We start from the raw sequence: 115,343 nt of genomic DNA, 5'->3' as shown, positions 1-115,343 counted from the left end.
TGAAACTTGGTTATTAAAAAAATTCACCCATTTAATAAGCGGTCAATATCTTCTATATTTAGTTGTTCGCCGAAAAGTTCTATTTGATTATATTGAATCACTGGAATCATTAATTGATATTTTTCGAGTAGTTCATCAGAAGAGTATATATTTTTTTTTATAATTGGAATGTCTTTTTTATTTAGCATTATTAATAACTCTTCCGCTTCCACACATAGTGGACAATTTTCCTTTGTATAGAAAAATATGTATTTATTTTTCATTATTGTTAGCTCCTTTTCGTTTAACAGACGAAGGAATTTGCAGCTCGTCCCGGTATTTCATAATCGTTCTACGTGCAATTTTAATCTGATAACGTTCTTCCATCAATTGTTTTATTTTTTCATCTGATAGCGGTCTACTCTTATCTTCAAGATTTATTAATTCTTTAAGTATATGCTTAATCACTATAGAAGCAACTCCAGCTCCTTTTTGTACCTCACGTTGTAGAAAATATTTTAACGGTATTACACCATGAACTGTTTGAACATACTTCTGACGAATAGCACGACTAATCGTTGATATGTGAAGATCCAATTGTGCAGAGAGCTCACTCAATGTTAATGGTTTTAACATTTTGGGACCAGTTTCAAAAAATGGTAGCTGTTTCTCTACTATTATCCGTATCACTTTCTCCAAAGTAGAGCTACGATAATCTAACGCCTGTTGCAGCATCTCTACCTCTTTTCGTTTTTTCTTCACAAATGAAGCAGCCTCTCCTTTTAAATCTTGATTATTATACTGATTATTTATTTGTATTGCAGGTGAGGACCAGTTAAAAAAAGATATTTTCCACTCTGTATCTTCCTTATAAATAGAGGCTTCGGGTATAATAAATTCTGTTTTAGTCGGTGTTAAAAGTTTTCCTGGTTTTGGATGACATAATTTAATCGATTCAATTAATTTTTGTGCTTTTTCTTCGGTAATCTCATAATTTAAGGAAATTTGATATGAATTTTCTTCTGCAAGTAATGCGATATCTTCACTCATTAGCGTTGATATATAAGGAGCATCAATATTCATTTGCTTTAATTGAAGTTGAATACATTCTGTAAGATCCCGAGCACCAATCCCTGCTGGCTCTAATAATTGAATATATGATAATGCTCGTTTAACTGTAGTTAATTCTACTTTACAGTAATCTGCCCAATCTTCCATAGCTATATCTAAATAACCGTCCTCATTTAATGAATCAATCCCAAAAATAATTAATGGTAATAAAGATTTATCCTTTATATCTAATACATAAAGATTGGACTTTAATTGATCATATAATGTTAGTTCGGCTGTATTCATTTCATCAATAGAATAATCTGTTTTCCTAAATTGGGAGATGAGCTCTTTATCTATAGGTTGGACCTCTTCAATAAGTGGATTCTCTTCAGCAACTTGTTTCATATAATCATAAAGTTCCATCCCAGTTAGTTGTAAAATTTCAATTGATTGATATAAAGACTGATTCATCTTCCACTGTAATGATTGATTTAATACAAGTCTTTGCTTCAACTCATCTCCCCCCTTTTTTCTACTTCTATTTTGCCACTGCTTATCGTTTCTGTCACGTTCATTGCTGATTCTAAACAACTGTTCGAGTTGTATAAGTCTAATAAAATGAAAAGGCTTACATTATATTCTACACCTGATTAATAAAAAAACCAATCTACTCTTGATTGTTAAATCATAGAGTAAATCGGTTTTAAAAACTGCTTTAGAATAAAATTTCGCTTTACCATGCATCGAAAAACAGCTATACACCATAGAGAAAGAAAATGGTCTATATCTCTAATTAGTTTCATAGACAATTAATTTCCGCGATAACCTGTGTTCGCTCGAACCTTAACTTCTGCATATCTCGCTGAATCCAATTCTTTTGAAAGAATGGTTCCAAGGAATCCACCTAAGAAACCGACAGGAACAGATATTAATGCAGGATTTGTTAATGGAAATATTGGTTCTCCAACAAAAATTGCACTTCCGTCTAAAGCAAATACATTCGGGCTCATAGAAACTAAAATTATCGCCGTTAATAATCCTGATAACATTGCAGTAACTGCACCAGTCGTATTAAAGCGTCTCCAATATATGGTATAAAGTATTACTGGTAAGTTTGCACTTGCGGCTACACAAAAAGCTAAAGATACGAGAAATGCCACATTTAGTGATTGGGCAAATAGTGAAAGTAGTATCGAAAAAACTGATACACCTAAAGATGCCCATTTCGCTGCTAACATCTGCTGTCTATCCGAAGCTTTCCCTTTTTTAATTATTTGACCATAGATATCATGAGCAAATGCAGAAGCACCTGACAGTACTAAACCTGCTACAACAGCTAATATAGTAGCGAACGCTACTGCTGCAACAAATGACATTAATAGATCTCCACCTAAAGCTTCTGCGAGAAGAGGTGCTGCCATGTTTCCAGCAGGATTTGCCTGAAGTATATTGCTTTCTCCAACAAATGCTGCTGCACCAAACCCTAAGAATATTGTAAGAATATAAAATATCCCAACCACCCAGGTAGCTGTCACTACGGATGAACGTGCTGTTTTTGCATCTTTCACGGTAAAAAATCTCATTAAAATATGAGGTAACCCCGCCGTCCCTAGAACCAAAGCCAACATTAATGATATCGTATCTAATGGAACGGTATATTGTAAGCCTGGTTGTAGATAGGCTTCACCATGACTAGTTACTGTTTTCACCTCTGAGAACATCTGAAAAATATCAAAGTTAAATTTCATTAACACTAAAAATGCAATAATCACCGTTCCTAACATTAATAGTACTGCTTTTATAATTTGAACCCAACTAGTTGCAGTCATGCCACCAAATAGTACATAGATAGTCATCATGACTCCGACTATTAAAACTGCTATCCAATAATCAATACCAAATAATAATTGAATAAGTGCACCAGCACCTACTAATTGTGCAATCATATAAAAGATAACAATGGTAATCGAACTAATCGCTGCGACAGCTCGTACTTTTTTAGCATCGAACCTTGAATTAATCATATCTGCCAATGTGTACTTGCCTAGATTACGTAAAGGCTCTGCCACTAGGAACATAACTACTAAATATGCAATTAAAAATCCAATACTATAAAAAAAACCATCAAAACCGTATAAAGCGATAGCCCCTGCAATACCTAGAAAAGATGCTGCGGATAAATAATCTCCGGCTATTGCTAGTCCATTTTGCCACCCTGTTAAACCACCGCCAGCTGTGTAAAAATCACCAGTTGATTGGGTCCGCTTTGCCGCGAAATATGTAATCACTAATGTCAGTGATACAATTGCTAGAAATAAAATGACCACAATTAAGTTCATTTAACTACCTCTCCCCTTCTATTTCTTCTTGGATGATTTCATCAGCTTGTTTATCAAATTTTGCAGATTTTTTCACATAAACGATACAAAGCATCCACGTCATTACAAATTGTGCAAAAGCAAAAATCCACGCCCATGAAATATCGCCTATAGCGGATCGATTAAGTATCGTGCTATAAGAAGTCATAATGGGTAAGGCAAAATAAAATACTAAGAAAAAAATAGTAAGTGGGATAATAAATTTCTTTCGTTGATTAATTAATTCTCTAAACTTTTTACTCTCAGCAACCCTTTTAAAATCAGTATTCTTTTTGTAATCGCTTTCAACTTTTGTCGGCAAACGTGTTCCCCTCCTTTATAAATGGATATAAATGCAAGAAATTTCTTTAAATACATAATAAAATAATAAGAACAAAAATTCAATCTATTAAATAAAAGTATTCTAAAATTAAGAATATAGTCTTTAAATTTATTAACGTTAATAGTACATTATTAGGCATTTATTACCTAATAACGTAGACTTATTACTACTCATTGTCCTTAACATATAAAAATCCGAACTATGTTCTTAGAACATAGTTCGGATATAAACTACATAATACATAACATTCAATTTTATATACAAAATATCATTATAATGAAGCTGATTCACCTATAAAACTTTTTTAACTACGTTTTCCATCATACCTATTCCTTCTATCACTAATTTTATCTTATCCTTGTCTTTTACATATCCTGGAGGATTCATTGCAAATCCTACACCATCCGGGGTACCTGTCATAATTATATCTCCCGGTTTTAATGTGATTAAATTAGAAATAAATGACACAAGATAAGGTACTGAAAAAATTAAATGTTTGGTATTTGAATATTGACGTTTTTCATTATTAACATAGGATGCAATAGTCAGATTACCAGGATCTAGAATTTCATTTTTCGTGACAATCCACGGTCCAATTGGAGTTGTATGATCTAAACTCTTACCTTGTAGCCATTGAGGTGTACGCTTTTGTAAATCCCTAGCAGACGTATCGTTTCCTATCGTATAACCAGCGACATAATCCAAAGCATTCTCTTCATGTACATGGGAAGCTTCTTTTCCAATTACAATCGTTAATTCAACCTCATAATCCAATTTCTCAGTTGCTGAAGAAAAATGTATCTCATCTTCTGGCCCAATAATCGCATTGTCAAATTTAGCAAATAGCACTGGAAATTCCGGGATATCACTTTTCATTTCAGCGACATGATCCGCATAATTTTTACCGACACAAATTACTTTCTTAGCAGTCCCTAATGGCATACCTAATTGAATATCATTCATAGAAAAAGTAAACTCACTATCTTTAATCTTGCCAACTAATTTTGTTGCTTCATCAATAAAAAATTGCCCTTCTTGATAAAATAGCTCAGGTTGATAAGGTAATTCTACCGTTGTATTTCCAGCTTGAAATGCCTTTTGTGACGCAAGATGTATATCCACTATCTGTTCATTTTCAGTGATATACCCCATACGAAATTTAGAGCCGGATTCTTTTTTTCGATAACTTACAAGTCTCATTAACCATTCCCCCTATTCTAATTCATAGTATTATAGTATAAAACAATTTTTACTATAAATCGACGTCATTTATGATTAACTTGCTGACTTTGTTGAAGATATAGTTTCCTGCTTATATTGAATGGTTTTCCACCCAAAAATAAGGATCACAATAATAATTCCAATTATATCTGTATAACTCTCCGGTATAATCAAGAGTAGAGAACCAATTCCTAATATGAGGCGAATCAACCACTGTAATTCCATTTTATAAAACCCTTCTAAAGCGGCGCCAAACCCTATTATACCTATAATAGCCGTAACGGTAATTAAGGCTACTTCAATTATTGGAGGGAATGGAAACTCCGTTGCATTTACTGCTAATCCTGATGGATCGATGAATAACATGGCTGGATTGTATACAAACATATAGGGAATCAAGAACCCAGCTAAAGAAAGACGTAGCGATGTAAAACCTGTACGCATAGGATCCCCACCAGATATACCGGCACCCGCAAATGCTGCTAATGCTACAGGCGGTGTGATATTTGCAAAAATACCAAAGTAAAAAACAAACAAATGAGCTACTAGTACTGGTATCCCAAATTCAGCTAGAGCAGGTGCAGTCATTGTAGCAGTAATAATATACGCTGGAATAGATGGTAATCCCATTCCCAAAATAATTGAAGCGATCATCGTTAAAAATAGTGTAAAGAATAAAGATCCTGCACCGAAACTAGTAATAGCTGAAGTCATTACGGTACCAAAACTTGTTAAGTTCACAACTCCAATAATAATTCCTACAACCGCACAAGCAACCATTACAGCTAGTGATTGTCTCGCACCGTCTTCTAGTGCCTTAAAAATATCTTTTATCCCCATTCTACTTTTTTTTCGTAGTGCTGCGATAATAATCGTTAACCCAATTGTATAAAGAGCAGCGAATCCAACGGGCACACCCATATAAAGAAAAATGATCAAACCTACAATTGGTAATAGAAGGTGCCCTCTTTCTTTTAATACGTCTTTCACTCTTGGTAAGTCTGCTTTTGGTATCCCTTTAAGGTTTCTTCTTCCCGCTCGAAAATGCACTTGCATGATTACTCCTAAAAAATATAAAATTGCTGGTATCAATGCAGCAAGTGCAATTGTTCCATATGCAATCCCTGTCGTTTCCGCCATAATAAACGCACTTGCACCCATAATCGGAGGCAAAATTTGCCCACCTATTGATGCGCTTGCTTCAACTGCTCCAGAAAAGTTTTTAGAGTAGCCAATTCTCTTCATTAGTGGAATCGTAAATGCTCCAGTTCCAACTACATTTGCTACTGCAGCGCCATTTATACTCCCCATAAATCCACTTGAAATTACAGCTACTTTAGCAGGCCCGCCCTGTTTACTACCAGCTAAGGCCATTGCTAAATCATTGAATAGTTGTCCCATACCAGACTTTGCTAAAAAAGCACCAAAAAGAATAAAAAGGAAGATAAACTGAACAGATGCACCAATCGCTGTTGAAAATAGTCCTTCCGTTTTTAAATATAATTGTCCAAAAATATCTCCTAAATCGAATGGTCTTGTCATTAACATATCAGGCATCCATAGATTATGGCTAAGGAAAGGATATGCTAGAAAGATTAAAGCAAGAATAGGAAGAATCCATCCTGTAACACGCCTAGCAGCTTCTAATACCAAGATGACCGTCAGTATTGCAAATAGTATATCTGCCATATTCGGTATTCCTCCACGTGTGGTCATCAATGCATTGTATTCCATAATTAGATACAGTGCCGAAGCAATACTTAATGTGAACAATATCCAATCATAATATGGTATTTTACCTCGATATTGTTTCTTAAAACTAGGATAGATTAAAAATATTAATGCTATCCCAAATGACATATGGATAGATCGTTGTAATAATGCTGGAATTGGATTTACGGTAACATATACGTGATAAAGTGAATATAGAATCGCAAGCAATGTAATTATTAAAGCAATTTTCTTATTAGTGATGTTGCGGACTCTGGATTCACTATCAAATTTCTCTAATATATGTTGTGTGGAAGTACTACGCCCATCCTTTATTGTTTCCTGTTGTATCTCACTCATAAAATTTCCCCTTCCCAAACTTTCCATATAAACAGTTCTTTTACAGTCAACACTACATTATTATAATTTTCTGTTAATTTGTATAAATGAACATCCTTTTTATCAGTGGATAAAGTCGTTTTCACATTTTCGGAAACTGCTATATTTAGTTCTTTATAGCTTACATCCATTTTCATATGTATATAACCATCTGAAGATGGTATAACTTCCCCTTGTGCAGGCACGCCAGCACCAAAAGTCTTAAAATATGTTTCTATTAAACTTAATTTATTTTCATTAATTTTGTATACTTCAACCCATTCTTCTTTTTCTACAGAATGAATCCATTTCAATTCAAACTCTCTATCATGAATATAATAACTTCTCCCATCAATTTCTACTTCAACCACAGTAACTTTGTTGAAGAGGAAAAATAGGAGTACAACCGTAATTGCACCCCCTACAATCCACTTATTTTTGCTCTTCATAATAACGCTCAGCACCAGGGTGTAAAGGAGCAACATGTCCTTCTTGCGCAGCTTCTAATGAAATCTCTGTTGCAGCTTGATGTGAATTACCTAATGTCTCTAAACTTTCAAAGAATGTTTTGGTTAATTGGTATACATCGTCTTCACTCATATCCGCATGAACAACTAAAGCATTCATAATTGCGGCTGTAGGAACTGGTTCCGCATTACCATATGTATCCGCAGGAATTTCTAAAGATACAAAATAAGAAGCATCTTGTGCGATCGACTCTACATCTTCAGGATTTATTTTCACTAGACGAATATCTAATGTTTCCGATAATTCCATTAACGAAGCATTAGGAAGTCCACTTGTTAAAAACGCAGCATCTAATTGACCTGCACGTAAACCATCAGCCGCTTCTGCATAACCCAGATAATCTACTTCAATATCATCATATGTGATACCGTGCCCATTTAGTAAAGTTCGCGCATTAACTTCTACACCAGAATTTTGGTCACCAACAGCGATTCGCTTCCCTTTTAAATCTTCAAATGTTTCAATTCCTGAATCAGCAGTTGTCACAATTTGAACATAATTAGGATATAACGATGCAATTTGATTTACTTTTTCAACGGGTTGCTCAAAACTTACTTCTCCTGCAATAGCTTGACTCACAACATCACTCATGGTAAATGCCATTTCTATCTTATCTTGTTCCATCAGGTTTACATTTTCAACGGATGCTCCTGTTGTTTGAGTTCTCGAGTTGATACCATAAACACTACTATATTCTTCAGCTAGTGTGGTACCTATAATATTATAAGGACCAGATGAACCACCTGTAGCTATTGTGACGATATTTGTTTCTAAACTTTCTCCTGATTCACCTTCTGCATCTTCACTATCTCCTCCACATGCAGTAATAATAGGTATCAATAATAATAGTAATAATATTGCCCAATTTCTTTTCATTTCCCTTCCCCCTTATTTCTTTTATTAATTAAGCGTTTTCATTAGTTATATTAATTTAATTTTTCAGTAAAGTCAATATAGTGACATTTTTACTGAAAATAGGTTATACAAAAGTAAAAGTATATATGTTGTCATGAAACGTTCAAAATACAATAATAAATATATGCTATACTCAATAATAGAATTTATTGTTTGAAATAATTTATTGGAGGTAAAGTTATGATGAAATACAAAGCACTAATTTTTGTATCCGTTTTATTTATCTTCCTCACAGCATGTTCTCAAAATGAGGAAGATACGAATACAAACGTTGAGAATTTAGATGATGTTGTTCCCGAACTTACAGTTGACTTTGATATCCCTGAACATGTAGAAAAAGGAGAAACAATTGATTTAACTGCTCATGTTACTTATGGCGATTCCCCTGTTGAAGATGCTGATGAAGTACTTTTCGAAGTGTGGACTCAAGGCAATAATGACCAAAGTGTTGAATTGGAGGGAAAGCATCAGGAAAACGGTACTTATACTGCGACTTTTACATTTGAAGAAGAAGAGGTATATGAAATGTATGCACATACTACTGCAGAAGCCATACATAGTATGCCGTTTAAGACAGTGATTGTAGGAAATGCAACCCCATCAGAAGAAGACAAGCATAACGAAATGGACCACGAACACCATCAAGAGGGACACGAATCGGAGAATCATGACGATCATGAATAATAGGTGAGGAATTGAAAAATAGCTTTATCACATAAAGAAATATACAACACTTTCACGGGCTGAATGATTATATGAGATATGAGATATTAGAAGTTAGAACTCTAAAACGCTCATCAACCGCCCGGGGAAAGTGGAGTATATTTTTTTGTTTACCCATAACTTAAATCGGTTCGTCTACCTCCAATGAAATTCATGCGTGGAATTGTCTCAATTTGCTTCAATTGATTATCAGTTCTATCAGGATATTTTATTTTACTGATTTAAATTCATAATACGATAGTTTATGTGAGATCCGAATGTTCACTGTTTTGATTTTCAATACAGATGGACGCTTTATAGCAGGCACCGGTTTTTAGCTAATTTGAAAAGAAGGACCCTTTTCAGTGGATCTTAAAGTTCCTTAATCTGAGCAGGAGTCGCCGTCTTCATTACAATCATAGCCAAGTAGGAACATTATTATTTGACTATCACCAAAATATTCGTTTTTTAAATGGAAATTGACTCTAATATTTCATCTTCGGATCTAGTGCATCTCGTAAGCCATCTCCAATTAGATTAAAGGCTAAAACAACTAACATTATACAAAGACCTGGTGCAATTAATGTCCACGGTGCTAACTGAAGAAATGCTCTACCGTCAGCAAGCATTCTTCCCCATTCCGGAGTAGGGTGTTGTGCCCCTAACCCAAGAAATCCTAAAGCAGCAGCTTCTATAATGGCAGTCCCAAAACTCAACGTAGCTTGTACGATAATAGGAGCTGTGCTGTTCGGTAGAATATGTTGAAAAATAATTCTACCATTCTTCATTCCCTGAGCACGTGCAGCCATAATATATTCTTCCTCACGTAAACTAATTACTTTTGATCTTACTAATCTACCGAAAATAGGAATGTTGACGATGGCAATAGCCACTAAAGCATTTTCTAGCGATGGACCCAAAATCGCTACAATCGCTATTGCTAATAGAATACTAGGAAACGCAAGTAAAATATCAAAAATACGAGATATAATCATATCAATCCATTTCCCAAAAAATCCCGCTACAATACCAAGTAAAGTTCCAAAAAAAAGCGCACCCGTAACAGCATAAAAACCTACCTGTAGTGAAACAGAAGCCCCGTATATAATTCGTGTAGCTATATCTCGACCAATATGATCCGTACCGAGTATGTGTTCATTTGATGGAGGCTGAAGTCTATTCGTAAGGTCTTGTTCTGCATAATCATACGGCGTTAACAAGGGACCTATAATTGCAATTACTAAAAATAGAAACAATATAATAATACCGATCATTGCTAACCGACTTCTAAATAAACTAGAAAGTGTCTCCTTCCAAGGGCTAATTTCTTCTATATGATCTTGTTGTAATTGTCCTACAAGAGATGGATTAGCAGTTTGCTGTTCTGCATGTGAATTTTTGCTCGCCATTATATTCCATCCCCCTTAATAATTAATCCTTGGATCGATTTTCTTATACAGAATATCTACAATTAGATTAATGATGACAAACAAAAATGCAATTACTAAAATACCCGATTGTATAACAGGATAATCTCGGAAACTAATTGCTTCATACACATATCTTCCTATTCCAGGCCAACTAAATATAGTTTCTGTTAATATTGCTCCACCTAATAACACTCCGGTTTGTAGTCCAATAACAGTAATTACAGGGATAATCGCATTTTTTAATGCATGTTTATAAACGACTAAAAATTGTCCTGAACCTTTTGCTCTTACTGTTCTAATATAATCCGATTTCATTACTTCTAACATACTCGATCTGGTCATTCGAGCAATAATTGCCATTGGTATAGTTCCTAAAGCAATACTAGGTAACACTAAATGCTTTAAAATAGTTAATGTACGTTGAAAATCAAGGTGTATTAATGAATCAAGAACATAGAAATGAGTTATGGCGGCTATTGGATCTCTTGGGTTCTGCCTACTATTTGCAGGTAACCATCCGAGTTCTTGTGCAAATACCCATTGTTCCATAAGCGCTAGCCAAAATACTGGCATTGATACCCCTATTAATGCAAACAACATTGCAAGAAAATCAAACCAGGAGTTTTGCTTCCAAGCACTAATAATTCCTGCATTTACTCCGATTACAATCGCAAAAAGCATGGCAAAAAGAGTCAGTTCAAATGTAGCAGCGATATATGGCCAAATTTCGTTTGAAATATCTGCCTTAGTACGTAATGACGTACCTAAATCTCCTTGTACCAAATCACCAAGATAGCGAGTATACTGTACAAGATAAGGTTCATTTAATCCCATAGATTCTTCTAGACTCTTAATTGATTGTTCCGTAGCTGTTTCTCCTAGAATAACCTTAGCTGGATTACCAGGAATTAAATGAACAATGGAAAAGGTTATAATCGTCATCCCGAGCAAAACTGGTATGAGCATTAATAATCTACGACCTATGTATGCTAGCATTTCATCACCTCAGACTATAATGGTTTTCAGTTTGTTCTAAGTATTAAAGGTCCATAGATAATCAAAATAGATGGATATTATTTTTTCTCCCTTATTCCTGCAGTTATTTAGCAAACACAAAACCCCATATGTCTACTTCCTATATCTCCAACTAAATGAAAATGGTAGAGTGCTTGTTCGAATCTAAACATTTTACGTTTATATAGTAAGGAAAAGAGATTGAGACAAAAGTATATACCCAAATAAATACCGAATGAATTTGTTTATAATCCGCCTCAGTAATATACTTTGCTTATCCAACGGCAGCTGGTGAGCGCCCGGATGCTTATGCATCGGGGTCTCGCCTTTGCCTCACTCCCATAGGACAAGGAAGACCTCGACAGCATTGCATCGCACGTAGAAAATCGATTTTTGATTTTCAAGGAGTCTCCGTATATTTCTTACGGTTAATTTAATGATCATTCGTCTTTTTGACCAAAACTTATCGTTGTGTCCCAACCTCTTTCCTTTATTCTCCTAACTGTACTTCTGCTAACGATTCACTCGTTGATGGGTGAGGTACATAATTTTGTACATTTGATGAAATAGCCATGACTGGTGTTGAGTGTACAAGTGTCACCATTGGTGCATCTTCAGATATTAGTTCTTGTGCCTGCATGTATAAATCAGCACGTTCTTCTTGATCAACAGCACGTTTAGCCTGATTCAGTAAATCATCCACTTCAGTGTTTTCATAGAACGTATTATTACTACTTCCTATATTTGTACTATGCAATAAGCTACTTAGGAAGTAATCTGGATCACCATTTGTACCAGACCACCCTAAAATGTACATTTGGTGTTCTCCTTGTTCTGTTAACTCTAAATACGGAGCCCATTCGTGTGAGGTAATTGTTAATTCAATACCTACTTCAGATAAATTTTCTTGTACAATTTGAGCCACTGTTTCAGGATCTGGCATGTAAGGACGAGCAGTTGGAGAAATCATTAATTCAATTTCAAGACCATCTGCATATCCCGCTTCTTCTAACAATTCTCTCGCCCGATCTGGATTATATTCATACCCCTCTACCCCATCGTTATATCCCAGATAACTTGGTGGCAGTGGATTCTTTGCTGTAGTTGCATAACCTGCATATAATGCATCAGCGATTGCTTGTTTATCGATCGCATAGCTAATCGCTTGTCTCACTTCTTTTTGATCAACTGGTTCTTTTTGGGTATGGAATCCTACATATCCAAAGTTATTTTCTCCACGAGTTAATAATTCAATTCCTTCTTCCCCTTCTAGACCAGCAGCATCATCTGGATTTAATCCATCCATCATATCAATTTCACCTGACTGTAAAGCAATTAAACGTGCTGAATTATCAGGTATCACTTGGAAAATAACTTGATCTAGCTTAGGTTGATCCTCAACTCGATAATCTTCAAACTTGTCTAATACTATGGAGTCATTTTTACTCCAACTATTAAATTTAAACGGTCCCGTACCCACTGGGTTTTCAGTAATATCTGGGCCATATTCCTCTAATGCAGCAGGAGAAGTTATCGCAAAATAAGACATCGCTAGATTTTGTAAGAAGAATCCTAATGGTTCTTTTAATACGAACTCAATTTCATGATCACTTACAGCATTAATTTCGTCTATTACATGTCCTTCATCACCTTCAAACCCACCAAACATTGTTCCGTAAATATTGTACACAAATCCTTCATCAGTAAATGCATACTCATGATTTGGGTCTGCCCAGCGTTCAAAATTCGTTTTTACAGCTTCAGCATTAAAATCTGTTCCATCATGGAAAGTAACCCCCTCTTCTAAATAGAAGGTGTATGTGAGACCATCTTCTGATATATCCCAATCATGTGCTAAACCTGGTTTTATCTCGAACGAATCTTTATCAAAATCAAGTAAACTTTCTAGAATTTGTCTGGTTACTCTTGAGGATTCTCCATCGGTTGTACTTCCAGGATCTAAGCTCTCGGAATCTCCACCTCTGGCAAATACAAGCACTTGATCTTCAGAAGCTGAAGCATCAGATCCATTATCTTCTGTCCCTGCACTATCATCTGCAGCATCTTCCGGATTTGCTCCACCATCACCAGAACATGCAGCCATTATCAATACCACAAGCGTAAGTATTAACAAAATCAGATATTTCTTTTTCATACTAGTTCCCCCTCTTTTTGTTTTGATAAATGTTGTTGCTCATCATTATATAAATGACATGCTACAACATGATTATCCTCAACTGGTAAAAACTCTGGTAATTCTTTTTTACAGATGTCCATTGCCACGGGACATCTTGTATGGAATGGACAGCCACTAGGTGGATCTTGTGGACTTGGAACGTCTCCTTCTAAAATGATCCTCTCTCGCTGAATATCGGGATCAGGATCTGGCACAGCAGATAACAACGCTTGAGTGTACGGGTGTTTCGCATTATCGTATAATTGGTCTTTAGGTGCAATCTCTACCATTTTCCCTAAATACATCACACCTACACGATCACTAATATGCTTTACTACACTTAAATCATGGGCTATAAATATGTACGTCAGCTGGAATTCATCACGAAGATTCTCCATTAAATTTAATACTTGAGATTGTACGGAAACATCCAGTGCAGATACAGGTTCATCACATATTATTAGTTTTGGATTATTAGCAAGTGCTCGTGCAATCCCGATACGCTGCCTCTGTCCACCGCTAAATTGGTGCGGGTAACGTGAAGCATGATAGGAACTAAGCCCAACAACTTCTAATAATTCTTTTATCCTTTCTTTTCTTTCCGCTTTTTTTGCATCGGTATGAATCATTAATGGTTCATTAATGATTTTCTCCACAGTATGTCTAGGATTTAATGATGCATAAGGATCTTGAAAAATAATCTGCATATCCTTCCTCAATAACCTCATTTGCTCAGCGTTCAGTTTCGTAATATCATTTCCTTGAAAAAGAACTTCTCCTTCAGTCGGTTCGATTAATCGTAAAATTGATTTCCCGGTTGTTGATTTACCACAACCTGACTCACCAACTATTCCTAAAATCTCCCCAGGATATACTTCAAAGCTTACATTATCAACTGCTTTCACTTCTCCTACCGAGCGTCCCAAGACGCCACCTTTAACAGGAAAGTATTTCTTAAGATTTCTAACCTCCAAGAGGGGTTGATTGTCTTGAATCATTTGGCAGAGCTCCCCCTTCTTTTTCATCTTGAAGAAAACATCTACTAGTTCTACCTTCACCAATATCATATAAATCTGGGTTCTCTTTAAAGCAACGCTCATAAGCAAATTCACATCTAGGTGCGAACCTGCATCCAACATGATTAAGATTTGGTTTAGCAACTGTTCCTGGTATAGAATATAATTGCTGTTCTTTTTTCCGTAGATATGGTAGAGAGCGGATAAGTCCTTTAGTATAAGGATGCTTCGGATCTTTTAATACTTCGCGCTTTGTTCCTTGTTCAACGACTTGTCCAGAATACATCACTACTACACGATCACATATATCAGCTACTACCCCTAAATCATGCGTAATTAATAAAATTGCTGTACCTTGTTCATCATTCAAGCTTTTCATTAAGTCTAGAATTTGTGCTTGAATCGTTACATCCAATGCTGTTGTTGGTTCATCCGCTATCAATAAATCTGGATTACAAGCCATTGACATGGCAATCATAACTCTTTGTCTCATACCTCCAGAAAGTTGATGCGGATATTCATTAACAATAGATTCTGCTCTTGCTATACCTACTAATTTAAGCATTTCTACAGATTTCTCAATTGCCTTTTTCTTTTTCATCTTATGGTGTAAACGAATTGCTTCACACATCTGATTACCAATCGTAAATAATGGATTCAAAGAAGTCATCGGCTCTTGAAATATCATCGAAATTTCATTACCACGTATTTTCTTCATTTTTTTCTCTGTTGTCTTTGTTAAATCTACCCCTTTAAACATAATCTCCCCTTCCACAATTTCTCCTGGAGGGTTAGGTACTAATTTCATTATTGATAGCGATGTTACACTTTTCCCGGAACCAGATTCACCTACAATGCCAACTACCTCTCCTTTTTTTATTTGCAAACTCACACGATCGACAGCGGGAACCTTTTCCTTCTTCGTCGTAAAGTGTGTACTGAGATTCTTTAATTCAAGAATAACTTCAGACAAAGATTCTCCCCCTTTTTAATTTTCTATATTGAACAGAGTTTCTTATAATATACTGAAAATTATTTAAAATTGCAACATATATATTATTTAGTATGTTACTAAAATTTTGTACTATTTTATTTTTATTAGAAATTCTTATATACTGAGATAGTGTTTTTAAGTTTACAATTTGAGGTGTTCATATTGATTGAGGTATATACAGATGGAGCAACATTAGGAAATCCCGGCGTTGGCGGGGCGGGAATTTATATAAAAGTTGGTAAACAAAGTTATCAATATTCCATTCCACTTCCAACCATGTCAAATCATGAAGCAGAATTCCATGCGATTATTCATGGATTAGAAATATGTAAGAAACATTTTCCTAATGAGATATTGTCGTTTCGTACAGATTCCAAAGTTGCAGCGGACTCAATTGAAAAAGGATATACTAAAAATAAAATGTTTCAATCTTTCTTACGTACAATAAATCAAATTTCATCAGAGTTTCCATTCTTCTTCATCAAATGGATTCCAGAAAAGCAAAATTATCATGCGGATAAACTCGCAAAAAAAGCCATTCAGGATCACTCATAAAATTCGTGCAAACTATCATATATTCCATTATACTAGCGTAAAGATCGTATGTAGGAGGAACAACATGGGGAAGTTTCCATTAAGAGAACAAAGTATAGTTTTAATAGGTTTTATGGGAGTTGGAAAAACTACTATCGGTAAAACCGTAGCAAAGAAATTATTCCGTGATTTTATAGACATAGATGAAAAAATCGAAAAAAGATTTGAGATGCCAGCCAAAGATATTTTTCGACTATATGGAGAAGAAACATTCCGTAAAGCGGAAAAAGATATTATATCTGAAATATGTCAACAGCGACTCAAAGTTGTATCTTTAGGCGGAGGGGCATTTTTACAAAAAGAAATACAAGATATATGTCTAAATTCTAGTATTATATTTTATCTGGATTTATCTTGGGAACGTTGGAAAGACCGTATCGAACTATTAATGGAAAGTCGACCTGTACTTCAAGGTAAGACGATGAAGGAAATGAAACAATTATATGAAGACAGAAGACCAATATATGAGCAACATCATTCAAGAATAGATACCGACTACCATGAGATAGAAGAAGTTGCCGATTATATCGTCGAATCTTTAAAATTAGCATGGGATATATATGAACCTACTTCATGAGAAAAAAGAAGAGCTAATGCCAAATAAAGCGGTTATTGCTCTTTTTTATATTGCATGAATCTTATCGCAAAAGCGCTATATACCTGAATAATAGTGAAGGTTCAATCCTACTATCAGTCCACTTGGATTTATGAAGCAAATGAAAAATACTTATGTAATTTCAAATAAAATCGAGATTAATAGAGCGAATCCTCCACTAACCATTAAGGGAACGTTAGTAGAGAGATGACAGTACATCTCTCTCTATATATTCTTATAAAACACATTATGAAAATGATATCTATCACTATTCTGCAGCTAACCAAGGTGTTAATTGTAGTGACACATCACTCGTATTAATTACTTGACCTACATTAAAATTGGTTAAATTTTGAGACCTGAAGTTAATTGGTGCTACTTCTTGAACACTCCCAAATCCAGCTACTTTTCCGGCTATCGCTGAACCATTGACTTGATTATATATTGCTAAATAATAGCTTGAATCATCATTTAAGACAATTGATGAAAGTAATGGTAATGTTATTAACCCACTTGACACGGTTGTAACTACATCCGTGATAGCTATGACAGTAGTCGTAATATTCGTATCCGGCTCCAAAATGGCCATTTGAAAATCTCCAGTTGCAGCTCCATTTTGAATTATATACACCGTCATTTCCGTGACTGTTATTTCTTCTTGTATAAATACTAATGCTCCTAAAGCTTGATTATTTCCTCCACCTTGGTCAAACGATATCTCTGAGTCAACGGTCCCTAGTGTTGTAGTTTGAACAAAAAAAGGAGTTGCCCCCGTTGGACCTGCTTCTCCCGTTGCTCCTGCTGGACCTGCTTCTCCTGTTGCTCCCGTTGGGCCTGCTTCTCCCGTTGCTCCCGTTGGACCTGCTTCTCCTGTTGCTCCCGTTGGACCTGCTTCTCCTGTTGCTCCCGTTGGGCCTGCTTCTCCCTTTGCTCCCGTTGGACCTGCTTCTCCTGTTGCTCCTGCTGGACCTGCTTCTCCTGTTGCTCCCGTTGGGCCTGCTTCTCCCTTTGCTCCCGTTGGACCTGCTTCTCCCGTTGCTCCCGTTTGGCCTGCTTCTCCTGTTGCTCCTGTTGGGCCTGCTTCTCCCGTTGCTCCTGCTGGGCCTGCTTCTCCCGTTGGGCCTGCTTCTCCCGTTGCTCCCGTTGGGCCTGCTTCTCCCGTTGCTCCCGTGGGACCTGCTTCTCCTGTTGCTCCCGTTGGGCCTGCTTCTCCCGTTGCTCCCGTTGGGCCTGCTTCTCCCGTTGCTCCCGTTGGGCCTGCTTCTCCCGTTGCTCCCGTTGGGCCTGCTTCTCCCGTTGCTCCGGTTGGGCCTGCTTCTCCTGTAGAGCCAGTTACTCCATTTGCTTCATTACCACAATTAATGATAATTTGTGGATTACAATAATCTTTTACACAAGTACATTTTTTACAATACTTATCTTTATTGTGACAAATAAATTGCGAATCATTATTAACCGGATATTTACATCTTTTACTAAAGTATCTACTCATAACACATTAGCACACCTTCCATTCCCAAAAATCTATATATATTAATTAATAGTATTAAGAATAGTAATTCTCGTATAAACAGATGTCATATATTTTTATAAGTTTATAAAATAAAAAATCAAAAAATCCCTCAGTTGAGAAATTATCTTGACGGAAATATTGTTTATTTACTAGGTAGTTTCTCTCTCATCGTTTCGGCCTTTGCTGAAAATACTAAGAAAAACTTGGATTTACAGAAGAAATAAGGAAACGATTGATTAAAGGGAAATTTATTGTGTATAAAATTCAAATAGTAAGAGATAAAGTCGAAGCATTTCATTTCATTCAGAGGATACAGATGAAATGACATTTGAATCTTACCAAGAAGCGGAAGTCTATAAACTTAAAGCTGAGAAAAATTGCTCGTTATCAGATAAATTCAAATTACAAATTGAAAAGGATAAATTAATATAGTCCTTTTGTTAAAGTAAAATAAAGCCCTCACTGGGAGGGCTCTGTTTTAGTAATATCTGTTACAACAATAACAGAATTTCTTCTTACTACACTTTCTATGATAGTTATCATCTCGATATCTATCATGAAATCGATTATCATAGTTGTCATTTTCTCTAAAACAACCACAATGATTCTCTTTTTTCTTGTAGCAGTGACATTTACAACATTTTTTGTGTTTCTTTCTACACTTATCATCATAATAACACATAGTTTTATCACTCCTTTCATAATCAACATACGCAATTAATAAAAAGGAGATTGGACAAATCTAATAGTAGATAACACATTTTATTTAAAGCCCTCGCTAGGAAGGCTTTTTTAATTTTAAATTCCCTGCATTAAGCCTACGTTAATTTTCCTTCTTCTATTTGCCTAACCTGTTAATTTCGCAAAAGAAAAGGCCTCCTTTAAGAGACCAATAAATCAATATTTTTAGTAGTACCTGTTCTTTATCTAACATTAAAGCTAATAGTACCACTAGATGTTACCGTTCCGGTAACTACATCTCCATAGTATGTCCCAGGTAACATGTTGGTAAAAGTTCTGGTCAAGCTTGGCTGCCTTAATGGACCAAACCCAGTACAATTTCCGGATGCTGCATTGCATAAACGAACCATTGGGTCTCCAGTAAAGTTCAACTTCCTTACAGTCACCTTAACGTCTGCACCTCCAGATGGAACTACTAATTGTCCATCCCACTGCCCATCTTTTGTTTTAAATTTGTATGGTCTGAATGTTTTCAAAAGAGTCGGATCATCTATAGCGGTGACTTCAGAAGCATATGATGTGTTTCCAAATAAAAAAGCGGACATAGCAATTACTAGAACTAAAGACGTTTACGATAACGGCTCTATCATCCCAGTATTAGCAGTATTGTACCCACACAATGAATGGGCAATAATTTCTACATACGCTTGACCTTTACTCCCTCCAAACTTTTTCTTTAATCCAAAGTGTGATGCAATAGCTTTTGCTAAGTCTTTTCTGTTTTAATACGCTACTACAACGCATCTTTTAATGTCAGTCGTTGACTCCATAAATCCATCCTCAATAAGAATCGCAGACATTGCTAATTCAAGTAACATATGAAAAATTAAATTTCGAAATATTATTTCGAAACACGAAGGTTCGCAATTCGTTTGCATCAAGTATTTTTCAAATAAAAAAGACAAGGGAAGTATTTTCTTACTCCCTTGTCATTATTGCTTTTGAGTGATGCGCCCGGAGGGATTCGAACCCCCGGCAAACCTGGTACCGGAAACCAGTGCTCTATCCAACTGAGCTACGGGCGCAAATATAAAATTTTGAAGACACATCCATTATTATACAAGCGTTCTTAGAGAGAAACAAGGATTTTTTAATGCTTTTATAAAAAAAGGAATACGTTTATAATTAAATAAATGGGGAATCATGGAAATGGTTATTAATTAGTTAAACTTTTCGTTTGACCTTTATTGACCAATGAGCTATGATAAGTTTATACACATTCCATGGAAGAACTATTTCACTTGGAAATTAAAGGAGGATGTATGATGAATTTAGTACCTACAGTTATTGAACAAACTAACCGTGGAGAGCGCGCATATGATATTTACTCTCGTTTACTTAAAGATCGTATTATCTTATTAGGAAGCGGCATTGATGATAATGTCTCGAATTCTATTGTAGCACAGCTACTTTTCTTAGAAGCCGAAGACCCAGATAAAGATATCTCCTTATATATTAATTCACCTGGTGGATCAATTACGGCTGGGATGGCAATTTATGATACAATGAATTTCATTAAACCTAACGTATCCACTATTTGTATCGGTATGGCAGCATCTATGGGTGCTTTCCTACTTACAGCTGGTGAAAAAGGTAAACGATTTGCTTTACCAAATAGTGAAATCATGATTCACCAACCATTAGGTGGTACACAAGGTCAAGCAACTGATATTGAAATTCATGCAAAACGTATTATTGATATTAAACGTCGTATGAATGAAATCATGGCTGAGAAGACAGGTCAACCTCTTGAGGTTATTGAGCGTGATACAGAACGTGATAATTTCATGACAGCTGATCAGTCTGTTGAATATGGCTTGATAGATAAAATTCTAGAACGTAAATAGTCATAAAAAATGTTGAGCTTACTCAAGCTCAACATTTTTTATGTCCTTTAAAATTAATATTCTTTGCAGCCGCCCACGGTTATATCGTTGAAGAATAATTATAGGGAAATTAAACAAACAAGCATATAATACCATTTAATAAAAGTAACTAATTATATCTATATCCAAATTTATGTGTATAAATCTCTTTCTAAATGTTGCTTTGTTAGCATTAAAAATATAATTAATATTACTTCAAATCCATTTGTGATTGCTCCACTATCAATAGGAAATGATACGATACTACCAATTGTCATTAAACTAGCCCCAACTAACAACCATACCCATTTGTCAAATATCCATAAAAGCACACCTGTCAATAGAAGTATAAGGGTAACAATTAAAATCATTATAGGTGGTCCAGAAGAAGTTTCTATAGGTACATAACGTAAAACACCAAATTCCCACTGTGGTTGTAACATTAAATTTATTAGTTCGGTTTGTACTTCAACTGCAATTAACAAAACTGTGATTAATGTAGCTCCATATAGAGCAGTTTTTCTTATGGAAATATATTTAGACCCTTCTAAAGCTCCAATACAGTATAAAACTAATGTTGGTGTTAAAAATGCATGACTCCAGTAACGAAGGTAATTTAGGTTTTCTAATAAAGCTCCTTCTCCTATGAATCTACCTATTGCAACAATTGCATTATCTACTATAAGTCCAACAATAACTAAATAAATAAATGACCGACGTGAAAAATAGGAATCGATCTTTTTTTGATTTAAAGAAAAGATTAATATACCAATATAAATTAGTGTATAGATAAAGTATAAATAACTATCCATTTATTTCCCTCCTTACATTGGTTTATAGATTATGTAACTATTCATTATTTACCCAATCTAAAATAGACTCTATGACGATGTGTTGCTGCTCAACTACCGAAATTGTCGCCTCACCATCACCCTTTTGTTTACCATAAACACCAAATTGAGAGTGATTTCCTCCCCTTATCTCTTTCATTACCGTGTTATCAGATAGTAAATTACCCGTTTCATCTATTTTATCGAGTGTAGTAAGGCCATCTTTATCTGCAAACAAAGATAAGGTTGATATGGAAGAGTTACTGAAATCATTATTATCACTTGGAAAAGAACCCAAGAAAAAAACACCTGTGATTATATCTGAATGTTCTTTTGCATAGCTTGATGCAGCAACGCCGCCTAATGAATGACCTCCAATAAACCAATCTTCCACAGTAGCATATTTATCAATGATTTCTTCCGCTTTATCAACTTCTAAAATCGGTAAATTTAATCGAACATTAGGTATTGCTACTAAATATCCACGTTTAGATAATTCTTGACCGTAATAGCTGTATGCTTCTGGCTCTACTTTAGCTCCTGGATATATTATGATTCCACCTTTAGTTTGTCCTTCTCCCTTTGAGTCAAAGACTAGCCAATCTTCGAAATATGTTATCTCATCTTCATCCACTAATTTAGTTAATGTACTAGATGGCGAATAGGTTTGTTGAGTCCAATAATAAAAGGCTAAACCGCTTACGATAATTAATAAAAGCAATACTAGTAAAATAATTTTTGATACTTTTTTCATATAAATCTCTCTTTCACTGTTATTAAAAGCTAATTTCTTTATAACACAATGAGGTTTACTTATCAATTGATAAGTAAACCTCATAAAAAAAGAGATTAAGGCAAAAGTTATTAACTAGATGAATTCAAATTTGAAATCTAAAAGCTCTCTTCTAAATTAAATATTTGGTCTGCCTTAACCTCTTAAGATTTATATACTATGAATTTACAGTACCGTGAAGGATAAAATCAACAAGCAAATCATACTGAGTGGATAATGAATGAGTGTTATTAGTCCAAGTTGATATTGTTTGTCCCATCGTTAACAAACAAAATCTTGCAGCTTCTTCGGGGGCAATATGTTTTCTTAGTTTACCTCTCTCTTTCAATTCTTCAAATACGTTAATAAAAGGTTCTAAGTATGCTCCTCTCCACAATAAATAAATTTTATGTTTGTTCTCATGTTTAAATTCAACGGAAATATCATGAACCATTATCATAATACTAGTAGGATGTTCATCCGCTAAGATTTCCAGCATTAATCGCAGTCGTTGTTCCAAAGGTTCATCAGATATCACATTTAATTTAGATTTAATTCTCTTTACAAATCTTGTTAACATTGCAATATATAATGATTCCTTATCTGGGTAATGATAATATAATGCAGGCTGAGATATCTTACATTTAGCTGAGATTTCACGAGTAGTAACAGAGCGATACCCTTTCTTCATAAACAATTCTTCAGCAAACTGTAAAATTCGTTCTTTTGAATCTTCATCTTTATTGCGAGGCATTTTTAATCTTACTCCTTTAAAATTGATATACTTTATTTTATCTAGAACGTTTGTGTATTTTAAAGGAGACTGTATATCATATACATAAAATCAGCTACCATTAACCTTTCATATTGGTAATATAGTAGCCTTTTAAAGATATAGTAACTATCTACAAAATTGATATTTTAATCTTCTTCGTTATATACATATTTTTCTAAATGTTTTATTGCTGTATCCTCATCAGGTCCCTCAGCAATCAATTTTATTTTTTCTCCTTTTGTAATCGCTAAACTCATTAATCCCATTATACTTTTAGCATTTATTTTCTTATCATCTTTTTCCAAAAAGATATGGGATGAAAAACGATTTGCTTCTTGAACAAATTGTGCTGCCGGTCTAGCTTGTAATCCGGTTTCTAATTCAACCGTTACAAATTTTTCTACCAATACTCTCATCCTCCCCTAAAATTCGAAAACGCTATCATATGTTTTCTGATAGAGAATCCTCTATCAGAAAATCACTTAATTAAATTATAAATATTATGAAATTAATCGTATTATATCATAATACTCTATTTACCGCATTACTTGTCTAAGATAAGGTTTCTCCTCGTTTAATCTTTTCAGCGAACTCATCGATTTTTTTCAGTCGGTGGTTCACACCAGATTTTGAGATCGTACCACTGGTCACCAGTTCACCTAGTTCTTTTAATGAAACATCTTCATACTGAATCCGAAGTTTTGCTATTTCTTGTAATTTATCAGGCAATTGATCCAGTCCAACGGTTCGCTCTATTAATTTTATGTTTTCAATCTGTCGAAAGGCCGCTCCTATTGTTTTATTCAAGTTAGCTGTTTCACAATTCACAAGTCGATTAACAGAATTTCTCATATCTCTAACAATTCGTACGTCTTCAAATTTAAATAATGCTTTATGTGCTCCAATTATACTTAGGAATTCCGTAATCTTTTCCGCTTCCTTCATATATACGATGTAGCCATTTTTTCGTTCTAATAATCGCGCATGAAGGCCATACGAGTTCAGTAATTTCTGTAAGGATTCAGCATGCTCCTCATAATAATTAAAGATTTCTAAATGATAGGAAGATGTTTCAGGATTATTCATCGATCCTCCTGCTAAAAAAGCCCCTCTTAAATAAGACTTTTGACAGCATTCTTTTTCCAAGTACTTATTTGAGATTGTCCGAACAATTGTATATTGGTTTTCAATTAAATCTAGATCTTCTAAAAGTAATTGTACTTCCTCTTTTAATCGTACAATATAAACATTATTCTTTTTTAATTTCATTTTTTTACGGACGAGTAATTCCACTGCTATCGAATAGTTCTCCTTAATCAATGTATAGATGCGTCTCGCTATTGCTGCATTCTCAGTCTGAACATCTAGAGAATAGCCTTGGCGTGAAATAGAAATTGCTCCGTTCATCCTGACCAAGGCTGCAAGTTCTGCTAGTTGACAACACTTGTCTGATTCTATCGCTGTCAATTCTTTTTTAATTTCCGATGCGAAAGACATGTTACTCCCCCCTTTTTCTATCATATTCAAATCAACTAAACAAAATCAAATAGTAAAGATGCTATCTTTTCATTATCATGTCGTAAAGTTCCATTTGATTCAGCTAAAATATTCCCAGCAATTACATGTAAGCCCATCTTGTTTAATCTTTTTTCATCAAACGTTACTGGTGTTGCGTTCTCACTTTTGTACAGAGCCTGAATTTTATCTGGAATTATCTTATTATGAACAACTATTGCATCTATACATGGTTCACCAATATGATCATGAATAGCTTTTACATGGTCAGCAGCTGAGTAATTCGTTGTTTCACCGTCCTGTGTCATTGCATTACATACGTAGACTACTTTTGCTTTTGAAGAAGCGATTGCTTCTTTTACTTGTGGAACAATTAAATTAGGCATTATCGAAGTGTATAAACTACCAGGAGAAATCACTATAAGATCCGCGGATTTAATTGCTCTAACAGCATTTGGCAATGGCTTAACAGGCTGAGGTTCAAGAAATACTCTCTTTATTTTCTTTTGAGCTAGTGGAATATTTGACTCTCCTGATACAATTTCTCCGTCTACCATTTCTGCGTGTAAAGACATATTTTCATTGGATATTGGATAGATTTTTCCTTTTACGTTTAAAACTCGGGAAATTTCTTTAATTCCATTGTTAAAGTTGCCAGTAACTGAAGTCATTGCCGCTAACAAAAGATTCCCCATAGAATGCCCGGACAATCCATTTCCTTGTGTAAAACGATGTTGGAATAACTCTAATAGCATTGGTTCAGCATCAGAAAGTGCAGCAATCACATTCCGAATATCTCCTGGTGCAGGTATTTCCATTTCGTTACGAATTCTACCAGTGCTACCACCGTCATCCGCTACAGTAACAATTGCTGTTAAATCAATAGGTAGTTTTTTCAAACCTCTTAATAATACAGGCATTCCTGTTCCTCCACCAATTGCTACTACTTTTGGATTGCTTACTGTCCCCATATTATAAAACCTTCCTTTTATCTATATCACGATGGCTAACATGAGTTGTATAATCATTACTTAACATCTTAGAGAAATGCTCTGATAATGCTACAGAACGATGCTGTCCACCTGTACAACCAATTGCTACTACAAGTTGTGATTTTCCTTCTTTTTTATATTGAGGGAGCATAAATTTAAGTAAATCTGTGACTTTATCAATAAATGTTTGTGTGTCCGTCCATTTGAATACATATGAAGATACATCTGGATTTAATCCCGTTAGCGGCTGTAAGTTCGCGACATAATGAGGGTTTGGTAAGAATCTCACATCAAATACGAGGTCGGCATCAATAGGAAGCCCATACTTAAAACCAAAAGATAAAAAGTGTACGGAAAATACTTCTTGCTTTTCTTCTTTATACACTTTCAATATTTTCTCTCGTAAATTTCTCGGCTTTAAATTTGTTGTATCAATAATTCGTTGAGCTCTTCCTCTAAGTTCGTCCAAGATTTCTCTTTCCTGTTTTATTCCATCTAATGGCAAACCATCGGTAGCTAACGGGTGAGAACGTCTTGTCTCTTTGTAGCGTGTTACTAAAGCTTCGTCTTTTGCATCTAAAAATAAAATGTGACCTTCAAGCCAATTCTCTTTCGCTAAAACATCTAGGGCTTCAAAAAGTGAATCAAAAAATTCTCTGCCACGTAGATCCATGACTAATGCAACCTTTTGAATATTATTTGTTGCATCTCTCATCAATTCTAAAAATTTTGGAAGTAATGCAGGAGGTAAATTATCAACGCAATAATATCCTAAATCCTCAAAGCTCTGGATAGCCACTGTTTTCCCTGCACCTGACATTCCAGTAATGATTACGAGCTTCGTTTCTTGTTCTTGACTCAATATCCTCGCCCCTTTATTACTTTCGTTTATATAGATTAGGTATTTAAATTTTTAACTCTACTTATATTATACAATGAAGCAATTCACCACAACAAGCAATTAAAAGAACTTCGAATACACGACAAAACAGGACAAGTTATAGCAAAAAAAAGCACAGGTTATAACAACCTGTGCAAAATAACTAATCTATCTATTAAAAGGGGGTCAATTAGTTATTTATAGTGTACCCCATAAATGTTTCGTGCGTATTACAACAGGATTAAAAAGTAGTTACTATTGGTAAATTTTTCTATAAATTACTTTAAGATTGCTTACTTTTTAACTTTTCTTCTAAATCTTCGACATATTTTATTGCAGCCTCTGCAGCAATGCTTCCATCTCCAGTTGCTGTAACAATTTGTCGAAGTTCTTTGTCTCGAATATCCCCAGCAGCAAAAATTCCAGGAATTGATGTTTCCATATTTTCATTCGTTGCAATATATCCCTCATCATTGGTAATTCCTAATGAAAGAAATGCTTCATTTAATGGAACCATTCCGATATAAATGAAAACACCATCTGCATCAAAATCATTTACTTCATTTGTTTTTGTGTTTTTTAATGTGACACTACTTACTTTTCCATCAGTGCCATTAATGGTTTCTGCAACAGTATCCCAAATAAAATCAATTTTTTCATTATCAAAGGCACGATCTTGTATTATTTTTTGCGCACGAAGGTTATCTCTGCGATGCACTATAGTCACTTTATTGGCAAACCGTGTAAGATAAATACCTTCTTCAACTGCTGAATCGCCTCCACCAATTACTACAAGATTACGATTCTTAAAGAATGCACCATCACATACTGCACAATATGATACACCTCTACCGCTAAGTGATTCTTCACCTTCGATACCTAGCTTTTTATATTGAGCTCCAGTTGCAATAATTAAAGCACGAGTATGATACTCTTTATTCCCTGCTTTTATTAACTTATAATCACCGTGATCTTCTACTTCTTTGATATCACCATATGCATATTCAGCACCAAATTTTTTGGCATGTTCAAACATTTTATTAGATAAATCCGGACCTAATATATTATCAAAACCTGGGTAGTTCTCTACGTCTTCTGTATTAGCCATTTGACCACCAGGTATTCCTCTTTCTAACATTAATGTCTCTAGATTTGCACGTGATGCATATACTGCTGCTGTCATTCCTGCTGGACCTGCTCCAGCAATAATAACATCATACATTTTTTGTTCGGACATATAAATCGCCCCCGTATTCTATTTAATTCCAACATCTAGTTTAATTAATCGATTGTTTTACGTCTATCTTTTTGCTCATTACTTATTTATTATTCCAAGGACCTTCTTCATCAGATAATCGTGGATGTTTTTTGCAGCCTTCTTCCCAAATATCCAGGGCTTTTCCTGGATCTCCACAATTATATGCACAAATGCTATACCATTTATAATATGATAGATGAGTTTTCACTGGTTCTTTTGCAAGTTGTTTAAATCTATTATACGCTTCTTCTGAATTCCCCGTTCGTGCCAATGTTACTGCAACACGCAGTTTTTGCTGCACATGTATTGGATATATATTTAGTAATGCCTGAATATGCTTTTCATATGCAGGGTTCTTTTGTTCATAATAAAATAAAGCTAAATTCATATGGCTGTACAAAGAATTTGGATCTTCTTCCAAAATATCCTTCTCAATCTTAATAGCTTCATTTTGCTTTCCTGTATAAAAAATCGCTTGTGCGTAATCATGTTTTGCTAAAATATGATCTGGGAACAAATCAATCATTTCTTCAATAATGGGAATAGCTTTTGTCCATTCACTATTTTCCATATGATAAAATGCGGTTTCTTGATAAATGAGTAATTCATCTTCATCCTCTAAATCCAAGTCATCAATATCTTCATCGATTTGAATTAATTCAAGTAATCTATTCGCATCCTCACTAAAATCTCCGTCTGGTTCTTTATCTAAATAGAACTGAGCATATTTTCTTGCATCATACAACAGACCAAGATGGGCGTAATTATTTGCAATCAAATAATAGCAATCTATATAATCACTAGATTGCAAGACTTCGGTTAATAATTGATTCGCTTTATGATAAGATCCTACTTCGGTATATATAATAGATAATTGGCATTTATATAAAGGTTCTTTAGGTTTTTGTTCCATGGCTTTCTTCATCCATTTAATAGCGATGTCGAATTTACGTTTTTTAAACGCTTCAACACCTTTTGTATAATAAAAATCTCCTTCAGGGATAAAAGGGATCACCTTATTATATTCAGCTTTTTTACCTTTAGATTGCATGTGTATCCCCCTATTTTCTAAACATTCGTCCAAAGTATATCACACTATATATGATATCACCATAGTGTCTACTCACATTGCAAAATTTGTTCGAATTTTAGAAGCTAAATCATTAAACTCTCAAGTAAAGAGATTGAGATAAAAGCATTCCCACAAAAGATAATCCCAATGATTGGCTTTTGAATACCCGCTTCAGCAATATACTCCGATTATCCTTAGGCAACTGGTGAGCCTCCGGATGCTCTGCGTTCCGGGGTCTCGCCTAGACCTAATCTCCGTATATTTCTTAGGCTTATTCTAGCTATTATCCATCTTTTGAATGCTAATTTTTGTTATATTCCAACCCGTTACCTCTATTATATGATAAAAAGCACCTCCTAATCGCCGTTACAGCTTCACGACTTTGGAGATGCTTTCTTTACTCTATTTAATAGGTAGAAACTTAAACAGAAGTCTTCAACTGCATCAGTAATTAATGTGCAGTTATACCATTTACTTTAAGAAGCATTATTTAGCAGGATGAGTTGTTTCGTATAACAATTCTTTTAGTTGCGTTGTATATTCATTATACTGCTCATCTGTATATTGTAATTTCTCTTTCATATATGGAATTACTTTATCCATATGTGCTTCTACCCAAGGGCGCTGGAAGAATAATGCACCAGTTCGACGTATAAAGAAGTCTACAGGTTTGTATGCAAGTTCGTACTCTATTGCATATACCAATTCAGTAAATACGGTATGGTCAATATTATACTTGTTTGCTTCTTCTTTTTGGTTTTTATAGATATCTAATACAATTTCTATATTTGAACCATAACGTTGGATCAATTGAAGCGCTTCTTCTTCTGAAAGACCTAATTGAACAGCTTCTTTTAGTTTATCTTTTTTGTAAGCTTCAAATCCTTTAGATCCTCCAACATCTCCACCAGATATTGGTAAGTGCTTTGTTTGACTATCGGTATAAAGAATATTTTCTTCTTCTTTTAACTGTTTAGTTACTAAATCCACTGCGTGTTGAGCCATTTTTCGATATCCAGTTAATTTTCCACCTGCCATTGATAATAATCCAGAATCAGATTGGAATATCTCATCTTTACGTGAAATTTCACTTGGACTTGTCGCACCCTCTTGAGCAATTAATGGACGTAATCCTGCCCAACTTGATTCTACATCTTCTGGTTTTAACTGTAGAGAAGGGAACATATAAGCAATAGCTTTTAATAAATACTCACGATCATCCTCAGTCACAACTGGATGAGCAATATCACCTTCATAGGTTGTATCAGTTGTACCAACATACGTTTTTCCGTCGCGTGGAATGGCGAAAATCATACGCCCATCAGGTGAATCAAAGTATACTGCTTGTTGTAAAGGAAATGTTGTATGATCGAAAACAAGATGGACACCTTTTGTTAAGTGAAGCGTCTTACCTTTTTTAGAACCATCTAATTCACGTACATCATCAACCCATGGTCCACCAGCATTTATTATTTTTTTCGCATAAATTTTGTGTTGTTCACCTGTAATTAAATCTTCTGCAATAACACCAACCACTTTACTGTCTTCATAGATAAAGTTAACGGCTTTGGTGTAGTTTATAGCATGTATACCTTCTTCTACAGCTTTCTTCATAACTTCAATCGTTAAACGGGCGTCATCTGTTTTATATTCAACATAGTATCCGCCGCCGCGTAATTCATCTTGTTTTATTAATGGTTCACGTTCAATTACTTCTTTTGGTTTGAACATTACTCTACGTTCGTCTTTTTTAACACCTGCTAAAAAGTCATATACTCTTAATCCAATATTTGAAGTCAATGGTCCTAGTGTACTTCCTTTGTGGAATGGAAGTAGCATCCATTCAGGTGTCGTTACATGTGGACCATTTTCATAGACGATCGCTCTTTCTTTACCAACTTCAGCAACCATCTTCACTTCAAATTGTTGTAAATAACGCAGTCCACCGTGAACCAACTTAGTAGATCGACTTGACGTACCAGCTGCAAAGTCTTGCATTTCAATTAAGCCTGTATTTAACCCACGTGTTGTAGCGTCTAAGGAAATACCTGCTCCAGTAATACCTCCGCCAATCACTAGTAAGTCTAACTTTTCCTTTTGTAAAGCATCTAATGTATCTTTTCTTTTATAGCTTGAAAATTGATTCATTCTTATAACACTCCCCGTTTAATAGTTATTCTTATAATCACTTTACCCGTTTTTAATATAATCATGTAGAGAAAAAGAAAAAACCGCAAAATCACTGGTGTATACACTACCAGTAAATTGCGGTTTTCTCCTAAATTCTCCGTCCATCATTATTAACTTAATCTAAGCTTAACATACCTCTCGGGCAATGTACAGAGATTAATTCCGTTCTTTTGAAAAAGATTGAGTTACAGCTTCCATAATTGCCTGTTTTTCTTTCCCCATCCCAGCTTCAACTGCTGCCACATAGGCACCCTCGACTATTGGTGCCTCAATAAGTTCCACATTATCTACTTCGGTCATTTCTATTGCCATTTCTGCATTCATTTTTGCGCTACCAATATCATATAAAAGGAGAACTCCATCATCGTTGTTCGCCTTGTTAATTGCTCTGAGGATTTTATCAATACTTGTTCCAATCTCTCCCTCATCGGTCCCGCCTGCTACCTCAATAGAAACATCTTTCATTACTTGCTGTACTAACTCTTTTGTACCTTCTGCTATTTTTGCACTGTGCGAAATAAGCACAATCCCAACTTGTCCCATGTTATCTACGCTCCTTGTAAAGAAGTTGATAGTGCTGAGAATATATAATAAGAAGAGGCTGATCCAGGATCAATATTACCGATTGATTTTTCTTTAAAATAGGATGCTCTCCCTTTTGTAGCTTTTAAATCCTTGGTATTATTCATTGCTTGCTTTGCTGTTTCTTCAATTAAAGAAGGGTCAGTAATATCATTTTCACTAAATAACTGTACAACAGGATCCCAAACATCAATCATCGTTTTCTCACCTGAAGTTGCTTTTCCTCGCTGTTTAATCCCATCTAGGCCAGCTTGTAATCCATCTTTAATATCATTTACCTGAATTTCGCTTTTATTTTTCCAAGCCATCGATAATTTAAGGAAAGCAGTACCATAAAGTGGTCCAGCTGCCCCTCCCACCTTAGACATTAATGTCATCGCAACATCTTTTAACATATCTGATGGTGTCGAGTAGGATTGATCTTGAATCTTTGTTATAACTTCTTGAAAACCTCTTGCCATATTTATTCCATGATCGCTGTCACCAATAGCTTGGTCCAATTCTGTGAGATAGGACTTATTCTCTTGAATAAGTTGGTTTGATAAATTCATCCAATTTCTTATATCGTTTACCTGTAATTTCAATGAATATTCTCCTTTCTTTAGACGCGAAATGCTGTAGCTTCACTTTTTGCTTCTAAAAGTGATTTTAATTGATTGTCCACTTTTAATAGTGTAACCGAACACCCTGTCATTTCTAGGGATGTCATAAATTCACCTACATACGTACGAAAAACAGATAAATTATTGTCCTTAAGCAATTGATTCACATGTTGCTGTAGAATAAATAGCTCCATTTCTGGAGTTGCACCTAACCCATTAATCATCACTGCAACCTCATCACCTGATTGCAATTGAAGATCATCAAGTACTTTTTGGGTAAGCTCATTGGCAATATTTTCAGCTGATGTTATCGGTTTTCTCTCAATACCTGCTTCTCCATGAATTCCAATACCAATTTCCATTTCATTATCTTCTAATTGAAAACTTGGTTTACCTGCAGCAGGTACTGTACATGGAGTAAGTGCCATTCCCATCGATCTTACATGTGTAATTGTTTTTTCAGCAACTTCCTTTACTTCATTTAATGTCGCTCCTGTTTCAGCCATTGCTCCAGCAATTTTGTGCACAAACACTGTACCAGCTATTCCTCTACGACCGGTAGTAAAATCACTATCTTCTACAGCTACATCGTCATTAACAATAACTTGTTCTACCTTTATTCCCTCAGACTCGGCCAATTCACTCGCCATATCGAAGTTCATAACATCTCCTGTATAGTTTTTTACGATTAAAAGAACTCCATGCCCAGTGTCAACGGCTTTTATTGCTTCCAAGATTTGATCAGGAGTAGGTGAAGTAAATACTTCTCCTGCAACTGCTGCATCTAACATTCCTTTACCAACATATCCAGCATGGGCAGGTTCGTGGCCACTTCCTCCACCACTAACAAGACCAACTTTATTTGAAGATAATTCCTTACGTTTAATTACCATTGTTCCATCTATTTGTTCTAGTTTTTCTGGAAAAGCTTGTATCATCCCAGAGACCATATCCGATACAACATCATTTGGATTATTAATGATTTTTTTCATAAGTATTATCTCTCCTTTTTCATAATTTAGGAATAAAATTATAGCAACGGAATAGAAACTCGTGAGTTGGAGTATTCAGCAAGTCTTCTATATCGTAGGTCGCTTTCATGAAATCTCCTAGTATCTGTAGCCTACACTGGACAATTCTATCTACAAACGATATCAAGTCCATATTTATATACTTCTTTAATCTTTGTACAAGAAAACTGCCTCTTAATCGAGACAGTTCTCTTTTTTATTATGATTCAAATTTAAATGAACGAGTAGCTTCAACGGCCTTTTGCCATCCTTTATAAAGATGTGCACTTTCTTCTTCATCCATTTTATTTTCAAATGTCTTTTCATTTAACCATTGTTTTGCAATTTCATCTTTATCTTTCCAGAATCCTACTGCTAATCCTGCTAAATAAGCCGAACCAAGTGCAGTGGTTTCTTGAACGACAGGTCTTTCAACAGTTACACCTAGAATATCACTCTGGAACTGCATCAGTAAATTATTTTTAACTGCTCCGCCATCGACGCGCAATGTCTTCAAATCAATATCAGAATCCGCTAACATTGCATCCATGACATCTTTTGTTTGATATGCCAAAGATTCTAATGTTGCACGAACAAAATGTTCCTTCTTTGTCCCGCGAGTTAAGCCAAATACAGCTCCACGAGCATCACTATCCCAGTAAGGTGTGCCAAGACCAACAAACGCCGGTACCAAATACACACCATCTGTAGTCTCAACTTGCGATGCTAATTTTTCACTTTGTGGACTTGATTCAATAAGTCTTAATCCATCCCGAAGCCATTGGATTGCAGATCCAGCAACAAAAATACTACCTTCCAGTGCATACTCAACCTTACCATCTACTCCCCAAGCAAGCGTAGTAAGTAGCCCATGTTTAGAGCGTACCGGTTCTTCTCCTGTATTCATTAATAAGAAACAGCCAGTACCATACGTATTTTTAGCCATACCTTTATCGAAACAAGCTTGACCGAATAATGCAGCTTGCTGGTCACCAGCTACACCTGCAATAGGTATTTCTTCACCAAAGAAATGATAGGAAACAGTATGCGCATATACTTCAGAAGATGGTTTTACTTCAGGAAGCATACTTTTCGGCACATCCAATATTTCTAATAACTCATCATCCCATTTTAAATCATAAATATTAAACATTAATGTACGAGAGGCGTTGGAATAATCTGTTACGTGTGTTTTACCACCAGATAATCGATATATTAACCAACTATCAATTGTTCCAAATGATAAATCTCCAGCTTCTGCTTTTTCTCTAGCTCCATCTACATTGTCTAAAATCCATTTTACTTTTGTGCCAGAGAAATAAGGGTCAATTAACAATCCTGTCTTATGACGGATTGTATCTTCATATCCTTGTTCTTTTAATTCCTTACAAATGCTTTCCGTTTGACGAGATTGCCAAACAATGGCCTTATATATTGGTCTACCCGTATTCTTATCCCAAACTACCGTTGTTTCACGTTGATTGGTAATTCCAATTCCTTCAATTTGATTTGCTTCTATATCTGCTTTTCTTAATACATCAGCAATACAAGCTAATACAGACGTCCATATCTCATTTGCATCGTGTTCCACCCAACCTGGTTTTGGGAAGAATTGCTCAAATTCCTTTTGAGCAGATTCAACGATTTCACCCTTATGATTAAAAAGTATTGCGCGAGAGCTTGTTGTTCCTTGGTCAATGGACAAAATAAATTTTTCTGACATGACAAACTCCTCCTATCTTAATTTTTGATTCAATTTTTCAGCAGGATTTGAACCCGTTTTCAACTCACTCACTGCTGCTCCTATAAATAATATTAATACAAAAATAGTCATTACCCAAAACGGGAAGGTGTAATTAGCTAGAAAAACACTGTCATAAAACATTGCACCATAAACTCCACCAATAATTGGTCCTACTATTGGGATCCATGCATAACCCCAATCAGAACTACCTTTTCCTGGAATTGGTAAGATTGCATGTGCAATACGTGGTCCAAGGTCACGTGCCGGGTTAATTGCATAACCAGTTGTACCACCTAAAGACATACCGATAGCTGCAATAAGTGCACCGACAATTAACGGATTTAGACCTTCTGTAAAATCATTCGATCCAATAAACATTAATCCTAAAAGTAATGCAAATGTCCCAATCATTTCACTTATTAAATTTGAAAATGGACTACGAATTGCTGCTCCAGTTGCAAATACACCTAGTTTATCTTCTTTGCTCTCTGTTACTTTCCAATGCGGTAAGTAATTCAGGAAAACAATAATTGCACCGATAATTGCACCGATTACTTGGGCAAGAATATAAAGAGGAACTTTACTCCAAGGAAAATCTCCTACAGCCGCGAATCCAATAGTTACCGCTGGATTAATATGTGCTCCTGTAAAATTACCTACAGCATATACACCAAGGGCAACTGCTAATCCCCAACCAAGAGTAATAAGTACCCATCCTGTGCCTTCTGCTTTCGATTTTTTTAATACAACGCCTGCTACAACGCCGCCACCGAAGATGATAAGTATCATTGTACCTACTAACTCTGCCATGAACTCAGTCATACATACTACCTCCCTTTTAATCAAGTACCCTTTGTAGTAATAAAAAAACCCACACTTCAATAACATACCCTAAATATTTGAGTACGATTGAAATGCAGGTCTCCTAGTCTCCACCACAAATTAACTTGTACCTAAATAGTACAAAATACTGAAAGCGTTGTCAACACTTTTTCCTATAAGAAATTCTTTCCAGTTCATCATTATTCGACAAAAGGCCCAACCGCATCAAAAGATAGTTGGACCTTTCCTTTTATTTCCATAATGTTGTATTTGAAGTAGATACCGCTATTGCTCCAGCTTCTATAGCGTTATTCACTTCTTCATTTTTTCGAATAAGGCCACCTGCAATAATTGGTATTTTTGTCTGTGTCCCTACTTGTTGAATTATATTCGGTATCAACCCCGGAAGTAATTCAATACAATGGGGTTGAAATTTACGAACTAATTTCATGTTTTGATCTAATGCAAGACTATCTAAAAGAAATATTCGCTGAATAGCGAGTAACTTATATTTTTTTGCTAAAGCAATAACATTCCCCCGAGTAGATAAAACACCATCTGGCTTCATTTCTCTATTTAAAAATTCCATTCCATATTCATCTGCTTTTAATCCCTGAATTAGATCAAAATGTACTAATACTTTCTTTCCGTTACGATGACTATATTCAATCAAGCTTTTTAACTGTACGAGTCTAGATTCTAGTATAACAATATACTCATGGTCTGTTTCTAACGCCTTATCGAAATCTTTCATCTGACGAACGGCTGGTAAAACTCCTTTAGGAAGTTCCATTATATACCACCTATTCTTCGTTAATAATATTATTATTTCTTTCTATCTCATCTTTCGTATATATAATCTTCATAGGATTTCCTCCAACAAAAGCTCCTGCTGGTACATCTTTATGTACTAATGTTGCCGCAGAGATAATTGCTCCATCGCCAATAGTTACACCAGGGAGAATGGTAGAATTCGCACCGATCATTACTTCATCACCAATGTGAACATCACCGAGGCGATATTCTTTTATAAGATACTCATGAGCTAGAATTGTTGTATTATACCCGATCACACAATTATTACCCACTTTTATTTTCTCGGGAAACATAATATCAGGCATTACCATTACAGCGAAGGAAGTGGTTTCTCCAATTTTCATATTTAATATATTTCTATATAACCAGTTTTTCACTTCCAGGAAAGGAGTATACCGCGCTATTTGAATCACTATAAAATTTCTTATGACCTTCCAAAACGGCACAGTATCATATATTTGCCATAACGAATTCGCACGTTTTACAGCATAACGCTCTGTTTTACGCACATGAATCACCTACTATTGATAAGATATCATTCATATCATTAATAAAATAATCTGGATGAAAACTTTTTAGATAGTTCGTATCTTTTAATGACCATTCTACTGCTACTGTTTGTACATTCGCTCTTTGACCCGATACAATATCATGATGATTGTCACCTACCATAAGCGTTTGCTCAGGGTTAGCATTTAGCTTTTGCATTGCCATCTGTACTGGTTCTGGATGCGGCTTAGCATGAGTTACATCATCATATGTTATGACCGTAGAGAAGAACTTAGATATACCTGTTAAATCAAGCCCCATTTGTACCGTATGACGCATTTTTGTACTTACTATCCCTAGAGATATATTTCTTCTCTTCAGTTCTTCTAAAGTTTCATATACATGAGGAAATGCTGTGACAAACTTATCATGTTCACGAATGTTATGCTCACGATAAGTTGAAATCATCTCGTCGGCTCTTGTTACATCAATTTTATTAAACGTATCTATAAGAGGTGGGCCATTAAACTTCAGTATTTCTTCATTACTAAAATTTAGATTATATTGTCTAAATGTATGCTCGAAGGAAGCAGTTATTAATGCATTTGTATCAATAAGCGTTCCATCAAGATCAAAGAGTATGGTACGAATGCTCATGAATCATTTCCTTTCTTTTCTTGTTGTCTCGTTTATTCCAGAAATAAGCAATGGTTATTGTTAGAATAATTGCTGTTAACAACCGAATAATGAGTAACGGCCATACAGGTATCCCCAGTGGAATAAATACCAGTGTATCTTCCACGACAGCATGACAAGACACGAGAAAAATTAATGCGAGAGACATATCCTTTTTAGATACATTATCTTCTTTCACAGCTTGAATCATTAATCCAGCTCCATACGCTAGACCAATGGTTAAACCTGCAACCATGGTCATGGAAGCACTCTTATCTATACCTAGCAAACGCATAAAAGGAGCCATCTTATTCGACATAGCATCTAACCAGCCGCGGTCACGCATCAATTGCATCACGATCATTAGGGGAATTACAATGCACGCTAACTGCACAATTGCAATTATTGCCGTTTGTGCACCATGCAATATAATTTCTCCCCACCCATTTGGAGCAGATTCAGAACCTGACACAAATCCATATTGCGCCATTTCTGATCCACCATTCCATACCAGGTTAATAATAAATGCAGAAAACAATGCTAAACCCACACGTACACCAACGATTATCCACCACTTTACACCCACACTTGTCGCAACCGCAGATTCAACAAATAAATTATGAGAGAAGGATAACATGATTGCTATAATAAATACTTCTTTAACTGTAAAGTCAAACGAAATAATGGCAGCAATACCTGCATAAAGATTTAATGCATTCCCTAAAACTAACGGCACCGCAGCTTCTCCTGACAAACCTAATAATCCCATCATTGGAGAAATAAGCTTTATAAACCAAGGTAAAACTGGAGTAAATTGAAGTATCGTAACAATTAATGTTATCGGGAAAATAATCTTCCCTAATTTCCATGTAGTATTAAGTCCTTCCCAAAACCCTCTTTGTAGCGTACCAGACATGTTATTCATCCCCTGACTAGTCGTGTTGGACTTTATTTTTTCTTTTTCTTATTTGTTTTTTTATTCTTCTTTTTGTTTTTTGGTGGTGCATCTAAATAACGCTCGCTAACGGTTTTACGGCGATAAATAATAAAAACAATAGACACAATGATAGTTAAGATTGAAATAAATTGTGCTGTACGAATTATATCGAACATATACAGACTATCGGTACGTAATCCTTCAATAAAGAATCTTCCAATTGAATACGTAATTGCATAGGTTAAGAATACTTCCCCTCGCACAGGATTGTACTTTCGTAAAAGCAATAATCCCACAAAAATTAATATATTCCATACCGATTCATATAAGAATGTCGGATGATACATTACACCATTAATAGTCATTTGGTTCATAATAAAATCAGGCAAATATTGATGAAAACTTTCATATGTAGCTTGTGAAATCGGTCCACCATGAGCTTCTTGGTTTACAAAGTTCCCCCATCTTCCAATCGCCTGTCCTAATATTAGACTTGGAGCAACAATATCAGCTATTTGCCAAAAAGAAACTTTTCTTACTCTAGCAAAAACAATCGCCGTTAGTACTCCTCCAATTATTGCTCCATGGATAGCAATTCCGCCTTCCCAAATTGCAAATACTTTCCACCAAGGACCATTAACATACTGATTAAACTCAAAAAATACATAGTAAATTCTTGCAAAGATTATTGCAATTGGAACGGCAAACATGACAAAATCTAACATTAAGTCTTTTGTTAACCCAAGACGATCTGCCTCTTTTGAAGCAAGGTAAATTGCTAATATCGCACCAAATGCAATAATTATGCCATACCAATATATCGAAATGGGGCCAATTTCAATGAATACTCTATCGATTGGTGCTGCAGTATGTAGCATATTTTAATCCTCCTTTATTCAAGTTCTCCTTTTTCAATCATTGTAGACAATCTTTCTGAAAATTCTTCTGCTGTATTCACTCCCATTCGTTTTAATCGGAAGTTCATTGCAGCTACTTCTATTATTACTGCAAGGTTTCTTCCAGGACGAACAGGTATGGTTGCTTTTGGTAAATGCACATCCATGATTTTCATCATATCTTCATCCAAACCAAGACGATCATATTGTTTTTTCTCATCCCAATTCTCGAGATTAATAACTAAAGAAATTCGCTTCTTACTGCGTACAGATCCAGCTCCAAATAGGGTCATTACGTTAATAATACCAAGACCTCTGATCTCTAATAAATGCTCAATTAAGGGAGGAGCATTTCCAATTAGGCTATCATAATCTTCTTGCCGAATCTCTACATTGTCATCTGCGACTAATCGATGGCCTCTTTTAACTAGTTCTAAAGCTGTTTCACTTTTACCTACTCCACTTTGACCAATAATTAACACACCAACTCCATAGATATCTACGAGAACTCCATGTATAGCAGTAAATGGAGCAAACTTTGATTCTAAATAGTTGGTTAATCGGCTAATAACACGAGTAGTTTTTCTAGGAGATTGAAGAATAGGTACACCAGATTTCTCAGATGCTTCTTTCAATTCTTCAGGGATATCCATTCCTCTAGAAACAACTATCCCCGGAGTGATATCAGTACATAACCGTTCAGCACGATCTCTTCTTTGAGCCGAACTTAAATCTAGAAAATAAGCCATTTCTGTTTTACCAATAAGTTGCAAGCGTTCTTTAGGGTAATATCTAAAATAGCCAGTCATCTCTATTCCTGGTCTAGAAATATCACTTGTTATAATTTCACGTTGTATTCCATCTTCTCCTGATACTAAAGTCAGGTTAAAATTATTCAATAAATCTTGTGTACGGACCACCGCTACCATAATTGCAGCTCCTTCCATTGCTTGTTAACTGAATACCATTTTAGCATAGTCAAACAAAAAAACGTAGACAAGAGTCTACGTTTCCAATAGTTTATATGAATTATTTCATCTAAGTAAAGAAAACCCGCTTATTCTGCCCACAGAAAGTTAATATTTCTTCAAGGAACTGAGACAAACAAAAGGAAGATAGCTAAATTAGCGTAAGAAATATACGGAGACTCCTTGAAAATCAAAAATCGATTTTCTGCTTGCGATGCAATGGTGTCGATGCCTCCCATGTCCTGTGGGAGTGAGGCATAGTTGAGACCCCCAATGCATAAGCATCCGGAGGCTCACCAGCCACCGATGGATAAGCGGAGTATATTTCTGAAGCGGGATTTCAAACCCTATTGCGTAAATACTTTTGTCTCTCCATCGTCCCAAAATTATCGAACGGAGTCTCTTACTAAACTATTTAAAATCATTGTAATTAAGGAAATAATAATCGAAGCAATAATAGCAATTCCAAAACCATCAATCACAAATGAAGAACCTATCAACGCTTGAGTTATCATTAACGTAATCGCATTAATCACTATTAAAAACAATCCAAAGGTAACTATTGTTATAGGTAACGTTAAAATCACTAAAATTGGCTTCACAATTATATTTAAAATAGCTAATATAAAACTTGCTAAAACAGCTGTGCCAAATCCTTCTAAATGAAACGAGTCAAATAATTGAGCAACAGCTATTAATGCAACAGCATTTAAAATTAACGAAACAATCCATCTAATAATCATTAATAGATATCCTCTTTAGGCATAATCATCGCAACAGCGATATAAATTAGCGAAAGTGTAAAGAAACTAGGAATAAGTAAAATAATAAAGCCAATACGTAAAATCGTGGAATCAATATTAAAATAATTTCCTAATCCTCCAAATACACCCGCTACATACTTATCTGAATCTGAACGAAATATCTTTTTCATGTTATACCTCCTACTCACTTATATTTATACATATACCCGTTTTTTCTATTTATATATACGTAAAAAGAGGTATAAAGTTTCATTTTTGATTATTAATAAATTTCATAATAAGATATTTTATATAAAATCCAAATGTTGATCTCTTTGATTTCCATTTAAATCGGTTTTTCCCAACAGGACTGGTTTCCAACTAACCAGGGAAAGAAAAATTCTTTCCGTTTTTAAAATGGAATTTTGCAATTATGAAATTGACTTATTTATCAAATTGCCAAATATAGAATCTTTCCTTACCAAAGTTTGCTACAATTTCTCTACGCTCTTGCTCATCTAATTCATCCAACATTTTAAATTTGCCAAACATCCCTGCTACTTGAGTGTCATGAGATAAAATAGCTTCTAACTTTTTCCCAAAAAATTCATTAACATCTGTTATCACATCTGGACTCCCTAGATCCAACTCATAATCATTGGAAATAGCTTGAGCCCATACAGTTGGACGTTCATTAGGATCCATTAAACGAACTGCCTCTATGGCCGCTGCCCCGAGCGCATTATGATCAGGATGAACAGCATAATCAGGATAATGCGTGATCACAAGTGTTGGACGAATATCTTCTAATATTCCTTTTAAACGTTCGGCTACTTCTGTTCGATCTTCGAATTCGATTGTTTTATCACGATATCCTAGCATTTGTAAATCTACATCTAAAGCATCACATGCCTTGATTAATTCACTTTTTCTTATTTCTGGTAATGTTTCTCGATTTGCAAATGTAGGATTTCCCATATTTCTTCCCATTTGGCCTAATGTTCCACAAAGATACGTAACTGGAATACCTTCAGAACGGAACTTAGCCATTGAACCAGCCGCTCCAAATGACTCATCATCTGGATGTGGATAAATTACAACAACATGCTTCTCCATTATTTTCACCTATCTTTCTTTAATTATGAAATGGATTTTCACTAATTTCTAATGCAACCATCAATCTACCTTCTCGATCATGGCCAGCTAATAGTAATTGTTCTTCGTGAATGGTCCAATCGGTAAGCCCTTCGGCATATACCCAGCCAATTCTTGTTTTTAATCCTACACGATACGACTTTCCATCCCCAACAATTTTAGCTTGCTCATATATAACTTTAGCATTTCGTATGTATGCCCCAACATTATATGCTTTATCGTCAAAATGACTTGCATAAGCTCCATTTGTTGTTTCAAGGTGAATATATACTTCTTTGTTTACATACTGATCCAGTAAACCCTGAATATGATTTATTTCAATTGGTTTCATATTTCTAGCCTCCAATTCATCTCAACATTTACTCTATCGAAATGATCATTTTACGTCAATCAGATAGCTTAGCATCTTTATCATGATAAGAAAAGAAAACAGGTAGCAATTTAATACTACCTGTCTTTTCAAGACTTATGATTTTGATACAGTCTTTGCTTCAAGAATTTCTTTCATCCTCTGTCTATCCCTATCTAAAACTGGACTTAGATATTTTCCTGTGTACGAAACATCTTGTTGCTCAGCAATTTGTTCAGGTGTACCAGTAGCAATAATTTGCCCACCACGATCGCCACCTTCTGGCCCCAAATCAATGATATGATCAGCACTTTTAATAACATCTAAATTATGTTCTATGATAAGTACTGAGTCACCATTATCTGCTATTCGTTGTAAGACAGTGAGCAATCTACGAATATCATCTACATGTAGTCCAGTTGTTGGTTCATCTAAAATATAAAAGGACTTACCACTAGAACGTTTGTGCAATTCACTTGCTAATTTAACACGTTGCGCTTCTCCCCCTGAAAGGGTAGTTGCTGGTTGACCAAGTTTTACATATCCTAAACCAACATCATATATCGTTTGTAACTTACGTTTAATCTTTGGAATTGCCGTAAAGAATTCCAATGCTTCTTCAATTCGTAAATCGAGAACTTCAGAGATATTTTTTCCTTTGTACTTAACTTCTAAGGTTTCACGGTTATAGCGAGCCCCACCACAAACTTCACAAGGAACATAAACGTCCGGCAAGAAGTGCATCTCAATTTTTAAAATACCGTCACCTCGACAAGCTTCACATCTTCCGCCTTTCACATTGAAACTGAATCTACCTTTTTTATATCCTCTTACTTTTGCTTCGTTGGTCTGTGCAAAAACATCACGAATATCATCAAACACTCCAGTATAGGTAGCAGGATTAGAACGAGGTGTACGTCCAATTGGTGATTGATCAATATCAATCACTTTATCTATATGTTCAATTCCTTTTATTTTCTTATGCTTACCCGGTTTTACTTTCCCTTTATATAATGACTTTGCTAAAGATTTATAGACAATTTCATTGACCAACGTACTCTTCCCTGATCCAGAGACCCCAGTCACTACTGTCATTAATCCAATCGGAATTTTTGCTGATACATTTTTTAGATTATTCTCAGAAGCTCCCATTACTTCTATCTTGCGTTTATCTGCTTTTCTTCGTTTTGTAGGTAATGGAATATATTCTTTTCCAGATAAATATTTACCAGTTAGAGACTGTTCATTATTCATCACGTTTTTGGGTGTATCACTTGCTACAATTTCTCCACCATGCTCGCCTGCTCCAGGTCCTATATCTACTAGCCAGTCTGCTGCAAGCATAGTATCTTCATCATGCTCGACTACAATTAATGTATTATCTAAATCTCTCATTCGTTTTAATGTATCAATTAATCGGTCATTATCACGTTGATGCAAACCAATCGACGGTTCATCAAGCACATAGAGCACACCCGTTAATGCAGAGCCAATTTGTGTTGCTAATCGAATACGTTGTGCTTCACCACCAGATAAAGTTCCCGCCGTTCTTGATAATGTTAAATAATCAAGTCCTACGTTATTAAGAAATTCCAAACGATTATCAATTTCCTTCAAAATTAATCTAGCTATCTGTTGTTCTTTTTCAGTAAGATTGAGTTGTTGGAAAAGTTGTATTGATTCTGCTATAGAAAAGTCGGTTACATTACTGATATGTTTTCCATTAATTAATACTGCTAAGGCTTCCTTCTTCAAGCGGTGTCCTTTACAAGTAGGACAGTTTTTTTGAGCCATATACTTTTCTAATGTCTCTCGTATAAAATCAGAACTCGTTTCTCTATAACGTCTTGCTACATTCTTTAAAACACCTTCGAATGGTGATTCTGATCTCCTTATACTTCCAAAATCATTTTCATATTCAAATTTTATCTTTTCTTTGCCACTTCCTTGTAAAATGATATCCATTTGTTGCTGTGGAATTTCCTTTACTGGGATATCCATATCAATACCAAAATGATTACAAACACTTTTTAATAATTGTGGGTAATATTGAGAACTAATTGGTTCCCACGGTGCAATTGCATTTTCATTTAATGTTTTATCCCAATCTGGAATGACAAGGTCGATATCAACTTCTAATTTTGTACCTAAGCCATCACAACTTGGACAAGCACCAAATGGGCTATTAAAAGAAAACAGTCTTGGCTCTAGTTCGCCAATGGAAAAACCACAAATGGGGCATGCGTGATTCTCACTGAAGGTCAATTCTTCCTCACCAATGACATCGACTATAATATTACCTTCTCCAAGCTTTAATGCAGTTTCAATAGAATCACTTAATCTCGAAGCCACACCGTCTTTTACTACAATACGATCAATTACTACTTCAATCGAATGCTTCTTATTTTTTTCCAATTGAATATCATCTGTTACTTCTCTCATTTCATTATCTACACGAATTCGTACATAACCTTCTTGTTTTAAGTTTTCTAAGATTTTTACATGCTCACCTTTTCTTCCTGATACAACTGGCGCAAGAATTTGAAGTTTTGTACGATCCGGATACTCTAATATCCGATCAACCATTTGTTGGACAGTCTGTGAACTGATTTCAATACCATGATTGGGACATGTCGGCCTACCAATTCTTGCATATAACAGACGTAAATAATCATAAATTTCTGTAACTGTCCCAACCGTTGATCTTGGATTTTTACTTGTTGTTTTTTGATCAATAGATATTGCTGGAGATAGTCCTTCAATAACATCTACATCCGGTTTATCCATTTGTCCTAAAAATTGACGTGCATAGGAAGATAAGGATTCTACATATCTACGTTGACCTTCTGCATATATGGTATCAAATGCAAGAGAAGACTTACCTGAACCCGATAACCCTGTTAATACCACTAATTTATTTTTAGGAATATTGATATCGATATCCTTTAAATTATGTGTTCGTGCTCCTTGAATTTTTATAGACTTACTTGGCATTCCTAAATCATCCTTCCGCTTTTAGTTCCAAAATGACATCTCGTAATTCTGCTGCTTTCTCGAAGTCAAGATCTTTTGCTGCTTGCTTCATCTCTTTCTCCATTTGTTCAATTACTTTTTCTTTCTCTTTTTTCGTCATTTTGTTAATCTGTTTCGTTTTCGGTTCATATGATTCTGTTTCTTCTGCTGCGGTCGTTGCTTTAATAACATCTCGAACATCTTTTCGAATCGTTTTAGGAGTAATGCCATGTTGTTCATTATATTCTGTTTGTATTGCTCGACGTCGATTTGTCTCATCAATTGCTTTTTTCATTGAGTCCGTTATTTTGTCAGCATACATAATTACTTTTCCATTTTCATTACGTGCAGCACGACCCATGGTTTGAATCAGAGATCGTTCTGAACGTAAAAATCCTTCTTTATCAGCATCTAAGATGGTAACAAGAGAAACTTCAGGTATATCTAGTCCTTCTCTTAACAAATTAATACCTACTAAAACATCAAATTTCCCGACTCGTAAATCACGTATTACTTCTATACGTTCTAATGTTTTAATCTCGGAGTGCAAGTAAGCAACTTTCATACCTATTTCTTTTAAATAATCGGTTAAATCCTCCGACATTTTCTTTGTTAATGTCGTGATTAATACACGTTCATTTTTTTCCATTCGGATCCGTATTTCCTCTATAAGATCATCAATTTGACCTTCAATTGGACGCACCTCAACTACTGGATCTAATAATCCTGTAGGTCGAATAATTTGTTCTGTCATTTCAGGAGTATGTTCAAGTTCATATGGTCCAGGAGTCGCAGACACATAAACCAACTGTTTTGTTTTATCTTCAAACTCTTGAAATCGAAGTGGGCGATTATCCATCGCAGACGGTAATCGAAAACCATGATCTACAAGCACTTGTTTACGCGCTTGATCCCCATTGAACATTCCACGAATCTGTGGAAGAGTTACGTGCGATTCATCAATAATTACTAAGAAATCCTCTGGAAAGAAATCCAATAATGTATATGGAATCGCTCCAGGTCCACGGAGTGTTAGGTGACGTGAATAATTCTCAATTCCTGAACAGAACCCCATTTCTCGCATCATTTCTAAATCATAATTGGTTCGTTGCTCTAATCGTTGTGCTTCTAATAATTTTCCTTTATCACGCATTTCTTTTAGTTGTTCTTCAAGTTCTTTTTCTATATTTTGAATAGCGATTTTCATTTTTTCTTCTCTCGTAACAAAGTGAGAAGCTGGAAAAATAGCTACATGTTCTCGATCACCGATTATTTCACCGGTTAGCGCATCAACTTCACGTATACGATCAATTTCATCACCAAAGAATTCTACACGAATACAATACTCTTCATGAGAAGCTGGAATGATCTCGACTGAATCACCGCGAACTCGAAATGTACCCCGTTGGAAATTAATATCATTTCTCGCATATTGAACTTCTACTAAATCACGAAGTAATTGGTCACGATCTTTCTCCATTCCCATCCTTAATGACAACACTTGACTTTTATATTCTTCCGGATTACCTAAACCGTAAATACAAGAAACACTTGCTACAATTAATACATCTTCTCTTTCAAATAATGCAGACGTTGCAGAATGTCGTAATTTATCAATTTCATCATTGATACTCGCATCTTTTTCAATAAATGTATCTGTAGACGGTACATATGCCTCTGGCTGATAATAATCATAGTAGCTAACAAAGTATTCTACAGCATTATTTGGAAAAAACTCTTTAAACTCACTGTACAACTGTCCAGCTAATGTTTTGTTATGCGCAATTACTAGTGTCGGACGGTTTATCTCTTTTACAACATTGGACATGGTAAATGTCTTCCCAGTACCTGTAGCACCAAGCAATGTTTGATGACGTTGACCAGCCAGTACTTTTTCCGTTATCTCTTTTATAGCATTTGGTTGATCACCAGCTGGGTCATAAGCAGATACTAATTCAAATTTCTCCTTCACAACAATGCCTCCGTTCTTTTCGAGCTAATATCTATTATATCTCTTTATAAAAAAACGAACAAGTATTCGTTTTTTTATATTATCTTATCTTTTATTCTACCCATTTAAGCATAATGGAAATCATATCATACCAATTGAGTTGTATGAATTCTTAAGCTTGAACAAGGAAGTGTATTGTTATATAAAATTAAAACGAACAATACTTCAGATATATTTACATATACCTTCCAATTATTGTTCGTCATACTAGTCATATTTTTATTGCTCTACTTTCCTCAGTTAGCCAGTTTGCTTTTGTTTCTGTTTAAAAGGTTCCTTAGGAAATAATAACCCTAAAGCATGATGCTCTCCTTCATATAGAGATCCTTGAACAAGTCTAATTTCTTTATGATAATCAATAATTTCTAGTTTAATAAATGCACCATTACCTTGAAGTGCTTCATAAAAACTCTGACTATTTGTTACCTTTCGGCCGTTTACCCGATAGATAGATTCACCAGGAGATATTTCAAGTCTATTTGCTGGACTGTTAGGTAAAACCCCCACCACACGTAGTCCTTGATCATGTGGCTGATAATAAGGACGACGAAGTCTATCTCCCTCTCTATAGCGATAATTTAAATATTCTTTACCTATAATAGCTAAAATGACTGAAGTCAGTGATAAATAAGGCACAAATATACCTGCTACAGCAACCATTAATATAACAATAGCTAACATATAATTAGCTTTTGAAACTTTCTTTATCGCATCCAAATGATAATGACCTTTTGCAGTATAATCAAATCCAATTATAAAGGGAACAAAAGCTAGTCCTAGTGATGTTTCACCAATAGATAAATAAGGCCACCAGGGTGCAAAAGAAGTAATAAGTCCTTCTGGAACTAATACAAGTAGCGGAATCAAAGCTAATCTTTTTACTTGATGTTGGCCTACCCATATTCCCCTGTCACTAAGGGAAATCCGCGGAAATGTTGATTGTTTTTGAATTCGTTGGATTATGATCGATTCTACAATTAGTAGCAAAGCACCTATTACTGCTAATGATTTAAAACTTAACCCATAATCAAAATTATAATTAACCTGACTTTGCATTTCTAATAGAGGGGGAATAACTAATAACAGTAAAAATGTCAATCCAATAATATAACTGGGTGACAATAGTGTGAATTTTGTACTAATACTAAGTATAATTGTAACTATTGCTAATAATACTAATACCTCATAAGAAAATACCATACCTGTGCCAACTGCAATTACTGATAGAACTAATCCTGTGATTAAAGAAACAACGAACGTTCCCTTCCACTCGATAAATTTCTGGTATACTTTTATTCCAAAGTCCTGTCTCTCCCTTTTTATGCGGAAATAACTAGCTACTGTCAAAATAAACATAAACCAATACAATGTCGGATTTAGAAAAAATCTGCCGACTGCTTTCGCTCCTTCTAACAACCAAGACTCAACCATTCTGTCACCTACTTTACTATGCCTAATCAAAATGTCTATATAAAAATATTCGATTCTTCTATCGTTTTTCCTGCTTTTTTGTAAAAGAAATAGGAAAAGAGATTGGGACAAGTATTTACTCAAAAGATAAATCCGAATGAATCGCTTTTAATTACCCGCTTCAGAAATATACTCGTGTTCTCGTAGGAGACTAATGGGCGCCTTGGATTTCTCATGCATCAGGGACTACCCTTTGACTTTCTTCCCAAAGAACTATCGAAATATGTCTTACGCTCATTCTACTTATCATCCGTCTCTAGATAAATACTTTTTATTATGTCCCAACCTCTTTATCCTAAGAATCTATCAGAGTGAGTAGTTGTATGTTTACTTCACTCAAAGACTTAAATCTTTTACTGATGAAAATCTCTGTTTATTGATACAATTCTTCTAATGATGTATCCAGTTGTTGATCATCTTCACCGTTTCTTATTTTTTCAACGAGTTGTGATTCAATTAAGCCTCCTGTTTCGGTATCTACTTCCCCAGTAGCTTCTAAATCATTATCTGCTTGAAAATCTTTCACTGCTTTCTCTGTCTGGTCATCAAAATATCCATCGGTGCGTCCAGTATCATAACCTAATCCAGAAAGCATTACTTGCATATTAGCAATTTCCTCACTAGTCTCATCCATAGAAAATGGTTCTTCTACTTGAATTGGAATAGAATAGTAATATTCTGGTTGTTTTTCTTCAATAGTAGGCTCTACTCCTTCTTCATTTATCCATTCACCTTTAGGTGAAAGCCATTTTAACGTTGTTAACTTAATAGAACTTCCATCTCCCATTGGCACGGCTTGTTGAACTGTACCTTTACCATAGCTTGATTCACCAACAATATCATATCCAAGATCCTTCATTGCAACCGCAAGAATCTCAGAAGCTGACGCACTTCCTTCATCAATCAGAACACTAATTGGATAATCTTTTTTCGCTTCTAATTCAGAATAAACTTCCTCAACTTGCCCTTCTCCATCCTCAATTTGTAGAATCGGGAGATCTTTTGGCACTAAATGTTTAAGAATATCTTCTGCTACATTTAAAAGTCCACCTGGATTACCACGAACATCAATAACTAATCCTTCTACTTCTTGATTCTCTAATTCATTTAATTGTTGATCAAATTCTTCTCCCGTTTTCTCAGAAAAATTAGTGATCTCGATTATTCCAGTTAATTTTCCATCTACTTCTTTTGTTTCACTATATACCGTTTCTACTGGAATCGTATCTCGAACGATTGTTACTTCAAATGGTTCTGTTACACCTGCCCTTTGTATCTCTAATACAACTTCTGAACCCTTTTCACCTCTAATTTGCGCTACAGCTTCATTTAAATTTAACCCATCTAAACTTTCACCATCTACCGTTAATACTTGATCATTTGGTCGCAGGCCAGCCTCTTCTGCTGGGGAACCTTTCATCGGTGATACAATAGTAACATTTCCGTTCACCATACTTACTTCTGCTCCAATTCCTTCAAATGAAGATTCGATTTGTTCATTAAATTGTTGCATCATCTCAACATCTAAGTAAGATGTATGCTGATCGTCTAAGGTTGCTAACATCCCTTCAATAGCACCTTCGACTAATTGTTTATCTTCTACATCCTCTAAGTAATTTTCTTTAATAATATCGTATGCTTGAGAAACTTTGTTTAAATCCCCCGTCAATTCAGACTGTTCATTACTTTCATCTTCATTCGATGATGAATTCTCAACAGTCGATTGTAGTGTTTGTTGATTATTATCTTGTGCTAATTGAATTCCTGCATATGCACCAATGAATCCTAATAATAATGCACCTACAAATATAAGCACTATTTGTTTTTTATTAAGCTTCATGTCTCCACCTCTTAGTTATTAGTACAAGCCATTGCTTGCTTCTATATTTAATAATTATTCAGATATGAAAATACTTCAATAAGAAAAGGATACCATGTTAAGAATTGAATGACTATGGATTTGTTCATAAAAATTCTAATGTATTCTTAATGCTAAATTTAAAATTATGTTCCAACTTCTTTTTTAAGATTAATTCTATAATCAAGAGACCGAATTATAATCCGTTATTTGCGAATTATAATTCGGTCTCTTATTTGCATATTTTAATATACTACTAATTAATATAATTAAATGGATCTACTGGATTTTTATAGCCACCTGGATGAATTTCAAAATGAAGATGTACACCAGTTGAGTTACCAGTATTCCCCATTACTCCAATCTTGTCACCTTGTGATACAGTTTGTCCTGTTGAAACTGACATACTGTTTAAATGTGCATAAAGTGTAGTAAAGGTTTGGCCATTCACATGATGTGTAATCATTACTGTATTACCATAACCACTTAATACGCCAGCTTGATATACAACTCCATCAGCAGAAGCCATAATATTACGGTCTCCAGCATTAGAAGCTCCAAAATCTGTACCAGTATGCGGTCTTAATTCATTAAAGATTGGATGCATCCGGTTTGGGTTAAATCCAGAGGTAACCGGTCCAGTAGTTGGACGGATAAAATCTCCGCTAGGAACAGAACTGCTTCCTCCTGCTGATGCTGTTGAATTACTACCTTGATTCGATGTATTTTGTTTTTCTTTCTCTTTTTTCTGCATGTTAGCTTTTTTTTCTTGAGCTAATTTAATAGCTTGTTCTTTAGCAGCAGCTTCATCAGAAATTAGTTGTTGTTCCTCTTCAGCTGAAAGCTTAATCTCTTCTAGCTCTTCGTGTTCATCAACTAGCTCTGCCATTAGTGTTTCTTTTTCAGCAATTTGATTATTTAATTGATCTTTTAACGCTAGTAATTCATCGTGCTGTCCTTCAAGAGATTTCTTCTTATCTTCAACCGCCAGCTTTTTCTCTTCTATCTCACCTTTACTAGCTACAACTTCTTTTTTATTTTCTTCTAGAGCTTGTTTATCTCTTTCTTGTTCTTCCATTATTTCTTTATCTTGATCCATAATAGTATTTACTGCAGTACTTCGAGAAATAAAGTCTCCAAAACTAGATGCACCAAAAATCACTTCTAAATATTTAATATCTCCACCATTTTGTTGAATAGAAAGTAGGCGATTCTTTAATAACTCGTCCCGCTTCTCAATCCGTTCTTTTAAGAGTTTAATTTCTTCCTCTAGTTCTTTAATTCGTTCTTTTAATTCTTCAACTTTTTCTGTAAGACTATTAATCTCATCATTTGTTTCATCAATTTCTGTTTGTTTCGTTTCAATTTGTTTTTGCGTGTCCTCTAATTCAGAGTCAATGTTATTGATTTCAGACTCTACTGAGTTTTGCTCTTGTTTATTTTCTTCCATTTTACTCTCGGTATCTTTCTTAGAGTCCTCAATATTCTTTCGTTCTTTCTCTAAATTCGATTTTTCTTTTTCAAGATCTTCAATTTGTTTTTGAACATCATCTGCAGATTCAGCAGAAACTTTTAAATTAGGTCCAAACACCGTTAATGTTAATAAAGTAATAACTAGAATGGAAGTTATCTTTTTCAATCATATTTCCCCCTCTGCATGGATTCCTTAACCTTTTATTATACTTTTAAGAACTTACGAACACTCATTACGCTACCCCATACACCAATTACCGCACCAATTAGTAGTACCATTCCAGCTAGTTGCCAAGCAAATGGATTAAATGGTAGTAACTCAACAAATGGAATTGTTATAGCGTCATTAAAATTACTATATATATAATAGTAACCACTTAATATGACCGTGATTGGTATTACTGAACCAAGTATCCCAAGTAAAGCTCCCTCAATAAAGAAAGGCCAACGAATAAAGCTATTCTTAGCACCTACTAGTTTTTGAATACCGATTTCGGTACTACGTGCAATAATCGTGATTTTAATAGTATTTGAGATTAGGAAGATTGCAGTAAATACAAGAGCTATAATCAACCCTAATCCAATTGTTCTAGCATAATTATTAAACTCGAATAATTTTTGTATTACATCTTGTCCATAAAGAACATCATCTACATAGTTTAAAGATTTAATTTGAGAAGCAATTTGTTCTGTTTGTTCGGGATTTGTTGGATCAACATAGTATGTATGATGCAGTGGGTTATCTTGTTCAAACATTCCCCAAGCTTGGCCTTCTTCTCCCATACTATCCATCAACTTCGTTAGTTCATCATCTCTTGAGGAAAATTGAACTTTTTCAATACCTTCTATTTGTTCTAATTCTTCCCCTAACTCAACTATCTGTTCTTCATCCGCAGTACGGTCTATAATAGTACTAATTTGAACATCTTCTTCGATGTTGGTTGCCATTTGATTTAAATTTAACACTAGTGCTAAAAATACAGCTACAAGTATTAGCGTTGTGGTAACAGCTGCTACTGATGCAAAAGTCATCCAGCCATTTCTGAATATATTTTTTATTCCTTCACGAATATGTCTCATTAAAGTTCTAAACTTCATAGCCGTAATCACCTCGTTGCTCGTCTCTCGCAATGACACCATCCTCAAACGCAATAACTCGTTTTTTCTTCCTGTCTACGATATCTTTACTATGCGTCGCCATGATGATAGTAGTGCCTCTATCATTTATTTCTTCAAAGAGTTCCATAATTCCCCATGAAGTTTCGGGATCTAAATTACCTGTAGGTTCATCGGCAATAACAATTCTAGGTTTATTCACAATTGCTCTCGCTATAGAAACACGTTGTTGTTCTCCACCAGAGAGTTCTGACGGTATCATTCTAGCTTTATTCTTTAAACCTACCATTTCTAGAACATCCATAACCTGCTTTCGAATCACTTTAGGCGATTCTTCAATTACCTCCAATGCAAAAGCAACATTCTCATACGCAGTCAATTTTGGTAGTAATTTAAAATCTTGGAAAATTACTCCAATATCTCTTCGCAAAAAAGGAACATGCTTTTCTTTCAAATCACTTAAATCTTTTTCACCTATTATAATTTTCCCTTTGGAGGGTTTCTCTTCTCGATACATTAACTTAATAAATGTTGACTTACCTGCCCCACTGGGACCAACTATGTATACAAATTCACCTTGATCGATATTTATATTAATACCATTTAACGCAGTTACACCATTTTTGTATGTTTTATATATATCTTGCATTAATATCATTGGAATACTCACCTTTATCGTTTTTGTTAAGCAAAAGCTAGTTCATTTGTAACTAATAACTAGCAGAATACTAATTAATTATAACATTTATCTACAAAATTTTTAGGACAATAATATTACATTTTCATTTCAATTCGACATATTATGTAACAATTATACAAAAAAACAGACCACTTTCCCGATAATGATCGGTTGAATGATCTGAAATACCTATTACTTATATTTATAGTTATTGTTTATTGTTCAGAAAGCCAGTTTGTTAATTCTTCTAAGTTCTGACCTTCGACATTCATAGGCGGCATACTTCCCTTACCTTCTGTAACGATTTTAGCTATCTCATCTTGAGAATATTTCGAACCAACATCAACTAGAGCTGGGCCTCCTCTACCCGACAAATCATTTGCATGACAAGACGCACAATTATTCCGGTAGACTTCTTCACCAGGATCTAGATTCTCAGTAGCAGTATCATTATCTGCATTACCACATGCTCCTAAAGCAATTACAACTCCTAACAGCATTGTAACTAGCCACTTCTTCATATAACTCCCTCTTTTCAACAATTATGTATAGTTTCATTATAGCCTTTTTGTAATATAAAAAAACTAGTTAATTCTTATTAGAACACCTATACATATTGTTATATAAAGGTTTTATGGAATTTATGGCAAATTTATGAAAAAGATTGGATAACTTAAAGCGCGTGTGTATAAAAAATTTTTAAGAGAATGAATAGGTTTTGAAAACCGGCTTCAGAAATACTCTCCGCTTACCCTAAGGCGGCTGGTGAGCCTTCGTATGTTCCGCATTCGGGGTCTCACCTATTCCTTGCTTCCACAGAAGTCCCCGTATATTTCTTACGCTTATTTTAGAGCATCCGGCCTTCGACAAAAACTTTTTTCTCAATTATTTTCCTAAAAACCTCCGTTTAACTTTAATCCATTTGCGAACGTAGATAAGCATCAATGAAAGGATTTATATCTCCATCCATAACTGCTTGTGTATTACCAGTCTCTGTATCTGTTCGATGGTCTTTAACCATAGAATACGGGTGGAATACATACGATCTAATTTGACTTCCCCAGCCAATCTCTTTTTGTTCTCCACGTATATCGTCTAATTCTTGTCTTTGCTTTTCTACTTCTAATTGATATAGTTTTGATTTTAACATTTTCATTGCTGCTTCTCTGTTTTTTATTTGAGAACGTTCATTTTGACACGTAACAATGATGTTTGTTGGTAAGTGGGTAATTCGAACAGCAGAATCAGTAGTATTGACATGCTGCCCACCAGCACCACTTGCACGATACGTATCCACTTTAATATCCTCTGTTCTAATATCTACATCGACATCGTCTGACATTTCTGGAGTAATGTCACATGAAACAAATGAAGTATGTCTTCTACCAGAAGAATCAAATGGTGAGATACGTACGAGACGGTGTACTCCTTTTTCAGCTTTTAAATATCCATATGCATTATGGCCTTTAATTAGTAGCGTTACACTCTTTAGACCAGCTTCATCGCCTGGTAAATAATCTAAAGTCTCCACCTTAAAACTACGTTCTTCCGCCCAGCGCTGATACATTCTAAGTAACATACTAGCCCAATCCTGAGATTCTGTACCTCCTGCACCTGGGTGCAATTCCAGAATAGCATTATTCGCGTCATATGGTTCACTTAATAATAGCTGTAACTCAAATTGATTTATATCTTTTATAAACTGTTGAAGTTCAGCATGTAGATCTTCAAATAGTTCTTGGTCGTTCTCTTCTTTTACTAACTCATAAGATACTTCAAGATTTTCGAGATTTTCTTCAATTTCTTCAAATCCATTTACATATTCTTTTAGACCATTTGTCTCTTGTATCACACTTTGGGCTTTATTTTGGTCATCCCAGAAAGAAGGATCTGCCATTTCTGCCTCTAATTCAGCAATTCTGGCCTTTTTCACATCTAGGTCAAAGAGACCCCCTAAAATCTTCAACGCGTGAAGCTATTTTATTCAACTCTTGTCTTATCTCTGTTAATTCCACTTATATCTCTCCTTAAACATTATAATCATAGAATAGCCTCCTAGTGCATTTTTGATTACACCGGAGGCTTTACAGTTATATTTTAGGTCATCTTTATTGACCGTGGCAATTTTTATACTTTTTACCACTACCACAAGGGCAAGGATCGTTTCTTTTTACCGTGTTGGATTTTACAATCGGTTTTTTCGATTTTTTCTTACCACTATCTTCTCCACCAGAAACTGCTTGTGTATTTTTCACAACTTCTTGCCTTTGTAAGTTTTCACGGATCTGTGCCTTCATAATGTACTTAGCAACTTCATCTTCAATGTTTGCTACCATTTCTTCAAACATCGAGAAACCTTCCATCTGATACTCACGTAAAGGATCATTTTGTCCATAAGCTCGTAAATGAATACCTTGTCTTAATTGATCCATTTGATCAATATGGTCCATCCACTTGGAATCTACAGTACGTAACAGAATAACTTTTTCAAATTCACGGAATTGTTCTGGTGTTAATTCCTCCTCTTTAGCATCATATCTCTCTTTTACCTTTGTCATAAGGAGTTCTGTAATTTCACTTGCTTCTTTATCTTTTAGATTATCCACATGAATGGTATCTGGATCAAATAAGTTACCATTGGAATATTCAACAATCGCTTCTAGATTCCAATTTTCTTCATCATTGTCTTGTGTATGCGTATCTACCACACGTTCAATCGATGATTGAATCATATTTTCAATGATCTCTCTTAGGTCGCTATCAGCATCAATAACTTCAAATCGTTGTTTATAAATAATCTCACGTTGTTCACGTAATACGTCATCATACGAAAGAATCGTTTTACGAGCATCGAAGTTATTTCCTTCTACTCGTTTTTGAGCTGATTCCACCGCTCTTGAAACCATTTTACTTTCGATTGGTTGAGAGTCATCCATTCCCAAACGTTCCATCATTGATTTTAAATTATCTGAGCCAAATCGACGCATTAATTCATCTTCCATGGAAAGGAAAAATTGAGATATACCTGGGTCACCTTGTCGACCGGAACGTCCACGAAGCTGATTATCGATTCGTCGAGATTCATGTCGTTCTGTACCGATAACGGCTAAACCTCCCAAATCTTTAACACCTTCACCTAGTTTAATATCTGTACCACGTCCAGCCATGTTGGTAGCAATCGTTACTGCCCCTCTTTGACCAGCATGTTCAATGATATCTGCTTCTCTAAAGTGGTTTTTCGCATTAAGCACCTCATGCTTTACTCCTGCACGTTTTAACATCTTAGAGATTAACTCAGAGGTTTCTACTGCAACAGTACCTACTAGTACTGGTTGTCCATTTTCATAGCGTTCTTTAATATTTCCCACAACAGCCCGGAACTTACCTTCCATAGACTTATAAATCAAATCTGCTTTATCGTCACGAGCAATAGGTACATTAGTAGGAATTGCGATAACATCCATATTATAGATATTCCTAAACTCTTCTTCTTCTGTTTTAGCAGTACCAGTCATACCTGATAATTTATTGTACATACGGAAGTAGTTTTGGAAAGTAATTGATGCTAATGTCATACTTTCATTTTGAATTTGCAATCCTTCTTTTGCTTCTATTGCTTGATGAAGTCCATCACTATAACGACGACCTTTCATTTTTCTTCCTGTGAACTGGTCAATAATTACCACTTCACCTTCTTCAACCATATAATCAGTATCACGATGCATCGAGACATGTGCTTTCATCGCTTGATTTATATGATGTGTCAAAGAAACATGATCTAGATCAAATAAATTCTCAATTGAAAAGTATTTTTCAGCCTTATTTATACCTTCCTCTGTTAGCTGAACTCCTTTTGTTTTCTCGTCATAGGTATAATCATTTTCTTTATTTAATGTTCTTACAAATCCATCTGCCTGCTGATAGAGTGCTGCTGATTTTTTCGCGGAACCAGAAATAATCAATGGTGTACGAGCCTCATCAATGAGAATAGAATCCACCTCATCAATAATTGCATAGTTTAAAGGTCTCTGCACCATTTGCTCTTTATATAAGACCATATTATCACGCAAATAATCAAAGCCAAATTCATTATTTGTTCCGTAAGTGATATCTGCTTGATAAGCTTCTCGTTTGTCATCTTTTGAAAGGCCATTATGATTTAACCCTACTGTTATACCAAGAAAATCAAATAATTTCCCATTCTCTTTCGCATCACGTTCTGCTAAATAATCATTAACAGTGATAATGTGAACACCCTCATCTGTTAATGCATTCAAGTATGCAGGCATCGTGGAAGCAAGTGTTTTACCTTCCCCTGTTTTCATTTCAGAAATATTTCCCTCATGAAGGGCAATTGCACCTACCAACTGTGTACGGAAAGGGCGCATTCCAAGCACACGCTTAGAAGCTTCTCTAACTACTGCATAAGCTTCTGCTAATAAGTCATTCAGAGATTCCCCGTTTTTATAACGGATTTTAAACTCCTCTGTTTTATTTTTAAAATCTATATCCTCGAGCTTTTCCATCTCAGGTTCTAGCTGTTCAATTAAATCTACTTGTTTTTCTAATCGTTTTAATTCTTTTTGGTTACCATCACCAAATATTTTGGTTAAAATGCCTGCCATATCTAACGCTCCTCAATAATTTCAATCATTGAATTTTCTATATGATACCATTATTATCATAACACTTTATAAACTGATGTGACAACTAAGCAAGTAGTTAAATAGTACGTAAATGATATTATGCATAAAAAAATAGAGCGATAGGATTCTATCAACTCTATAAAAGAGGAAAGTATTGCGAGGTAGTTGAAAAGGGGAACCAATTTTAAGTAGGAAGTTTCTCTTTTTCATGAGGGGAGATTTCGGAAACTTTTTTGTTTGTAGTGGCAATGATTCGAAGTAATTGAATAACTTTTTCTTCTTGTTTATCTAGTCGTTGAGCTAATTCATGAAGTAATTGGCGTTCATTTTCACTCAACTTCTCACCCCCTTTCAACGTTTAGCTCATTTATATCATGTATCTAGTTTGTTTCCAAACTGGTATTTTTCTATTTAATATATTAGAAATGCAATGATCTGGCCATAAGTATGTAAAAACACTACTTGATTAATTTCAAATATTGGATTCCTATAAAATTCTACCTTTAAAACCGTATTTTCATTTTTTATTCGACATTTTTTGACAAAGTGTTCTCGTATAATTACATACAAAATGAGCTTGGGACAAAATAAATACTTTGTCCCAAGCTCATTATTATCTATATAATTAAAAGTTTTAAACATGTGGTTCTATTAAACCATATTTTCCATCTCTTCGTTTGTAAACTACATTTGTTTCACCAGAATCATCATTTGTAAATACGAAGAACTCATGTCCTAACATATCCATCTGTAAGATAGCCTCTTCGGAATCCATCGGTTTTAAATTAAATCTTTTTGTACGTACGATTTCTAATTGATTTTCATCTTCAGCTAATCTAGCTTCTTTTTCCATTTCTGCAAAAGCATGTTTAGGAGAACCATTTTGTCTGAACTTACGATTTATTTTTGTTTTATGCTTACGAATTTGTCTTTCTAACTTATCAACGACTAAATCCACTGCGGCATAGAGATCAACATGCTGTACCTCTCCACGGAGGAGCAAATTGGTCATTGGAATCGTAACTTCGATTCGTTGCTCATCATTGTAGACACTTAAATTGACATGTACATCCGTATTTGGAGCTGAATCAAAATATCTCTCTAGCTTGCTAATCTTTTTCTCAACATATTCTTTGATTGCTCCAGTAACTTCAATATTTTCGCCTCGAATATTAAACTTCATACAAGTGTCCTCCTTTTGTACTTTATATATTTATTATATCACTATATCACAAACATCTCTTCTCTAAACTTGTATTTCATCACAAAATCGCAAATTACTGGTTTATGATTGTAAATAATTATGATATTAAAAATACAACACACAAGATAAAAGAATGCCAATTAACTCTATTTTTATTCGAGACGGTTAATATTTATGATAGTAAAATATTGTCGGATTTAATTATGAATAGTAAATTACTTCTGTCCCTGCTAAAAAGCGTCCTTTTGCAATGGTAAGCAAAGACCAGCAATACTCGGTTTTTATACAGGATATATTATTATGAAATTTTTCATTATAGCTATGCTTCACCGCTACTCTATAAGATTATTTTTTATTATCCATAAAATATCCATCGCTGGATTGTACATGTTGATAAGGGTTCGTATAGGAGTGATTCGATTTCTTTTTCTTCTTCATTAGTTTTAATTCTACTTTAATTTGATCAAATATTACATTCATTTTAATTTCAATTTGCTGATTAAGTTTAACAACTTCAGTACCTAAAGTTTCCTCTTTAATACTATATGGTTCAGTTAAATCTTGTAGTAATTGACCACGTTCTTCTATTTTCTGTTGCAACATTTCAATAACTTGTTCACGATTCTTAACTGTTATTTCTTCATCCAACAATAGTTGCATACTTTTTGTTATATTAAATATTGGCTCTACACGATTCATTATACAGAAGCACCTTCATTATATTGCTGTTGGCGATTTTTAATTATCACTTGCTTCCATGTATCACGAAATTCAGTAACAAACCCTAGGACTTCGTCTAATTTAGAAGTATCATTATGAACATTAGCTTCTTTTAATTGGTACTGCATATATTCATACAAAGGAAGAATTTGTTTAGAAATAGCAATTTTCGAATCTAAAGTAATCATCAACTCATGAATAATATCTTGCGCTTTCTGGATGTTCTTATTTTTACCTGCGAAGTTATCTGCTTGTATATCCTTTTTCGCCTGCTTAATAAATTTCATACACCCATTATAAAGCATTAAAGTTAGCTCTCCGCTTGATGCTGTATTCACTGAATTATTTTGATAGGTTTGATATGCTTTGTTCGCTACCATAAGCCTCTCCTCCTTATCTATCCTTGTGCCATTCCAGAACCAAAGTTAGACATTAACATAGACGACTGCTGATTCATCATGGAAATTGCTCTTTCCATCTCGGAGAATTGTCTCCAGTATCTTGCTTCTGTTAGCTCTAGACGACGCTCAAAATTTGTTATTCTACTATCAATATCTTTCATACGCTTACCTAAAGTATAGTTATCCAAAGATGTATCGGTTGCTTTACCTGCACGCTGACTGATTTGTGCCATGGTGGTATCTACAGCATCTTCTAAACGATTAATTAATCCTCTATCTTCTCCATCACTACTGTTAGAAAATAGCTTTTGCACACTTTCAGGATCTTCTGTAAGTGCTTCTCTTAATTTAGATTCATCAACAACTAACTTACCACCGTCCAAATAATTGTTTGAGGTAGTAATACCAATTTCGGTTAAACTTGAAAATGCTCCCTCACCATTTACAGAGCTATACCAACTCTGTCGCATATTATACAATCCGTTAGTTAACGAAGATTCCCCTTTGAGAAGCCCACTTTTGGCTTTTTCTTCCCATAGTTCAATTTCTCTTTCTGTCATTTCTTTTTTCTGTTCTTCTGTTAAAGGAGGAAAATCACGATATTTTTCTTCCTGTTGAGAACCATTTATTGTTTCAACAATTTCATTGTATTTATCAACAAATTTCATGATATTTTCAACAGAAGCATCCACATCATTATTGACGGTTAAGGTTGCATTACCATCAGTTGTATCATAGAACTGAAATGTCACTCCATTTAAGGAATATTGATTATCACGAGATTCAGTTTCATACGCATTATTGTACGTAAATTTTGCATTTTCTCCGCCTTTTTCCTCACTCATGGAAAGATGTAAACTATCCGTAAGAAAACTATCGGTAAAGACAATCTCATTATCTATACCATTTTCCGCTTTCGTATTGTATTTACCTGTACGTGTTGTCTCCATAATGACTTTATTCGCATTTTCATCAAATGTCATTCGGACCGGACTATCTTTGTCATCATTAATTTTTTTAAATAGATCACTTAATTTATCGCCTTCATTAATTTGATACGTATGCGTTTGAGCATTTCCTTCTTTATCAAAAGTAGTAAATACTACATCTTCTGTAATTCCTTGTTCATGTAACGTTTGATCTTGATTTAATGTTAATTCATTCTCACTTACGTTAATCGCCGACGTAGCTAATTGACTTACATTTATCGAATACGTTCCATTAGATGCCCCTGCGTTTGCAGTAGCTTTCACCGCATCACTTTGCGTAGAGGAAATCATTTTGGAATTATACGTAGAACTCAATTTCATATCGAGCATCATATTATCTAATTCGGATAATAGTTTATTTACATCACGAAATGCATCACGTTGCCATTCAAGTTTTGTTTTATCCTGTTCTAATTTATTTAAAGGTATTCTTTCTGCTTGCATTAGATCTTTAATAATCGATTCTGTATCAATTCCACTGGCTAATCCGCCAATTCGCATACCATCACATCCTTAGATTTTTTCGTCAATTAAGAATCCCATAAATTCTGCTAACTCTGCGTACATATCTAGCATTTTCTTTGGAGGTATTTCCTTAATAATCTCACTTGTTTCTGAATCTACTACTGTTACATAGTATCGTTCTAACTTTTCATGCATCTCAAATTTAAGATTTCTTCTTATTGGTTTTAACAGTTCATTCATCTGATCTACTGCAACTTCTAAATCTACTTTGTTTACAAGTTTTTCGGCATATCCACCCTGTATTTGATGACTGTTTTCGTTTGTTATACTTTTTGTTTGGGATAATGCAACTTCTTTCGTTGGTATACCAACAACAGCTGGTTTACTAGTTCCAATATTATTCACTGTCATTGTAGTTACACTCCTCATTGATTTATTTATATATCGGTCAATTTAGGTTTTGTTTTAAGATGCATTTATGGTTTATTACTTTTATCTTTCTGACCATTAATAAAAATCTATCTTAAACATTCGTTTAACTATGAAGTTGAATCACTTTTTAAAAACTGAAGTAAATTTCTATCTAACTTGGCAGCTTCATTGTTTTGATTCGTAATGTCCACATATATTTCTTTTCGATAAATATCTACAGACTTTGGAGCACGGATTCCTAATTTTACTTGGTCTCCTTCAATCGCAATGACTTCAATTTCTATATCTTCCCCAATTTGAATAGCTTCACTTTGTTTTCGCGATAATACAAGCATCATTCTCCCTCCTTTAATGGAGGTATATGTATAGGTGCTTGTGATGAATAATCTTCAGAATTTATTACATATTGCTTCGCTAATTGTTTCTCCATATTTATTACAATCGGCGCCTTTAAGTTAATCGTACTTTTTTGAAATGGATCTTTTAATGTCATAATCGTAAAGACAGCAACATCTTCTTGTGATGTGATTTGTAAAGATTCAATCGTATAATCATCCAGTTCGAATGTATAAGAAGTATAGATTTGATATGGATCGGTAATTACAAAAGCAAGGTTCGGATTATGTATGGATTGTAAAATATGGAATAATTGATTTTCTGGAATTTCTAATACGACAAACTCTCTTTCTTCTGCAAATCCTGGTAATCCTGCTTGAAATTGGAGTATTTTTTCTTCATCAATAACAATATTCCCTAAATAACTAGACTCAATTTGCATGATATATCACCTCTTAATTTTCTAGGCTTCTAGCCAAATGTCTAATTCTGGTTGCTGTTTTAAAGAAATCTCCACATCACCCGGTTGGTAGGAAATTTGTGGTTGATTCACCTTTGCGCGTATAATGGGTTCATTTCTTATAACGGTTATATCTATTTCTGACGGTTGATAATTTGTCTGTACAGCAAAAGTAGAAGGAATAAACTTAATCCCTAATGACTTGTAAGGCTCGTACGCATTCGCAATACTTTGTTGTTGAATTGGATTCGATTGATGTTCGATTTTCATTAATTGATTTCCTTGCCGGGCTCTTCTAGCAATTCCGTTCATCACTTCTTGTTTACCTTGCGCAGCTATTTTTTCCGTCCGACGCAATATCCCCATTAGATTCATATCTTCCCAAGCTTTTGATTGATCAATAGTCAGTTTGCTTGGTTTTGTTTGAATTTTTAATTCTGCTTGAGGTTGTTGTATCGTTAAATCTGCTTGGCGTTGTGAAATAAATTGCTTTGCATTATTTGTATTTATTGCAATTTGTCCTAGTTGAGAACGCATCTGCAATTGTGGAATTTGCATGTAGTTCACCCCTTCAAATCATCTCATTTACACTCATTATTCGATAAAAGACCCTGAACCTTTTGGCCAGGGCCTTTTCATTATCTTAAGAAATCAATTAAAGATGGTTGAATAATGCGTGAACCAGCTGATAATGCTGCTCGATGGAGACTTTCCTGTGTAATTAGTTTTGTGATTGCTTCTGCAAAATCCACATCTTCATTATCAGACATCGTTTGTGTCGCCACAATTTCTTGCTCTGATAAACGATTTTCAATTAGTTCTAATCGATTCATTCGCGCACCTAGTTCAGCCCGTGAATTAATTATTTGGTTGATGCCTGCATCGATTTCTCCGATACTTTCATCGATGTTCTCTCCATTTTCCAGATTTGTAATAAAATTATCTACTGCTGTAAATAAATCTGGTTCTCCACCAAACACATCTCCACCATTTACATTTGCTTTAAGTTTTGTTCCAGCAGATACTTCGATAACGACATCATTATCTTGAAAAGCAGTCGTTATATTTCCATCTTCATCCACAGTAACTGGTGGTGTATTCGTATTGGTGCCATTAAAAATATATTTACCATTTACATTTGTATTGGCAATATCCGTAAGATGTCCTTTTAATTCATTGGCTTCTTGAAGAATACTTTGCAACTCATCTTCACTGTTCGTACCATTATTTGCTTTTACGGCTAATTCTCTAAGACGTTGCATTGCTGAAGTAGCCTGGTTTAGGGCAGAATCAGTATTGTCCATCCAATTATTTACTTCAGATGTATTACGTTGATATTGTTCTACACGCACTAACTCTGATCGATAACCAATACCTTTCATTGCAACTACGGGATCATCAGAAGGTTTGGTGATTTTTTTTCCTGTATAGAGCTGCTCCATATATTTGTTCATTTGAGCATTACTATTGGTTAAATTTCGCAACATATTATTCGATAACATTGACTGTGTAACACGCATTTAAATCACTACCTTCCTACTAATCCCATACGATTAATAATCGTATCTATCATTTCATCCATTGTCGTCATTCCTCTTGCCGCAGCATTGTAAGCATGCTGGAATTTAATCATATTCGACATTTCTTCATCAAGTGATACTGCACTTATTGAATGACGCTGATTTTGCACTTGATGTTGTAATGTCATTGTATTTTCTTGCATTGTATTCGCTTGTTCAGCTTTTACTCCAAGATCCCCAATAATTGATCCAAAATAGTCATTAATTGAAGCCCCATCTAGAAGGTCATTCGCATTCGTAAAAATGTCCGCTAGTGCACTCGCGCGATCTCCATTTCCAGCTTCACCGTCAGCACTGGCATTAATATCTTCATAGTCTTCAAGTATGACCGATATTGCTCCTGCTGCACCTTTTTCATCTGTTAAATCAGCAAAGAAAAGTGCCCCTCCATCTTGGGAGTGAATCTCATTAAAAGAAGTAGCAATAGCATATGCTAATTCATCTAACCGATTCATCATTTCCGGATAATCTCCAACTCTCTCTTCACCATCCAAGTAACCATAGGACTCAACAAGTCCGCTCAAACTACCTTTTGATGATAGGATGCTTTCGCCGTTCACTTGAATATTCTCAATAACTGTTAAATCATTTTCTTCCCCTTCATTATATAGAGGAGCTTCAATATGATTGACTGTGCCCTCTACTCCATCAACTAACGTTGCAATCGGATCACCGCTATCATTGAGAACTTCTACTGTAGCTACGCCATCTGCTCTATTTTTTGCATGACTATTATCATAGGTAACTTTTATATTTACAATTCCAGAAAGCTCATCTAATAGAACGTCCCTTTTATCATATAAATCATTCGCATCATAACCATGTGTTTCCAAATTCTTGATTTGTGCGTTAAGATTATCAATACTGTCTATTAGAGAATTGGCATCTTTTACCGTCGTATCAATTTGGTTACTTAAGTCCGAACGGATGGTACTCATGGATGAAGATAAATAATTAAATGTATCTGCTAATGCATGACCGCGTTCTAATACAACAGAACGCGCACCCGCATTATCTGGATTTACTGCTAAGTCTTGTAAAGATTGCCAGAACTGATTCATCGTTTTTGATAGCCCCGAATCACTTGGTTCATTCATTACATTTTCCATTCTGCTTAACGCATTTGCTCGTTCTGTCCAATATCCAGAACTGTTGTTTTCACTACGAAACTGGTTATCTAAAAATTGGTTGCGAATTCGTTGGACAGAACCAGCTTCCACTCCTGTTCCCATTTGTCCTGGAATATTTGGACGATTTCTAGAGGCATACGGAAATCCATTCATCGCTTCTAAGTTAACCCTTTGTCTTGAATAGCCTTCCGTATTTGCATTCGATATATTATGTCCGGTTGTATACAGTGCACTCTGTTGTACGGCTAATGCTTGTCTTGACATTTCTAATCCATAAAAAGTACCCATTTCTTTAGCTCCTTTTTCTCACTAAGCTTTTGAATCAAAGACAGATCTGCTAGTATCCTTCGTTTCTTTTCCAGACCCATAGTTCATCGTTTTAATAGTTGGACTCATTAAATCTAATGATAATTGAACAAATTTCATCGATTCATTTAATAACACTTGATTCAATTGTTCTTGTCTTTTAAATTCCTTAATTGTATCGGTTAAAGATGTTGCAATTGTTAAAAGCTCTTCTTGCTTATCTTCATCTATATAATCAATGATTTCTGAAATAGTAGGGGTTGGGTTTGATAATTTAACTTCTAAAGCCCACTCTTGAACAACCTGCATTCTTTCTTCTTCACAATGTTGCAATTTCCGAGCAAGTTTTCTTTCTTTTACTAGTAAAGACTGAAGATCATCAATATGACCATCTTTGATTTCGACTGTTTTTTCCTTCGATAGCTCTAAAATTTCTTGATGCATCACTAACAACTTATTTATTGCAGAAATTATTTTTTCCGACAATCTCTATCCCCCCTAACTTTATTTTTTCCAGAAGTTCATCAACTTTTGAGCAGTTTGATCATAATCAACTTTATATTCACCAGCATTGACTTTCTTTTTTAATTCTTCTAGGAAAGCTGCTCGCTTCGGATCACTTGCGCTTTCTTGTAATTGTTTTGCTTTAGAAGAAATCTCAATTTGGTCTTTTTTATAAGCATCACTTTTTTGTTCTGGTTTTGGTTGGATGGATTGTTTATATGGATTAAAATTGGTTGGATTTGGTCCATTTATTTTCATTTTCCGTCACCTCTTCCACTAAAAATAATATCGGTAATAAATTACTTATTCTGTAATTGTATTATTTTCCATGTTTATCTATAGCATAATATGTATCTACTTTCTTTCCTTCAGACTGTTCATTAATTAATTTTCTTTCTTCAATTTGCTCAAAAGCAGATAATTCTTCTTTTAATTTATCTAAACAATTATCACAGAATTTTCCACTCGTAATTGTTGTATTACAATTTTCACAAGGATACCCTAAGTTTGGAAAGTTTTTCACTTGTAATCTGCGTTCTTTTATAAACTTTGTTATTAAAACTTCTTTCACTTCTGTAGCATCTACAATTTCAGATAATGTTGCTTGTCTATTTTTTCTTACTCTTAGAAACGCATAGACTTTTTGAAATGCCTGTTCTTCCTTTTGAAAACAATCTGTACAAATATCACGAGTTGTCTTCACATAAACAGTGTCGCAACGTACACAATTTGCTAATTCCCCCACTGTTATCTCTCCTCTTTCAATGATAACAAAATAAGTCTACTCATACTTGATTAATTGGTAACGTTTTATAGTTAGGTTATTCTTGATTATATCATCGTCACAAATAGGCATTATGTTAATAGTTATATTAAAAATAAGCATATTGACCTAACCAGTCTCACTTTCATTGGAAAGAACGAATAAGTATATACCTTTATACCTATATCATTCACTAATTTATTCCAGGTATAAAAGTGTTAGTAAAAAATCCAACCGTTCATTATATTATTTTGTTGATGAAGCTCATTTGCCGTATATACATTAATTACTAACAAGGGGGAGGTATAATGAAATACCCTTATCTTATTACCGTTCATCTTATCCATTTACTCTTGTTTCGCTATTGTAACCTGGTAGAATCCAAATTTTGAACCAATAAAGTTTACTATTTTTCCTTCTATCCCTTTTGATGGTTAATTACTTAGTTACAATCAGGAGTAAAAGATGGATTGTACTGCTAGTTTTAATCATATTTTACGCTGTCATTACTTTACTTACGCTCACAGTGGCAACGCCATATCTGTATAAAGTTTTTATTTTTAAATGTTTGTACAAATCATTATCCTCTTATAAGTGTAAAAGTATAAACTTCCGGACAGCCATTTTTTAATAAAATCGAAGCTGCCTGTCGAATAGTAGTTCCTGTTGTATAAATATCATCAATAAGAACAACTCTTTTTCGAATTGGCTTCAAAAGATAATATGGATTAGAAGACCTCAATCTGTCTATTCTTGATTTCTTTGACTGTTTTTCACTTGCCTTTCTTCCAAGTGCTTCTTGAATGGGCATATCTAACATTTCAGCTAGCGCAAGAGCTTGATTAAAACCTCTCTCATTCATACGTTTAACACTAAGAGGAACAGGTACTAAAATTAATTCTTTGTTTTGAGATAAAAAAATACTCTCAAACGAATACTTCAACTCCTCGCGGAATATTTCACGTAATACATAGTCACCTCGAAACTTCCACAATGAAATAATATTTTTCATCCATTCATTATAATGAAATAAGGAATAATTAAATTGAATTACCTCGCCAAGTTGATCCCATTCAATACAATCATGACATATTGATAATTGACTTGGACGGCTACAAACCGAACACCTACTTCCTGTTATCTTTTCCATGTTAGAAGCACAAACAGTACAAATAACATGTTCTCTTTTAAATGTTAACCAACTTTCCCAAGAAACTATTGTATCTAAAGATTGACCGCAACTTAGACATTGACTCATAATTTTTTTCCTTTTTTGTTCATATTAATAATCAATTGCTTACTTTTTTCCATTGCCTCTGTTCTCCCGTTATGAAAGTATACAACTTCTCCAGCAGGATCGTCAGCACTTCTCCCAGCCCGGCCCGCAATTTGCACAAGCGCAGCTTCATCAAAGACTTCATGTCCTGCATCTAGAACTGCAACATCTACGGATGGGAATGTTACTCCTCTTTCCAATATTGTGGTTGTAAGTAATACTTGTAATTTCTTTTCGCGAAATGTATTAACCTTTTCTTCCCTACGCTGATCTTCCGCATATACCTCTTGGAATTCTGATTGATGCTTGATAGTACGATGGTGAAGTAATTCTATACATAAGTCTTCTTTTAAATCTTTTGCTAATTGAACTGTTGGAACAAAAATTAATAGTTGTCTTTCTGGTTTTTTTCGCATGGATAGCCATTTTAAAAAATTTGGAGGAATTTGTTTTTTAGACAAGTATTGTTGAAGTCGAAAAGTCATCTTCATTGTTGGTTCTGGTAATGGGTAACCGTGATAACGTAAAGGAACAAAGACATGTGGAAGTTTTCGTTGTCGAATTCTTTTTTGTAAATCTTTACGAGGCGTTGCAGTTAGATAAACCGTAGTTGCATTGGGCTTTTTTGCATGAACTGCAGCATAAGCTAATGTATCATCATAATAAAAAGGAAAAGCATCTACTTCATCAATTACTAATACATCAAAGGCTTTTTTAAATCGCATTAATTGATGTGTAGTAGCCAATATAATTTGAGTCATTCCTTTCTTATTTACACTACTTCCATATAAAGCTTCTACAGGAACTTTCTCAAATGCTGACTGTATTCTCGGATACAATTCACGAATAACATCCACCCTTGGCGAAACAATCGCAATACGTTTTCCTTGTTGCAGACAGTAATTGATAGCGTGGAAAAGCATTTCCGTTTTACCAGATCCACAAACCGCCCAGATTAGAAATTCTTTTTCTTTTCTTTGGATGGCTTTTACTAAACCAGTGGAAGCAACCTGTTGAGCCTGCGTTAATTCGCCATCCCACGTTAAAGGATTCTTATGATATATGTGTTTCATTTGTATCCCATTCCATCGATATAAAGGTTTACATTCACTTATCCTTCCCATTTGAATACAATTTCGACAGTAGTAATGTTTTTGATTACAAAGGCTACAAGGATAAGTAGAAAAAAGGGTTCGTTTTTTATTGCCACATCGCATACATTGAATAGATAAACCTTTTTGGATAATCGCTTTTACGGGAATAAGTTGATGGGTCGATATGAGGGTTTGGTGACATTTCATGGGGAAAGGAATTTCTTCTTCCAATAACAATTTATTAGATAAATAATACGAGATTAATAATGGTGAGGATGTAATACGTTTACTATCTTTTTCTTTCATATATGCACCTCCATATATTATCATCGTGCTGTATATTAGCATACATACAGCACGAATTCAGTATTATTTTTTATACCATCCAACGCCTACTGCACCTTCTCCAAGGTGAGTACCGATTACAGGACCAAAATAACTAATTGAAGTTTCTGCATTTGGATATTTTTCTTTAAATTGTCGTTCTAATTGTATTGCAGACGCTTCATCATTTCCATGGATAAACACAACTCGTAAATCATTGCTTTCAGCATCATCATCTAGCATTCCCATAATACGATGAATAGCTTTCTTTCTAGTTCGAATTTTTTCAAAAGGAACAATTAGCTTGTCCTGGAAATGAAGAACTGGCTTTACTTGCAACAGACTTCCAATTAACGCTTGTGCACCTGATAGCCTTCCTCCACGTTGTAAATTTGTTAAATCATCTACCATAAAGTAAGCACGTACAGATTGCTTCATTTCATATAAACGATCTATAATTTCATTCACTGATTTTCCTTCTTTTGCTAATTTAGCAGCCTCTATGGCATAAAATCCTTGAACCATACAACTTATTTCTGAATCAAAGGTAATTACTTTGATCCCTTCAACCATTTCCCCTGCACTTGTGACAGTTTGATAAGTGCCACTAATTCCACTAGATAAATGAATAGAAATAACTGCATCGAAATCCTCTGCTAATGATTCAAGCTTCTTGGTTACATAGCCAATGGAAGGTTGGGAAGTACTTGGAAGTTCTTTTGTTATTTTCATTTTTTTATAGAATTCTTCTGTCGTTATATCAATTTCTTCTTGATATGAAGCGTCATCAAAAATAACGCTTAGTGGTACCATATGTATATTATATTTTTCTCTATCTTCCCTCGAGATATAAGCCGTACTATCTGACATGACAGCTATCTTCATGACTATCCTTCTCCTTAATAGGTTTTAACTGTAGTTATTTTATTTTACATGAATTCCTACAAAAAATCGACCTTTCAACAACAGAAATAATGCCTTGGTGATGTACACCAAGGCATTTTTATTTCCCTTGTTAAATTACTTCTACCCATCCTTTACGGATAGCAGATACTACAGCTTGTGTTCGATCATTAACGTTCATTTTTTGTAGAATATTACTTACATGGTTTTTTACTGTTTTTTCACTAATATATAGTGTCTCTGCTACTGCTCGATTACTCTTTCCGTCAGCTAGCAATTGCAGTACTTGACATTCTCTTTTTGTAAGTAAGTGTAACGGCTTTCGATATTCAATTCCTTTATCCGCAATACTGGAAGAATTTTCTTTAGCCAAGCGTCGATATTCTTTTACTAAATTATGTGTAACACGCGGATGTAAGTATGATCCACCCTCGCTTACTACTTTAATTGCATCAATTAAAGCATCTGAATCCATCTCTTTCAATAAGTATCCTTGAGCTCCAGTTTTTAATGCGTGCGTAACATAACTTTCGTCATCATGAATCGATAAAATAATAACCTTTGAATTCGGAAAGTATCTTACTAAATCTGCAGTAGCCTGAACCCCATTAATCTCAGGCATATTAATATCCATAAGTACAACATCTGGCGCGTTTTCTTTTACAAGCTTAGATGCCATAGAACCATCATCACCCTCAGCTACTACTTCAAATGACGGTTCAAAATCTAGTATTCTTTTTACACCTTCTCGAAACAACTTATGATCATCAATTAATACAATTCTTACTTCTTTCTCTGTAATCATTTGGAAAAACTCCCTCCCGATGATAGTAATTCTTTTTATAGTTCCCTACACGAAATGACAGTAAATAATAATTCTATTTCTTCTATCTATTCTTCTATTATATACTTAACTTGGCGAATATGGAACTTTAATTATTATAGATGTTCCTTTTCCTATTGTAGATTTTATATTTAATTCTCCCTCAAGCATCTCTACTCTTTCTCTCATCCCAATAAGACCAAAGGATTTGTCATTTTTTTCATTTTGATCAAAACCTTTTCCTTCATCTTTCACTATCAATGTTAAATCTTCTCTACGAATCTCTAATTTAACTTGAATTAATGCAGCTTCACTATGTTTAATCGCATTTTGAATCGATTCTTGCATCAATCGAAACAGAGCAATTTCATACTTTTGGTTCAATCGTTTTTCTTCGCCAATAACATTAAAGTTTATTGTGATTGAATGATATTCTGAAATACTTTCTACATATTTTCTAATCGTAGGTATAAGTCCTAAATCGTCTAGTGCCATTGGACGAAGGTCGTAAATGATTCTTCTAACTTCATATAATGAAGATCGAACCATTGTACGAACACTACGAATCTCCTCAATTGCTTGCTCATGTGTTCCTTTTTTTATTGTTCTCTCTAGTATTTCTGATCGAAGTAACATATTCGCTAGCATTTGTGCAGGACCATCATGAATCTCTCTTGATAGCTTCCTTCGCTCTTCTTCTTGTGCTTCAATTATCTTCAAGCCAAATTCTTGCTTTTCTTTGGCGTTTTCGATCATTTCATTAACTTGACGAAAATCATCCTGTAAATAATTTAAAATAACAGCAATTTTACCTGCTAAATTTTCAGCTCGGTTGATAGTATGTGATAACCCAATTAACCTTCGTTCAAGTTCATCTCTTTTTTCCCTCAGCGATTTCTCTTCTTGTCTAAGAATAGCAAGCTTCGTTTGCATTAAATGTGTATTTTCATAAACTTCTCGAATTTCATCTTCGGAATATTTTTCAAAATATTTACTGACTTCAGCTAATCGCTTACGAGAAAATCGAACTCTTTCTTCCAGTTGGTCACCATTTTGAATATGGCGTAAAACTTTTTCTTTGGTTAATTTAAGCTCTCGAACTAAATGTTCATGCTCTTTTCTGGCTTCTTCACTTATATTAAAAATTTCATCTTTACTGTTTTCAACTACATCAACCATTTCATTAACCACATAATCCAAAGCTTTATCACTTATTTTTATTGCCATAATACATCCACCAACCTATGTTATAATTATTCGTAACGTCTCTCTGTTTGTAAGGGTCAGATTAAGAATATTTCAAAAGATATTATTTATCCCATCCTTATACTCATAAAGTGATCTATCTACTATAATGTAAGTTTGAGGTGAGAAAATCAAGATGTTAAATACTTATTATACCGTAAAACAACAAGGAATGGATGAAATAACTATTCAAAAATCTCGATTTATTGGATATGTCAAACGTGTGGAAACAGAAGAGGAAGCGCAAGAATTTATTCAAGAAATTAAAAAAAAACATTATAATGCAACACATAACTGTTCGGCATATATGATTGGAGAAAATGATCACATTCAAAAAGCAAATGATGATGGTGAGCCTAGTGGAACAGCTGGAGTCCCGATATTAGAGGTATTAAAGAAAAAGGGCTTAAAAGACACCGCAGTAGTAATAACTCGTTATTTTGGAGGGATAAAATTAGGAGCTGGTGGTCTAATTCGTGCTTATGGAAGTACTACTTCTCAAGCAATCAAAACTACCGGAATTGTAAAACGTCAACTAATGCAAGGTATCTCTGTAAAGGTTGAATATACTTTACTCGGTAAATTAGAGAATGAATTAAGACAGTCTACCGAATTTATATTGGATGATATTCGTTATCTGGAAAATGTGGAGTTTATTGTATTTGTTAAACAAGGAGAAGAATCTCAACTTCTTTCTTGGATTACTGATATAACAAATGACCAAGCAATAATTGAATTACGAGATACAAAATATATGGAGATTGATGTGGAAGATACTGCTTCCTGACTATGAGAAAAGCCTACGAACGTAAATCAAAATACGTTTGTAGGCTTTTTTACTATCTTGCAGTGTGTATATACTTTTTTAAGTTTGGATTCATTGATAACTCTTCAACAAGCTGCTTAATTAACTCTTCAGAAGAGCCTATCTTTTGATTTTCGGTATCATGAATCATTCGTTGAAGAATATTCTGATACTGTTCTTGCTCTTTCATTTAACTCTACCGCCTTTTACTAGAATATAATTTTATATTCCGTTAATCATGTAGTCGGATTTTGTCTTATGATGAAATTTATTGTAGCTAATCGTAATTTTATACAATTTTTTCAAACATGTCTATACTTTTTTTGTAATCTGAAAAATCATAGCAATTACAATTAATGCTAGACTTCCTCCCAATATATCTAAGATTACATCTCCGACATATGGAGTTCGATTTGGAGTAATTCCCTGATGAAGTTCATCAGCAACAGCATATAGAGCAGTAAGAGTAATAGACCAAATATATATTTTACTTCTCTTCCATTGCGTGTTCTTTATAAAAGATATGAAAAATAAACATGTTAATACAAAAAATACGCCGACATGAGCACTCTTTCTTATAAAGAATTCAATAAAACCCTCTATTCCCAATGTTTTTACACTTACAATAGATGAATGATACGTAAATTCAATCCAAGATAAATATGGAGATAAAAATCGTAAGTCTAACCCACTTAATAAAGGTTTTACATCTTGGTTCTCATATGGCGTAGCAGATGAAATAAAAATTACTACCATCCACATAATTGGTAATAGCCAATATAATAATTTTAAGCGCATTACAAATACTTCCTTTTTGTGTGTTCAAAAAAGAGGATGGAAAGGACCGAGAAGATCGAGGCGGCATAGCTTTGAGTACCTGAAAATACGTGAAGAACGGAAAAGCAAGCCAACGAACTTCCACAGGATGTGGTGATTGCTGCGTTGCCCACAGGACATGGGCGATTTTGGCAGAAGGTCCCTCTGAGATGTGTCATTTTCCGGACATTTTGAACAACCCTTTAGATAAACTTCTACAGAAATATTACTCGTATCTAGTATATACAATTTCAATATAATTGCCACATCATATGTACATCGTATCTAAAAATCATTAGCCTGTTAAGATTGTAAAACTTAACATACTAATGATTTTTTTTTTGACGCCATTTATTAAATTCAAGGTATTCTTTAAATTGCTCTTTTGATACCCCAGATTTCATCGCTTCTTGAACTATTTGCATCCATTCTTCATCAAGGTCAACTTCCTCATTATTATCTTCTAAGATTATTTCATTTACACTAACGCCTAACACATTACTGATTTTTTCAATAAATTGAATAGAAGGATTAGATTGAAGGTTACGCTCAATCGAACTTAGATATGATTTAGCGACTCCTGCTCTTTCTGCTAATTCGGAAATGGACATTCTTCTTTCTTGGCGAAGTTGTTTTATTTTCTTGCCGATCAAGCTCATCACCTACTTTCACTGCAAATTATAACATAACTGCAGCGAATAGTTCTATATTGCGTACGTTGTTGATACAAATTATAACTTTTGTCCCGTAATCATTATGAACTGTCTTATTTCTTCAATTGTAAGTCCCAATTCTTTCGCTTGTTTAATTAAACGTACCCACTCTTGATCAACCTTAACAGAATGTAATGTTTTATCCACAATTCAGTCCCCTACCTTACATCCAGATAGTCCAGCCATCTTAGTAAAAACACCTTAGATCTGTGACTTTGCGTCCCTACTTTTCAATAGGTTTGCCTTTTTCTGAGGATTTCGTTTGATTATAAGACTATCATACTATAATATCTTGCTTGTTTGTTTGACTTGTTTTGTCATATAAACACTAGTTTTGCAAGGGAAAATCATATTTATGATAAATGAATTTATTTAGGAATAGACTTGTATTTTTGCCAAATTACTACGAACAATCCAACAGATACAATCAAAAGTCCTAATAGTAATATTGAGAATATGGAAGTAGCCGTGTTTGGGAGCAATTGATTATTGGAATCTCCATTATCGTTATCAACTAAGCCCGAAACTTCAGCCACATCGTTGTCTTTATTTCCTTGAATGGTGTCTCCTTCTGCATAGAAGATAAATGAAAAAGAGCTAGATACACCTTGAAACTCATTACCTAAATGTTCAGGAAAAGTTACTGTGATGTGTAAATCTTCATGATTTTCTGCATCTAAATATCTTGAAGGTATTGAAGAAAACTCAGAAATCTTTCCATCATATAATTTGTTCTGATCAACATCTTCAATTAATAACAAAAGCTCATTAAACAACTTATCATTACCATTATTTTCGACAGACATTTGATATTCAAATTCGCTACTCCCTGAGTTATTAATCGTTAGCGTTCTTGGTGCCCAATCACCAGGTTTCATATTTTCAATATTAAATAGGAAGTCATCAGGTGTTATGGATAATTCAATTTCGTGCGCATTTGAATTATCAGTATCAGCATGAGAATGATAGGGAAATATTAACGATACGGTAATACCAAGACAGACAATAAGCAGTAAAATTTTCTTCATTTCTTCACCTCTACTTATATGTTCATACAATCATGTGGCGATTTGTTTATCTTCTTTATTATCGTGCAATGCTTTCTGATGTCTTTCTAATTCACGTAATCCCTGCCAAATGGTAATCACAGCATACCCCAAAAGCAATACACCTGGTATTAGCAACAGAAAAGCTCCATTTTGCGTTTGTGCGAAGCTTACGAGATATCCTAAATACGGTATTGTAAAACCTGTATATTCAGCGATAACATTTTCTGCAAAAACAGGATTAACATCTGCTGCGTTATTGTTATCTCCTTTTGTTTGGTACATGATGTGTTCTCCATTGTTCAATACTTCTGTAACCCGGTGAGTGACAAGTTTTGAATCCTCTTCCATAAATGTGATGACATCACCTTCTTGAAAACGAGTCGTATCCCCACCAGTTTCTACAGCAATGACAGATCCTGTTTGAATATCCGGCTCCATGGAACCAGATAATACAGTCTTGAACTGATAACCAAATAATTCTGGTTCTCCGCCACTTGCTTTCGTTGTAATAACAATAGTTGCCATCGCAACTAATCCAAAGAAAAGTACAAATGATATTAGATTACTTCCCCATTTTAGTAGCTTTTTTTTTGTTATTCTCATTGATTGCTCTCCTCGCTTTCACCCGTTTTTTCAGCTTCTGATTGTTCTACTTTTTCTTCATCCTCTATATTCGTTTCAGGTACAGTTTCTATATCTTCAATTTCAGCTTGATCATTATTATTTGAATTTTCTTCTAACTTTTGTTCTTCTGTATTATCAACATTACCCTTCGTATTCTTTTCCACATTATTGTTCTCTTTGCTACCGTTCTCTACTTTCTCTTCTTTTTGATTTTCATTCTCAGCTGTATCTTCTTTTTCTTGCTTGTTGGATTTACACTTAATCAAAATCTTTTTACTCCATTCATCATGCTGTTTTCCGTCATTTTTAAATTCAGGATGTTGGAGTACTCGAAATTGATAAGAACCATTTTTAGCAACATCAAATTTTAATGTAGCTTGTTTTCCAGATTTAAGAGGGGCTAATTCTTTTGTACTTATTTTTTCTCCCTTTGCTGGATCACCGTTTTTACTAAAATACACTTCATAAGTAGTTGACTGTTTCATATCTTTTCCAATATTTTTCACTTTCGCCTGGAGAGTTTGCACACCACAACTAGTAATTGGATCAGTTCCTTTTTCAGTGAATACAAGTTCACTTCCATCCCACCAAACTCCCGCTCGCACATACCCATCTTGATTTCTCTCTGAAAAAAACGAGGCTGTTCCAGTTGTAGTAATCATAGATAAACAGGCAATTGCTACGTATAATATGCCAACTAATTTAAGTATAAATATACTTTTCTTCTTTGATTTAAACTTACGAACTCGCTTCATACGCAAGTTAACCCCTCCCCTGATTAGCTATTACTTTGGTTTATTAATTATTAACCGGAATAATTAGTAAATCAAAGTATACTAAACAACAAATATGTATTAGAAACTGATATATAAATCAATTTTAAAATAAGATATTTTGTGTGAGATGCGAATTTCGCTGTTTTGATTTTCATTACAGGCGAACATTTTTTAGGTTTTTTAGCTATTTTGAAAAGAAGAACTCTTTTCAAGTGGATCCTCAACTCGTTATTCTGAGCAGGAGTCGCCGTCTTTCATTACAACCAAAGACAAGTTTTACTATAATTCGAACGTAATTATATATATCACTTAATTAATTAAAAGAAAACTTAGCTATTATGAATTGACTCATATATAGATAAAGAAGCAAAAATAACCTTTTTACCACGGTTAGAGATGAGATCCCGTGTACTAATGCACTGGGAGTCTCATCTTATTTATACACCCTGGTTTATTACTTATCTAAATAAATACCACTTTACTCTGCTTCCTCTTGACTTGCATGGAAGATTAGGTCGAATTTCAATTCATCACCTTGAAACATATTTTGATCGCCACCATTGTCTTTAAACCAGAAATCAAATTGTAGTTGTGTTGTAGATTCAGACACTTGGCCTTCGGTGAGAATCACATCTTTTAATTCACTTATTGGAATATACTCAGATAAAACTTCATCTGAGTCTTTATTAGTTATTTTGACTAAAATATGATCTGCAAAATTAGCTTTATTATTATCTTTATTTTTATCATTAATAGAATAAGAAGAAGTTAGAAGCACATCTCTAAACGTAAGCGATCCTGCATTATGCAGATTAATAAAATATGTTTCCTTATCCCCAGGTTTTATATCTTCTAAGGATATATCGAGTTCACCTGATTTATCTGGTGATTGTAATTCTAAATCCAGTGTTCCTGAGACAAATGAATTTTGAGTGGTTTCCGTATCACTAAAAAAGGCAAACGTCCCACCACCTACAAATCCCATTCCAATCATTCCTGCAGTGACACCAATTAAAAGTTTTTGCTTGTATTGCTTCATTGTCAAACCTCCCTAATCTATAAATTAAAAGAGAAGGGAGGTTAGCCCTCCCCTAGATGTATTAACGTCGTTCCCCTTCAGTTTGTTTTGCATTAAACAACCATTTAAGCTGTAGAGAATCGCCTTGGAATTCATTTTGGTCTTCTCCGTTATCTTCAAAAGTAAATTTGACTACAAAATTGTGTGTCTTGCCAACTTCTAAACCAGGTTTAGTCCAAAATAGTAGTCTTAATTCTTTGATTGCTTCTGGCGACATTGTTTCTAGATCCTTAAGTGTGGTGGAATAAATAACATTATCAAGTTGGTTTGCATTATATAAGAAATCAACTTTTATATGCTCACCAAAATCCCCAGTATTGTTACCATCTGCATCAATTACTTCATATTCTGTATCTAGCAACACTTCTTTTATAGGTAATGAACCATCGTTTTTTAGTTTAAAAGTTTCTATCATGTAATCGCCTGGTTTTAAGTTATCTACATCAACAATTACTTCCGGGTGAACGCTTAAATCTAAGGTACCAGCTGTAAAGTTTGCTGTTGCTTCTGCTGTATCACTAAAATATGCAAACGTTCCTCCACCAATTAGTCCTAAACCTAATATTGCAGTTGCAACACCCATACCTAATTTTTTCTTTAATTTCATGTTCTTTTCCTCCAATTCATCATTTAATTTCGCTGTTTTCTTTTTTCCTTTTACTACGATTGCTATAATTAAAATAAGTCCTTTTTAACGGGTCCATGCTAACATGACCACAGCGATTTGCCCCCTCCCTATGTAATTTTACCTAATTCGTTCGCAATAAGATTTTTTAAGTTCTTTATAAAGAACGATTAACCTAAGTATATTCACTTCCCTTGAATAAGAAAAGGAGTAAATTCTGCCATTTATTCTATATAAAGAACAATTATCTTTTGTTTACTTCTTTTTACTCAATTTTATGTAGTTTATTAAACTTTAAATTCTTTATAAAGAACAACATTCAAACACTAATATTGACTATATTTTGTTTAATTAATATAGCTAATATTAAAATAAATTGACTTTTCCTATAGACGCTCTCTTTTATTTCCGATATAATTTATGCAAGATTTGATATTCTTTTAGGTTTAATATCATACGAAAGTCTTAAATTGTCGAAATATACGATAAAGATAGCGGGGAATAATAGTGGCTTCTAGAACTGAGAGAAAGCACCATAAAAAACGTAAAAAATGGCCGTTTTGGGTTGGAGGAATTTTATTAGTACTTTTGTTATTAATTAGCGGTGGAATCTTCTTAATTTATAATCAAGTTGGTGCAGTTGTCGACACTATGCATAGTCCATTAACACGTGATAGTGATCCTGACAGACAAAAAGAAATTAATCAATTATATAAAGAAAAAGATGCGGTTAATATTCTATTGTTAGGTGTAGATGAAAGAGATGGAGATTTGGGTAGATCAGACACAATGATACTACTCTCCATTAATCCAAATACCGATAAAATGATAATGCTCAGTATACCGCGTGATACTTATGTGAATATTCCAGGAAGAGGAATGGACAAAATTAATCATGCATATCCGTTCGGTATTATAGATGATATCGGTGGACCTGACTTATCTGTGCAAACAGTGGAAGAAACTTTTAATCTATCCATTCATTCCTATATCCGTGTTAATATGGAAGGTTTCCAACAAGGAATTGATGCAGTTGGTGGTGTAACAGTTAATAATGCTCAAGCATTTAGTAGCAGTGGTTATAGCTTCCAAGAAGGGCAAATCACACTTGACGGTCAAGAAGCATTAGAATATATTCGTATGCGAAAGCAGGATAATCGTGGTGATTTAGGAAGAAATGATCGTCAACGCCAAGTAATTCAAGCTGCTATGAATGAAGCAGCAAGCTTCTCTAGCATTACGAAGGCCGGAGAAATCTTAGATATTTTAGGAAATAATGTACAAACAGATCTTGATATGGATAAATTACAAACGCTATTAACCAATTACGCAGGAGCACGTAATAATATCACTACAATGGAAATAGAAGGACATGGTGAAACTATAAACGGCATTTGGTATTATATTGTCAGCGATGAAGAGATTAATCGAATTAATTCTGAAATCACTGGGCATATGCAGCAACAATAACATAAAAGGTCACCTGTTCAGCGAGCAGTGTGACTTTTTCTATTCGTAAGAGAGAGATTCATATACTTACTTTAAAAAAATGCTATACTTAAAAACGAACAGATTTTATGGGGGTCTAATTATGTTTAAGAGATTATTAATGTTTGGGGTAATGGTCATTTTATTAGCAGCATGTTCCGATGATCAAGTTGCTCCAAATGATAGGCTAGAAGATTTTACAAGTAAGATGGAAGAAGAAAATTATGAAGGCTTGTATGATTATTTAACACCTGAAGCTAAAGATACTTATTCAGAGGAGGATTCAACGTTACGTACAAAAAATATATATGCTGATTTAAATGTAACCGATTTATCATTTGAAGTAGAATCATTAAGTGAAGATGCTTTAGACACTGCTTTTGAAGAAAAATCAGCTTCTGTACCTTTTCATGTTTCAATGGAAACACTAGCTGGACCGATTGAATTTGATTATGAAGCAAATTTAAAACTCCTTGGTGAAGAAGACGAGGAAAATTGGTATATCGATTGGAATCCTGGTTTTATTTTTTCTGAATTAGCGGATGGTGGAGATCTGGGTATTTCTTCAACTCCTCCTAAGCGCGGGGAGATATTAGATCGCAACAATATCCCATTAGCAATGAATGGAGAATTATATCAAATTGGGGTTGTTCCTGGTGAACTTGGAGAAAACGCTGAAGCAAACAAAGAGAAAGTAGCTGATTTACTTGGTCTTTCTGTTGAGAGTGTTAATGAAACATTGAATGCCTCCTGGGTAACGGAGGATGTGTTCGTTCCATTGGCAAGTATTATGACAGACAAAAATGAGCTATTCCAAGACTTAATGGCTATTGATGGTGTAACTTATCGAGAAATCACTGGAAGAATTTATCCAGGGGAAGAAGCTAGCGCACATCTAGTTGGGTATATACGAAATGTAAATGCAGAAGATCTTGAAGAATTAGATCCGGGTGAATACAGTGCAAATGATAAGATTGGATCACGCGGCCTGGAAAGTCTTTATGAAGAAAAATTGCGTGGTAAAAAAGGTGCTACTATTTATGTAGAACAAGAAGGACAGGATGATGTTCTAATAGCAGAAAAACCTGTAGAACATGGAGAAAATGTTCAACTCACGATTGATATCAATATACAAGAAAAAATATTTGATCAATTTGATGGTAACCCTGGTAATGCTACAGCAATAAATCCGTCCACTGGAGAGACAATGGCATTAGTAAGTAGCCCATCCTTTGATCCTAATGAAGCGTTATATGGAACTTCTGAAAATTTCTGGGGTGCTTTGGAAGAAAACGAGCTTAATCCTGTATTAAATCGATTTTCTGCGACTTTCGCTCCTGGGTCTGTGATTAAACCCGTAACTGCTGCTATAGGATTAGATAATGGATCCATCGCTTACGGTGAAGGAATGGAGATTAACGGATTGACTTGGAGTAATGGCGAAAACTGGGGTGATTATGAAGTTACTCGTGTATCTACCTCTAACGGTCCTGTAGATATAGATGATGCATTAATTAGATCTGATAATATTTTCTTCGCGATGAAAGCAGTAGAAATGGGTTCAGATGCTTATGTTGATGGGCTTCAATCATTTGGAGTTGGTGAAGAATTTCCTTATGAATATCCCGTTCCTGATTCAACAATATCGTCAAGCGGCGATTTAAATGATGAAGTTTTATTAGCGAACTCAAGTTATGGTCAAGGTGAACTTGAAATGAGTGCTATTCATCTTGCATCTACGTATACAACATTTCTTAATAAAGGTAATATGCTCAAACCTACCTTATTAGTCAATGAAGAAAAAAGTCAGGTATGGAAAGAAAACTTAATAACAGAAGAACAAGCTAATAACATTACAGATTCTCTTCGTAAAGTGGTAACAGAAGGTACCGGTAAAGCTGCCCAAGAAGCTGATTTCCCTATTTCAGGTAAAACAGGCACAGCTGAGCTTAAGCTTACTAGCGAAGATAGCGGTGACGAGAATAGTTGGTTTGTTGGATATCCAACTGAAGAACAAGATATTTTACTATCTATAATGATGGAAGGAACCAAAAACCATGACAGACCACCTGCTGTAGAAGTAGCTACTGATATCTTTATCAAGCTATATGAATAACGATCTAAAAGAACTCCACCAAAACAATGGTGGAGTTCTTTTTACAGTAGACTAGTTAATTTTATAAACATGTCATAATCATGTTGATCTAACGCTTTGTCAATTAATCGTTTAATATTATTTATTTCCAATTCTTTTATAATACGATGGACTTCTTTTTGATGATCGGTTATAGAGGTTGATTCTTCGGTTAAGTAATAGGATTCCGCAATTCCGTGTAACTGCTCTAAAAATTCAGGAATAGATATCAGTTGAGACATAGAAATAGTAATAATATCTTTTCCATTTTGGAAGGCAAAGACAGCATCCGTATTGACGATCCGCTTTGTTTTCCGGTCTATTCTAATCTCATTTGCCTCAACAGGAATGAATTGATACACTTTCTTATTCATCATTACCGAGAAATATTGATACGCCAAGATAATTCGGACAAACTTTTCTTCTGTCTTTACATAGTATGGCTTTAACATTTTAACTGTAACCACCTGTTCCACCTCCCATAGTATCTTATCATCAATCTAAATTTTCAGTTAATTCATTTTACACGACTTTAAGTTGAATTTCAAGGGTATTTCTAACTAACAATTATTTCAGAAGTCGTCAAATCACAATAGAAATTTGACGACTTCTGACTATATTTGAAGTTCAGATTTCTCTTCTTCTGTAAAAACTCTGGATCTAGTTAAAAATCTCTTTCCTTCCGGACCCTCTAAAGAAAACATACCGCCTCTTCCATCTATTACATCTATAATTAACTGTGTATGCTTCCAATACTCATATTGGTCTAAGGAAATATAGAAAGGTATATCACCTAGTAAGTGTCCAAGTAAAATATCCGATTCACCCGTACGCAATTCTCCCTTGGGGTAACACATCGGAGAACTTCCATCACAGCATCCTCCAGATTGATGAAACATTAATGGTCCATGTATATCCATCAGTTTTTTCATTAGCTGTTCGGCTTCTTTCGTCGTAGTTACACGTTCAACCATTATGCACACTCCTTCTAGAATAATCCAGCTGTTCCTTCACCATAACTAATGAGTAAATTTTTTGTTTGTTGGTAATGACCAAGCATCATGAGATGATTTTCGCGACCAATTCCTGATTTTTTATATCCGCCAAAAGCAGCGTGTGCAGGATATTGGTGATAACAATTGGTCCAAACACGTCCAGCTTCAATACCTCTCCCGAATCTGTAAGCAGTATTAATATCCCTTGTCCATATACCTGCACCTAAACCGTATAAAGTGTCGTTAGCAACTTCCATTGCTTCATCTTTATCCTTAAATGTCGTAACAGATAAAACTGGACCAAATATCTCTTCTTGGAAAACACGCATCTGATTATTGCCTTTAAATATAGTGGGTTCCACATAGTAACCTGCAGCTAGTTCACCTTCTAAAGCATTCACATTGCCACCAGTCAGAACTTCTGCTCCTTCTTGTTTTCCAATATCAAGATAAGATTTTATTTTCTCCATTTGTTCCTGAGATGCTTGTGCTCCCATCATCGTATCCGTATCTAATGGATGACCTATCTTTATTTTATTTACTCGTTCGATTGCTTTTTCCATAAATCGCTCATAAATAGATTCATGTACCAAAGCGCGAGATGGACAGGTACATACTTCCCCTTGGTTCAAGGCAAACATCACCAATCCTTCAATTGCCTTATCTACAAATGCATCATCTTTATCCATCACATCTTCAAAGAAAATGTTTGGTGACTTGCCCCCCAATTCTAATGTAACAGGAATTATATTTTCAGAGGCATATTGCATAATTAATCTTCCCGTGGTTGTTTCACCAGTAAATGCGATTTTTGAAATACGACTATTCGATGCCAATGGTTTACCCGCCTCTACACCAAATCCATTGACCACATTTACTACTCCATCTGGAAGTAGATCCCTAATTAAATCAAGCAATACATGAATAGAAGCAGGTGTTTGTTCTGCTGGTTTTAGTACTACACAATTTCCTGCAGCGAGCGCAGGTGCTAACTTCCACGTTGCCATTAAGATAGGAAAGTTCCACGGTATAATCTGACCAACAACTCCTAATGGTTCATGAAAATGGTAAGCTACCGTGTCATCGTCGATTTGACTTAAAGTACCTTCTTGCGCTCTTATAACACCCGCAAAGTATCTAAAATGATCAACAGCTAAGGGAATATCTGCAGCAAGTGTTTCACGTACCGCTTTCCCATTATCCCAGGTTTCGGCAACTGCAAGCTTCTCTAAATTATCTTCTATTCTGTCTGCAATCTTATTTAGTATTACAGCTCTTTCTGCAACCGATGTTTTCCCCCAAGAGTCTTTAGCCGCATGAGCTGCATTCACTGCAGCATCTACATCTTCTTTTGTTGAGCGTGCTATTTCACAGAACACTTCACCAGTTACAGGACTAACATTTTCGAAGTAATTACCGTTTATTGGAGGTTGATACTTACCACCAATAAAGTTATCATACCTTTTTTCAAAATTTACGATTGCATCTTGTGTATTTGGATTTGCATACCTCAAAATAGTTTCCTCCTTTTAATGTAAGCGATTACATTTATTGTGTGATTATCTTTGTTGTTTTACTAAGAAAAGTATATCAGATATCCACACACTTTTCCAATAATTCAATATATTATCAATAAATACATCTCCAGAACGTAAAAAAGACCCTTCTCCTTCCAAGGAGGGGGTCCTTACTAATAAAATTATAAAGATGTGTGTACTTAATAGAGATACTACTTTTTCATTTCAGGAATTACACGAACTTCTTTTTCCATTGATGAATTACATAGCGGACATGTCGGTTCTTCTTCAAAACTAAACGACTCTCTCATCCAACCTTGACAATCCCCACTCATACATGACCACACATTCGTTTCAACCTCTTGCACCGGTTCTTTCGGTCCTCTTGAAAAAGACATTAAAGCATCTCCTTTCTTCTCCATCTTCTATTATACGCTTTATTTTGCATAAAGGTAAGGGCATTAATGAGAAGAAAATTTAATTACTAAAAACTATAACAATGCAGATAGTAGAAGGTCTTTATTATAGTCTATGTAACAATGGAAATAATATACATAACTAGATACAATTATCATTATGATAACCCCAACTAACCCTATCATTTTCTATATTTTTTTATTTCTTAAAAGAAAATTTAGCAATTATGAAATTTACTCACTTATTATTAATATATGAATAAAGGAATCCGGCTCTAACAATGAGACGAAATTCCTTTTCATTTACTTATTAATTTTTTTAATTACATCTTTTATTCCAGTTCATCTTTTCCTATAACGCATATTTTTCGATCGCTTTTCCTACACCATCTTCTTCATTCGTATCTGTTGTATAGTTAGCAACTTTCTTTATAGCTACCTGGGCATTTCCCATAGCTACTCCAACACCTGATTCTTGAATCATCTTAATATCATTTAAGCTATCGCCAACTGCCATCACATTATCCATCGTAATTCCTATCTTCTCACATAAGAATTTTAATGCTTGTGCTTTACTAACACCTTTTGGATTTATCTCTATATTTGTAGGTAATGAATTGGTTAATTCCAATTCTTCATTATAGGATAATTCTTTTATCATTTGATCCAATTTATTCTTATCTTCAGAAGCACATCCGAATTTTAACCATTGGTGGTCATACAAGTTATCTGGAGCATGCCCTCTAAAAACTTTTTCAGTCGAAATCATCCAACAATGCATATTTTTTTCTCTAGCAAGCAAATACATTTTTTCAACTGTTTCCGTTTTAAGTAAATGTTCTTGTAATAATTCTTTTTCTACAGTCCAAATCTGTCCCCCATTTGCAGTAATAAGGTAAGAAGTCAATCCTAATTCTTCTGCAAATGGAAAACACGTATCCCAACTTCTTCCCGTACTTAATATTACATCGATTCCTTGCTCCATTGCATTCTGAATTGCTTTTTTATTTCGTTCAGAGACTTCATGTTCCGGGGTTAATAATGTTCCATCCATATCTAATGCAATTAGTTTCACTCGTTGTTTATCTGACATTCATACAAACTCCTTTATGCTTCAACTTCATCTATATTCTATAGTATACGGTAATTGTTATATGGAATTCCAATACAATACTTTACTTTAATCTAGTTTATGCTTGCGTATTCTTATGAAAAAATAAATAATATGAATGAGTATGCCGATCATTAATCCTTTAATTAGCCATGGTGTCTCAGATACAATTTGTTCATGTTGCGCGTCATTTATAGTTTGCCATACAGTTGAACTCATAAACAGAACTAAAAATAAACCTAATGTAGCTAACATTAATCTTCCTTCTTTATAAACAGGTTCTGCATTTTCCTCTGTTACTTTTACTGGATAGTTACTCATGTATGGTATCTTACACATAAAAGAAAAAACGAAAGAAAAGATAGTAGTGATTATTGGAAATATCCATTCCTCCTTTTGACATTGTTCTTGTAATTTCTCCGTTAAAATTATAATGTGCAGGAATCTGATCTGGTAGAGAACTATATTGTAAAGTAACAAAAAGATATAGTAGTCCTAGAAACGTATAAGTGATGATATGTATTCCTCTTTCTAATCGTGTTGCAGGTACTTCTATAATAGGATTTGTTTTCATTTAATTCTCTCCTATATCCTAGTATAGTTTACTTCTTAATCCAGTTTATGTCTCCTCATACGGATAATGAAATAAAAAAGGTGGATAAAAATAGAAATTAGAAGTATGTTTATCCACAGATTAGACATTTGATTACCTGGATTCAAAGCATCATAAATTATATTTATCTCCAATACAAAAAACAAAATAACGATGAGCACATTCATAGTACACACCATTAATCTTCCTTCTTTGTACACCCCTTCTGCATTTTTTTCTGTAACCTTAAGTGGATAATTAAACATATAAGGTACTTTACATATGAAAGAAATAGGAATAATTATTAGAGCTGAAATTACTGGTAGGAGCCATATTAATACTTTTGAATCCATTCGTGTAATCTCCCCGCTAGAATTATAATGAGCAGGTATTTCTCCAGGTAGTCTAGAATATTGTGTTCCAATATAAATAAACATCACCAAAAGTCCAAGGTAGGTTATGATATGCATAATAACTTCAAATTTCGTAGGAGGAATTTTAATAATTGGATTAGTTTGCATAATCTAAACATCCAATACATATTTCTACAGCACGCTGAAGATCCTTTTGCGCAAAACTCGGGACAGCATTTGTTAGTGCTAGCTTATGAGATGCAGGTATGTGAATAAATCCTGAAGGAATATCTAGCTTTTTTTGCTGAATTTCATGTAATGCACGATACATCACATGATTACATACATAAGCTCCTGCGGTATTAGATATTTTTGCAGGTATACCGTTATTTTCTAGTTCTTTCACCATCGTTTTAATCGGTAACGTACTAAAATAACCATCTGGCCCATCATCTATGATCTTTTCTCCATCGGGTTTATACCCTTGATTATCTTTAGGACCTTCATTACAATTAATTGCTATTCTCTCTGGAGTTATTCGATTACGTCCAGCAGCTAATCCTAATGATATTATTGCACTGGGTTGTACTTTATGTATATTCTCCACCAAATGTTCTCCAGCTAAATGAAAATCTACAGGGATTACTTCGCCTATAATTTCCCACCCATTTAAATTTTCTTGATGTAAAGCTTGAACAATATCTTCGGTTGGATTAATTAGATTATCTAAAAAAGGTTCAAATCCAGTTAACAATACTTTTTTCATGACATCGTCCCTTCCCCACTTTCTATTATTCTATCAAAATAATGGATTAATTTCGACAATTTAAAGTATAATTATGACGGTAATTTGAACTTATCTAGGATGTAAACGCAACCAATTTTTGTTGTGTGTTTTTTTATATGCATGTATAATTTGAATAAGTCTGAAAAAAGGGGGAGTTTTTATGTTACAGCTGACGTGGCATTGGATGTGGGAGAAACACGATCAAGTAAAAGATCTTTTTCGTTTATTTGTTAAACCAAGCGAAGTTATCGAGAAGAATAAAAAAAATGGGACTACTCCATCATCCACAACGAATAATAATAACGGGGATGATGGGGGAAATAAACGTCAATATAACAAGGCACAATTAATCGGATTATTTCTTGGACCGATTTCATTTATATTAACGCTATTATTCTTTTCGCCAGAAGGGCTAAGCAGTGAAGGGCAAGCAGTACTTGCAAGTACCATATGGATAGCAATTTGGTGGATGACAGAAGCTATTCCAATTCCTGCAACCGCATTGTTACCAATAATCCTTTTTCCACTCACAAATGGATTAGACATTGGTGCAACAACATCTGCATATGGAAGCGATACAATTTTCTTATTCATGGGAGGATTTGTCATTGCACTTGCAATGGAACGTTGGAATTTACATAGAAGAATCGCCATTAGTATTATATCCGTTATTGGAACGAATACAGATCGAATTATTTTAGGATTCATGGTAGCTACAGGATTTTTATCGATGTTTATTTCCAATACAGCTACTGCCATGATGATGGTACCTATCGGATTAGCAATAATTTATCAGGTTTCTGATACATTAAAGGAACAAGGTGGATTTGATACAAGTCCAGAGAACTTTTCATTTGGTAAATCTCTCATGTTAGGTATTGCGTATTCAGCTTCGATCGGTGGAATGGCTACATTAATTGGTACTCCACCAAATGTTATTTTTGCAGGTACAATTAATACGATGTATGGTATAGAGATTTCTTTTGCATCTTGGATGATGTTCGGTGTGCCTTTTGCATGGATATTTATATTTCTGACATGGTTCTACCTATCAAAAATAGCTTTCAAAATGGAAGTTACTCAAATTCCTGGTGGCGCAAAGATAATCAAAGAAGAAAAGAAAAAGCTTGGAAATGCTTCATATGAAGAAAAAGCCGTATTTGTCGTATTTATCTTAGCTGCTATAGCATGGATTTCTCGTGAATTTTTATTAGGTCCTTATGTGAGCGAGAATATTAATGACGCAATTATCGCAGTCACGGCAGCTTTAGTTCTATTCTTAATACCTGCCAAGAATAAAAAAGGTGATTTTCTTATGAATTGGGAAAGCGCTATAAAACTACCATGGGGGATCCTCTTACTATTTGGCGGGGGTTTAGCTATTGCTGCAGGCTTTACAGCTTCGGGACTATCTGATTGGATTGGTGAACAACTTGCTGGCTTAGAAAATGTCGCTCCAATTATTATTATTCTATCTATTGCAGCGCTTGTAGTCTTCTTAACTGAAATTACGTCTAATACAGCAACAGCTACAATGATGTTTCCAATTATGGCAGCGCTAGCAGTCGCAGTTGGGGTTCATCCGTTTATTCTTATGATTGCTGCAGCTCTAGCAGCATCTTGTGCATTTATGTTGCCAGTTGCCACACCACCAAATGCAGTTGTATTTGGATCTGGGTATTTACGAATACCAGATATGGCAAAAGCTGGTTTCGCACTTAATATTCTTGGAATTATACTCGTAACTTTAACCGTATATTTCCTTGTACCAATGGCTCTAGGAATAGATATAAATGAAATTCCTGCCTATATAGAATAATACATATAAAAGGTGGTCGAGAAACATTTTCGATCATCTTTTATATAGCAGTTTCTTTATTTTCGCGCTTTTTATCAACCCGAAATTGCACATATCGCTTCAACAGAATGTAAATAAGAGGTAACATTAATGCTACCGTAAAAATGCCGTTCCATCCAAACATATTCCATAAAGGTCCTGCAGAACTTCCTAATGTTACGCCAATATAATAAGACACTAGATATAAACTAGATGCACTTCCTTTATGATGCGTGGCTCTCTCTGTAACAGAAGCTGCAGTTAAAGAATGTGTAGTGAAGAAACCTAAACAAATGATACATAGTCCTATTACAATAACTGGCACTGATGTACTCAAAGTAAGTGCAGTTCCAAGACATAATACTACAATCCCTCCTATTTGAACATTCGGTAACCCAAGTCTACTAGCTAACCATCCTGCCATTGGTGCACCGATAATTCCTAAACCATATGCGTAGAATGTGTTAGAAATCCCTTGTAGTGACATTGAGAAAGTATCTGACTCAAGATGGAAAGGTAAAAATGTCCAAATGGAAGTAAAAGCATACTGCAATACAACACCTAGTCCAAAGACGACAATCATGGATGGATCCTTTAAATGATATAACATTCCCTGTAAATCTTTACCTATACTGACTTTACTAGGATGAAAAAATTTTGATTTCGGTAATAATAGAGTCATAAGTATAAAAATAAAAATACCTAATGCGGCTAATACATAAAATCCTATTTCCCATGAGAACTCAGCAGCTAGTGAACCTGTTAATACTCTTCCAACCATACCTCCTAGTGCGTTACTAGATATATAGAGAGCAGTCGCTATACTAGCACTTCGCCGATCTATTTCTTCACTAATATAAGCAAGTGCTGCAGCTGGTAAACCAGCAAGCAGAAATCCTTGCACAAAACGAAGCGTAATAATTAATATAAAATAATCAACCATAGGTATTAATAAGAATGGAATAGCAGCACCTATTAAGGATAATTTAATAAATACGGTTCTACCAATTCGATCGGAAATAAAACCAAAAATAATTAATCCAATAATCAGACCAACGATATTCATAGATATAGTTAATGTTGATTGAGACACGGATATCTGAAATTCCTGTACAAAGACACTCGATAAAGGTTGTACGGCATAGAGACTAGCAAAAATAAAAAAGGAACCTAGTGCTAAAGCAAATGATATTCTCCAAAAAAAAGCGTCCTTCACTCCATATTTATTGTCTTTCTTCATATGTATGACCTTCTTTGTATAAAAATTCTGTTACTTCCAATAATTACTATAACACATTAAGTGAGACACATTCAGAGGATTTTTCCTTATTTCCCTACAAAATGTACATCATTATTTATGTGGAATTTATCCCTACCTATCCTCTTTCTCTTAACCTTAATGGCTTGAACTGTTCAATCTCTGCTGATTTACATGCTCGATACGTATTCTAAGAAGGATTCTCTTCTACACATATGGACAATATAATCGAGTAATTTACATATTTCCTGGGAAATAAAAAAGCTTCTAGCGGATTTTTGAATCCTTCTAGAAGCTATATATGTTAAAAATCAATTAAATTTCTTCTTCCAATACTTCTATTAGTTCATTAGTTTCTTCAAAGTTAATAATTTGTTCTAATTGAAGAATTAATAATAAACGTTTATCAACTTTTGCTACTCCTTTTAAGAAGGTATCGCGAACTTTTCCAACTAACTTTGGAGGTTCTTCTATCATTTCTTCCTCAATATCGATTACTTCTGTAGCAGCATCCACTACCATTCCAATTTGCATCTCATTTACATGTACGACTAGTATTCTTGTATTATCTGTCTCTTCTAACTGATTTAGTAGTAATCTTTCTCTTAAATCAATAACAGGAGTAGTTTCTCCTCGTAGTTTAGTCACGCCTTTTATAAACTCGGATGTACGTGGAACTTCAGTTATTGTCTGCATTCTTTCAATTGATATAATTTGTTGAACATTTACTGCAAATATTTGCTCTTGTAGTTTGAACAGTATATATTTCTTAGACTCTACCATCTTGTTTCCTCCTTACTTGACTAATGCATTGGGATCAATAATTAACGCTACTTCACCATCCCCTAGTATTGTTGCTCCTGAAATGGCAAAAACTTCGCCTAGGTAATTTCCTAATGATTTTAACACGACTTCTTTTTGTCCAATGAAAGCGTCAACGATAAGTCCCGTCAGTTTTTCCCCTTTTTTCACAACAACAATTGCATAATTTTGTTGATCTGGTTTCTTTTCCATTGCCGGAACATTGAATATAGAAGCTAACGATACAATTGGAATGACTTTACCTCTAAAATCCATTACTTCTTTTCCGTGTGCAAGCATTATTTTATTCTTCGGTAAAACAACTGTTTCTATGATGGAAGAAAGTGGTACAGCATATGTTTCTTTTTGAACAGAAACAAGTAAAGTAGCAATTATTGATAATGTTAAAGGTAGCTGAATGGAAAATATACTGCCTTGCCCCGCGTTCGTTTCAATGGAGACTTGACCCCCTAGAGATTCAATTTTACTTTTTACGACATCAAGTCCTACTCCGCGTCCTGAGATATCCGATACCTTATCGGCTGTACTAAATCCAGATGACATTATAAATGCAGCTATTTGGTCATCGGTTAATAATTCTGCTTCTTGTTCTGTTATTAATCCATTTTCAATCGCTTTAGACTGCACCTTATCTCGATTTATACCTGCTCCGTCATCCTCTATTTCTATAAAAACATGGTTTCCGCTATGGAAAGCACGTAGAACGAGTTTACCTTCTTCCGGTTTACCATGTTTTCTACGTTCTTCTGGTATCTCAATACCATGATCGACTGAATTGCGTATCAGATGCACTAAAGGATCGCCGATTTCATCAATAACAGTACGGTCTAATTCAGTATCTGCACCGATTATTTCTAATGAAATTTGTTTATTTAGATCTTTGGATAACCCTCTAATCATACGTGGAAAACGATTGAATACTTGTTCAATCGGAACCATGCGCATAGCCAAAATAAGAGATTGCATGTCTGACGAAACTCTACTCATATGTTCGACAGTTTCCTTTAAATCTATATCATCTATTGTTTCTGATATTACTTCTAATCGGCTGCGATCTATTACCACTTCTTCAAATAAATTTAATAAATCATCGATTTTTTCTAAATTAACACGAATTGTTCGAGAAGAGGATGTTCTTTTTTCTGATTTGTTTTTTGAATTCTCTTCTTTCTTCACAACTGCAGGTTGAATATCTACTGCTTCATTGTCTTTTTTAATACTTTCTTTTTCACTCTCGACTGAACCCAATGTTTTAGAAAGAAGTTGTATATTTGCTTCTTTCACTTCAGATACCTTTTCAATAATTTCTTTAATGGTATTTGATGAATCACCTGTTAGCAATGTTAATTGAAATGATTGTCCGAAGTTTCCGTCTTCAATTTCTTCAACTGTTGGTGTAGTTTGAATAATCTCTCCATGACTTTCTAAAGCTTCAAACACCATATAGGCTCTCGCACCTTTAAGAATACATTCATCACTTAATTCTATTGATATTTGATATGGTTCAAATCCTTGTTCTTTCGCTTGTTTTAAAATGGTTAATTGAAATTCATCTAAATCCAATTTTTCTACATCTACTGTATTTACTTGTTGGTCAGGTATAATTATCGTTTCCGTTGTCGCTGCAACCTCACCTTTTTCGATTTGTTCTAATCGTGATAAAAGGGTAGTAACATCTTTTTTTCCATCATTACCTTCACTAATAGACTGAACCATTTCTTCCAAATACTCTATTCCTACGATAATGCTATCTATGATTTCAGAATTGACAGTTAACTGATGATTACGGATTAAATCTAATACATTTTCCATCTTATGGGTTAAGGAAGCGATATCCTCAAATCCCATTGTAGCTGACATTCCTTTTAACGTATGGGCAGATCGAAATATTTCATTGACGATACTAATATCTTCGGGTTCTTTTTCTAACTGTAAGATATTATCATTAATTATTTGAAGGTGTTCTCTGCTTTCATCTAAAAACATATCTAAGTATTGCTCTGTCTCCATAGGTCATGTATCCTTTCCTCTTTTTCATTCTATTCTTTTTATATGAATCAATTTCATAATAAGATTTTTATGTGAAATCCGAATGTCATGCTGTTTTGATTTTCATTAGACGGATGCTTTTCCGCAGGTTCCGGTTTTTAGCTAACTTGAAAAGAAGAACACTTTTCAAGTTGATATTCAGCTAGCTATTCTGAGTAGGAGTCGCCGTCTTTCATTACAATCAAAGCCAAGTTATTCTTATACTTCGAACATTATCATACAACTATTACTAAAATATTCGTTTTTGAATGAAACTTAGCAATTAAGAAATTGAATTGCCTCATATAATTATGTATGGAATTTATTAGAACTATTTCCCTAGTATTTATATCGGCACTTCCCTGTATATATAAAGTGTAATTAGTAGATAAAGTAACAGATTTAATAATGAAAAAGAGGTCGGACAGAAGTTTTATTGAAGGAACAGTACTTAAGGCTTAAGGGTATACGTTAGTACATTGTTCATCTTCTTTAAATAAACTTTGTGTTATGTCCAAACCTCTTTAATATCATTATTATTCTGGTACTTGAATATCATAATTTGGTAATATTAATACTTCCACACGTCTGTTTATTGCTCTGTTTTCAGGACTCGTATTCGGTACAATTGGATGAAATTCTCCGTATCCTTTTGCACTAAACAAAGTAGGATCTAACTCTTTATTCTCTAAGATTAACGTCATAAAATTAATTGCTCGCGAAACACTTAATTCCCAATTCGAATTATATTCTTCTGTTTCAATCGGGACATCATCTGCATGTCCACTAATCACTACTTGATGCGGCGGCTCTGTATATAATAAGGCGGAAACATCGTTTGCTATTTCTTTGCTAGTTTCTTTTACTTCTGCACTTCCTGAATCAAAAAATACTTCATTAACCAAAGTTATCATTAATCCTTCATCCGTTAATTCCGTACCCAATTGTTCTGTCAGTTCATGGTCTTTTATATAATGATTAATTTGTGTCTGTAATGCTTGTAAATCTCTTAATTCACTTTCGCTTTGGTCTACTTCTTCATCCTGTTCTTCTATATCCTCGTCTTCATCTTCTTCGGTGCCTTCTTCAACTGGAGGTGGTACGGGCATTTCTTGATGGTCAAGGACTCCAGATCCTGCATTAGAAAATTCACTTCGAAATACGCTTGCGAGTTGCTCATATTTTTGTATATTAATATCACTCATGGCAAACAATACGATAAACAAAGCAACTAATAGAGTAAGTAGGTCTGCATAAGGAAGCAACCAAGATTCATCCATATGTGATTGGCTTTTCTTCTTCCGTCTCCTACTCATCCGAATTCCCCTCTTTTAACGAAGCTACATCTTTTGATGTAAGTAAAGAACCAAGTTTTTCCTGAACGATTAAACGGGAATCCCCAGTAGTAATTGATAAAATTCCTTCAACAATAATTTCTTTTTGTAAAACTTCTCTTTTCGATTTTTCACGTAATTTATTTGCAAATGGATGCCATAGAACATAACCAGTAAATATCCCTAATAAGGTCGCAATAAATGCAGCTGATATGGCAGCACCTAGTGCATCAATATCCGACATGTCCCCCAAAGCAGCTATCAATCCAATAACCGCTCCTAGAACTCCTAGCGTTGGAGCATATGTACCTGCCTGAGTAAAGATAGCTGCCCCTTCTTCATGCCGCTGTTCCATTGCCTCTATCTTTTCAAGCATAATATCTTTTATAAAATCTGGAGATTGTCCATCAATAGCAAGTTGTAAACCTGATGATAAAAAGGGATCATCGACTTCATTAACTTGCTGCTCTAGTGACAAGATTCCTTCTTTTCTTGTTTGATCCGCCCACTCACTAAACATTTCAATTATTTCTTTGGTGTTTGCTTGTTTAGGTTCTGTAAATATAATCTTAAAAAGTGCAGGTATCTTCTTTAAAGTACTTCCAGGAAATGCTATCGTAACTGCTGCCGCAGTCCCTAATAAAATAATTAAAATTGCTGCTGGGTTAATAAGAGCTTCCAGTCCCACCCCTTTTAATACCATTCCAACTCCAACGGCAATGAGGCCTAATATTAATCCAATAATTGATGTCTTATCCATTGATATCCTCCTATTAACAAAAGTTACTAATCTTTTTATCGGTAATTTTTATAACTTTTGTAGAAGTAGAGTTGTAATTTTTTGCAATAAGATAAATTGTCTCTAGATATTTCCATAGTGTATAAGATATACTCATAACTTTTTTTAAAACATGTATTATTTTTGAAATTTTTTTGTTATAAAAAAACAAGACTAATATCCTGGTTCCTATGATTGAAATCAAGAAAAACTGCTGTTATTATTCCATTTATTTCTATAATGTAATACAATTTTTCTCCATAGCATTAACGTTTTACAGTTATTATTACCTAGATTATTTACTATTAGTTGATTTCCTATATAAAACAAGACCTAAATACCTATTATTACTCTAGGTAATATGAAATTAGAAAAAATTGTAAATTTTCAATATAATATACAAAATTAACCATTTCTTGGTTGTGAACAAATCATTTATTTTGCCTTTATTACATTATAGAAGGGAGGAGAATAAGGATGAGTAATCAAGGCGTATCACCTGAAGAAATTCGTCAATTTCATTGTGCACAGAATTTTGTCAAAGATAATGAGCTAATCTTTCGTAATGCTTTGCTTCAGTCATTTATGCAATCACAGGAACATTGGGCGTTATTAGAAGAATCTCTACGTTGTCCGAGCTCTGATGCCACAAGGATCTTAGATAAAAAGTTTAAAGAACACTTCTCAGAAATATCACTAATTAGTCTTTTATCAAATGAAATTCGCAGGTTTGCTATCCGCTATGATCAACGATATCGTCGTAATACCAAGAGGCAGATGCTCATTCTCGACCGACCACGATATCACGACTCCCAAGTAACCACATGGATGGAATTAATTCCATCTAAGAAATCCTTGGAACAAGAAGCTTTTCAAACGGAAGAACGTTTAGAAAATAGAGTTGAAAATCCTATTATTCATAAGGCTATCAACGAATTAACAGCAAGACAGAAATTCATTCTCGAAGCAGCGTATATTCATGAGTGTACGGACACTGAAATCGCTCAAATAGATGGAGTCTCACAACAAACGATTAGCAAAACAAGGAAAAAGGCATTGCAAAACATTTACTCGTTTTTGCAAAGGGAGGGAGAATGATGAGCGATATTTCAATCATGACCTATCTTACATCCTTGTTAGAAAATGTTGGATTCCCTGTTATGGTTACCTTATTCTTATTAATTCGTTATGAAGTTCGAATAAAGCAGCTCGAAGATCACTCAAAAAATCTATCCGATCTTATTAAAGATTTAAGGAGGGATATGACATGACTAGACTCATTGAGTTAACCAAACGTGTTCAACTGGAAAATGACCTAGAGTCTCTAGAAACCATCCTTCATTTATTCGAACCAAAAATGAAACAATCACTTCTACAAACCAATTACCAAGAACGCGAAGATTTATTACAAGAATTACAAATTAAGACGATTGATATAATACAAAATTATGATTGGACAAAAGGCTATACCTTTTGGGAATATACTGAAAAACTCCAATCGGAATTCTATTCAACGTACCAAGAAGCTAACTAGTTTGATTTCCAACACCATCTAAAAATGATGGGGTTGGGTTACATAGAATTATCCACTAATCATCTAAAATATCTTCATCTTAATGTATCCTCCTACTAACAAATTCCTTTCTCTATCTATTTGCTATTCTTCTTTATTAGAATTATAGTATGTAATATGTATAAGTTGTAATGTAGCAGTTTTAAAGGAGAGAAAATAAATTGAAAACGGTAACTTCTTTTTTCGATAGAATGGTTCAACGGTATCTGCCCGATGCCTTTTTATTTGCCATTATATTAACAATTGCTGTATTTTTTATTGGGTTATTATTTACTGGTAACGGGCCAATTGAAATGGTTCAATTCTGGGGAAACGGCTTTTGGGGATTATTAGAATTTGCAATGCAGATGTCACTTGTCGTAATTACGGGATACATTTTAGCAAGTACTAATGTTGTCAAAAAATACTTATCTAAGCTAAGTAAAATAGCAAAAACACCAGCTCAGGCAATTATTTTAGTTACTTTTGTTGCATTAATTGCTTGTTTTATCAATTATGGATTTGGACTAGTAGTAGGTGCTTTATTTGCCACTCACGTAGCAAGGCAAGTTCCAACAGCAGATTATCGCTTACTAATTGCTAGTGCTTATAGTGGTTTTTTGATCTGGCATGGTGGGTTTTCCGGTTCTGTACCATTAACTATTGCCACATCAGGTCATTTCCTAGAAGGACAAGTAGGTATCATTCCCATCACGGAAACATTATTTAGTCCTTATAATTTGTTTATTGTTATCACTTTATTAGTGGCACTACCTTTATTTAATCGTTATCTTTTAAGTGGGGTTTCAGCTAATAAAACGTATTTTGCTGAAAAAGTTCAACAAATAGAGGAAGAACCATATACACACACTAATATTCAACCAACTACACCTGCTGAAAAATTAGAAAATAGTTCAATTGTTTCAATGATAATTGGTTTTTTAGGCTTAAGTTTTATCGTCTATTATTTTGTAACAAACGGATTTAATTTAAATATTAATATCGTTAATTTCATCTTTCTGTTTCTAGGTATTATCCTGCATAAGACGCCGAGGCAGTTTCTCGATAATGTCAGTCAAGGCGTTAAAAATGCTGGAGCGATTATTATTCAATTTCCGTTTTATGCAGGAATTATGGGAATGATGGTTGATTCGGGAATTTCAGAGGTATTGTCTATGTGGTTTGTGAATATTTCTACTGAATATACACTTCCATTTTTATCTTTTATTAGCGCGGGTATCGTTAATTTCTTCATTCCATCTGGTGGTGGACAGTGGGCAATACAAGGTCCAATTATGATTGAAGCTGCACTTGAAATTGGCGCAGACACATCAAAAACAGCAATGGGTATTGCATGGGGAGATGCATGGACAAATATGATACAGCCTTTTTGGGCACTTCCGGCACTTGCGATTGCAGGATTAAAAGTTCGAGATATTATGGGCTTTTGTGTAATGATTTTAATATTTAGCTTTATTCCCATATCAATTGGACTGTTATTCTTCTAAATTTTGCTAATAAAAAAAGGCTTTCTTCATTGAAGAAGGCCTATATAAATATAGACTTACCCAACATGTCGAGCATTTATAGTATCCTTCGCCTTATCTATTACTGAGAAAAATCGGTCATTCAATTGATTAGCATTTTTTTCTAAATCATCTATATTTGATTCCATATTTTCTATTTTTGATTCTAATTCCTTCACCAATTCATCCATTTGATAGCTATTTTCCTGAATGTTCTCGACTTCATTTAAAAGTTCTGTAATATTCATTAGTAATCGATCTATCATTTCGGGTGTCATCGATTCCCTCCTTTATTGTTTCATCATACTTGTGAGCATATTTACAAGCAAGTGCATATTGTATGAATTTAAAATAAAAGTCAGGACTATATATGCAGGCATTCCTCATCAATGATGGATTAGTTGGATATTTTTTACAGATAGACTAAGACATATTGGGGATATGACAGAAAATATGGGAGACTCTCTATGGAGGTGCTTCCCTTTCCCCGCCCATAGTATGACTCAGCCTATTATAATTATCTTTTTTCTTTTTCGTCGTGTATTAACTTACCAGCTAATGCATATAGAACAGCATAGGTAACAAAATGAGATGAGTTATCGTTAGCATCTTGTTGTGGATAGACTTCTACATAATCCATTCCATTTATTCCCATCTGTGAAAATTCCAAAATAAGTTCCAACAACTCATATGATGTTAATCCATTACCATCTACTGGACCACCAGGGTTGAATGCAAAATCCAAGACATCACTACAAATACTTAAATAAACAGCATCGGTACCTTCACTTGCAATATCATACGCTTTTTTAGCTAGCTCATGAAGTTGATTGTTTGCTTGTTTAATTTCACGAACGGAAATGGTAGTTGCTCCTACTTCATTTGCATATGTTCCTGTTTCTGGTTTATTTCGTGGACCATGAATCCCCATATGGACAATACTCTTATTACGTACGCTTTCACTTTCATAAATACGATGAAAAGGTGTACTTCTTGCATAAAGATCACCATTATAATCAGGATGATTATCATAATGTGCATCTAGATGAATAATCCCCACCTTTCCTTCTACTTCATTACTTAATGCTTGTACTATTGGATAAGTAATGCCATGATCTCCACCAAATGCAATTGGAAATTTCCCAGTCTCCCAAACATTACTGGCAAAGTTTTCTATTCTTCGCATTGTTTCTGGAGAATCTGCAGGCACTACATCTACATCCCCTAAATCTCCAAAAGAGTAATGCTTTAATACATCGATATCATTTAATTCTGGTAAATAACCAGAGTATCGTTCTGAATTTAATCTAATTGCTTTTGGACCAAGTTCGCAACCGGTGTAATCTCCCCATGTGACGGCACCTTCCCACGGAACACCGTAAATGAGAACATCCTTATTCTTATAGGAGTTGTCCTGTAAAGATACTTTCTCACCATCTAAAAAGCATGGGGTATTTCCATAAATATAGTTTTTAGCCACTTCTATTCTCCTCCAATAACAATAACGTGTCCTAATACGTATTCCTTTAATACAAGAAAAACAAACCTTTTATATTAATTCAGTAGCTGTATTACTGCTCAGCCCTAGTTAGTTGAAGTCGTTCCTGCTAAAAAGCGGCCGTATGCAATGGAAATCGAACAGAGTAAAATAACTTTTGTTACAAAGTAGCTTAATAAGAAATTAGATTCTATTATTTTAATATTACCCTTTAATTGCTCCTTCCGTCATACCTTTAGCAATCCTTCTTTGAAAAATTGCGTATAAAATAATTACTGGAATTATGGCGATAACAAGACTTGCAAATAATGTACCCCATGCATTTGTATACTGTGCCTCATTACTTATAAAATCAATTGCCAATGCAAGCGTGTAATTTTCACTAGAATTCAAGAAAATTAACGCCATAAAATATTCATTCCAAAATTGAATAGCATTCATTATTGTTACTGTTATAATTCCTGACATACTTAATGGTGTAACTATTTTCCATAACACACCATATGGAGACATTCCATCAATAGAAGCAGCTTCTTCTAATGATTTTGGAATGGTGCTCATAAAGCTTGTCAATACAAATATAGTAAATGGAAGCTGGCTTACACTGTAAACAATTGCTAATCCAAAAACATTATCAAGCAGTCCAATATTCGACAATAGAAAAAATAATGGAATCCAACCTAATACCATCGGAATCATCATCGCTGATACATAAAGTGTAAATAAAAGCTTGCTTCCTTTAAAATTAATACGTTCTATCGCATAGGCTGTTGGTATTGCCATTAATAGAGTTAACATTGTTCCGACTAAGGTAACAATAAGACTATTCCATACGCTAGTATCGATATTGTAATTTGACCAGGCATTCACATAGTTTTGCCAATTCAAGATTTCGGGGAATCCCCAAGGATTTCGGTAAATTTCTGCATTTGATTTTAAAGAGCCAATGAACATCCAAATGATTGGATATAAGACTGCTATACTCCAAAGGATTAAAGGGATTCGTATTCCCGCCCTACCCAATACTTGACCTACGCTTCGTTTCAAAATAATTCCCCCTCAGGCACACCTAGCTATGCTAGTACTCTACTTTATCCCTCCGTAATACAAACTGTAAAAGTAATACTGTAATCAATGATAATACTAAAATCATTACGCCAATTGTTGCTCCATAACCAAAGTTGAATTGTACAAAAGCTTGCTGATATAAATAGGATCCCATCACATGGGTAGAGTTATTTGGCCCACCGCCTGTCATTACCTGCACAATAACAAATGAACCATTGAGCGTAGTAATCACGATATATAAAATAGATATCTTCACCTGTGGCCAGACTAATGGAAGTGTTACTTTCCAAAATTTTGTCCATTCACTTGCTCCATCAATATCAGCTGCTTCATAATAGCTTTTTGATATATTGGATATACCTCCCATTAACATCAACATAAATAAACCAATACCAGCCCAAATAGATGGTAAAACAAGACTTGGCAATGCCCATTTTTCACTACCTAACCATGGTTTTGCCCAATCACCTAATCCCAGCATTTCTAATCCAGAATTGACTAAACCCATTGTTGGGTTATAGATAAACATCCATAATATACCTATAACAACCACTGACATAATATTTGGAAAGAAGAACACGATTCGATAAAAGGGAGCTTCTTTAAGTTTTAATTGTGTAAGTGCCACAGCAAAAAACATTGCCATTATCATAATTCCAATCACTTTTGTCACAACTAAAAAATAATCATGGATTATCGTATCTGGAACAATCGCATCTTTAAATAATTGGATATAATTATCTAGACCAATAAATGTCTTCACTTGTGAAGAACCCGACCATTCAAAAAACGAATAATACAATCCACTAAACAATGGATAGAGTGTAAAAATGCTAAACATAATGAATGTTGGGATAAGACATACAGCTAGAAATGTATACTTTTGCTTTTTGGACTGAACCATCAAACCACTCTCTTCTAAAAAATATACCGAATGAGACTGGACAATGTCCGAGCCTCATTCACACATATGCTATCTATATGCTTCAGCTGCTTTCTCTGCTTCCTCAATAAATTGTTCTGCTGTAGCATTTCCAAGCATCAACGACATTAGTGCATTACCAATTGGCGTCTCTAGATCTGCACTCATAGGGTGCGGCTTATTGTATATCTGCACGATGGAAGGATCATTAATCATTTCATTCGCTTCTGTTAAGTAAGCAGGAACTTTATCACTCTGCGTTAAATCTACATCAGTCAAATTCATAATTGCTCCAGTATGTTCCGAGAAGGAAACTGCATACTCTCTTGTGAATACAAACTCAACGAAAGCTTTCGCAGCTTCCGGGTTCTCTGCATTTTCAGCTATTGCTAAAGGTCGTAAATCTGGAACAATCGCATATGGCTCCCCTGCCTCTTGCATTGGTGAAGGTATAAATCCGAAATCAAATCCTTCTGGAATATCGTTAGCCATCTCATTTGGAAGCCAGAAGCCTACTGGTATAAAAGCATTATCATGTAACAAGAAATTCATTTGTGATTGTGTATGATTTAACGCTCCTAAACCAGAATCAATCATTCCTTCGTCGACCATTTGTTCCACATTCTTCATGATTTCTAAGGTTTCTTCACTACTCCATGCACCTTCTTCACCCTTAATTAAGTCAGATAGATATTCTTCTCCACCAGCAGCAGCAAATGCCGGGAATAACATGCCACGAATAAAATAATATGGATGCTGACCACTAGTTACAAAAGGCTCAATGTCTTCACCACTCTTAATTTCTCTCATTGATTCCATAAATGAATCGAAATCTGTAGGAACTGTATATCCTTTTTCTTCAAATAATGCACGATCATACCAAGTTCCCCACGTATCAAACACAAGAGGTAAAGTATAAATCTCTCCATCATAATCAGAAGGATCTACGATAAAACTCTCCTGTAACTTATCTCCACCTTCCAATTCAATGCCATCTAACCATTCAGTAAGATTCATTAATTGCCCATCTTCCACCATTTGTGTTTCATTGGAACCTGCTCCATCAATATAGACAACATCTGGTGGATCATTGGAAACCCAACGTGATCGCATCTCTTCATTAATATTTGGTCCAGCATGCTCTATAATATTTACATCTGGGTATGCTTCCTGGAAATCACCGATAATCTCTTTCCACCAAGCATCGCCATATCCACCAACAAAATATTGTATTTCTAGATCTCCAGCAATTTCACCAGTTTGAGCTTCTCCTGTATTTCCTTTATCCCCATCTTCTTTACCTTCTTCATCTGAGTTACAAGCTACAAGAAAAAGTGAAATAACAAACATTAAACTTAGTAGATAACTGCTTTTCTTCATCTGAAACTCCCCCCCTTTTAATAAATATTTCTATGAAACACATGGGTTTAAAACCCATGTTATTTCCAATAATTTACAAAAAAGGCTAATCAGGCTTTTATGTAAATCTAATAAAGTATACTTAGCTAATCTAATATTTATACTAAAAAAAGCTAGCAAATCATTTATAGTTTGCTAGCTTTTCTCCTTTAATTGATCAAAGGATTGTTGTAAATGCTGTCGAAATTCTTCGGTCAATTCATTACCAATTAATATTTGCGCACCGATAATCGCTCCACCAACAGGAGGAAGAGTTGGCTTTATCAAATGAACAGAAGCATTTGCAGCAAGCATTTCTTTTAAGTAAGTATGGATTAATTCTGTTTGAAATAAACCTCCACTTAAGATTACAGGAATTGGTTTTTCTTCACTTGTATATAATTGGTTTACTGCTGTTTCAATAGACAACGCAAGTTCATTTGCAGCTTCATATATTAACTGTTTTGCTAATTGATCTTCTCTCAAAGCTGCTTGGAATACCATGGGGGCAATCTTTGCTACTTCTTGTTTCACCTGATTTGATTGATAGATTCCCGAAATAATTTCTTGTGGATCATTTGTTTTATAATGTTCTTGGATTATTTCCAAAAGAATAGTAGGTTCTCCTCTACCATCAAAATATCGAAGTGAAACTTGTAGGGCCTTCATTCCTAATGTAGTACCGCTACCTTCATCTCCAAATAAATACCCCCATCCTCCTACGCGCACTTCTTTTCCGTCTGGATTAATTCCATAAGTCACCGAACCCGTTCCCGCTATTTGTACAATCCCTGATTCGCCAAAAGTACCTGAATATAATGCATTTATCATATCAGGTAAAACTAGTTTTTTTTCAACGTGCGGTAATAATTCATTCAATAAGCTTTCGACCCAATATCTATTTTTCTCATAACCTGTTCCTGCAATTCCTGCAAAAACAGAAGTGATTTGACTTATCCTCCCTCCACCTTGCTTTTCTAATTTTTGAATTAACTGTTCAAATCGATCCTTTATTTCATCTAGTGAAGTAGCTTGTAAATTAGAAGGACCACCCTGAACATGAGCAACAATATTCCCTGTATTATCTGATATTGCCATCGTGGTTGTTGAACCACCTCCATCAATTCCCAAACAATAGCTCATACGAACTCCTCCTTTGCTTGGTTAATCTTATGCTTATTCCTGTTCAAATTATGTCAGCAACATAAGATTAAGAGAAAGTGAAATTTCATTCAACGGGGAATTTCGTTTGGCTAAGCCCCAATTTCTTGTAGCGGGGGGTAAATTTTTAAAATAAAAAACTGTCGAGAAAATTCAACTCGGCAGTTTATTTGTTAGTTAACTTGATAGACTCTCGCTTCATATGGTTGTAATTCTTTATGCAATGTAGTTTCATAATTAGTTAATAGTAATGACTTTTCTACCTCAGCTAAAAACGATGGTAATTCAAAACTACATTTTTCAGGAAATAAGTTCACAAAAACAACAAATTGCTTTTCATCTAATGTTCTCGTATAAGCGTAAATTTGTGGATGATTTTCTAAAATTAAATCATATTCACCATAAATTAACGCTTCATGTTGTTTTCGTATTTCAATCAACTTACGATAATAGTGATATATAGAATCTACATCATTCAATTCCTGTTCAACATTTATATTAGTATAGTTATCATTCACTTTTAACCAAGGATTTCCACTAGTAAAACCACCATTTTGAGAACTATTCCACTGCATTGGAGTACGCGAGTTATCTCTTCCTGTCTTCCAAATAATCTCAAGTACTTCTTTGGAAGAAGCTCCCTCATGTATCATTTCTTCATAAAGATTTTTAGCATCTACATCATCATAATCATCTATGGAAGAATAATGAACATTTGTCATCCCAATTTCTTGTCCTTGATAAATAAATGGAGTCCCTTTCATAAGAAAATACAGTGTAGCGAGTGCTTTCGCAGATTTTTTATGATATGTTGTTGTATCACCCCAACTAGAAATTGACCTTGGTTGATCATGATTTTCTAAAAACAATGCATTCCAACCAATATTTTCTAGTCCTTTTTGCCATTTGGATAAGGTTTGTTTTAACGCTTTCAAATCTAAACCTTTATCCGTATTTTTCCCCCATAAGTCCAAATGTTCAAATTGAAATATCATATTGAATACACCATTATCCTCACCAACCCAGTCTTCGGCTTGTGAAATAGCTACTCCATTCGCTTCCCCAACAGTCATAACATCATATTTGTCTAATGTTTTTTCTTTGAACTCTTGTAGGAATTTGTGTATTCCATCACGATTCATGTGACCTTCAAAGGAAGGAACATATTTTTTATTTTCAGGATTAGGTAGATTTGGAAAATCAGCTATCTTTTTAATATGAGAAATTGCATCAACACGAAAACCGTCAATTCCTTTGTCTAACCACCAATTGACCATATTGTATAGTTCTTGTCTCACCTTTGGATTTTCCCAATTAAGATCTGGTTGTTTTTTAGAAAATATGTGCATAAAATATTCATTTGTCATTTCGTCATATTCCCAAGCAGATCCTCCAAAAATGGAAGCCCAATTATTCGGTTCCTGATTGTTCTTACCTGAACGCCAAATATAATAATCACGGTATGGATTATCTTTAGATGATCGAGACTCTATGAACCAAGGATGCTCATCAGATGTATGGTTAATTACTAAATCCATAATCAGACGCATACCGCGATTATGAACCTGTTCTAATAGTTCATCAAAATCCGCCATGGTGCCAAACTCATCCATTATACCCTGATAATCACTTATATCATATCCATTATCATCATTAGGAGATTCATAAATAGGACTAACCCAAATAACATCAATACCAAGATCCTTAATGTAATCTAGCTTTGAAATTATTCCTTGAATATCACCAATACCGTCACCGTTTGAATCCATAAAGCTCCTTGGATATATTTGATAGGCAACTGCTTCTTTCCACCATATTTTATTCATATAATTGATCCTCCTTGGATATGAAATAGTAAAATTAATTCGAAGTTGAAGGAATGGTGTTACGTACATGTTATCACGAAGTCGAATCAATCCATCAATTAAAGTGAAACTTTATCAACGGGAGTTTTCGTTCTTGCCCTGAATGTTCATAACTTGCAGTTACTAGTGTTCTAACTTTTCTTCTTTCCTTAATACGCATTGTCTTAAAATGGGATATTACTCCCCAGTACTGCGAAAAAAAATGGAGAGTGCATACACCCCCCACCCCTTCTTTCAACTATTCTTTTATGATTTTCTTTTTACAGAATCTCGATAGATAATATAATGCGGAATAATTATTCGTTTCGGATCATCTATCCCAATTTTTTTTTCGATAATAGCCTTTGCTGATTCTACGCCAAGTTTATAAATTTGAATATCTATCGTTGTTAAAGCAGGGTGAATTATTTCTGAAAGATAAGCGTTATTAAAACTTACTAAGGAAATATCCTCTGGTACACTTAATCCCGACTCTTCTAACATTCCAATTACACCAATACTAATTAAATCATCACTTACTACGACTGCATCAGGTCTCTCAGGTAAACGAAGAATCTTTTCCACTGCTTCTTTTCCACCAGATTTTAAGAACTCTGTATGAATTAGATACTCTTCTAATATTGGTATATCCGCTTTTTTAAGTGCATTAGTATAACCTTGCATACGATCTATGGTAACGACTAAATCTTTTGCGCCACCAATAAAAGCGATTCGATTATGACCAGTCTCAATTAAATGGGAAGTGATATCTTCTCCAGCCTGAATGTTATCATTATCTACATATGTAGTTCTATCATTAACCTCTTGAGGTTTACCTACAATTACAAATGGGAAGTCTTTTTCCATTAGGAATTGAGTTACCCGATCATTCAAACGAGAATATAACAATATAATTCCGTCTACATAACTCCCTAATACAATTCTTTGTACTTCAGCATAAATCTCTTCTTCTGTTTGACCAGAGGAAAGCATCATAGAATATTGAAGTTTATGTGTAACAGATCCAATTCCTCGTAATATTTCTGAGAAAAATGGGTTTTGTAATGATTTATCTGCGGAAGAAGGTAATATCACCCCAATTGTTTTTGTTGATTTAACTGCTAAATTACGTGCAGTCAGATTAGGGAAATAACCTAAATCTTCCATCGCTTTTCTTACCTTTGCCTTTGTTTCTTCACTAATACGTGAATTATCAGCAATTACTCTTGAAACTGTTGATGGGGATACACCTGTCGCTTTGGCAATATCTTTTATCGTAACCATTCTTTCACCTTCTAGCTGTTCTTTACAACATATATTTCGTATATTACTCTATTCTACCCTTTTGTTCCACCTGCTGCTAACCCTGATATGAGATAACGTTGCAAAAATAAATAAATTACTGCTATTGGAACTGCTACCAAGACAGAACCAGCCGCAAAACGTGTAAAGTTATTCGAGAATTGGTCATTAATGAAGTTATATAAACCAACTGCTAATGTGTAATTTTCTTCACTCGAAAGTACGATAGATGGGAGTAAAAAGTCAAATAGCGGTGCCATGAAATTAAATAACGCTACTACTGCCAAGATTGGTTTTGCTAAAGGTAGCATGATACTCCAAAATACTTTCAGGTGACCTGCTCCATCAATTCTTGCTGCCTCATCTAATTCTCTTGGAATCGTATCAAAATACCCTTTCACTAACCAAGCATTGAATGGTATTTGTCCTCCTAAATAGATAAGAATTAGTCCAAATAAAGAATCTAATAAACCAATCATATTTAAAAAGATATATAATGCCACCATTGCCATCATTACAGGAAACATTTGCAATAACAGAAATACATACAAACCATTTTTCCTACCTACAAATTGATATCTTGAAAAAGCATATGCAACCAATGCAGTTAAAACAACACTACCGATTGCGTTAGCAATAGATACAATAAGAGAATTTTTATACCATAATAAATAATCACTCTCGGGGCTAAATAACCATTTATAATGATCTAAAGAGAAATTTTCTGGAATAATACTAGATGAGTATAGACTCGTACTTTGGTTAAATGACATTCCAATTGTCCAAACTAAGGGATAAAAGATAATTACTGCTACAATAGCGATAATCAAGTAAATACCGGTTACTTCTAATTTTGATTTTCGACTTGAGTTCATTATATTTCACCCTCTTCTTTAAACGATCTTGTCTTCCTAAACTGGTAAAAAGCAAAGGCAGATACAATTAACCCCATGATGATGGATATCACAGCTGCCATCGAGTAATTATTTGTATCAAATGTTAGTTTATATACCCAAGAAATAAGTATATCGGTCCCACCTGCATTTTGTCCTCTTACTGGAGGACCTCCTTCATTAAATAGATAAATAATGTTAAAGTTATTAAAGTTCTGCGCATATTGCATAATTAATAGCGGTGCAACAGCAAACATTACATGCGGAAATGTGATGGTTTTAAATTTTTGGAAACGAGAAGCTCCGTCAATGTCAGCAGCCTCATACCAATCTTTTGATACACTTTGCAGAATTCCTGTAATTAAGGCAAAGATAAACGGAAATCCTAGCCATGTTTGGATCATTATAATCGCAATCCTACTGTAGAATGGATCACTTAACCAAGCAATGCCTTCTCCACCAAATAACGGAATAATCATGTCTCTGTTAATTGCTCCAAAATCATCATTGAACATAGCTGCAAATACTAATATTGTCACAAAAGCCGGGACCGCCCACGGTAAAATCAATATTGTTCTAATTAATTTTTTAAATTTGACACGAGGATCATTTACTAATACGGCTAAGAAGAATCCGAGAGCAATCTGTAATGTAGTTGCAACTACTGTCCAAACAATTGTCCATGAAAAAACACTTAAGAATGTATCCTGCCAAATTGGTACAGTAAATAAATTTTTAAAATTATCTAACCCTACCCAATCTACTAAATTACGTGGAGGTGAATTATATAAATCATAATTTGTAAAAGCTAATAAAATCGAAAATAACAAAGGAAAAATAACGACAAAAATCATTAAGATTAATCCGGGAAAAGTCATTAAATATGGAAAAGAATAATCATAGATTTCTTTGATAGATTGACGGAACTTGAGTGGTTTCCATCCTGATCTAACTTTTTTAGCTTGTTTTCTTGCATCTATAACATTAAATACATACAAGGTTATAACGATAATTGTTACAATTAATGATAAAACCCCTAATACTAACAAACGAATAGAGTGATCCGTTCCTGGTATAGTTCCTAATGTTCGTAATCCCCATAACCCAAAGTTAATTGCTTCCAACGATGTAATGATAAAGGCAATTTCTATCACCATAAAAGAGATACCTTTTAAAAATCGACGATTATATATTTGACCTAGACCAGCAAAGAGAATAGATAATATCATCGCTACGGTAGGATTATGTTTTTTATATTTTTTTTCCTTTTTCTCGTGATTTTGAGGTTCTGATGGAGCAAACATTCAATTTCCCTCCTTATAAACTAAATTTCTATGTGAATGAATCAATTTCATAATAAGATTTTGATGTGAAATCCGAATGTTAGCTGTTTTGATTCTCATTACAAGACGGACGCTTTCCTCAGGCAACGCTTCAGCTAACTTGAAAAGAAGAACACTTTCAAGTGAATCTTCATCTCTTGTTATGCCTGCTGGAGTCGCCATCTTTCATTACAATCAAAGCCAAATAATTGCTAAAACTAATACTATTATGTAAAAAACACTGAAATGTTCGTTTTTTAAATAAAACTTAGCAATTATGAATTAATTCAAGTAACATTAAATAATGTATTTTGTTCTACTGAATTCACCCAATATTTCATTTTTTATGCTTACATCTATGAGGTTGGAACATAACAAAAAGTTTTAGTCAAAAGTCCAATGAAAGCTAGAATAAGCGTAAGAAATATACGGAGGTACTATGGAACAAAACCCCTAGGCGAGCCCCCGGAATTCGGAGCATCCGGAGGCTCACCAGCCGCCTTAGAATAAGAGCAGTATATTTCTGAAGCGGGGTTTCAATACCTATTCACCTTTAAGTAAATACTTTTTCTCAACCTCTAGTTACTTCCACCACTTGCATCAATATTTGTTTGAACCTGTTCTAGTGCTTCTTCCAGTACTGTTTTAGGATCTTCTCCTTCAGCAAGGAATTGTAAAGCATTATTCATCGGCTCCCAAACTTGTGCCATCTCTGGAGCACTTGGCATAGGAAACCCATGTTCAATCTGCTCAGCAAATGCAGCGTAAATTGGATCTTCTATATTACTTAAAGCTTTTGCATTTGGCGGTAATTCCCCTGCAATCTCAAAATACTCACCTTGATTTTCTTCATTCGTCATAAATACCGCTAATTCTTTTGCCCATTCTTTATTCTCAGAGTAATAAGAGACCATCCAAGATTTCACACCAACAAACGTTTCTGTTGGTTGATCATTAATCCTAGGAAATGGTGCGAATCCTAAATCTTCACCTAACGCTTCATTATAGCCAGGAACGCTCCATGGACCACTAATTACTGAACCAACTTTTCCTTCTGTAAATAATCCATCGATTACATCACCAGTAGTTGAGGTTGGAATCTTACCTTCTCCAAAGAAGGATTGATACAATTCTGCTCCCTCAATTGCACCTTCATTTGCTAACCCAATGTCTTCTATATCATAGTTCCCAGTATCTCCTCCAAAGATATAAGCGCCATAATTTTTAAAGAATGGAAAATTAAAATATAAGTCATTTGGACGCATTAAAAATCCAAATTGATCTTCTGAAGGATTTGAATTTTCTTCTAGAACTGTAAGTAAATCTTCAATTGTTTCAGGAGCTTCTTCTTGTAATGCTTTATTATAAAAAATTCCATAAGTCTCAATTACAGCAGGTATTCCATAAATGTTTGTATTTCCATCATACGTATACGTAACTGCTTCTACTGCAGTATCTACATACTCATTTAATTGTTCATCTGTCAGGTCTACAGGCTCTGCTAAACCTTGAGCAACAATATTTCCAATACGGTCATGAGGCTGAAAAAATAGGTCTGGACCATTTCCTTCTGGACCAGCTAATGATAATTCTTGCATTTGATCAAGCATTGATTTTGTTTCTAATTTAACTTGAATTCCTTCTTGTTCTTCAAACTTCTGAGTAATATTCTCTATCGCTTCAATTTGTTCTTCTTGATCATTTACCCAGATTACTAATTCATCTGGTTTTTCAGCAGCTTCTCCACTGCTATCTCCTTCACTACCTGCTTCTTCGTCTCGTTCAGGTGCACAAGCAACCAACAAAATAGATAAGCCTAGAATTGCAATTAATAAAAACCTCAAGTTTTTCTTCATTCGTACTCCCCCTATTATTGTTTAATCCAATGTACGACTCCGTATTATAAGTTTGCGCAACCGGTTGCACATTGTTTACAATTTAATTTTATACGAAACAAAACTTTTGCGCAAGCGCTTTCACAAAATATTTTTGAATTTATTGACTTTTAACAAATTTTATGTACTAATAGATATAGTACAATTTAAGGGCAATGCTTTGTAATTACACAACAACCCCGGTTTCCAGCAGTACCACGTTGGAAGTTGGGGTTATTTTATTTTTATAGGAGGAGAAAACTGATGCTAAAAGAAGCAGTATTTCATCGACCAAAGAATAATTATGCTTACCTTTACAAAGAGAATACTTTACACATTCGTTTACAAACAAAGAAAGATGATGTAGTAAAAGTCACACTTATCTATGCAGATCCTTATAATTGGGATGATTCAGGATGGATTTATAACAAGGCAGACATGCGTCTCGTAGCTTCCGACAAGCTATTCGATTATTGGCAAATTGAAATTTATTGTAAAACACGTCGAATAAGATATGGATTTCAATTATCTGATACTAAAGAAACTCTTATTTATACAGAGAAAGGATTTTATAAAGAAATTCCAAATGATGACACTGCTTATTACTTCTGCTTCCCTTTTTTAAACCCAA

General features: G+C 34.6%; 118 protein-coding genes, 1 tRNA gene and 1 riboswitch (1 of these 120 only partly in view). Of the genes, 13 read left to right on the top strand and 106 right to left on the bottom strand.

Annotated features, from left to right (window positions below; genetic code table 11):
- Positions 1-23: 23 nt before the first annotated feature.
- The 8 genes from AQ616_RS09385 to AQ616_RS09350 all read right to left on the bottom strand — a co-directional run bounded on the left by AQ616_RS09385 (position 24) and on the right by AQ616_RS09350 (position 8,445).
- Complete coding sequence (locus tag AQ616_RS09385; RefSeq protein WP_069685620.1) at positions 24-263, bottom strand: glutaredoxin family protein; 240 nt, start codon at positions 261-263, stop codon at positions 24-26.
- Complete coding sequence (rpoN, locus tag AQ616_RS09380) at positions 253-1,545, bottom strand: RNA polymerase factor sigma-54 (RefSeq protein WP_069685619.1); 1,293 nt, start codon at positions 1,543-1,545, stop codon at positions 253-255. Before rpoN ends, AQ616_RS09385 begins: the two co-directional genes overlap by 11 nt.
- Before the next feature lie 296 nt (positions 1,546-1,841).
- Positions 1,842-3,371 (bottom strand): solute symporter family protein, encoded by a 1,530-nt coding sequence (locus AQ616_RS09375; RefSeq protein WP_017797631.1) that lies wholly within the window; start codon positions 3,369-3,371, stop codon positions 1,842-1,844.
- Between the two features lie 4 nt (positions 3,372-3,375).
- Positions 3,376-3,711 carry a DUF485 domain-containing protein gene (locus AQ616_RS09370; RefSeq protein WP_017797632.1) on the bottom strand — a complete coding sequence of 112 codons (336 nt, stop codon included), beginning with the start codon at positions 3,709-3,711 and terminating at the stop codon, positions 3,376-3,378.
- 312 nt (positions 3,712-4,023) lie between these two features.
- Positions 4,024-4,932 (bottom strand): fumarylacetoacetate hydrolase family protein, encoded by a 909-nt coding sequence (locus AQ616_RS09365; protein WP_069685618.1) that lies wholly within the window; start codon positions 4,930-4,932, stop codon positions 4,024-4,026.
- A gap of 75 nt (positions 4,933-5,007) precedes the next feature.
- The gene (locus tag AQ616_RS09360) at positions 5,008-7,023 is read right to left on the bottom strand and encodes a TRAP transporter permease (RefSeq protein ID WP_069685617.1); all 2,016 of its coding nucleotides are present in this window, start codon (positions 7,021-7,023) and stop codon (positions 5,008-5,010) included.
- A complete protein-coding gene (locus tag AQ616_RS09355; RefSeq protein ID WP_240490484.1) occupies positions 7,020-7,412 on the bottom strand; it encodes a DUF1850 domain-containing protein in 393 nt (130 codons plus the stop codon). Before AQ616_RS09355 ends, AQ616_RS09360 begins: the two co-directional genes overlap by 4 nt.
- A 61-nt stretch (positions 7,413-7,473) precedes the next feature.
- Entirely contained in the window at positions 7,474-8,445 is a 972-nt protein-coding gene (locus AQ616_RS09350; RefSeq protein ID WP_017797636.1) for a TAXI family TRAP transporter solute-binding subunit, read from the bottom strand.
- A gap of 219 nt (positions 8,446-8,664) precedes the next feature.
- Between AQ616_RS09350 and AQ616_RS09345 the strand changes: the two genes are divergently transcribed.
- On the top strand, positions 8,665-9,168 hold the full coding sequence (locus AQ616_RS09345) for a FixH family protein (protein WP_084822456.1): 504 nt from the start codon (positions 8,665-8,667) through the stop codon (positions 9,166-9,168).
- A gap of 503 nt (positions 9,169-9,671) precedes the next feature.
- Here the strand turns inward: AQ616_RS09345 and AQ616_RS09340 are convergent.
- The 5 genes from AQ616_RS09340 to AQ616_RS09320 form a co-directional block, all read right to left on the bottom strand.
- Positions 9,672-10,595 carry an ABC transporter permease gene (locus AQ616_RS09340; protein WP_017797638.1) on the bottom strand — a complete coding sequence of 308 codons (924 nt, stop codon included), beginning with the start codon at positions 10,593-10,595 and terminating at the stop codon, positions 9,672-9,674.
- A 15-nt stretch (positions 10,596-10,610) separates the two neighbouring features.
- On the bottom strand, positions 10,611-11,612 hold the full coding sequence (locus tag AQ616_RS09335) for an ABC transporter permease (RefSeq protein WP_017797639.1): 1,002 nt from the start codon (positions 11,610-11,612) through the stop codon (positions 10,611-10,613).
- A gap of 508 nt (positions 11,613-12,120) precedes the next feature.
- Positions 12,121-13,785 carry an ABC transporter substrate-binding protein gene (locus AQ616_RS09330; RefSeq protein ID WP_017797640.1) on the bottom strand — a complete coding sequence of 555 codons (1,665 nt, stop codon included), beginning with the start codon at positions 13,783-13,785 and terminating at the stop codon, positions 12,121-12,123.
- Positions 13,782-14,804, bottom strand: a complete 1,023-nt coding sequence (locus AQ616_RS09325) for an ABC transporter ATP-binding protein (protein WP_017797641.1) — start codon at positions 14,802-14,804, stop codon at positions 13,782-13,784. Before AQ616_RS09325 ends, AQ616_RS09330 begins: the two co-directional genes overlap by 4 nt.
- On the bottom strand, positions 14,770-15,795 hold the full coding sequence (locus AQ616_RS09320) for an ABC transporter ATP-binding protein (RefSeq protein WP_069685615.1): 1,026 nt from the start codon (positions 15,793-15,795) through the stop codon (positions 14,770-14,772). The genes AQ616_RS09325 and AQ616_RS09320 overlap by 35 nt, the downstream gene beginning before the upstream one ends.
- Positions 15,796-15,978: 183 nt before the next feature.
- Between AQ616_RS09320 and AQ616_RS09315 the strand changes: the two genes are divergently transcribed.
- Complete coding sequence (locus tag AQ616_RS09315; RefSeq protein ID WP_017797643.1) at positions 15,979-16,371, top strand: reverse transcriptase-like protein; 393 nt, start codon at positions 15,979-15,981, stop codon at positions 16,369-16,371.
- A 64-nt stretch (positions 16,372-16,435) separates the two neighbouring features.
- A complete protein-coding gene (locus AQ616_RS09310; protein WP_017797644.1) occupies positions 16,436-16,987 on the top strand; it encodes a shikimate kinase in 552 nt (183 codons plus the stop codon).
- Positions 16,988-17,273: 286 nt separating this feature from the next.
- Here the strand turns inward: AQ616_RS09310 and AQ616_RS19205 are convergent, their stop codons facing one another.
- From AQ616_RS19205 to AQ616_RS09290, 4 genes are all read right to left on the bottom strand, one after another.
- Complete coding sequence (locus AQ616_RS19205) at positions 17,274-18,497, bottom strand: collagen-like domain-containing protein (RefSeq protein ID WP_084822455.1); 1,224 nt, start codon at positions 18,495-18,497, stop codon at positions 17,274-17,276.
- Positions 18,498-18,977: 480 nt separating this feature from the next.
- A complete protein-coding gene (locus AQ616_RS09300) occupies positions 18,978-19,190 on the bottom strand; it encodes a hypothetical protein (RefSeq protein WP_017797647.1) in 213 nt (70 codons plus the stop codon).
- 251 nt (positions 19,191-19,441) lie between these two features.
- Positions 19,442-19,804 (bottom strand): hypothetical protein, encoded by a 363-nt coding sequence (locus AQ616_RS09295; RefSeq protein ID WP_069685614.1) that lies wholly within the window; start codon positions 19,802-19,804, stop codon positions 19,442-19,444.
- Between the two features lie 404 nt (positions 19,805-20,208).
- A tRNA-Arg gene (locus tag AQ616_RS09290) sits at positions 20,209-20,284 on the bottom strand.
- A gap of 240 nt (positions 20,285-20,524) precedes the next feature.
- On the opposite strand from AQ616_RS09290, the gene clpP reads away from it, so the two are divergent.
- Positions 20,525-21,106, top strand: a complete 582-nt coding sequence (clpP, locus tag AQ616_RS09285; protein ID WP_017797649.1) for an ATP-dependent Clp endopeptidase proteolytic subunit ClpP — start codon at positions 20,525-20,527, stop codon at positions 21,104-21,106.
- Between the two features lie 18 nt (positions 21,107-21,124).
- Here clpP and AQ616_RS20195 read toward each other — a convergent pair whose 3' ends face one another.
- The 55 genes from AQ616_RS20195 to AQ616_RS09015 all read right to left on the bottom strand — a co-directional run bounded on the left by AQ616_RS20195 (position 21,125) and on the right by AQ616_RS09015 (position 74,398).
- The gene (locus AQ616_RS20195; protein ID WP_353048071.1) at positions 21,125-21,241 is read right to left on the bottom strand and encodes a glycosyl-4,4'-diaponeurosporenoate acyltransferase CrtO family protein; all 117 of its coding nucleotides are present in this window, start codon (positions 21,239-21,241) and stop codon (positions 21,125-21,127) included.
- Positions 21,242-21,276: 35 nt separating this feature from the next.
- Positions 21,277-21,936 (bottom strand): hypothetical protein, encoded by a 660-nt coding sequence (locus AQ616_RS09280; protein WP_069685613.1) that lies wholly within the window; start codon positions 21,934-21,936, stop codon positions 21,277-21,279.
- A 37-nt stretch (positions 21,937-21,973) separates the two neighbouring features.
- The gene (locus AQ616_RS09275; RefSeq protein WP_069685612.1) at positions 21,974-22,708 is read right to left on the bottom strand and encodes an alpha/beta hydrolase; all 735 of its coding nucleotides are present in this window, start codon (positions 22,706-22,708) and stop codon (positions 21,974-21,976) included.
- Between the two features lie 196 nt (positions 22,709-22,904).
- The gene (locus AQ616_RS09270; RefSeq protein ID WP_017797652.1) at positions 22,905-23,480 is read right to left on the bottom strand and encodes a TetR/AcrR family transcriptional regulator; all 576 of its coding nucleotides are present in this window, start codon (positions 23,478-23,480) and stop codon (positions 22,905-22,907) included.
- Positions 23,481-23,647: 167 nt separating this feature from the next.
- Entirely contained in the window at positions 23,648-23,908 is a 261-nt protein-coding gene (locus tag AQ616_RS09265; RefSeq protein WP_017797653.1) for an HPr family phosphocarrier protein, read from the bottom strand.
- 145 nt (positions 23,909-24,053) lie between these two features.
- The gene (gene whiA, locus AQ616_RS09260) at positions 24,054-24,998 is read right to left on the bottom strand and encodes a DNA-binding protein WhiA (protein WP_069685611.1); all 945 of its coding nucleotides are present in this window, start codon (positions 24,996-24,998) and stop codon (positions 24,054-24,056) included.
- A gap of 35 nt (positions 24,999-25,033) precedes the next feature.
- Positions 25,034-25,987, bottom strand: a complete 954-nt coding sequence (locus AQ616_RS09255; RefSeq protein ID WP_017797655.1) for a gluconeogenesis factor YvcK family protein — start codon at positions 25,985-25,987, stop codon at positions 25,034-25,036.
- A 1-nt stretch (position 25,988) separates the two neighbouring features.
- A complete protein-coding gene (rapZ, locus tag AQ616_RS09250; RefSeq protein WP_017797656.1) occupies positions 25,989-26,870 on the bottom strand; it encodes an RNase adapter RapZ in 882 nt (293 codons plus the stop codon).
- Positions 26,871-27,171: 301 nt separating this feature from the next.
- Entirely contained in the window at positions 27,172-28,125 is a 954-nt protein-coding gene (trxB, locus tag AQ616_RS09245; protein WP_017797657.1) for a thioredoxin-disulfide reductase, read from the bottom strand.
- Positions 28,126-28,207: 82 nt separating this feature from the next.
- Positions 28,208-29,197 carry a tetratricopeptide repeat protein gene (locus tag AQ616_RS09240; RefSeq protein WP_069685610.1) on the bottom strand — a complete coding sequence of 330 codons (990 nt, stop codon included), beginning with the start codon at positions 29,195-29,197 and terminating at the stop codon, positions 28,208-28,210.
- A 507-nt stretch (positions 29,198-29,704) separates the two neighbouring features.
- Positions 29,705-31,366, bottom strand: a complete 1,662-nt coding sequence (locus AQ616_RS09235) for a glycerol-3-phosphate dehydrogenase/oxidase (protein ID WP_069685609.1) — start codon at positions 31,364-31,366, stop codon at positions 29,705-29,707.
- 198 nt (positions 31,367-31,564) lie between these two features.
- Positions 31,565-31,951, bottom strand: a complete 387-nt coding sequence (gene dhaM, locus AQ616_RS09230) for a dihydroxyacetone kinase phosphoryl donor subunit DhaM (protein ID WP_069685608.1) — start codon at positions 31,949-31,951, stop codon at positions 31,565-31,567.
- Positions 31,952-31,956: 5 nt separating this feature from the next.
- The gene (dhaL, locus tag AQ616_RS09225; RefSeq protein WP_069685607.1) at positions 31,957-32,574 is read right to left on the bottom strand and encodes a dihydroxyacetone kinase subunit DhaL; all 618 of its coding nucleotides are present in this window, start codon (positions 32,572-32,574) and stop codon (positions 31,957-31,959) included.
- A 17-nt stretch (positions 32,575-32,591) separates the two neighbouring features.
- Positions 32,592-33,584, bottom strand: coding sequence for a dihydroxyacetone kinase subunit DhaK (dhaK, locus tag AQ616_RS09220; RefSeq protein WP_069685606.1), 993 nt, complete (start codon positions 33,582-33,584; stop codon positions 32,592-32,594).
- 238 nt (positions 33,585-33,822) lie between these two features.
- Positions 33,823-35,325 carry a glycerol kinase GlpK gene (gene glpK, locus AQ616_RS09215; protein WP_017797664.1) on the bottom strand — a complete coding sequence of 501 codons (1,503 nt, stop codon included), beginning with the start codon at positions 35,323-35,325 and terminating at the stop codon, positions 33,823-33,825.
- A gap of 12 nt (positions 35,326-35,337) precedes the next feature.
- A complete protein-coding gene (locus tag AQ616_RS09210; RefSeq protein WP_017797665.1) occupies positions 35,338-36,168 on the bottom strand; it encodes an MIP/aquaporin family protein in 831 nt (276 codons plus the stop codon).
- Positions 36,169-36,418: 250 nt separating this feature from the next.
- Entirely contained in the window at positions 36,419-36,961 is a 543-nt protein-coding gene (locus AQ616_RS09205; protein WP_017797666.1) for a glycerol-3-phosphate responsive antiterminator, read from the bottom strand.
- 10 nt (positions 36,962-36,971) lie between these two features.
- Positions 36,972-37,493: an acyltransferase gene (locus AQ616_RS09200; RefSeq protein ID WP_017797667.1), complete on the bottom strand. Its 522-nt coding sequence runs from the start codon at positions 37,491-37,493 to the stop codon at positions 36,972-36,974.
- Positions 37,486-38,130, bottom strand: a complete 645-nt coding sequence (ppaX, locus tag AQ616_RS09195) for a pyrophosphatase PpaX (protein ID WP_017797668.1) — start codon at positions 38,128-38,130, stop codon at positions 37,486-37,488. Before ppaX ends, AQ616_RS09200 begins: the two co-directional genes overlap by 8 nt.
- Positions 38,105-39,064: a nucleoside recognition domain-containing protein gene (locus tag AQ616_RS09190; protein WP_017797669.1), complete on the bottom strand. Its 960-nt coding sequence runs from the start codon at positions 39,062-39,064 to the stop codon at positions 38,105-38,107. Before AQ616_RS09190 ends, ppaX begins: the two co-directional genes overlap by 26 nt.
- Positions 39,065-39,096: 32 nt before the next feature.
- Positions 39,097-39,963: a prolipoprotein diacylglyceryl transferase gene (lgt, locus tag AQ616_RS09185; protein ID WP_069685605.1), complete on the bottom strand. Its 867-nt coding sequence runs from the start codon at positions 39,961-39,963 to the stop codon at positions 39,097-39,099.
- Positions 39,964-39,977: 14 nt separating this feature from the next.
- On the bottom strand, positions 39,978-40,910 hold the full coding sequence (gene hprK / locus AQ616_RS09180) for an HPr(Ser) kinase/phosphatase (RefSeq protein WP_017797671.1): 933 nt from the start codon (positions 40,908-40,910) through the stop codon (positions 39,978-39,980).
- Between the two features lie 425 nt (positions 40,911-41,335).
- Positions 41,336-41,692, bottom strand: coding sequence for a phage holin family protein (locus tag AQ616_RS09175; RefSeq protein ID WP_017797672.1), 357 nt, complete (start codon positions 41,690-41,692; stop codon positions 41,336-41,338).
- Positions 41,692-41,883, bottom strand: coding sequence for a PspC domain-containing protein (locus AQ616_RS09170; protein ID WP_017797673.1), 192 nt, complete (start codon positions 41,881-41,883; stop codon positions 41,692-41,694). Before AQ616_RS09170 ends, AQ616_RS09175 begins: the two co-directional genes overlap by 1 nt.
- Before the next feature lie 253 nt (positions 41,884-42,136).
- The gene (bshB2, locus tag AQ616_RS09165; RefSeq protein WP_069685604.1) at positions 42,137-42,808 is read right to left on the bottom strand and encodes a bacillithiol biosynthesis deacetylase BshB2; all 672 of its coding nucleotides are present in this window, start codon (positions 42,806-42,808) and stop codon (positions 42,137-42,139) included.
- Between the two features lie 19 nt (positions 42,809-42,827).
- Positions 42,828-43,178, bottom strand: a complete 351-nt coding sequence (locus AQ616_RS09160) for a YojF family protein (RefSeq protein WP_069685603.1) — start codon at positions 43,176-43,178, stop codon at positions 42,828-42,830.
- 135 nt (positions 43,179-43,313) lie between these two features.
- On the bottom strand, positions 43,314-46,190 hold the full coding sequence (gene uvrA, locus AQ616_RS09155) for an excinuclease ABC subunit UvrA (RefSeq protein ID WP_069685602.1): 2,877 nt from the start codon (positions 46,188-46,190) through the stop codon (positions 43,314-43,316).
- 7 nt (positions 46,191-46,197) lie between these two features.
- Positions 46,198-48,180: an excinuclease ABC subunit UvrB gene (gene uvrB / locus AQ616_RS09150; RefSeq protein ID WP_069685601.1), complete on the bottom strand. Its 1,983-nt coding sequence runs from the start codon at positions 48,178-48,180 to the stop codon at positions 46,198-46,200.
- A gap of 279 nt (positions 48,181-48,459) precedes the next feature.
- Positions 48,460-49,650: a PDZ domain-containing protein gene (locus tag AQ616_RS09145; RefSeq protein ID WP_017797678.1), complete on the bottom strand. Its 1,191-nt coding sequence runs from the start codon at positions 49,648-49,650 to the stop codon at positions 48,460-48,462.
- 412 nt (positions 49,651-50,062) lie between these two features.
- On the bottom strand, positions 50,063-51,529 hold the full coding sequence (locus AQ616_RS09140; protein WP_069685600.1) for a S41 family peptidase: 1,467 nt from the start codon (positions 51,527-51,529) through the stop codon (positions 50,063-50,065).
- Between the two features lie 274 nt (positions 51,530-51,803).
- Positions 51,804-53,186 (bottom strand): murein hydrolase activator EnvC family protein, encoded by a 1,383-nt coding sequence (locus tag AQ616_RS09135; RefSeq protein WP_017797680.1) that lies wholly within the window; start codon positions 53,184-53,186, stop codon positions 51,804-51,806.
- Between the two features lie 38 nt (positions 53,187-53,224).
- The gene (gene ftsX / locus AQ616_RS09130) at positions 53,225-54,118 is read right to left on the bottom strand and encodes a permease-like cell division protein FtsX (RefSeq protein WP_069685599.1); all 894 of its coding nucleotides are present in this window, start codon (positions 54,116-54,118) and stop codon (positions 53,225-53,227) included.
- Complete coding sequence (gene ftsE / locus AQ616_RS09125; protein ID WP_017797682.1) at positions 54,108-54,794, bottom strand: cell division ATP-binding protein FtsE; 687 nt, start codon at positions 54,792-54,794, stop codon at positions 54,108-54,110. The genes ftsX and ftsE overlap by 11 nt, the downstream gene beginning before the upstream one ends.
- A 236-nt stretch (positions 54,795-55,030) precedes the next feature.
- Positions 55,031-55,336, bottom strand: coding sequence for a c-type cytochrome (locus tag AQ616_RS09120; protein ID WP_069685598.1), 306 nt, complete (start codon positions 55,334-55,336; stop codon positions 55,031-55,033).
- 392 nt (positions 55,337-55,728) lie between these two features.
- Positions 55,729-56,830, bottom strand: a protein-coding gene (gene prfB / locus AQ616_RS09115; RefSeq protein WP_139136345.1) for a peptide chain release factor 2 whose coding sequence is annotated in 2 segments (ribosomal slippage) — positions 55,729-56,757 and positions 56,759-56,830 — 1,101 coding nt in all. Because the reading frame shifts where the segments join, the coding sequence is not laid out codon by codon here.
- Positions 56,831-56,923: 93 nt separating this feature from the next.
- Positions 56,924-59,440: a preprotein translocase subunit SecA gene (gene secA / locus AQ616_RS09110; RefSeq protein ID WP_069685597.1), complete on the bottom strand. Its 2,517-nt coding sequence runs from the start codon at positions 59,438-59,440 to the stop codon at positions 56,924-56,926.
- A gap of 205 nt (positions 59,441-59,645) precedes the next feature.
- Positions 59,646-59,798 carry a hypothetical protein gene (locus AQ616_RS19615; protein ID WP_017797686.1) on the bottom strand — a complete coding sequence of 51 codons (153 nt, stop codon included), beginning with the start codon at positions 59,796-59,798 and terminating at the stop codon, positions 59,646-59,648.
- A 297-nt stretch (positions 59,799-60,095) separates the two neighbouring features.
- The gene (gene hpf / locus AQ616_RS09100; RefSeq protein ID WP_069685595.1) at positions 60,096-60,644 is read right to left on the bottom strand and encodes a ribosome hibernation-promoting factor, HPF/YfiA family; all 549 of its coding nucleotides are present in this window, start codon (positions 60,642-60,644) and stop codon (positions 60,096-60,098) included.
- Between the two features lie 366 nt (positions 60,645-61,010).
- Positions 61,011-61,364 (bottom strand): flagellar protein FliT, encoded by a 354-nt coding sequence (gene fliT, locus AQ616_RS09095; RefSeq protein WP_069685594.1) that lies wholly within the window; start codon positions 61,362-61,364, stop codon positions 61,011-61,013.
- Positions 61,364-61,765, bottom strand: a complete 402-nt coding sequence (gene fliS, locus AQ616_RS09090) for a flagellar export chaperone FliS (RefSeq protein ID WP_017797690.1) — start codon at positions 61,763-61,765, stop codon at positions 61,364-61,366. The genes fliT and fliS overlap by 1 nt, the downstream gene beginning before the upstream one ends.
- A gap of 17 nt (positions 61,766-61,782) precedes the next feature.
- Positions 61,783-63,276, bottom strand: coding sequence for a flagellar hook-associated protein 2 (locus tag AQ616_RS09085; RefSeq protein WP_069685593.1), 1,494 nt, complete (start codon positions 63,274-63,276; stop codon positions 61,783-61,785).
- 12 nt (positions 63,277-63,288) lie between these two features.
- A complete protein-coding gene (flaG, locus tag AQ616_RS09080; protein WP_017797692.1) occupies positions 63,289-63,651 on the bottom strand; it encodes a flagellar protein FlaG in 363 nt (120 codons plus the stop codon).
- 128 nt (positions 63,652-63,779) lie between these two features.
- Positions 63,780-64,007, bottom strand: coding sequence for a carbon storage regulator CsrA (csrA, locus tag AQ616_RS09075; RefSeq protein WP_017797693.1), 228 nt, complete (start codon positions 64,005-64,007; stop codon positions 63,780-63,782).
- A complete protein-coding gene (gene fliW, locus AQ616_RS09070) occupies positions 64,007-64,450 on the bottom strand; it encodes a flagellar assembly protein FliW (protein ID WP_069685592.1) in 444 nt (147 codons plus the stop codon). The genes csrA and fliW overlap by 1 nt, the downstream gene beginning before the upstream one ends.
- A 21-nt stretch (positions 64,451-64,471) precedes the next feature.
- Positions 64,472-65,026 carry a DUF6470 family protein gene (locus AQ616_RS09065; RefSeq protein ID WP_069685591.1) on the bottom strand — a complete coding sequence of 185 codons (555 nt, stop codon included), beginning with the start codon at positions 65,024-65,026 and terminating at the stop codon, positions 64,472-64,474.
- An 80-nt stretch (positions 65,027-65,106) separates the two neighbouring features.
- Entirely contained in the window at positions 65,107-65,988 is an 882-nt protein-coding gene (gene flgL, locus AQ616_RS09060) for a flagellar hook-associated protein FlgL (protein ID WP_017797696.1), read from the bottom strand.
- 8 nt (positions 65,989-65,996) lie between these two features.
- On the bottom strand, positions 65,997-67,466 hold the full coding sequence (flgK, locus tag AQ616_RS09055) for a flagellar hook-associated protein FlgK (RefSeq protein ID WP_069685590.1): 1,470 nt from the start codon (positions 67,464-67,466) through the stop codon (positions 65,997-65,999).
- A gap of 21 nt (positions 67,467-67,487) precedes the next feature.
- Positions 67,488-67,970, bottom strand: coding sequence for a flagellar protein FlgN (locus AQ616_RS09050; protein ID WP_069685589.1), 483 nt, complete (start codon positions 67,968-67,970; stop codon positions 67,488-67,490).
- A gap of 18 nt (positions 67,971-67,988) precedes the next feature.
- A complete protein-coding gene (gene flgM, locus AQ616_RS09045) occupies positions 67,989-68,246 on the bottom strand; it encodes a flagellar biosynthesis anti-sigma factor FlgM (RefSeq protein WP_017797699.1) in 258 nt (85 codons plus the stop codon).
- A 61-nt stretch (positions 68,247-68,307) separates the two neighbouring features.
- On the bottom strand, positions 68,308-68,733 hold the full coding sequence (locus AQ616_RS09040; protein WP_069685588.1) for a TIGR03826 family flagellar region protein: 426 nt from the start codon (positions 68,731-68,733) through the stop codon (positions 68,308-68,310).
- A 598-nt stretch (positions 68,734-69,331) separates the two neighbouring features.
- Positions 69,332-69,901, bottom strand: coding sequence for a ComF family protein (locus AQ616_RS09035; protein WP_240490483.1), 570 nt, complete (start codon positions 69,899-69,901; stop codon positions 69,332-69,334).
- 104 nt (positions 69,902-70,005) lie between these two features.
- Positions 70,006-71,427, bottom strand: coding sequence for an ATP-dependent helicase ComFA (locus AQ616_RS09030; RefSeq protein ID WP_069685586.1), 1,422 nt, complete (start codon positions 71,425-71,427; stop codon positions 70,006-70,008).
- 63 nt (positions 71,428-71,490) lie between these two features.
- A complete protein-coding gene (locus AQ616_RS09025) occupies positions 71,491-72,330 on the bottom strand; it encodes a DegV family protein (protein WP_017797703.1) in 840 nt (279 codons plus the stop codon).
- Between the two features lie 130 nt (positions 72,331-72,460).
- Positions 72,461-73,153 carry a response regulator gene (locus AQ616_RS09020; RefSeq protein WP_017797704.1) on the bottom strand — a complete coding sequence of 231 codons (693 nt, stop codon included), beginning with the start codon at positions 73,151-73,153 and terminating at the stop codon, positions 72,461-72,463.
- A gap of 105 nt (positions 73,154-73,258) precedes the next feature.
- A complete protein-coding gene (locus AQ616_RS09015; RefSeq protein WP_017797705.1) occupies positions 73,259-74,398 on the bottom strand; it encodes a sensor histidine kinase in 1,140 nt (379 codons plus the stop codon).
- Between the two features lie 154 nt (positions 74,399-74,552).
- Between AQ616_RS09015 and AQ616_RS09010 the strand changes: the two genes are divergently transcribed.
- Positions 74,553-75,203 (top strand): YigZ family protein, encoded by a 651-nt coding sequence (locus tag AQ616_RS09010; RefSeq protein ID WP_017797706.1) that lies wholly within the window; start codon positions 74,553-74,555, stop codon positions 75,201-75,203.
- A 52-nt stretch (positions 75,204-75,255) separates the two neighbouring features.
- On the opposite strand, the gene AQ616_RS19610 is transcribed toward AQ616_RS09010, so the two are convergent.
- The 9 genes from AQ616_RS19610 to AQ616_RS08975 all read right to left on the bottom strand — a co-directional run bounded on the left by AQ616_RS19610 (position 75,256) and on the right by AQ616_RS08975 (position 80,884).
- A complete protein-coding gene (locus AQ616_RS19610) occupies positions 75,256-75,411 on the bottom strand; it encodes a hypothetical protein (protein WP_168156638.1) in 156 nt (51 codons plus the stop codon).
- A gap of 122 nt (positions 75,412-75,533) precedes the next feature.
- The gene (locus AQ616_RS09005) at positions 75,534-76,019 is read right to left on the bottom strand and encodes a VanZ family protein (RefSeq protein ID WP_069685585.1); all 486 of its coding nucleotides are present in this window, start codon (positions 76,017-76,019) and stop codon (positions 75,534-75,536) included.
- Between the two features lie 344 nt (positions 76,020-76,363).
- Positions 76,364-76,690 carry a helix-turn-helix domain-containing protein gene (locus AQ616_RS09000; protein ID WP_017797709.1) on the bottom strand — a complete coding sequence of 109 codons (327 nt, stop codon included), beginning with the start codon at positions 76,688-76,690 and terminating at the stop codon, positions 76,364-76,366.
- A 78-nt stretch (positions 76,691-76,768) separates the two neighbouring features.
- Complete coding sequence (locus AQ616_RS19200) at positions 76,769-76,897, bottom strand: anti-repressor SinI family protein (RefSeq protein ID WP_017797710.1); 129 nt, start codon at positions 76,895-76,897, stop codon at positions 76,769-76,771.
- A gap of 22 nt (positions 76,898-76,919) precedes the next feature.
- A riboswitch (cyclic di-GMP riboswitch) is annotated at positions 76,920-77,004 on the bottom strand.
- Between the two features lie 114 nt (positions 77,005-77,118).
- Positions 77,119-77,778: a TasA family protein gene (locus AQ616_RS08995; protein ID WP_017797711.1), complete on the bottom strand. Its 660-nt coding sequence runs from the start codon at positions 77,776-77,778 to the stop codon at positions 77,119-77,121.
- 30 nt (positions 77,779-77,808) lie between these two features.
- On the bottom strand, positions 77,809-78,402 hold the full coding sequence (gene sipW, locus AQ616_RS08990) for a signal peptidase I SipW (protein WP_017797712.1): 594 nt from the start codon (positions 78,400-78,402) through the stop codon (positions 77,809-77,811).
- A complete protein-coding gene (gene tapA, locus AQ616_RS08985; protein ID WP_230199349.1) occupies positions 78,399-79,178 on the bottom strand; it encodes an amyloid fiber anchoring/assembly protein TapA in 780 nt (259 codons plus the stop codon). The genes sipW and tapA overlap by 4 nt, the downstream gene beginning before the upstream one ends.
- 499 nt (positions 79,179-79,677) lie before the next feature.
- Complete coding sequence (locus tag AQ616_RS08980) at positions 79,678-80,238, bottom strand: TasA family protein (RefSeq protein ID WP_017797714.1); 561 nt, start codon at positions 80,236-80,238, stop codon at positions 79,678-79,680.
- A 61-nt stretch (positions 80,239-80,299) separates the two neighbouring features.
- Positions 80,300-80,884, bottom strand: coding sequence for a TasA family protein (locus AQ616_RS08975; RefSeq protein WP_017797715.1), 585 nt, complete (start codon positions 80,882-80,884; stop codon positions 80,300-80,302).
- 525 nt (positions 80,885-81,409) lie between these two features.
- On the opposite strand from AQ616_RS08975, the gene AQ616_RS08970 reads away from it, so the two are divergent.
- Both AQ616_RS08970 and AQ616_RS08965 read left to right on the top strand, forming a co-directional pair.
- Entirely contained in the window at positions 81,410-82,372 is a 963-nt protein-coding gene (locus AQ616_RS08970) for an LCP family glycopolymer transferase (RefSeq protein ID WP_017797716.1), read from the top strand.
- Between the two features lie 121 nt (positions 82,373-82,493).
- Positions 82,494-84,506, top strand: a complete 2,013-nt coding sequence (locus AQ616_RS08965) for a penicillin-binding transpeptidase domain-containing protein (RefSeq protein ID WP_069685584.1) — start codon at positions 82,494-82,496, stop codon at positions 84,504-84,506.
- Positions 84,507-84,547: 41 nt separating this feature from the next.
- Here AQ616_RS08965 and AQ616_RS08960 read toward each other — a convergent pair whose 3' ends face one another.
- From AQ616_RS08960 to AQ616_RS08920, 9 genes are all read right to left on the bottom strand, one after another.
- Positions 84,548-84,991 carry an IDEAL domain-containing protein gene (locus tag AQ616_RS08960; RefSeq protein WP_017797718.1) on the bottom strand — a complete coding sequence of 148 codons (444 nt, stop codon included), beginning with the start codon at positions 84,989-84,991 and terminating at the stop codon, positions 84,548-84,550.
- Positions 84,992-85,138: 147 nt separating this feature from the next.
- Complete coding sequence (locus AQ616_RS08955; protein WP_017797719.1) at positions 85,139-85,498, bottom strand: DUF779 domain-containing protein; 360 nt, start codon at positions 85,496-85,498, stop codon at positions 85,139-85,141.
- Positions 85,499-85,512: 14 nt separating this feature from the next.
- On the bottom strand, positions 85,513-87,033 hold the full coding sequence (exaC, locus tag AQ616_RS08950) for an acetaldehyde dehydrogenase ExaC (protein WP_017797720.1): 1,521 nt from the start codon (positions 87,031-87,033) through the stop codon (positions 85,513-85,515).
- A 215-nt stretch (positions 87,034-87,248) separates the two neighbouring features.
- A complete protein-coding gene (locus AQ616_RS08945; protein WP_017797721.1) occupies positions 87,249-87,434 on the bottom strand; it encodes a cold-shock protein in 186 nt (61 codons plus the stop codon).
- A 370-nt stretch (positions 87,435-87,804) separates the two neighbouring features.
- Positions 87,805-88,545, bottom strand: a complete 741-nt coding sequence (locus AQ616_RS08940; protein WP_017797722.1) for a Cof-type HAD-IIB family hydrolase — start codon at positions 88,543-88,545, stop codon at positions 87,805-87,807.
- An 87-nt stretch (positions 88,546-88,632) separates the two neighbouring features.
- Positions 88,633-88,884: a hypothetical protein gene (locus AQ616_RS08935; RefSeq protein ID WP_017797723.1), complete on the bottom strand. Its 252-nt coding sequence runs from the start codon at positions 88,882-88,884 to the stop codon at positions 88,633-88,635.
- 10 nt (positions 88,885-88,894) lie between these two features.
- Entirely contained in the window at positions 88,895-89,137 is a 243-nt protein-coding gene (locus AQ616_RS08930; RefSeq protein ID WP_017797724.1) for a DUF1648 domain-containing protein, read from the bottom strand.
- Between the two features lie 35 nt (positions 89,138-89,172).
- A complete protein-coding gene (locus AQ616_RS08925) occupies positions 89,173-89,676 on the bottom strand; it encodes a DUF1648 domain-containing protein (protein WP_069685583.1) in 504 nt (167 codons plus the stop codon).
- A complete protein-coding gene (locus AQ616_RS08920) occupies positions 89,666-90,274 on the bottom strand; it encodes a pyroglutamyl-peptidase I (protein ID WP_017797726.1) in 609 nt (202 codons plus the stop codon). Before AQ616_RS08920 ends, AQ616_RS08925 begins: the two co-directional genes overlap by 11 nt.
- Positions 90,275-90,455: 181 nt before the next feature.
- On the opposite strand from AQ616_RS08920, the gene AQ616_RS08915 reads away from it, so the two are divergent.
- Complete coding sequence (locus AQ616_RS08915) at positions 90,456-92,114, top strand: SLC13 family permease (protein ID WP_069685582.1); 1,659 nt, start codon at positions 90,456-90,458, stop codon at positions 92,112-92,114.
- A 40-nt stretch (positions 92,115-92,154) separates the two neighbouring features.
- Here the strand turns inward: AQ616_RS08915 and AQ616_RS08910 are convergent, their stop codons facing one another.
- The 5 genes from AQ616_RS08910 to motA form a co-directional block, all read right to left on the bottom strand.
- Positions 92,155-93,372 carry an MFS transporter gene (locus AQ616_RS08910; protein ID WP_069685581.1) on the bottom strand — a complete coding sequence of 406 codons (1,218 nt, stop codon included), beginning with the start codon at positions 93,370-93,372 and terminating at the stop codon, positions 92,155-92,157.
- Between the two features lie 333 nt (positions 93,373-93,705).
- Positions 93,706-94,173: a chemotaxis protein CheW gene (locus AQ616_RS08905; protein WP_017797729.1), complete on the bottom strand. Its 468-nt coding sequence runs from the start codon at positions 94,171-94,173 to the stop codon at positions 93,706-93,708.
- A gap of 12 nt (positions 94,174-94,185) precedes the next feature.
- Entirely contained in the window at positions 94,186-96,222 is a 2,037-nt protein-coding gene (locus AQ616_RS08900) for a chemotaxis protein CheA (RefSeq protein ID WP_069685580.1), read from the bottom strand.
- 554 nt (positions 96,223-96,776) lie between these two features.
- The gene (motB, locus tag AQ616_RS08895; protein WP_017797731.1) at positions 96,777-97,556 is read right to left on the bottom strand and encodes a flagellar motor protein MotB; all 780 of its coding nucleotides are present in this window, start codon (positions 97,554-97,556) and stop codon (positions 96,777-96,779) included.
- A complete protein-coding gene (motA, locus tag AQ616_RS08890; RefSeq protein WP_017797732.1) occupies positions 97,549-98,334 on the bottom strand; it encodes a flagellar motor stator protein MotA in 786 nt (261 codons plus the stop codon). Before motA ends, motB begins: the two co-directional genes overlap by 8 nt.
- A gap of 495 nt (positions 98,335-98,829) precedes the next feature.
- On the opposite strand from motA, the gene AQ616_RS08885 reads away from it, so the two are divergent.
- The 4 genes from AQ616_RS08885 to AQ616_RS08875 all read left to right on the top strand — a co-directional run bounded on the left by AQ616_RS08885 (position 98,830) and on the right by AQ616_RS08875 (position 101,412).
- On the top strand, positions 98,830-99,450 hold the full coding sequence (locus tag AQ616_RS08885) for a sigma-70 family RNA polymerase sigma factor (RefSeq protein ID WP_017797733.1): 621 nt from the start codon (positions 98,830-98,832) through the stop codon (positions 99,448-99,450).
- Positions 99,450-99,623: a YvrJ family protein gene (locus AQ616_RS19195; protein ID WP_017797734.1), complete on the top strand. Its 174-nt coding sequence runs from the start codon at positions 99,450-99,452 to the stop codon at positions 99,621-99,623. The genes AQ616_RS08885 and AQ616_RS19195 overlap by 1 nt, the downstream gene beginning before the upstream one ends.
- A complete protein-coding gene (locus tag AQ616_RS08880) occupies positions 99,620-99,886 on the top strand; it encodes a helix-turn-helix domain-containing protein (protein WP_017797735.1) in 267 nt (88 codons plus the stop codon). The genes AQ616_RS19195 and AQ616_RS08880 overlap by 4 nt, the downstream gene beginning before the upstream one ends.
- A gap of 200 nt (positions 99,887-100,086) precedes the next feature.
- Positions 100,087-101,412, top strand: coding sequence for a short-chain fatty acid transporter (locus AQ616_RS08875; protein ID WP_069685579.1), 1,326 nt, complete (start codon positions 100,087-100,089; stop codon positions 101,410-101,412).
- Between the two features lie 56 nt (positions 101,413-101,468).
- Here the strand turns inward: AQ616_RS08875 and AQ616_RS08870 are convergent, their stop codons facing one another.
- The 11 genes from AQ616_RS08870 to AQ616_RS08815 all read right to left on the bottom strand — a co-directional run bounded on the left by AQ616_RS08870 (position 101,469) and on the right by AQ616_RS08815 (position 114,694).
- Positions 101,469-101,708, bottom strand: coding sequence for a hypothetical protein (locus AQ616_RS08870; RefSeq protein WP_017797737.1), 240 nt, complete (start codon positions 101,706-101,708; stop codon positions 101,469-101,471).
- Positions 101,709-101,947: 239 nt separating this feature from the next.
- Positions 101,948-102,910, bottom strand: coding sequence for an agmatinase family protein (locus AQ616_RS08865; protein ID WP_069685578.1), 963 nt, complete (start codon positions 102,908-102,910; stop codon positions 101,948-101,950).
- A gap of 222 nt (positions 102,911-103,132) precedes the next feature.
- The gene (locus tag AQ616_RS08860) at positions 103,133-103,975 is read right to left on the bottom strand and encodes a carbohydrate ABC transporter permease (protein WP_017797739.1); all 843 of its coding nucleotides are present in this window, start codon (positions 103,973-103,975) and stop codon (positions 103,133-103,135) included.
- Between the two features lie 31 nt (positions 103,976-104,006).
- Positions 104,007-104,900, bottom strand: coding sequence for a carbohydrate ABC transporter permease (locus tag AQ616_RS08855; protein ID WP_069685577.1), 894 nt, complete (start codon positions 104,898-104,900; stop codon positions 104,007-104,009).
- A 69-nt stretch (positions 104,901-104,969) separates the two neighbouring features.
- Positions 104,970-106,298 (bottom strand): ABC transporter substrate-binding protein, encoded by a 1,329-nt coding sequence (locus tag AQ616_RS08850; RefSeq protein WP_069685576.1) that lies wholly within the window; start codon positions 106,296-106,298, stop codon positions 104,970-104,972.
- 174 nt (positions 106,299-106,472) lie between these two features.
- Positions 106,473-107,459: an N-acetylglucosamine kinase gene (locus tag AQ616_RS08845; RefSeq protein WP_069685575.1), complete on the bottom strand. Its 987-nt coding sequence runs from the start codon at positions 107,457-107,459 to the stop codon at positions 106,473-106,475.
- Positions 107,460-107,650: 191 nt separating this feature from the next.
- Positions 107,651-109,303 carry a glycoside hydrolase family 13 protein gene (locus AQ616_RS08840; RefSeq protein ID WP_017797743.1) on the bottom strand — a complete coding sequence of 551 codons (1,653 nt, stop codon included), beginning with the start codon at positions 109,301-109,303 and terminating at the stop codon, positions 107,651-107,653.
- Positions 109,304-109,588: 285 nt separating this feature from the next.
- On the bottom strand, positions 109,589-110,638 hold the full coding sequence (locus tag AQ616_RS08835) for a LacI family DNA-binding transcriptional regulator (protein WP_276206857.1): 1,050 nt from the start codon (positions 110,636-110,638) through the stop codon (positions 109,589-109,591).
- Positions 110,639-110,658: 20 nt separating this feature from the next.
- Positions 110,659-111,498 (bottom strand): sugar ABC transporter permease, encoded by an 840-nt coding sequence (locus AQ616_RS08830; protein ID WP_017797745.1) that lies wholly within the window; start codon positions 111,496-111,498, stop codon positions 110,659-110,661.
- Complete coding sequence (locus AQ616_RS08825) at positions 111,498-112,820, bottom strand: sugar ABC transporter permease (RefSeq protein ID WP_017797746.1); 1,323 nt, start codon at positions 112,818-112,820, stop codon at positions 111,498-111,500. Before AQ616_RS08825 ends, AQ616_RS08830 begins: the two co-directional genes overlap by 1 nt.
- Positions 112,821-113,416: 596 nt before the next feature.
- Complete coding sequence (locus AQ616_RS08815; RefSeq protein ID WP_017797748.1) at positions 113,417-114,694, bottom strand: sugar ABC transporter substrate-binding protein; 1,278 nt, start codon at positions 114,692-114,694, stop codon at positions 113,417-113,419.
- Between the two features lie 282 nt (positions 114,695-114,976).
- Between AQ616_RS08815 and AQ616_RS08810 the strand changes: the two genes are divergently transcribed.
- Positions 114,977-115,343, top strand: the 5' portion of a protein-coding gene (locus AQ616_RS08810; protein ID WP_069685573.1) for a glycoside hydrolase family 13 protein. Its footprint extends 1,385 nt past the window's final position; the window shows 367 of its 1,752 coding nt (coding positions 1-367); the start codon lies at positions 114,977-114,979; the stop codon falls past the right edge of the window.

The organism is Oceanobacillus sp. E9 (assembly GCF_001741975.1).
Taxonomy (GTDB): Bacteria; Bacillota; Bacilli; order Bacillales; family Amphibacillaceae; genus Oceanobacillus; species Oceanobacillus kimchii.
Note: the sequence above shows the minus strand (reverse complement) of the source record. Positions and strands in the feature narration are given on the sequence as shown.

Excerpts from the sequence above, each read along its gene's own strand:
- AQ616_RS09385 (WP_069685620.1), bottom strand. The coding sequence starts at position 263 with ATGAAAAATAAATACATATTTTTCTATACAAAGGAAAATTGTCCACTA.
- AQ616_RS09375 (WP_017797631.1), bottom strand. The coding sequence starts at position 3,371 with ATGAACTTAATTGTGGTCATTTTATTTCTAGCAATTGTATCACTGACA.
- AQ616_RS09365 (WP_069685618.1), bottom strand. The coding sequence starts at position 4,932 with ATGAGACTTGTAAGTTATCGAAAAAAAGAATCCGGCTCTAAATTTCGT.
- AQ616_RS09360 (WP_069685617.1), bottom strand. The coding sequence starts at position 7,023 with ATGAGTGAGATACAACAGGAAACAATAAAGGATGGGCGTAGTACTTCC.
- AQ616_RS09350 (WP_017797636.1), bottom strand. The coding sequence starts at position 8,445 with ATGAAAAGAAATTGGGCAATATTATTACTATTATTATTGATACCTATT.
- AQ616_RS09345 (WP_084822456.1), top strand. The coding sequence starts at position 8,665 with ATGATGAAATACAAAGCACTAATTTTTGTATCCGTTTTATTTATCTTC.
- AQ616_RS09340 (WP_017797638.1), bottom strand. The coding sequence starts at position 10,595 with ATGGCGAGCAAAAATTCACATGCAGAACAGCAAACTGCTAATCCATCT.
- AQ616_RS09335 (WP_017797639.1), bottom strand. The coding sequence starts at position 11,612 with ATGCTAGCATACATAGGTCGTAGATTATTAATGCTCATACCAGTTTTG.
- AQ616_RS09330 (WP_017797640.1), bottom strand. The coding sequence starts at position 13,785 with ATGAAAAAGAAATATCTGATTTTGTTAATACTTACGCTTGTGGTATTG.
- AQ616_RS09325 (WP_017797641.1), bottom strand. The coding sequence starts at position 14,804 with ATGATTCAAGACAATCAACCCCTCTTGGAGGTTAGAAATCTTAAGAAA.
- AQ616_RS09310 (WP_017797644.1), top strand. The coding sequence starts at position 16,436 with ATGGGGAAGTTTCCATTAAGAGAACAAAGTATAGTTTTAATAGGTTTT.
- AQ616_RS19205 (WP_084822455.1), bottom strand. The coding sequence starts at position 18,497 with ATGAGTAGATACTTTAGTAAAAGATGTAAATATCCGGTTAATAATGAT.
- AQ616_RS09300 (WP_017797647.1), bottom strand. The coding sequence starts at position 19,190 with ATGATGATAAGTGTAGAAAGAAACACAAAAAATGTTGTAAATGTCACT.
- AQ616_RS09295 (WP_069685614.1), bottom strand. The coding sequence starts at position 19,804 with ATGTCCGCTTTTTTATTTGGAAACACATCATATGCTTCTGAAGTCACC.
- clpP (WP_017797649.1), top strand. The coding sequence starts at position 20,525 with ATGAATTTAGTACCTACAGTTATTGAACAAACTAACCGTGGAGAGCGC.
- AQ616_RS20195 (WP_353048071.1), bottom strand. The coding sequence starts at position 21,241 with ATGGTATTATATGCTTGTTTGTTTAATTTCCCTATAATTATTCTTCAA.
- AQ616_RS09280 (WP_069685613.1), bottom strand. The coding sequence starts at position 21,936 with ATGGATAGTTATTTATACTTTATCTATACACTAATTTATATTGGTATA.
- AQ616_RS09275 (WP_069685612.1), bottom strand. The coding sequence starts at position 22,708 with ATGAAAAAAGTATCAAAAATTATTTTACTAGTATTGCTTTTATTAATT.
- AQ616_RS09270 (WP_017797652.1), bottom strand. The coding sequence starts at position 23,480 with ATGCCTCGCAATAAAGATGAAGATTCAAAAGAACGAATTTTACAGTTT.
- whiA (WP_069685611.1), bottom strand. The coding sequence starts at position 24,998 with ATGTCTTTCGCATCGGAAATTAAAAAAGAATTGACAGCGATAGAATCA.
- AQ616_RS09255 (WP_017797655.1), bottom strand. The coding sequence starts at position 25,987 with ATGGGGACAGTAAGCAATCCAAAAGTAGTAGCAATTGGTGGAGGAACA.
- trxB (WP_017797657.1), bottom strand. The coding sequence starts at position 28,125 with ATGTCCGAACAAAAAATGTATGATGTTATTATTGCTGGAGCAGGTCCA.
- AQ616_RS09240 (WP_069685610.1), bottom strand. The coding sequence starts at position 29,197 with ATGCAATCTAAAGGTAAAAAAGCTGAATATAATAAGGTGATCCCTTTT.
- AQ616_RS09235 (WP_069685609.1), bottom strand. The coding sequence starts at position 31,366 with ATGAATCAATTTTCAAGCTATAAAAGAAAAGATACATTAGATGCTTTA.
- dhaM (WP_069685608.1), bottom strand. The coding sequence starts at position 31,951 with ATGGGACAAGTTGGGATTGTGCTTATTTCGCACAGTGCAAAAATAGCA.
- dhaK (WP_069685606.1), bottom strand. The coding sequence starts at position 33,584 with ATGAAAAAAATCATTAATAATCCAAATGATGTTGTATCGGATATGGTC.
- glpK (WP_017797664.1), bottom strand. The coding sequence starts at position 35,325 with ATGTCAGAAAAATTTATTTTGTCCATTGACCAAGGAACAACAAGCTCT.
- AQ616_RS09210 (WP_017797665.1), bottom strand. The coding sequence starts at position 36,168 with ATGACTGAGTTCATGGCAGAGTTAGTAGGTACAATGATACTTATCATC.
- AQ616_RS09205 (WP_017797666.1), bottom strand. The coding sequence starts at position 36,961 with ATGGAACTTCCTAAAGGAGTTTTACCAGCCGTTCGTCAGATGAAAGAT.
- ppaX (WP_017797668.1), bottom strand. The coding sequence starts at position 38,130 with ATGAGCATTCGTACCATACTCTTTGATCTTGATGGAACGCTTATTGAT.
- AQ616_RS09190 (WP_017797669.1), bottom strand. The coding sequence starts at position 39,064 with ATGTCTGGTACGCTACAAAGAGGGTTTTGGGAAGGACTTAATACTACA.
- lgt (WP_069685605.1), bottom strand. The coding sequence starts at position 39,963 with ATGCTACATACTGCAGCACCAATCGATAGAGTATTCATTGAAATTGGC.
- hprK (WP_017797671.1), bottom strand. The coding sequence starts at position 40,910 with ATGGTAGCGGTGGTCCGTACACAAGATTTATTGAATAATTTTAACCTG.
- AQ616_RS09175 (WP_017797672.1), bottom strand. The coding sequence starts at position 41,692 with ATGATTATTAGATGGATTGTTTCGTTAATTTTAAATGCTGTTGCATTA.
- AQ616_RS09170 (WP_017797673.1), bottom strand. The coding sequence starts at position 41,883 with ATGAAAAAGATATTTCGTTCAGATTCAGATAAGTATGTAGCGGGTGTA.
- bshB2 (WP_069685604.1), bottom strand. The coding sequence starts at position 42,808 with ATGGAGAAGCATGTTGTTGTAATTTATCCACATCCAGATGATGAGTCA.
- AQ616_RS09160 (WP_069685603.1), bottom strand. The coding sequence starts at position 43,178 with ATGAAACCAATTGAAATAAATCATATTCAGGGTTTACTGGATCAGTAT.
- uvrA (WP_069685602.1), bottom strand. The coding sequence starts at position 46,190 with ATGCCAAGTAAGTCTATAAAAATTCAAGGAGCACGAACACATAATTTA.
- AQ616_RS09145 (WP_017797678.1), bottom strand. The coding sequence starts at position 49,650 with ATGGTTGAGTCTTGGTTGTTAGAAGGAGCGAAAGCAGTCGGCAGATTT.
- AQ616_RS09140 (WP_069685600.1), bottom strand. The coding sequence starts at position 51,529 with ATGAAGCTTAATAAAAAACAAATAGTGCTTATATTTGTAGGTGCATTA.
- ftsX (WP_069685599.1), bottom strand. The coding sequence starts at position 54,118 with ATGAAGTTTAGAACTTTAATGAGACATATTCGTGAAGGAATAAAAAAT.
- ftsE (WP_017797682.1), bottom strand. The coding sequence starts at position 54,794 with ATGATATTAATGCAAGATATATATAAAACATACAAAAATGGTGTAACT.
- AQ616_RS09120 (WP_069685598.1), bottom strand. The coding sequence starts at position 55,336 with ATGAAGAAGTGGCTAGTTACAATGCTGTTAGGAGTTGTAATTGCTTTA.
- secA (WP_069685597.1), bottom strand. The coding sequence starts at position 59,440 with ATGGCAGGCATTTTAACCAAAATATTTGGTGATGGTAACCAAAAAGAA.
- hpf (WP_069685595.1), bottom strand. The coding sequence starts at position 60,644 with ATGAAGTTTAATATTCGAGGCGAAAATATTGAAGTTACTGGAGCAATC.
- fliT (WP_069685594.1), bottom strand. The coding sequence starts at position 61,364 with ATGAATCGTGTAGAGCCAATATTTAATATAACAAAAAGTATGCAACTA.
- fliS (WP_017797690.1), bottom strand. The coding sequence starts at position 61,765 with ATGGTAGCGAACAAAGCATATCAAACCTATCAAAATAATTCAGTGAAT.
- AQ616_RS09085 (WP_069685593.1), bottom strand. The coding sequence starts at position 63,276 with ATGCGAATTGGCGGATTAGCCAGTGGAATTGATACAGAATCGATTATT.
- flaG (WP_017797692.1), bottom strand. The coding sequence starts at position 63,651 with ATGACAGTGAATAATATTGGAACTAGTAAACCAGCTGTTGTTGGTATA.
- csrA (WP_017797693.1), bottom strand. The coding sequence starts at position 64,007 with ATGCTTGTATTATCGCGAAAACAAAGTGAAGCTATTCAAATTGGGGAA.
- fliW (WP_069685592.1), bottom strand. The coding sequence starts at position 64,450 with ATGCAAATTGAGTCTAGTTATTTAGGGAATATTGTTATTGATGAAGAA.
- AQ616_RS09065 (WP_069685591.1), bottom strand. The coding sequence starts at position 65,026 with ATGCAAATTCCACAATTGCAGATGCGTTCTCAACTAGGACAAATTGCA.
- flgL (WP_017797696.1), bottom strand. The coding sequence starts at position 65,988 with ATGCGTGTTACACAGTCAATGTTATCGAATAATATGTTGCGAAATTTA.
- flgK (WP_069685590.1), bottom strand. The coding sequence starts at position 67,466 with ATGGGTACTTTTTATGGATTAGAAATGTCAAGACAAGCATTAGCCGTA.
- flgM (WP_017797699.1), bottom strand. The coding sequence starts at position 68,246 with ATGAAAATAAATGGACCAAATCCAACCAATTTTAATCCATATAAACAA.
- AQ616_RS09035 (WP_240490483.1), bottom strand. The coding sequence starts at position 69,901 with ATGGAAAAGATAACAGGAAGTAGGTGTTCGGTTTGTAGCCGTCCAAGT.
- AQ616_RS09030 (WP_069685586.1), bottom strand. The coding sequence starts at position 71,427 with ATGAAAGAAAAAGATAGTAAACGTATTACATCCTCACCATTATTAATC.
- AQ616_RS09025 (WP_017797703.1), bottom strand. The coding sequence starts at position 72,330 with ATGAAGATAGCTGTCATGTCAGATAGTACGGCTTATATCTCGAGGGAA.
- AQ616_RS09020 (WP_017797704.1), bottom strand. The coding sequence starts at position 73,153 with ATGATTACAGAGAAAGAAGTAAGAATTGTATTAATTGATGATCATAAG.
- AQ616_RS09015 (WP_017797705.1), bottom strand. The coding sequence starts at position 74,398 with ATGGCAATAAAAATAAGTGATAAAGCTTTGGATTATGTGGTTAATGAA.
- AQ616_RS09010 (WP_017797706.1), top strand. The coding sequence starts at position 74,553 with ATGTTAAATACTTATTATACCGTAAAACAACAAGGAATGGATGAAATA.
- AQ616_RS19610 (WP_168156638.1), bottom strand. The coding sequence starts at position 75,411 with ATGAAAGAGCAAGAACAGTATCAGAATATTCTTCAACGAATGATTCAT.
- AQ616_RS09005 (WP_069685585.1), bottom strand. The coding sequence starts at position 76,019 with ATGCGCTTAAAATTATTATATTGGCTATTACCAATTATGTGGATGGTA.
- AQ616_RS08995 (WP_017797711.1), bottom strand. The coding sequence starts at position 77,778 with ATGAAGAAAATTTTACTGCTTATTGTCTGTCTTGGTATTACCGTATCG.
- sipW (WP_017797712.1), bottom strand. The coding sequence starts at position 78,402 with ATGAGAATAACAAAAAAAAAGCTACTAAAATGGGGAAGTAATCTAATA.
- tapA (WP_230199349.1), bottom strand. The coding sequence starts at position 79,178 with ATGAAGCGAGTTCGTAAGTTTAAATCAAAGAAGAAAAGTATATTTATA.
- AQ616_RS08980 (WP_017797714.1), bottom strand. The coding sequence starts at position 80,238 with ATGAAGCAATACAAGCAAAAACTTTTAATTGGTGTCACTGCAGGAATG.
- AQ616_RS08975 (WP_017797715.1), bottom strand. The coding sequence starts at position 80,884 with ATGAAATTAAAGAAAAAATTAGGTATGGGTGTTGCAACTGCAATATTA.
- AQ616_RS08965 (WP_069685584.1), top strand. The coding sequence starts at position 82,494 with ATGTTTAAGAGATTATTAATGTTTGGGGTAATGGTCATTTTATTAGCA.
- AQ616_RS08955 (WP_017797719.1), bottom strand. The coding sequence starts at position 85,498 with ATGGTTGAACGTGTAACTACGACGAAAGAAGCCGAACAGCTAATGAAA.
- AQ616_RS08945 (WP_017797721.1), bottom strand. The coding sequence starts at position 87,434 with ATGTCTTTTTCAAGAGGACCGAAAGAACCGGTGCAAGAGGTTGAAACG.
- AQ616_RS08940 (WP_017797722.1), bottom strand. The coding sequence starts at position 88,545 with ATGTCAGATAAACAACGAGTGAAACTAATTGCATTAGATATGGATGGA.
- AQ616_RS08935 (WP_017797723.1), bottom strand. The coding sequence starts at position 88,884 with ATGAGTAACTATCCAGTAAAAGTAACAGAGGAAAATGCAGAACCTGTT.
- AQ616_RS08930 (WP_017797724.1), bottom strand. The coding sequence starts at position 89,137 with ATGAAAACAAATCCTATTATAGAAGTACCTGCAACACGATTAGAAAGA.
- AQ616_RS08925 (WP_069685583.1), bottom strand. The coding sequence starts at position 89,676 with ATGCAAACTAATCCAATTATTAAAATTCCTCCTACGAAATTTGAAGTT.
- AQ616_RS08920 (WP_017797726.1), bottom strand. The coding sequence starts at position 90,274 with ATGAAAAAAGTATTGTTAACTGGATTTGAACCTTTTTTAGATAATCTA.
- AQ616_RS08915 (WP_069685582.1), top strand. The coding sequence starts at position 90,456 with ATGTTACAGCTGACGTGGCATTGGATGTGGGAGAAACACGATCAAGTA.
- AQ616_RS08910 (WP_069685581.1), bottom strand. The coding sequence starts at position 93,372 with ATGAAGAAAGACAATAAATATGGAGTGAAGGACGCTTTTTTTTGGAGA.
- AQ616_RS08905 (WP_017797729.1), bottom strand. The coding sequence starts at position 94,173 with ATGGTAGAGTCTAAGAAATATATACTGTTCAAACTACAAGAGCAAATA.
- AQ616_RS08900 (WP_069685580.1), bottom strand. The coding sequence starts at position 96,222 with ATGGAGACAGAGCAATACTTAGATATGTTTTTAGATGAAAGCAGAGAA.
- motB (WP_017797731.1), bottom strand. The coding sequence starts at position 97,556 with ATGAGTAGGAGACGGAAGAAGAAAAGCCAATCACATATGGATGAATCT.
- motA (WP_017797732.1), bottom strand. The coding sequence starts at position 98,334 with ATGGATAAGACATCAATTATTGGATTAATATTAGGCCTCATTGCCGTT.
- AQ616_RS08885 (WP_017797733.1), top strand. The coding sequence starts at position 98,830 with ATGAGTAATCAAGGCGTATCACCTGAAGAAATTCGTCAATTTCATTGT.
- AQ616_RS19195 (WP_017797734.1), top strand. The coding sequence starts at position 99,450 with ATGAGCGATATTTCAATCATGACCTATCTTACATCCTTGTTAGAAAAT.
- AQ616_RS08880 (WP_017797735.1), top strand. The coding sequence starts at position 99,620 with ATGACTAGACTCATTGAGTTAACCAAACGTGTTCAACTGGAAAATGAC.
- AQ616_RS08870 (WP_017797737.1), bottom strand. The coding sequence starts at position 101,708 with ATGACACCCGAAATGATAGATCGATTACTAATGAATATTACAGAACTT.
- AQ616_RS08855 (WP_069685577.1), bottom strand. The coding sequence starts at position 104,900 with ATGGTTCAGTCCAAAAAGCAAAAGTATACATTTCTAGCTGTATGTCTT.
- AQ616_RS08850 (WP_069685576.1), bottom strand. The coding sequence starts at position 106,298 with ATGAAGAAAAGCAGTTATCTACTAAGTTTAATGTTTGTTATTTCACTT.
- AQ616_RS08845 (WP_069685575.1), bottom strand. The coding sequence starts at position 107,459 with ATGAGCTATTGTTTGGGAATTGATGGAGGTGGTTCAACAACCACGATG.
- AQ616_RS08840 (WP_017797743.1), bottom strand. The coding sequence starts at position 109,303 with ATGAATAAAATATGGTGGAAAGAAGCAGTTGCCTATCAAATATATCCA.
- AQ616_RS08830 (WP_017797745.1), bottom strand. The coding sequence starts at position 111,498 with ATGAACTCAAGTCGAAAATCAAAATTAGAAGTAACCGGTATTTACTTG.
- AQ616_RS08825 (WP_017797746.1), bottom strand. The coding sequence starts at position 112,820 with ATGTTTGCTCCATCAGAACCTCAAAATCACGAGAAAAAGGAAAAAAAA.
- AQ616_RS08815 (WP_017797748.1), bottom strand. The coding sequence starts at position 114,694 with ATGAAGAAAAACTTGAGGTTTTTATTAATTGCAATTCTAGGCTTATCT.